General features: G+C 46.2%; 104 protein-coding genes (1 of these 104 running past the window's edge). 53 read left to right on the forward strand and 51 right to left on the reverse strand.

Features of this window, described 5'->3' with window-relative positions:
• Positions 1-45: 45 nt before the first annotated feature.
• Positions 46-1875, reverse strand: coding sequence for a molecular chaperone HtpG (gene htpG / locus GO755_RS09240; protein ID WP_157584463.1), 1830 nt, complete (start codon positions 1873-1875; stop codon positions 46-48).
• Positions 1876-2083: 208 nt separating this feature from the next.
• Here htpG and GO755_RS09245 point away from each other — a divergent pair, with 208 nt between their 5' ends.
• Positions 2084-2935 carry an RpnC/YadD family protein gene (locus GO755_RS09245; RefSeq protein WP_157584464.1) on the forward strand — a complete coding sequence of 284 codons (852 nt, stop codon included), beginning with the start codon at positions 2084-2086 and terminating at the stop codon, positions 2933-2935.
• Positions 2936-2942: 7 nt separating this feature from the next.
• Positions 2943-3251, forward strand: a complete 309-nt coding sequence (locus GO755_RS09250; protein WP_317165824.1) for a rhodanese-like domain-containing protein — start codon at positions 2943-2945, stop codon at positions 3249-3251.
• A 7-nt stretch (positions 3252-3258) separates the two neighbouring features.
• Here GO755_RS09250 and GO755_RS09255 read toward each other — a convergent pair whose 3' ends face one another.
• From GO755_RS09255 to rplS, 3 genes are all read right to left on the reverse strand, one after another.
• Positions 3259-4188, reverse strand: coding sequence for a bestrophin family protein (locus GO755_RS09255; RefSeq protein ID WP_157584465.1), 930 nt, complete (start codon positions 4186-4188; stop codon positions 3259-3261).
• A gap of 44 nt (positions 4189-4232) precedes the next feature.
• The gene (gene dapF, locus GO755_RS09260) at positions 4233-5012 is read right to left on the reverse strand and encodes a diaminopimelate epimerase (protein WP_157584466.1); all 780 of its coding nucleotides are present in this window, start codon (positions 5010-5012) and stop codon (positions 4233-4235) included.
• A gap of 72 nt (positions 5013-5084) precedes the next feature.
• A complete protein-coding gene (gene rplS, locus GO755_RS09265; RefSeq protein WP_157584467.1) occupies positions 5085-5456 on the reverse strand; it encodes a 50S ribosomal protein L19 in 372 nt (123 codons plus the stop codon).
• Between the two features lie 115 nt (positions 5457-5571).
• Between rplS and GO755_RS09270 the strand changes: the two genes are divergently transcribed.
• On the forward strand, positions 5572-7089 hold the full coding sequence (locus GO755_RS09270) for an NAD(P)H-hydrate dehydratase (RefSeq protein ID WP_157584468.1): 1518 nt from the start codon (positions 5572-5574) through the stop codon (positions 7087-7089).
• A gap of 210 nt (positions 7090-7299) precedes the next feature.
• Positions 7300-7461 carry a hypothetical protein gene (locus GO755_RS40885; protein WP_198174787.1) on the forward strand — a complete coding sequence of 54 codons (162 nt, stop codon included), beginning with the start codon at positions 7300-7302 and terminating at the stop codon, positions 7459-7461.
• 80 nt (positions 7462-7541) lie between these two features.
• Here GO755_RS40885 and feoB read toward each other — a convergent pair whose 3' ends face one another.
• Both feoB and GO755_RS09280 read right to left on the reverse strand, forming a co-directional pair.
• The gene (feoB, locus tag GO755_RS09275; RefSeq protein WP_157584469.1) at positions 7542-9659 is read right to left on the reverse strand and encodes a ferrous iron transport protein B; all 2118 of its coding nucleotides are present in this window, start codon (positions 9657-9659) and stop codon (positions 7542-7544) included.
• A 59-nt stretch (positions 9660-9718) separates the two neighbouring features.
• Positions 9719-9946 (reverse strand): FeoA family protein, encoded by a 228-nt coding sequence (locus GO755_RS09280; protein ID WP_157584470.1) that lies wholly within the window; start codon positions 9944-9946, stop codon positions 9719-9721.
• A gap of 247 nt (positions 9947-10193) precedes the next feature.
• On the opposite strand from GO755_RS09280, the gene GO755_RS09285 reads away from it, so the two are divergent.
• The 3 genes from GO755_RS09285 (at position 10194) to GO755_RS09295 (ending at position 14272) form a co-directional block, all read left to right on the forward strand.
• Positions 10194-11522, forward strand: a complete 1329-nt coding sequence (locus GO755_RS09285; protein WP_157584471.1) for a hypothetical protein — start codon at positions 10194-10196, stop codon at positions 11520-11522.
• Between the two features lie 15 nt (positions 11523-11537).
• On the forward strand, positions 11538-13319 hold the full coding sequence (locus GO755_RS09290; protein WP_157584472.1) for an ABC transporter ATP-binding protein: 1782 nt from the start codon (positions 11538-11540) through the stop codon (positions 13317-13319).
• A gap of 107 nt (positions 13320-13426) precedes the next feature.
• Positions 13427-14272: a serine/threonine protein kinase gene (locus tag GO755_RS09295; protein ID WP_157584473.1), complete on the forward strand. Its 846-nt coding sequence runs from the start codon at positions 13427-13429 to the stop codon at positions 14270-14272.
• Positions 14273-14284: 12 nt separating this feature from the next.
• Here GO755_RS09295 and GO755_RS09300 read toward each other — a convergent pair whose 3' ends face one another.
• Positions 14285-15130 carry a sulfite exporter TauE/SafE family protein gene (locus tag GO755_RS09300; RefSeq protein ID WP_227686904.1) on the reverse strand — a complete coding sequence of 282 codons (846 nt, stop codon included), beginning with the start codon at positions 15128-15130 and terminating at the stop codon, positions 14285-14287.
• An 87-nt stretch (positions 15131-15217) separates the two neighbouring features.
• On the opposite strand from GO755_RS09300, the gene GO755_RS09305 reads away from it, so the two are divergent.
• From GO755_RS09305 to GO755_RS09345, 9 genes are all read left to right on the forward strand, one after another.
• The gene (locus tag GO755_RS09305) at positions 15218-15892 is read left to right on the forward strand and encodes a heme exporter protein CcmB (RefSeq protein WP_157584474.1); all 675 of its coding nucleotides are present in this window, start codon (positions 15218-15220) and stop codon (positions 15890-15892) included.
• 59 nt (positions 15893-15951) lie between these two features.
• Complete coding sequence (gene ccsA, locus GO755_RS09310) at positions 15952-16611, forward strand: cytochrome c biogenesis protein CcsA (RefSeq protein ID WP_157584475.1); 660 nt, start codon at positions 15952-15954, stop codon at positions 16609-16611.
• Between the two features lie 66 nt (positions 16612-16677).
• Positions 16678-16932 carry a CcmD family protein gene (locus GO755_RS09315; RefSeq protein WP_157584476.1) on the forward strand — a complete coding sequence of 85 codons (255 nt, stop codon included), beginning with the start codon at positions 16678-16680 and terminating at the stop codon, positions 16930-16932.
• A 4-nt stretch (positions 16933-16936) separates the two neighbouring features.
• Positions 16937-17377, forward strand: a complete 441-nt coding sequence (locus GO755_RS09320; protein ID WP_157584477.1) for a cytochrome c maturation protein CcmE domain-containing protein — start codon at positions 16937-16939, stop codon at positions 17375-17377.
• Positions 17374-17571 carry a hypothetical protein gene (locus GO755_RS09325; protein ID WP_157584478.1) on the forward strand — a complete coding sequence of 66 codons (198 nt, stop codon included), beginning with the start codon at positions 17374-17376 and terminating at the stop codon, positions 17569-17571. Before GO755_RS09320 ends, GO755_RS09325 begins: the two co-directional genes overlap by 4 nt.
• Positions 17568-17840 carry a ParE family toxin-like protein gene (locus GO755_RS09330; protein WP_157584479.1) on the forward strand — a complete coding sequence of 91 codons (273 nt, stop codon included), beginning with the start codon at positions 17568-17570 and terminating at the stop codon, positions 17838-17840. Before GO755_RS09325 ends, GO755_RS09330 begins: the two co-directional genes overlap by 4 nt.
• Positions 17837-20497 (forward strand): cytochrome c biogenesis protein CcsA, encoded by a 2661-nt coding sequence (gene ccsA, locus GO755_RS09335; protein ID WP_157584480.1) that lies wholly within the window; start codon positions 17837-17839, stop codon positions 20495-20497. The genes GO755_RS09330 and ccsA (GO755_RS09335) overlap by 4 nt, the downstream gene beginning before the upstream one ends.
• Before the next feature lie 80 nt (positions 20498-20577).
• Positions 20578-20814 (forward strand): hypothetical protein, encoded by a 237-nt coding sequence (locus GO755_RS09340; RefSeq protein WP_317165825.1) that lies wholly within the window; start codon positions 20578-20580, stop codon positions 20812-20814.
• 20 nt (positions 20815-20834) lie between these two features.
• Positions 20835-22118: a hemolysin family protein gene (locus tag GO755_RS09345; protein WP_157584481.1), complete on the forward strand. Its 1284-nt coding sequence runs from the start codon at positions 20835-20837 to the stop codon at positions 22116-22118.
• A 31-nt stretch (positions 22119-22149) separates the two neighbouring features.
• On the opposite strand, the gene GO755_RS09350 is transcribed toward GO755_RS09345, so the two are convergent.
• From GO755_RS09350 to GO755_RS09380, 7 genes are all read right to left on the reverse strand, one after another.
• Complete coding sequence (locus GO755_RS09350; RefSeq protein WP_157584482.1) at positions 22150-23130, reverse strand: c-type cytochrome; 981 nt, start codon at positions 23128-23130, stop codon at positions 22150-22152.
• Between the two features lie 288 nt (positions 23131-23418).
• Positions 23419-24204, reverse strand: a complete 786-nt coding sequence (locus tag GO755_RS09355; protein WP_157584483.1) for a nucleotidyltransferase family protein — start codon at positions 24202-24204, stop codon at positions 23419-23421.
• Positions 24205-24290: 86 nt separating this feature from the next.
• Positions 24291-24899, reverse strand: coding sequence for a DUF6992 family protein (locus GO755_RS09360; protein ID WP_157584484.1), 609 nt, complete (start codon positions 24897-24899; stop codon positions 24291-24293).
• A 43-nt stretch (positions 24900-24942) separates the two neighbouring features.
• Positions 24943-25515: an NTP transferase domain-containing protein gene (locus tag GO755_RS09365; RefSeq protein WP_317165826.1), complete on the reverse strand. Its 573-nt coding sequence runs from the start codon at positions 25513-25515 to the stop codon at positions 24943-24945.
• Positions 25508-25981 carry a cyclic pyranopterin monophosphate synthase MoaC gene (gene moaC, locus GO755_RS09370; RefSeq protein WP_157584485.1) on the reverse strand — a complete coding sequence of 158 codons (474 nt, stop codon included), beginning with the start codon at positions 25979-25981 and terminating at the stop codon, positions 25508-25510. Before moaC ends, GO755_RS09365 begins: the two co-directional genes overlap by 8 nt.
• Positions 25982-26044: 63 nt before the next feature.
• Positions 26045-26344, reverse strand: a complete 300-nt coding sequence (locus GO755_RS09375; RefSeq protein WP_157584486.1) for a type II toxin-antitoxin system RelE family toxin — start codon at positions 26342-26344, stop codon at positions 26045-26047.
• Positions 26338-26628 carry a hypothetical protein gene (locus GO755_RS09380; RefSeq protein WP_157584487.1) on the reverse strand — a complete coding sequence of 97 codons (291 nt, stop codon included), beginning with the start codon at positions 26626-26628 and terminating at the stop codon, positions 26338-26340. The genes GO755_RS09375 and GO755_RS09380 overlap by 7 nt, the downstream gene beginning before the upstream one ends.
• Before the next feature lie 164 nt (positions 26629-26792).
• Between GO755_RS09380 and GO755_RS09385 the strand changes: the two genes are divergently transcribed.
• Entirely contained in the window at positions 26793-28007 is a 1215-nt protein-coding gene (locus tag GO755_RS09385; RefSeq protein ID WP_157584488.1) for a molybdopterin molybdotransferase MoeA, read from the forward strand.
• Positions 28008-28016: 9 nt separating this feature from the next.
• Here the strand turns inward: GO755_RS09385 and GO755_RS09390 are convergent, their stop codons facing one another.
• From GO755_RS09390 to GO755_RS09420, 7 genes are all read right to left on the reverse strand, one after another.
• A complete protein-coding gene (locus GO755_RS09390; protein ID WP_227686905.1) occupies positions 28017-28883 on the reverse strand; it encodes a DJ-1/PfpI family protein in 867 nt (288 codons plus the stop codon).
• A gap of 11 nt (positions 28884-28894) precedes the next feature.
• Positions 28895-29854: a GlxA family transcriptional regulator gene (locus GO755_RS09395; RefSeq protein ID WP_157584489.1), complete on the reverse strand. Its 960-nt coding sequence runs from the start codon at positions 29852-29854 to the stop codon at positions 28895-28897.
• A 146-nt stretch (positions 29855-30000) separates the two neighbouring features.
• Positions 30001-30246: an acyl carrier protein gene (locus tag GO755_RS09400; protein WP_157584490.1), complete on the reverse strand. Its 246-nt coding sequence runs from the start codon at positions 30244-30246 to the stop codon at positions 30001-30003.
• Between the two features lie 79 nt (positions 30247-30325).
• On the reverse strand, positions 30326-33472 hold the full coding sequence (locus GO755_RS09405) for an efflux RND transporter permease subunit (protein ID WP_157584491.1): 3147 nt from the start codon (positions 33470-33472) through the stop codon (positions 30326-30328).
• 103 nt (positions 33473-33575) lie between these two features.
• Positions 33576-34625, reverse strand: a complete 1050-nt coding sequence (locus tag GO755_RS09410) for an efflux RND transporter periplasmic adaptor subunit (RefSeq protein WP_157584492.1) — start codon at positions 34623-34625, stop codon at positions 33576-33578.
• A gap of 44 nt (positions 34626-34669) precedes the next feature.
• Positions 34670-36019 carry a TolC family protein gene (locus GO755_RS09415; protein WP_157584493.1) on the reverse strand — a complete coding sequence of 450 codons (1350 nt, stop codon included), beginning with the start codon at positions 36017-36019 and terminating at the stop codon, positions 34670-34672.
• Positions 36020-36075: 56 nt separating this feature from the next.
• Complete coding sequence (locus GO755_RS09420; protein ID WP_157584494.1) at positions 36076-36720, reverse strand: TetR/AcrR family transcriptional regulator; 645 nt, start codon at positions 36718-36720, stop codon at positions 36076-36078.
• Positions 36721-36944: 224 nt separating this feature from the next.
• Between GO755_RS09420 and GO755_RS09425 the strand changes: the two genes are divergently transcribed.
• Both GO755_RS09425 and GO755_RS09430 read left to right on the forward strand, forming a co-directional pair.
• Entirely contained in the window at positions 36945-37547 is a 603-nt protein-coding gene (locus tag GO755_RS09425) for a DUF4254 domain-containing protein (protein WP_157584495.1), read from the forward strand.
• 83 nt (positions 37548-37630) lie between these two features.
• On the forward strand, positions 37631-38695 hold the full coding sequence (locus tag GO755_RS09430; protein ID WP_227686906.1) for a glycosyltransferase family 9 protein: 1065 nt from the start codon (positions 37631-37633) through the stop codon (positions 38693-38695).
• 39 nt (positions 38696-38734) lie between these two features.
• On the opposite strand, the gene GO755_RS09435 is transcribed toward GO755_RS09430, so the two are convergent.
• The 6 genes from GO755_RS09435 to GO755_RS09460 form a co-directional block, all read right to left on the reverse strand.
• Entirely contained in the window at positions 38735-39079 is a 345-nt protein-coding gene (locus GO755_RS09435; protein WP_198174788.1) for a hypothetical protein, read from the reverse strand.
• An 88-nt stretch (positions 39080-39167) separates the two neighbouring features.
• On the reverse strand, positions 39168-40163 hold the full coding sequence (locus GO755_RS09440; protein WP_157584496.1) for a glycosyltransferase family 9 protein: 996 nt from the start codon (positions 40161-40163) through the stop codon (positions 39168-39170).
• 285 nt (positions 40164-40448) lie between these two features.
• Positions 40449-41519, reverse strand: coding sequence for a DUF4249 domain-containing protein (locus GO755_RS09445; protein WP_227686907.1), 1071 nt, complete (start codon positions 41517-41519; stop codon positions 40449-40451).
• A gap of 25 nt (positions 41520-41544) precedes the next feature.
• Positions 41545-42606 (reverse strand): DUF4249 domain-containing protein, encoded by a 1062-nt coding sequence (locus tag GO755_RS09450; protein WP_157584497.1) that lies wholly within the window; start codon positions 42604-42606, stop codon positions 41545-41547.
• Positions 42606-45011 (reverse strand): TonB-dependent receptor, encoded by a 2406-nt coding sequence (locus GO755_RS09455; protein ID WP_157584498.1) that lies wholly within the window; start codon positions 45009-45011, stop codon positions 42606-42608. Before GO755_RS09455 ends, GO755_RS09450 begins: the two co-directional genes overlap by 1 nt.
• Before the next feature lie 144 nt (positions 45012-45155).
• On the reverse strand, positions 45156-46865 hold the full coding sequence (locus tag GO755_RS09460; protein ID WP_157584499.1) for a helix-hairpin-helix domain-containing protein: 1710 nt from the start codon (positions 46863-46865) through the stop codon (positions 45156-45158).
• A 127-nt stretch (positions 46866-46992) separates the two neighbouring features.
• Here GO755_RS09460 and GO755_RS09465 point away from each other — a divergent pair, with 127 nt between their 5' ends.
• Together GO755_RS09465 and GO755_RS09470 are read left to right on the forward strand one after the other, a co-directional pair.
• Complete coding sequence (locus GO755_RS09465; protein ID WP_157584500.1) at positions 46993-47298, forward strand: 2TM domain-containing protein; 306 nt, start codon at positions 46993-46995, stop codon at positions 47296-47298.
• An 8-nt stretch (positions 47299-47306) separates the two neighbouring features.
• Positions 47307-48503 (forward strand): FAD-dependent oxidoreductase, encoded by a 1197-nt coding sequence (locus tag GO755_RS09470; protein ID WP_157584501.1) that lies wholly within the window; start codon positions 47307-47309, stop codon positions 48501-48503.
• Here GO755_RS09470 and GO755_RS09475 read toward each other — a convergent pair.
• The 3 genes from GO755_RS09475 to GO755_RS09485 form a co-directional block, all read right to left on the reverse strand.
• Complete coding sequence (locus tag GO755_RS09475; protein ID WP_157584502.1) at positions 48500-49069, reverse strand: pentapeptide repeat-containing protein; 570 nt, start codon at positions 49067-49069, stop codon at positions 48500-48502. The two genes, GO755_RS09470 and GO755_RS09475, sit on opposite strands and share 4 nt — an antisense overlap.
• Positions 49070-49083: 14 nt before the next feature.
• On the reverse strand, positions 49084-49878 hold the full coding sequence (locus GO755_RS09480; RefSeq protein ID WP_157584503.1) for a thymidylate synthase: 795 nt from the start codon (positions 49876-49878) through the stop codon (positions 49084-49086).
• A gap of 112 nt (positions 49879-49990) precedes the next feature.
• Positions 49991-50452: an OsmC family protein gene (locus tag GO755_RS09485; RefSeq protein ID WP_157584504.1), complete on the reverse strand. Its 462-nt coding sequence runs from the start codon at positions 50450-50452 to the stop codon at positions 49991-49993.
• A gap of 61 nt (positions 50453-50513) precedes the next feature.
• Here GO755_RS09485 and GO755_RS09490 point away from each other — a divergent pair, with 61 nt between their 5' ends.
• Complete coding sequence (locus tag GO755_RS09490) at positions 50514-50867, forward strand: hypothetical protein (protein ID WP_157584505.1); 354 nt, start codon at positions 50514-50516, stop codon at positions 50865-50867.
• Between the two features lie 33 nt (positions 50868-50900).
• Here the strand turns inward: GO755_RS09490 and GO755_RS09495 are convergent, their stop codons facing one another.
• The 13 genes from GO755_RS09495 to GO755_RS09555 all read right to left on the reverse strand — a co-directional run bounded on the left by GO755_RS09495 (position 50901) and on the right by GO755_RS09555 (position 66959).
• Positions 50901-52415, reverse strand: coding sequence for a DUF1593 domain-containing protein (locus GO755_RS09495; RefSeq protein WP_157584506.1), 1515 nt, complete (start codon positions 52413-52415; stop codon positions 50901-50903).
• Between the two features lie 40 nt (positions 52416-52455).
• A complete protein-coding gene (locus GO755_RS09500) occupies positions 52456-53937 on the reverse strand; it encodes an FGGY family carbohydrate kinase (RefSeq protein ID WP_157584507.1) in 1482 nt (493 codons plus the stop codon).
• 152 nt (positions 53938-54089) lie between these two features.
• On the reverse strand, positions 54090-55070 hold the full coding sequence (locus tag GO755_RS09505; protein WP_157584508.1) for an ABC transporter permease: 981 nt from the start codon (positions 55068-55070) through the stop codon (positions 54090-54092).
• A 66-nt stretch (positions 55071-55136) separates the two neighbouring features.
• The gene (locus GO755_RS09510; protein WP_157584509.1) at positions 55137-56660 is read right to left on the reverse strand and encodes a sugar ABC transporter ATP-binding protein; all 1524 of its coding nucleotides are present in this window, start codon (positions 56658-56660) and stop codon (positions 55137-55139) included.
• A gap of 43 nt (positions 56661-56703) precedes the next feature.
• Positions 56704-57336 (reverse strand): DUF2291 domain-containing protein, encoded by a 633-nt coding sequence (locus GO755_RS09515; RefSeq protein WP_157584510.1) that lies wholly within the window; start codon positions 57334-57336, stop codon positions 56704-56706.
• 5 nt (positions 57337-57341) lie between these two features.
• Positions 57342-58301, reverse strand: a complete 960-nt coding sequence (locus tag GO755_RS09520; protein WP_157584511.1) for a D-ribose ABC transporter substrate-binding protein — start codon at positions 58299-58301, stop codon at positions 57342-57344.
• Between the two features lie 101 nt (positions 58302-58402).
• Positions 58403-59821 carry a DUF1593 domain-containing protein gene (locus tag GO755_RS09525; protein WP_157584512.1) on the reverse strand — a complete coding sequence of 473 codons (1419 nt, stop codon included), beginning with the start codon at positions 59819-59821 and terminating at the stop codon, positions 58403-58405.
• 97 nt (positions 59822-59918) lie between these two features.
• Positions 59919-60884, reverse strand: coding sequence for a transketolase family protein (locus GO755_RS09530; RefSeq protein ID WP_157584513.1), 966 nt, complete (start codon positions 60882-60884; stop codon positions 59919-59921).
• A 24-nt stretch (positions 60885-60908) separates the two neighbouring features.
• Positions 60909-61949 carry a nucleoside hydrolase gene (locus tag GO755_RS09535; protein ID WP_157584514.1) on the reverse strand — a complete coding sequence of 347 codons (1041 nt, stop codon included), beginning with the start codon at positions 61947-61949 and terminating at the stop codon, positions 60909-60911.
• A gap of 59 nt (positions 61950-62008) precedes the next feature.
• Positions 62009-62818, reverse strand: coding sequence for a transketolase (locus GO755_RS09540; RefSeq protein WP_157584515.1), 810 nt, complete (start codon positions 62816-62818; stop codon positions 62009-62011).
• A 13-nt stretch (positions 62819-62831) separates the two neighbouring features.
• On the reverse strand, positions 62832-64424 hold the full coding sequence (locus GO755_RS09545; protein ID WP_157584516.1) for a DUF1593 domain-containing protein: 1593 nt from the start codon (positions 64422-64424) through the stop codon (positions 62832-62834).
• Positions 64425-64436: 12 nt separating this feature from the next.
• The gene (locus GO755_RS09550; RefSeq protein WP_157584517.1) at positions 64437-65324 is read right to left on the reverse strand and encodes an alpha/beta hydrolase; all 888 of its coding nucleotides are present in this window, start codon (positions 65322-65324) and stop codon (positions 64437-64439) included.
• 216 nt (positions 65325-65540) lie between these two features.
• Positions 65541-66959: an L-fucose/L-arabinose isomerase family protein gene (locus GO755_RS09555; protein ID WP_157584518.1), complete on the reverse strand. Its 1419-nt coding sequence runs from the start codon at positions 66957-66959 to the stop codon at positions 65541-65543.
• 356 nt (positions 66960-67315) lie between these two features.
• On the opposite strand from GO755_RS09555, the gene GO755_RS09560 reads away from it, so the two are divergent.
• The 9 genes from GO755_RS09560 to GO755_RS09600 all read left to right on the forward strand — a co-directional run bounded on the left by GO755_RS09560 (position 67316) and on the right by GO755_RS09600 (position 76381).
• Complete coding sequence (locus GO755_RS09560; RefSeq protein WP_198174789.1) at positions 67316-68962, forward strand: DUF5060 domain-containing protein; 1647 nt, start codon at positions 67316-67318, stop codon at positions 68960-68962.
• A gap of 285 nt (positions 68963-69247) precedes the next feature.
• Positions 69248-70102, forward strand: coding sequence for an AraC family transcriptional regulator (locus tag GO755_RS09565; RefSeq protein ID WP_157584520.1), 855 nt, complete (start codon positions 69248-69250; stop codon positions 70100-70102).
• A 205-nt stretch (positions 70103-70307) separates the two neighbouring features.
• Positions 70308-70802 carry a hypothetical protein gene (locus GO755_RS09570; RefSeq protein ID WP_157584521.1) on the forward strand — a complete coding sequence of 165 codons (495 nt, stop codon included), beginning with the start codon at positions 70308-70310 and terminating at the stop codon, positions 70800-70802.
• A gap of 336 nt (positions 70803-71138) precedes the next feature.
• Entirely contained in the window at positions 71139-71393 is a 255-nt protein-coding gene (locus GO755_RS09575) for a dihydrofolate reductase family protein (protein WP_227686908.1), read from the forward strand.
• Between the two features lie 59 nt (positions 71394-71452).
• Positions 71453-72217, forward strand: coding sequence for a type I methionyl aminopeptidase (gene map / locus GO755_RS09580; RefSeq protein ID WP_157584522.1), 765 nt, complete (start codon positions 71453-71455; stop codon positions 72215-72217).
• Positions 72218-72251: 34 nt separating this feature from the next.
• On the forward strand, positions 72252-73070 hold the full coding sequence (locus GO755_RS09585) for a helix-turn-helix domain-containing protein (protein ID WP_157584523.1): 819 nt from the start codon (positions 72252-72254) through the stop codon (positions 73068-73070).
• Positions 73067-73927 carry an AraC family transcriptional regulator gene (locus tag GO755_RS09590; protein ID WP_227686909.1) on the forward strand — a complete coding sequence of 287 codons (861 nt, stop codon included), beginning with the start codon at positions 73067-73069 and terminating at the stop codon, positions 73925-73927. The genes GO755_RS09585 and GO755_RS09590 overlap by 4 nt, the downstream gene beginning before the upstream one ends.
• Positions 73928-74006: 79 nt before the next feature.
• On the forward strand, positions 74007-75143 hold the full coding sequence (locus GO755_RS09595) for an FAD-dependent monooxygenase (RefSeq protein WP_157584524.1): 1137 nt from the start codon (positions 74007-74009) through the stop codon (positions 75141-75143).
• Between the two features lie 107 nt (positions 75144-75250).
• Positions 75251-76381: an FAD-dependent oxidoreductase gene (locus GO755_RS09600; RefSeq protein WP_157584525.1), complete on the forward strand. Its 1131-nt coding sequence runs from the start codon at positions 75251-75253 to the stop codon at positions 76379-76381.
• Between the two features lie 21 nt (positions 76382-76402).
• Here the strand turns inward: GO755_RS09600 and GO755_RS09605 are convergent, their stop codons facing one another.
• Together GO755_RS09605 and GO755_RS09610 are read right to left on the reverse strand one after the other, a co-directional pair.
• Positions 76403-76609, reverse strand: coding sequence for a hypothetical protein (locus GO755_RS09605; protein WP_157584526.1), 207 nt, complete (start codon positions 76607-76609; stop codon positions 76403-76405).
• A 20-nt stretch (positions 76610-76629) separates the two neighbouring features.
• Complete coding sequence (locus GO755_RS09610) at positions 76630-76920, reverse strand: hypothetical protein (protein WP_157584527.1); 291 nt, start codon at positions 76918-76920, stop codon at positions 76630-76632.
• Between the two features lie 226 nt (positions 76921-77146).
• Here GO755_RS09610 and GO755_RS09615 point away from each other — a divergent pair, with 226 nt between their 5' ends.
• From GO755_RS09615 to GO755_RS09645, 7 genes are all read left to right on the forward strand, one after another.
• Positions 77147-79198, forward strand: a complete 2052-nt coding sequence (locus tag GO755_RS09615) for an aceric acid hydrolase (protein ID WP_157584528.1) — start codon at positions 77147-77149, stop codon at positions 79196-79198.
• 121 nt (positions 79199-79319) lie between these two features.
• Entirely contained in the window at positions 79320-82067 is a 2748-nt protein-coding gene (locus tag GO755_RS09620) for an alpha-d-galacturonidase (protein WP_198174791.1), read from the forward strand.
• A gap of 150 nt (positions 82068-82217) precedes the next feature.
• The gene (locus GO755_RS09625; protein ID WP_157584530.1) at positions 82218-82913 is read left to right on the forward strand and encodes a response regulator; all 696 of its coding nucleotides are present in this window, start codon (positions 82218-82220) and stop codon (positions 82911-82913) included.
• The gene (locus GO755_RS09630; RefSeq protein WP_157584531.1) at positions 82910-84271 is read left to right on the forward strand and encodes a sensor histidine kinase; all 1362 of its coding nucleotides are present in this window, start codon (positions 82910-82912) and stop codon (positions 84269-84271) included. The genes GO755_RS09625 and GO755_RS09630 overlap by 4 nt, the downstream gene beginning before the upstream one ends.
• A 317-nt stretch (positions 84272-84588) precedes the next feature.
• Positions 84589-84978, forward strand: a complete 390-nt coding sequence (locus tag GO755_RS09635) for a hypothetical protein (RefSeq protein WP_157584532.1) — start codon at positions 84589-84591, stop codon at positions 84976-84978.
• A gap of 157 nt (positions 84979-85135) precedes the next feature.
• Positions 85136-85780: a carbonate dehydratase gene (can, locus tag GO755_RS09640; RefSeq protein ID WP_157584533.1), complete on the forward strand. Its 645-nt coding sequence runs from the start codon at positions 85136-85138 to the stop codon at positions 85778-85780.
• 22 nt (positions 85781-85802) lie between these two features.
• Complete coding sequence (locus tag GO755_RS09645; protein WP_157584534.1) at positions 85803-86156, forward strand: tellurite resistance TerB family protein; 354 nt, start codon at positions 85803-85805, stop codon at positions 86154-86156.
• Between the two features lie 4 nt (positions 86157-86160).
• On the opposite strand, the gene GO755_RS09650 is transcribed toward GO755_RS09645, so the two are convergent.
• Positions 86161-88605, reverse strand: coding sequence for a TonB-dependent receptor (locus tag GO755_RS09650; protein WP_157584535.1), 2445 nt, complete (start codon positions 88603-88605; stop codon positions 86161-86163).
• A 241-nt stretch (positions 88606-88846) separates the two neighbouring features.
• Here GO755_RS09650 and GO755_RS09655 point away from each other — a divergent pair, with 241 nt between their 5' ends.
• Entirely contained in the window at positions 88847-89890 is a 1044-nt protein-coding gene (locus tag GO755_RS09655; protein ID WP_157584536.1) for a sensor histidine kinase, read from the forward strand.
• 1 nt (position 89891) lies between these two features.
• Positions 89892-90602, forward strand: a complete 711-nt coding sequence (locus GO755_RS09660) for a LytR/AlgR family response regulator transcription factor (protein WP_157584537.1) — start codon at positions 89892-89894, stop codon at positions 90600-90602.
• A 189-nt stretch (positions 90603-90791) separates the two neighbouring features.
• Here the strand turns inward: GO755_RS09660 and GO755_RS09665 are convergent, their stop codons facing one another.
• On the reverse strand, positions 90792-91556 hold the full coding sequence (locus GO755_RS09665; RefSeq protein ID WP_157584538.1) for a DeoR/GlpR family DNA-binding transcription regulator: 765 nt from the start codon (positions 91554-91556) through the stop codon (positions 90792-90794).
• 274 nt (positions 91557-91830) lie between these two features.
• Between GO755_RS09665 and GO755_RS09670 the strand changes: the two genes are divergently transcribed.
• The 9 genes from GO755_RS09670 (at position 91831) to GO755_RS09715 (ending at position 103830) form a co-directional block, all read left to right on the forward strand.
• Positions 91831-93537 (forward strand): hypothetical protein, encoded by a 1707-nt coding sequence (locus GO755_RS09670; RefSeq protein WP_157584539.1) that lies wholly within the window; start codon positions 91831-91833, stop codon positions 93535-93537.
• Positions 93538-93597: 60 nt separating this feature from the next.
• The gene (locus GO755_RS09675) at positions 93598-95889 is read left to right on the forward strand and encodes a DUF7133 domain-containing protein (RefSeq protein ID WP_157584540.1); all 2292 of its coding nucleotides are present in this window, start codon (positions 93598-93600) and stop codon (positions 95887-95889) included.
• Between the two features lie 193 nt (positions 95890-96082).
• Positions 96083-98332, forward strand: a complete 2250-nt coding sequence (locus GO755_RS09680; protein WP_157584541.1) for a DUF7133 domain-containing protein — start codon at positions 96083-96085, stop codon at positions 98330-98332.
• A 494-nt stretch (positions 98333-98826) separates the two neighbouring features.
• On the forward strand, positions 98827-99147 hold the full coding sequence (locus GO755_RS09690; RefSeq protein WP_317165840.1) for an ArsR/SmtB family transcription factor: 321 nt from the start codon (positions 98827-98829) through the stop codon (positions 99145-99147).
• Entirely contained in the window at positions 99144-99641 is a 498-nt protein-coding gene (locus GO755_RS09695; RefSeq protein ID WP_157584544.1) for an SRPBCC family protein, read from the forward strand. The genes GO755_RS09690 and GO755_RS09695 overlap by 4 nt, the downstream gene beginning before the upstream one ends.
• Before the next feature lie 331 nt (positions 99642-99972).
• Positions 99973-100740, forward strand: coding sequence for a ceramidase domain-containing protein (locus tag GO755_RS09700; protein ID WP_198174792.1), 768 nt, complete (start codon positions 99973-99975; stop codon positions 100738-100740).
• 157 nt (positions 100741-100897) lie between these two features.
• The gene (locus GO755_RS09705) at positions 100898-102217 is read left to right on the forward strand and encodes a Gfo/Idh/MocA family protein (protein ID WP_157584546.1); all 1320 of its coding nucleotides are present in this window, start codon (positions 100898-100900) and stop codon (positions 102215-102217) included.
• A 119-nt stretch (positions 102218-102336) separates the two neighbouring features.
• Positions 102337-103260 carry a helix-turn-helix domain-containing protein gene (locus GO755_RS09710; RefSeq protein WP_157584547.1) on the forward strand — a complete coding sequence of 308 codons (924 nt, stop codon included), beginning with the start codon at positions 102337-102339 and terminating at the stop codon, positions 103258-103260.
• A 117-nt stretch (positions 103261-103377) separates the two neighbouring features.
• Positions 103378-103830 (forward strand): VOC family protein, encoded by a 453-nt coding sequence (locus GO755_RS09715; RefSeq protein ID WP_157584548.1) that lies wholly within the window; start codon positions 103378-103380, stop codon positions 103828-103830.
• A 26-nt stretch (positions 103831-103856) separates the two neighbouring features.
• On the opposite strand, the gene GO755_RS09720 is transcribed toward GO755_RS09715, so the two are convergent.
• The 4 genes from GO755_RS09720 to GO755_RS09735 all read right to left on the reverse strand — a co-directional run bounded on the left by GO755_RS09720 (position 103857) and on the right by GO755_RS09735 (position 107948).
• Complete coding sequence (locus tag GO755_RS09720) at positions 103857-104240, reverse strand: hypothetical protein (protein ID WP_317165828.1); 384 nt, start codon at positions 104238-104240, stop codon at positions 103857-103859.
• Between the two features lie 184 nt (positions 104241-104424).
• Positions 104425-105303 (reverse strand): c-type cytochrome, encoded by an 879-nt coding sequence (locus GO755_RS09725; RefSeq protein WP_157584549.1) that lies wholly within the window; start codon positions 105301-105303, stop codon positions 104425-104427.
• Between the two features lie 125 nt (positions 105304-105428).
• Positions 105429-106340 (reverse strand): CPBP family intramembrane glutamic endopeptidase, encoded by a 912-nt coding sequence (locus GO755_RS09730; protein ID WP_157584550.1) that lies wholly within the window; start codon positions 106338-106340, stop codon positions 105429-105431.
• Positions 106341-106415: 75 nt separating this feature from the next.
• A complete protein-coding gene (locus tag GO755_RS09735; RefSeq protein WP_317165829.1) occupies positions 106416-107948 on the reverse strand; it encodes a DUF5060 domain-containing protein in 1533 nt (510 codons plus the stop codon).
• A gap of 330 nt (positions 107949-108278) precedes the next feature.
• Between GO755_RS09735 and GO755_RS09740 the strand changes: the two genes are divergently transcribed.
• From GO755_RS09740 to GO755_RS09755, 4 genes are all read left to right on the forward strand, one after another.
• The gene (locus tag GO755_RS09740; RefSeq protein WP_157584552.1) at positions 108279-109685 is read left to right on the forward strand and encodes a glycoside hydrolase family 140 protein; all 1407 of its coding nucleotides are present in this window, start codon (positions 108279-108281) and stop codon (positions 109683-109685) included.
• On the forward strand, positions 109682-110584 hold the full coding sequence (locus GO755_RS09745) for a glycoside hydrolase family 43 protein (protein WP_157584553.1): 903 nt from the start codon (positions 109682-109684) through the stop codon (positions 110582-110584). The genes GO755_RS09740 and GO755_RS09745 overlap by 4 nt, the downstream gene beginning before the upstream one ends.
• A gap of 120 nt (positions 110585-110704) precedes the next feature.
• Complete coding sequence (locus GO755_RS09750; RefSeq protein ID WP_317165830.1) at positions 110705-113458, forward strand: glycoside hydrolase family 2 TIM barrel-domain containing protein; 2754 nt, start codon at positions 110705-110707, stop codon at positions 113456-113458.
• Positions 113459-113599: 141 nt separating this feature from the next.
• Positions 113600-115343, forward strand: partial view of an L-rhamnose mutarotase gene (locus GO755_RS09755; protein WP_157584555.1) — the 5' portion only. The gene runs 764 nt beyond the window's last position; the window shows 1744 of its 2508 coding nt (coding positions 1-1744); it begins with the start codon at positions 113600-113602; the stop codon falls past the right edge of the window.

The following is a 115343-nucleotide window of genomic DNA, read 5'->3' on the forward strand; positions in this document are numbered from 1 at the left end:
CAAAATCAAAGTCAGTCAGTTAAATCACATAAATCCCGGTCAGAATTACAATTTCTCCACCGTCCGACGTACAAAGGCCGTCAAATCAGCTCCTGTGAGCATGTTTTGCGAAAGCAGTGCGAGGTCATACAATTGCTTCACCAACGATTTCTGAACATCGGCGTCAATTTCTCCCAGTATTTTACTGATCAGCGGATGGTTTGCATTTACCACTACATTGTAGCTTGAGGGTAGGCTACCATAGAATGATTGTTCGCCCGAAAGAGCCGCCATGTCTTTCATCCGACGCATAAACTCAGGCATCGTAATCGTAACAGGCAATTCATCCGTTGGCTGGGCCTCTACACTCACATTGAGCATTTTATTGTCCAATACCTGCTCGAATACTTCTTTCAGCTTAGTTTGGTCCGCTTCCGATAATACACTTTCATTGTTCAGCCCCTTATCAATCAGTTTGTCAATTGAATCGGCATCAACACGCTGGAAATGCACTTTTTCAAGTTTTTGCTCCAGTGCATTAATGAAATGAGCGTCGATAACATTATCCATCAACAGCACATCGTATCCACGTCGGGTTGCTGATTCAATATAAGAATGCTGTTGTTTGCGATCGCTGGTATACAGAATCACCAACGTTTCATTTTTATCAGTCTGGTTAGCTTGGATTTTCTCGCGATACTCGTCCAGCGTGGTATAAACCCCTTCCGTATTTTTGAGTAGTACAAAGTTTTTCGCTTTCTCCCAGAATTTCTCGTCGCTTAGGATACCATACTTAATAAACAATCCGATGTCATCGAACTTCTCTTCGAAGGCTTTCCGATCGGCATTGAACAGTTCATTAAGTTTATCAGCAACTTTCCGTGTGATGTAGCCATTGATTTTCTTAACGTTCGAATCGGCCTGTAAGAAACTCCGCGATACGTTAAGCGGGATATCAGGCGAATCAATTACGCCATGAAGCATCATCAGGAAGTCAGGCACTACGTCCTTTACTTCGTCGGTAATGAATACCTGGCGGCTATAAAGCTGAATTTTCTCCCGCTGAAAACGCAGTTCGTTTTTGATACGCGGGAAATACAGGATACCGGTCAGATTGAAGGGATAATCGACGTTTAGATGAATCCAGAACAAAGGCTCCTCACTCATCGGATACAGTTCCTTGTAGAACGTCTTGTAATCTTCATCCGTCAACTCCGAAGGCGACTTCGTCCAGATTGGGGCTGTATTATTTACAACCTTCCCATCAAACTCTACCGGTACGGGGAGGAAGCGAGCATATTTGTCCAGTATAGACTGTAACCGGCCTTTACTCAGGAATTCCTCCGAATCGGGAGCAATGTGCAGAATAATATCGGTTCCACGCTCAGCCTTTTCGGCAGCCGTTAATTCGAACTCGGTCGAGCCATCGCAAACCCAGCGAACAGGTTCAGCGCTTTCACGGAATGACTTCGTTACGATCTCAACGGTCGAAGCCACCATAAAGGCAGAATAGAACCCTAAACCAAAATGCCCGATAATCTGACCCTTATCGTCTGTTTTATCTTTGTATTTTTCAAGAAAATCAGTCGCACCAGAAAACGCAATCTGGTTTATATACTTCTTAACCTCGTCGGCGGTCATACCGATACCATTATCACTAACAGTAATGGTTTTGGCGTCCTCATCCAGTGAAACAGTCACTTTCAGATCACCTAATTCGCCCCCAAACTCGCCAAATGAAGAAAGTTGACGCAGTTTTTGAGTTGCATCGACAGCATTAGAGACCAGTTCACGCAGGAAAATCTCGTGGTCGGAATAGAGAAATTTCTTGATAATCGGGAAGATGTTCTCGGTATGGATCGAAATCTGCCCTTTCTCGTTCTGTACGGCTTCCATAAGGTATAGTTAGATGTAATTATGATCTATCAGGTCATTCGTCAAATCTTGTTCCAGTGTAGACAAGTCTGACAGATTGACAGTTTTTAGTTATATACAATTAAAGGATTTATAGTACCTTGTAACGATTAAAGGTCGTCATTCCAAGCAATCCAGTCAATACGACAAGATACTTAAAGAAAACCTGGAAGCTTCAATTCCAGGTCTTATGGAAAAAGTACTTGGTATTTACCCCATTTTATCGGAAGAACTCCCTGACGACCTACAGCATACGAAAGAACGTAAGCCCGATGCTCTGAAGCGCATTACAGACCGATCTGGTCAGACCTTTATACTACACCTCGAATTTCAACTGGCAAATGAGCCCAAAATGGTTCATCGGATGCACAATTATTGTGCTATGTTGCTGGAATTATATGAAGTTCCAATACGACAATATGTATTTTATTTAGGGCCAATGGTAGCTAGAATGCCAACCAATTTGAACATTGGTGATCTGTCTTTCCAGTATAATCTCATTAGCTTCCGTGACCTTGACTATCATTTATTCTTAACCTCGAATACACCAGAAGAAATTTTACTAACTGTATTAGCTAATTTCCAACCGCAAGAGTCACCAGCCGTACTAAATCAGGTTCTTCAAAAGCTTGATGAAACTGCCGAAGGCCCCTTGGTGTTTCAAAGGTACATAGCGCAATTGCGCGTTTTAGTTCAATTGCGTAATTTTCAACCATTACTAGAAGCCGCTATGGATAATCTAACTAAATACGTAAATGAGCAAAATGATCCTTTTTACGTTAAGGGGCGTAATCTAGGATTCTTACTAGGTACAGAAAAAGGAATTCAAGAGGGAATGCAAAAAGGTATTCAAGAAGGAATACAAAAGGGTATTCGAGAGGGAATACAAAAAGGTATTCAGGAAGGAGAGGCTAAATCCCAGTTTCAACTAATAAAAAACCTACTGACTGAAACGACCTTTTCTGATGAGAAGATTGCTCACTTAGCGGGCGTTGCTCTGGATGTTGTACAAGCAACTCGGCTCAAATTAGCTCAAAAATAGATTATCTGTGCCCACCCATTCTTACACCGACATTACCCTCTCCGAAGTGGAAGCACTTCGTCAACAACCATATACTGTTGTTATCGATGTACGCGATGAATGGGAGTTTGACGAGTTCAACATTGGTGGAATAAATATTCCTCTGCCTGACATTCGTACCCGAAAAGCTGAACTTCTACCCTACGACTCTCTGATTGTGATTTGCACCAATGGCGTTCGGAGTCGGGTGGCAGCCAAAGATTTACTGCGCCAGCCAGAACTACAGAACAAAACCATTTATCATTTACACGGAGGAATTATCGAATCTGTCGATTAATTCACTCTCAGGTCACAATCGTGAATCCTGGTCTGGCGGCCTGTTTTTCGACGTGCGGCAGGTATATCTGCAAAATATCATGGACATTTACCCGAATCAATTGACTCAACTGATTCAGAGGCAGATCATTGCGTTCCATCCCAAAAGGCTCTTCAATCTCTTCGCCAATCATTTCAAGACCTACCAAAACATAGGATGTTAATACAACAGCCGGAATAGTTAGATAACCGAAAGCAACAATCACCGTGAATGGCAACAGAGCAACGTAGAGAATGATAAACAGCTTGATAAACAGCATATATGAGAATGGAATCGGCGTGCTTTTAATCCGCTCACAAATGCCACACACATCCATTAACGTTGTCAAATGCTGATTCAGGTTAATATGCTGCGATTCAGAAATATGCCCTGCCCGATAGAGTGCTTCGGTCTTCACCCAAAGTTGATTGGCCACACCAGCGGGTTTATGGTCGAAGTTGCTCAAATCACGTCGTTCACCTTCTTCCACCATATCCAGTTCGTCCAATCTAGGCATATCACGTAGATGATTCTTGAGTGCAAATGGGAAGTTGGAGATCGCTTTCGCAAAAAATCGGCGACTTTCGCTATCACCTTCCGGCAAAACAGCATTAAAGAAGATAGCCAGATTGCGACAATTGTTCACTAGTTCACCCCACGCTTGTCGCCCCTCATAGAAACGATCATAAGCGGTATTCGTCCGAAAAATCAACAGTAGGCTTAGCAGAATACCCATTGCCCCCAGAAATGAGCCCGGTGTATCTTTTAGCCGTAGATCTGTGTAATGCATTTCGGCAACTGTAACAATTGTTACGTAGATCCCAACAACAACTAGTCGCCGAAGCAGGGATTTAGCCGTAGGGCCCGTATGAAAATGCCAAATAGATGGGAGTATTCCTTTGTTCTTATAAAGAATCATTTGATTGAATCAATGTATAGCTCCCAAGTTAACTAGTCTAAGGCCTAAACGGTTATCGTTCCAGCAAAAACACGCCTGGCTGGACCAATCAGATAAATAGTATCAAACTGCTCTAATGCTTTGGCATTAAACGATATCCGAAGATTACCTCCAAGGGTTTTAATCAACACAGGATCGGGCATATTTAATTGATGATGCGCGACTAAAGCAACCGCTGTTACACCTGTGCCACACGAATATGTCTCATCTTCCACACCGCGCTCATACGTCCTGACGAATAATGTGTTACCATCAATCGGCTGCACAAAATTGACGTTTGTACCACCGGGTTGAAAGCGTGCATCATAGCGAATGGCGCGGCCTTCTTTAACGACATCGAGGAATTCAAGATCATCGACAAACTGAACAACATGGGGAGAGCCAGTATTTAGGAATGTAAGCCCACCTCGGTTATCAATGCCAGTCACTTCACTCATTTTCAGGGAGACCGTTTCTTCGCTTATAAAGGCAGTATGTTCACCATCTACAGCTAGAAAACGAGTTTCACGCTCAAACAAGCCCAGGTCATGAGCGAATCGAACAATGCAACGGCCACCGTTGCCACACATGCTTCCTTCGGCCCCATCGGCATTGAAATACACCATCCGAAAATTATAATTCGGATCGTTCTGTAGCAGGATAAGTCCATCGGCGCCGATACCGAAACGTCGGTCGCAAAGGCGTTCGACAAGGGCCTGATCAGAAGCAGGAAATGTTTCGTTACGGTCGTCAATTAGCACGAAATCGTTGCCGGTACCCTGGTATTTAAAAAAGTCGAGAGTCATTAATTTGTAACGTTATAACTCATAAAAAAAGCCACCTTTTCAGGCAGCTTTTGATTTTTAGCAACTAGGCAATTAAGCTGCAACGGCTTTTGCTTTCCGCTCTTTAACACGAGCAGCTTTACCCTGACGACCGCGTAGGTAGAACAACCGAGCCCGGCGAACTTTACCCAAACGGACAACTTCAACTTTGTCGATATTAGGCGAAAGAAGCGGAAAAATCCGTTCAACACCTACACCGTTAGACACTTTGCGGACAGTGAATGTTTCACCACCGCTGCTTGGATTCCGGCGTTGGATCACCGTACCCGTAAAGACCTGAATACGCTCTTTATTTCCTTCGCGGATTTTAACGTGTACGTTCACCGTATCGCCGGCCCGGAATGTGGGCAACTCGGTGCGACGCTGCGCGTTGTCTGCCTCCACTAATTTGATTAACTCGCTCATGACCGTATATAAATCGCCAGATAAGTATTTGCGAAATGAGCCGCAAAGATAGTAAATTTCTAGTAGGAAGAAAATACTTTTGCAAAATTACAGTTGAGTACATTGCGACACAGTTATGAAAATTCTAAACGTTGACCAAATCCGCGCCCTTGATCAATCGACTATAGAGCATGAACCCATTGCCCCCATCAATTTGATGGAACGTGCGGCTCTTGCCTTTGTTGACTGGTTTGTTGATCGTTTTCCTAATACAACTCCTGTCAAATTATTCTGCGGGTTAGGTAATAATGGGGGCGACGGTCTGGCCATTGCCCGATTACTTCTGGAACGAGATTATCCCATTGAAATACACGTTGTCCGGTATGCGCCCAGGGAATCAGACGATTTTATGCATAATCATCGGCGACTAAAATTAGTCACCGAAACGATTCGTTATATTGAATTAACGCAGGAAATTCCAGCCCTTCGCCACAACGAAGTACTCATTGATGCTATTCTGGGGTCGGGCCTTTCGCGACCAACGGAGGGAATTGTCAAGAGTGTTATCGAAATGATCAATCGTTCGCCAGCAACAGTCGTTGCACTAGATATTGCGAGCGGTCTCTACACCGACAAACCCAACGCGCCTACTGATACGATTATTGAACCCGATTATACAGTTACCTTTCAATTGCCTAAACTGGCATTTATGTTGCCAAAAAATGGCCGTTACGTAGGCGATTGGCATATTGTGGACATTCGATTGCATAAGCGGTATATTGACCTGGCTCCTACCCCCTATTATTATACGCAGCCTCAGGACGCCCGACTATTATTGCGTAAACGTGATCGGTTCTCGAATAAAGGGTCGTTTGGTCACGCCCTGCTCATGGTTGGTAGTTATGGAAAAATGGGGGCGGCTGTTCTGGCAGCTAAAGCTTGCCTGCGGTCGGGGGTTGGCCTGTTGACGGTTCATGTACCCAAGTGTGGTTATGACGCACTACAGATAGCTGTACCCGAAGCCATGTGCCGCCCTGATGGTAACCCGAATGTACTAACCGGAACTCCAGACCGGGGTGCAAGCGAATTAAATAGTCCCACTCCAGCCGACTACGCGGTGGTTGGTATTGGTTCTGGTATTGGGCAGGCCCCCGAAACACTGGATATGCTCAAAGGCTTGCTCAAGACGTTGAAAAAGCCGATGGTTATTGATGCTGACGCGTTGAATTTACTGTCCGAAAATCGGGAGTTACTAAAGCAAATTCCCAAAAACAGTATCCTTACACCCCATCCCAAAGAGTTTGAACGGCTAACCCAAAAGTGGGAGAATGATTATCAGAAATTAGATATTCTCCGTGAGTTTGCCCAAAAGTATCGGGTCGTCGTTGTCTTAAAAGGAGCCAACTCGGCAATAGCAACACCCGAGGGTGATGTCCATTTCAACTCAACGGGCAATCCAGGTTTAAGTACTGGCGGTACTGGCGATGTACTGACGGGAATCATAACGGCTTTACTAGCCCAAAACTATGACTCTATCGAGGCTGCCGTTCTGGGTGTGTTTGCGCATGGATTAGCTGGTGACCGGGTAGCCGCACAACGAGGCCCTATTGGTATGATTGCTACTGATGTAATAGACGCTCTCCGGTGGGAGTAAAGTCAATTCATAAAAGTTTTAATAATTCTGTTACTTTACCAGGCAGGTAGGGTCTTATCAAACAAGCTACCGTTTTGAAGAAACAAACATATATTAGTTAGTGCCAGATCAGGTAGTTATACGTATCGAAAAAATCCGTGTTTTTGCGCTGTTTTGATTATAGCGGATATCCCAATTTTGTACCGAACTATATCACCTACTGACACACCAATGAAAAATATAGTACAACGGGACTGGCGAAGTAATCGCCCTTCACGAAGAGACCGGACAGGTTTCGATCAAACAACTGCCTTAGGTAGTTTGGCCGTAGCACTGTTAGCTTATATCATTTACCATATCTATCCTCTGGTTTCAAAAGGATTGCTCTGGTAATCAAATCTTTACCAATAAAAACCGCACGAGTGACATCTACAGATGTTGTCGTGCGGTTTTTTAATGGTCATTGGGACCACCTACTGAAGTAATTGATAGGTAAGAAAGGCCGCTCCATAAGCCAGCAACATCATATAAACTAATTGAACAGCAGGCCATTTCCAGCTTTTTGTCTCTCGCTGCGTAGCCGCTAAGGTGCTCATGCACATCATGGCAAACACATAAAAAATTAGCAATGACCAGGCAAGAGCCGGCGTATACATAGCCCCTCCTGTACTAGGATTTCGTTCCTGACGAAGTCGTTCCCGAATTGTAATATCCGCATTATCTCCCCCACTACCGATACTATAAATTGTAGACATAGTCCCGACAAATACCTCACGGGCGGCAAATGAGCTAAGTAATGCAATTCCAATTTTCCAGTCATAGCCAAGTGGACGAATCACAGGCTCAATGAAGTGCCCAAACTGTCCGGCATAGGATGCTTCGAGTCGATCGGAGGCTATCTGATTCTGTAGTTGATCCGTAGAAAGTGTTCGATTTTGCTGCTTCGCGCGGGCTTCTGCCCTATCCATCGAATCGCCGGGGCCATAACTGGCCAGCACCCATAATACAATAGAAATGGCCAGAATTACCCGTCCTGCCTCCCAAACAAATGATCGAACACTTTCCCACACAGTCAATCCAACGTGATTCCAGCGCGGCATCTTAAACGTTGGCAACTCCATGATAAAATAACCACGCTCTTTGGTTCGAAGGAACAATTTCAACACATAAGCGGCTACTAAGGCGCTCACTAAACCAAGCAGATATAAGGCCATTAGGGCCAAGCCCTGCAAATTAAACAAGCCCAGAATGCGCCGGCTTGGGACTACCAATGCAATTAGAATGGTATAAATAGGTAACCGGGCTGAGCAACTCATCAGGGGCGTTACCAGAATCGTAATAAGGCGGTCTCGTCGGGTGCCGATGCTTCGTGTTGCCATAATGGCTGGCACCGCACAGGCAACGCCCGAAATTAATGGTACTACACTTCGGCCATTCAGTCCAAACTTGCGCATAATGCGATCCATGATCACCATTACCCGCGACATATAACCCGATTCTTCAAGCAGGGCGACCAGCAGAAATAGAAACGCTATTTGAGGAATAAACACTAATATTCCACCAATACCGGCCAGAATTCCATCGGTTAATAAATCGGTGAGGGGACCAGAAGGCAGGCTCTCTTTTAGCTGACCATTGAGCCAGGCCACACCCGCGTCAATGGCATCCATAAAAGGCTGCGCCCACGCAAAAATAGCCTGAAAAATCAGGAGCAGAATGAAGCCAAAAATAGCGTACCCCCAAACTGGGTGCAACAAATAATGGTCTAGTTTCTGGCTCCAGGTAGGCTGATTAGTAGATCGTTTACTGGTAACGACCTCCTTTGTAATGGCCGCAATCCGTTTATAACGGGTAATCGTTTCGCTTGCTTGAAATGTCTGCTCATTAAACTGATATTTATCAATGAGCGCATCCAGTCCAACCTGCTGAGAACGATTCAGGAACGAGAACCCATCATGCTGAATAAGGTATTGTAAAGAAAGATAATTATTGTCGAGGTGGTACTGTTTTTTGGTATCTGAAATCAGATCCGATAGTTCTTCTTCCGGATCAAAGAACAATTTACCAGGCATTACTGGCTCCTGAAGTTGCCCCAAAATAGCCTTTTTGAGTAAATCAAGTCCTTCGCCGGTACGCGCATTGATACGCACAACCGGAACACCCAACCGCATCGCCAGGCGAACCGCATTAACCTCTTTGGCCTCCTGTTGAGCTACATCGAGCATGTTTAGAGCCAGGACGACCGGAACACCAAAGTCAGACACCTGTGTGAAAAGCAGGAGATTCCGGTGCAGATTAGCCGCGTCGACAACAACTACAGAAACATCAGGATAGTCGGGGTGTTCAGGATTAGCCAGAATATCGGTTACGATTTGCTCATCTAAGGACTTCGGGTAAATGGAATAAATACCGGGAAAATCAACGATAGTAGCAATCGTTTGCGTATCAACAGGCCAGGTCCCCGATTTCTTATCTACTGTAACACCGGGAAAATTACCCGTTTTTTGGCGCAGACCTGTTAGTTGGTTAAATAGGGACGATTTACCAGCGTTTGGATTGCCAATGAGGGCGATTACGGGTGATGGTCTCAATACAAAGTAGGATGAATGATACGCGCTAGTTTATACGCTTTATTCATCATTTATCATTCTTAATTCTCAATTAGGATGGTGGCTGCTTCTGATTTACGCATAGCCAGACAGTAACCTGCCACGTTCAGGCAGATTGGGTCACCAAGTGGTGCTTTACCAGATACACAGATCTCCGCACCGGGCAAACAGCCCATTTCGAGCAATTTAAGCGACATCAACTGATTGTTAAAGGATTGAATGGTGGCTCGTTCGCCAACTTTCAAATCAGCTACACTGCGCTTGCTCATGATGCCGGTGGTGTTAATCTTTATTTAGATTCAGTTTAATTAACGCAAGATTACAACGGAAAGTTTTTGTATGCAAGCAGGGTCAGGGAAAATATCGACTGATCCCCTCTGTGTCAGTAGCTAAGAACCACAGACAATCCTATAGATCAATTTATAGGTTTTCCTGTAGACCGAATGTAGGTCTTTGTGGAGGAAACAGCAACAGACGAAGTATGACCTTTGTAACGGTCTAAAAATCAACTACGTCATGCAATCTCTTTCATCTGCTCCCGCTTCTTATACACTTACCAGTACTGATCTAAAATCGGAAGACGAAGGTTTTTTCAGTGTACTCTACGAAATCATCCGGCGGCATCCGGTTCTATTTACAGTGCTATTTATGATTCCGTTCGTGGCCTTGCTGATTTCGATGGGCCTGAAATGGTTCTACGTCTTTAACGACTCGTCTCACTACTTGTCTAACTTCCAGATTGACCCAAAAACCGGTGCTTGGTCTGACAATCAACGTTATTTCAGCCCTGGCATTGACCGGTATATCCGCGAACTGGACATCGCTGGTTTGCTCGGGGGGATTGTCGGGATTTTCATTGGCCTGTTCGTGACCGTATCAACCGAGAAAGCGAACCGCCAGAAAGAAAAGATCAATCAGCAGGAAATGGAACATATTAAAACCCAGACTAATCTGCTGGTCCAGGCTACCCAATCGCTCAATACACTAATGGTCGATGTGAGTGGTAAGGTCAATGAAAAAGTGCTTCTCATGGAAGGTTCTGATGAGGTGCTAAACGGGATCAGCAAGGTAGTTGAATCGGCACAATCGCAGGGAAACGACCTCTTGGTATTGTCTAATACAGCTCGTCTGGAAGGTATCGCTCCATTTCGTATGGAATATGTTGCTAAACATGCCGACCTGAAACCACATGAACTCCGCAATGCAACCCAGTTCGATTACGCTCGCAAAGCAGAAGCCCTCCAGCGCGACCGAACCGACGTAGAAAACAAGTTAAAAGGTGCGGCACTGTACCTCCAGAATATGGGTAGTGATGCACACGTTGAATTTGTTACACTCAACGATCAGAATGAAGGTGCTACCCATGCTTTCTTAAAATACCTCGGCAAGGTTGTTAATGAACACGTATCGGTAGAAACCTATCGTCCTGGTAGTAATTCAATCCTGAACCAGCGCGATGATATTCCACACCATAATCGGTTTTTGGTCCCCTCTTCAGGAGAAGAATCTGTGAAACCTAAATCTCTGTTAGTAAACCAATTATACAAAGATCACTCACAGGCAATCCGGGAAATGCAGGAACTGGGTATCCGCGTTTCAAAAGTCAATAAAACGCTGCCGGTACAACTCTTTATCAGTTCCCCTCGCGACAATAAGCCGGGTATCTTCCGGGGCCTTTGCGTCTGCATTCTTGGTAGTGGCTCAAGCGCCAGTGGTCGGGCCACTAAACTGACGGCTTTCCTAACAGAAGACCCACATATTGTAGCCTCAATGACCGAGCTCTTCTACGATTACCAAACCGATGGCAAATTGACTACTCAAGAGTTCATCCGCCAGATCATGTAATCTCTTGTCAGCTATATGAACACTTTTCTTCTTATCCGCAAACTCTGGCCTTTTGTCCGTAACTACCGAGGCAGCCTGATTCTGGCGCTCTTACTAACAACGATCGGGGCTTTGCTGGCACAGGTTACGCCTTTAGTGATGGAGTATTCGGTCAATACCGTGCAGGGATTACTTAAACGCCCTATCGACAATACCGAAGTGATTCGGGTAGTGGGCAGTTTAGTGGCGATTCTGCTCACCAAGGAATTATTGGCTCTGTTAGTCCAATTAGGGCAGAAATTCCTGAGCGACCGCATCCGGTTTCGAATGGCCGCCGACCTATATGATTTCACAATTAGTCGGATTGCGTCCTATCATTTATCATTCTTCGCACAGGACCAAAATCAGATTGGTAAGCTTGAAAAACGAATCGATAAAGGTATCGACAGCCTGACCAAGACCGTTAAGAATCTGTTTGTCGATATTGCTCCGATGGTCGCCAATGCAGCCTTTGCCCTGGTGTTGATTTATAACAAAAATATTGGCGTGGGAATCGTGGCAACACTAGTTCTACCCGTGTACGCCTACATTAGCCGGGAACAGACAAATCGCCAGAAGCAGATTCGTCGCAACATTCAGGAAGTGCGTGAAAACAAGGCTAATGCTCTCTATGGGTTACTGGAGTCTATTTTCGTTGTGAAATCGTTTGTCCGGGAGAGCTACGAACAACGCCGTCAGCAAGTGCTCAATTTGAGTCTATGCGAAAAAGAAATTCGGCATCACCGCACGAACTACTGGTTCGATGGTTTGAAAAGCATTGCCGAACAGGTGGGTATCGTTCTGGTCTTCGTCGTGACGATCTATTTCGTACTAAATCGTCAGATGACTGTAGGCGCCATTCTCCTTCACATCATGCTATTCAACAATGTGTCGGCACCCGTTCGGCATCTGCATCGCATCTATGACGAATATACAGAAGCTCTAACCTATGCCGAAGGCTTTTTCGATATGATCGAAAACAATTCATACCTGCACCAACGCGGGTCACTAAAGCCAACCAGCTGGACAGGTCACTTCTCACTGCAAAATGTGGATTTTGTCTATCCCAATGGTAAGCAGGCACTTCACAATGTAACGCTTGATTTAAAGCCAGGAAAAGTGACGGCGCTGGTTGGACTGTCAGGAGCTGGTAAAAGTTCGGCGCTGAATCTGCTGGCGGGATTTTATAACCCAACACGGGGCAGCGTTCTGCTGGATGGCCAACCACTTGCCGACTACGACAGTGAATTAGTTCGGGAAAATGTGGGATTGGTACTACAGAAAAACCACATTTTTGCTGGTACTATCGAAGAAAACATCCGCTATGGGCGTCTTGAGGCTACGACCGAGGAGGTTATTGAAGCAGCCCGCCAGGCGAGTCTTCACCATCAGGTTCAGCAATTACCTAAGGGTTACCAGACCGAAGCCCGTGCGCTATCGGGAGGCCAACAACAGCGTATTGCAATTGCTCGTCTGTTCCTAAAAAACCCTCCGGTCCTGTTGCTTGACGAACCCACCGCCAGCCTTGATGCCATTACCGCTGAACAAATCAAGGATAGTCTGGATGCGATCAAACAGAATCGTACAGTACTCATTATCTCGCACAACATTAGTCAGATTATGGATGCCGACCAGATTTATGTACTACAGGAAGGTGAAGTCGTAGGTCAGGGAACTCACGAATCACTTTACCAATCGGGAGGGCTCTATCGAGACATTATTGATTCTAATGCCAGAACACTGAATATCAGCCGATTGGCGGCCACTGTACTTGGATAATTTAGTAATTTCAGTTTCCGTGTTTCAAGTTCCAGTCGGACTATAAACAGAGCTTTAATATAGCGAAGCGGCTAACCTTGAACTTGAATCTTGACCATAACACTAATATGAACCAGACGATTCGAGGCTATACACTTACGCAATGGCTGGGATCAGGCGGCATGGGAGAAGTTTATCAGGCTTATCATGACGAAACACGACAGACAGTGGCGATCAAACTGTTGAGCCGGCTGGAGCATGCGGAACGATTTCGGAACGAAGCTAGTGTCCAAGCCTCATTACGGCATCCGCACATCGCACTCCTGCACGATTTTTTTGTCGAAAGCGGGCTATCTTGTTTAGTGATGGAGTACATCGAAGGACCAACCATCGAACAGTTTATCCGCAAGAACGGTCCCCTTACTGAAGAAGCGGCCTGGAAAATAGTAGGACAAATTGCATCAGCATTAGCCTATCTGCACAGTAATAAGATCGTACATCGGGATCTGAAAGCAGGCAATATAAAGTTTGGCCGCCAGGGCAACGCTAAACTATTGGACTTTGGTCTGGCTCGTCTGGCTAACTCTCCCCGACTAACGCGGCAGGGACATCTGGTGGGTACGGCTTATTCAATGGCACCTGAACAATTTACCGGCGAAAGTACCTCGGCATCAGATTGTTGGGCGTTAGGTGTATTGTTCTATGAAATGCTTACAGGCTATACGCCTTTTGGGGGAACTACAGAATCCGAAATAGGTCGCCTGATTCAAAAAGCCGATTACCTCTCTCCTATTAAGTTAAAACCAACGCTATCACGGACCAGCGAACGACTCATCGATAAACTGTTGGTTGTCAATCCTGAGAATCGACTAACAGCCCAACAGGTAGTGGAACTAATTCAGGACCCGACTCAATTGGATAGCCCCAACTGGGTCGATCCAATTCGGAAATTATGGGGGAAGCTAAAGTTTTGATCAGATTGATTTTCATGTCAGTAAATCCCAGGCAAACCGCAGAATGGTGGCCGCAATAACCAATAGAAAAAATACCCGAATGAAGCGGTTACCTTTCAGAATCGCCAGCCGTGCTCCCAGAAATGCCCCAGAAAGATTAGCTACAGCCATTGGTAATGCAAAAGCGTATAGAATGTAGCCCTTATTGGCAAAAAATAATGTGCAAGACAGGTTTGTAGCCGCATTCACTAATTTGGCGTGAGCACTGGCTTTCAAAAAGTCGAAGCCGATCAGCGTAATGAAACCCAGCACCAGAAAACTCCCTGTTCCTGGCCCAAAAAAGCCGTCGTAAAACCCAATGACGGCTCCCATCAACCACATACGTAACCGTTGTCGTTGCGACGTCACAACCCGATGTGACACTTGCCCAAACCCCTTTTGCGTAAGAGTGTAGATAAATACAGCCACCAGAATAACCAGTGCAAATGGTTTCATGAAACTGTTGGGTACGCGCGTAAGTGTCCAGGCACCTAGCCAGGATGCCCCAAAGGCAATCGCCATCATTGGGCCAATAAACCGCCCCGCTACAGCAACGCGCCGGCTATATTGAAACGCACCCATCAGACTCCCGCCCAACGAAGGAATTTTTGTGGTACCGATAAGCATCGGCACCGGATACTGTGGTAAGGTGAACAAAATAGCAGGCGTTTGAATTAGGCCCCCTCCGCCTATAATGGCGTCAATAAAACCAGCCAGAAATGAAAAACCGCAGAGCGTTAAAACAGTCGAATAATCCATTAAAAAATAATAATATTGGCGGGTGGCTGCTTGTTCAGGTTCAGTCATTACCTCGAACGAAAGCGCTCTCAATGCACACATAGCCTGTGTAGGGCCAATCAGAACGCAAAAGTATTTCTTTTCCGCATCAGCATTGCGCTGTAAATTTGCAGAATTAAATGAATCAGAATGGCCGAGTCAGTACGACAGATGAGTGCATTAATGCGGAAGGAGTTTCTGCTGGAATGGCGGCAACGCTACGCGCTCAACGGAATGCTGTTGTATATTGTGGGAGCCGTATTCGTCTGTTATCTAAGCTTTAACGCCCGGCGTGGTCAGCTGACGCCTATTGTCTGGAACACGCTCTTTTGGATTATTTTGCTGTTTACTGCCATAAATGCTATTGCAAAAAGTTTTGTACAGGAACGAGTTGGTAGGCAATTGTACTATTATACATTAGCTAGTCCACAGCAAATTATCCTCTCAAAAATTCTGTATAACACGGTACTAATGCTCGCGTTAGCGTTATTAGGTTTTAGCGTATATGCATTCGTATTGGGTAACCCTGTTGATGATATTCCTTTATATATACTGACGTTAATACTAGGCGCGATAGGATTTGCAGCATCATTGACGCTCGTTTCGGGAATTGCCAGCAAGGCCGAGAATCCGGCTACGTTAATGGCCGTGTTGAGTTTCCCAATTATCCTTCCGCTGTTGCTGATGTTATTGAAAATTTCAAAAAACGCTCTCGACGGTCTCGACCGTAGCGTTAGTTGGAAGGAAATTGGGACGGTATTGGCCATAGACGCTATTGTATTGACGCTATCGTGGCTGCTGTTTCCTTTTTTGTGGCGAAGTTGAGAACTATTCAAGGTTTCGGGTTCTCTGAAACCTTGAACTTGAAACATTAAACAATAAAAATGAACAAAACCTGGTGGAAGTCCCTTGCGGTCCTGATTTTAACCTACGTAATTCTGAAAGGTTTTTTGGGAGTTGTTCCTCGTCAACCCATTCTGAATGAAAGTATCCGGAATGTGTATTTCCATGTACCGCTCTGGTTCGGTATGATTATTTTATTGCTGACCTCAGCTATTTTCTCAATTAAATACCTGCGCAGCGGTCGATTTGACGATGATTTAATTGCTGTCGAATTTGCTAATACAGCAATCCTGTTTGGCATTCTGGGCTGTGCAACGGGTTCTCTGTGGGCAAATTTCACATGGGGCGAACCCTGGCCAAATGACCCTAAGCTCAATAGCGTTGCCGTTGGAATGCTTATGTACCTTGCCTACCTGATTTTACGCGGCTCTTTTGACGATGAGCAGCGACGTGCCCGCATTTCGGCAGTCTATAACATCTTTGCTTTTGCTGTATTTGTCCCCTTGATTTTCATCGTTCCCCGTTTGACCGATTCGCTTCACCCTGGCAATGGAGGTAATCCAGCATTTGGCAAATATGATATGGACAATAATATGCGGATGGTATTCTATCCGGCCATTATTGGCTTTACCTTATTAGGAGTCTGGATTACCGAGCTTCGGATACGATTCCGTCGGGTGAAGGCTGCTTTAGATGACTAAAGTCATAGGGTTTTCGGAATGATTCGACTTATTTTTGCGTTAATTTTCTAACTAGTTCGTTTTCAAATGCGACTGTCTTTTCTGACAAAAATCTCATTGGTGGCTTTACTTTTATTCAGCCAAACTTTATTCGCTCAGCAACCCGTCTCCGATGGCGTTGCTATGGCTGATCAGCTCCGCGCCGATGGCAAAATCTGGGTCGTCGTCGCCGTTGTTGCGGCTGTATTTTTGGGTATTATTATTTATCTGATTCGACTTGATCGGCAGATTGGCAAACTGGAAAAAGAAGTAAAAGAAAAGTCATCAGTCGTTAGTCATTAACATCATGAAACTCTCTCACATTTTCGGTATCGTTGTTATTGCGCTGGCTATTGGCATCATTGTGGCAACAGCGGGTGACGCCAGTTCGTACGTTACGTTTAAGCAAGCTGCTGCACTCGCACAGGATGGGGACGACAAAATGATTCATGTTGTCGGTAAGGTCAAGAAAGATGCGCAAGGGCAAATTGTCGATATGTTTTATAACCCCGCTATTGATCCCAACCACTTCGAATTTACGCTGGTGGATAACGACAATCGGGCTCAGAAAGTCGTATTTAACAGTCCCAAGCCACAGGATTTTGACCGTTCTGAACAGATTGTGATCATTGGAGCCATGCAGGGTGATCATTTCCAGTGCAACAAAATTTTACTCAAATGCCCATCTAAATACCAGGATGGCAAGCTGGAGACGACTGAACACGAAGCAAAAACGGCACAGCTATGAGCGTACAGGAAATAGAAACAGCCATTACTCAGCTAAGTGATAACGAGTTTTGGAAGTTATCAGACTGGTTAATTGACTATCGGAATCAATTGTGGGACAAGCAGATTGAAGAAGATGTTAACGCAGGCCGCCTGGATGCATTACTTGACGAGGCCGATGAGGAGTACGAAAAGGGCTTAACCAAGCCTTTATGATTAATCGTACAACATCAAACTTTTGGAAATGTTACGAAGCATTGCCTGAGGATATTCGCGAATTAGCTGACAAAAACTACGAATTATTAACAATAAACCCGACTCATCCTTCTCTTCAGTTCAAGAAGTTAGTAGGTAAACGTATTGTATGGGCGGTTCGGGTTGGAGATCATTACAGAGCATTAGGCCGAGAAAGAGAAGACTCGATATTGGTTTGGTTCTGGATTGGCACACACGAAGAGTACAATAAACTCATTAAGCGAGTATGATTCACCAAACAGTCGGGCAGCTTGGCCATTTTTTTGTAATTCTATCGTTCGTTACGGCACTCGTAGCAACGGTTGCTTATTTCCTGTCGGCGCTCGGCCTGCGAAGTACGGCACAAGTTGAACTTGTCGAAGAACCTCAATTAGCTTATGCTGGCGAGTCGAGTTTCGGAGGAAAGACCACAAAACGAAAAGCAAAATCCGCTGCTCAAGTCCAGACGCCCCCTGCTCGTGACGATTGGCGGACGTTAGCTCGATGGGCATTTTACATCCATGGCGCGGCTGTTGTTGGTGTAGCATCAAGTCTTTTCTATATTATTTACAATCATTATTTCGAGTACCATTACGCCTGGAGTCACTCGTCGCGGGCGTTGCCGGTACAATACATGATTTCCTGTTTCTGGGAAGGTCAGGAGGGTTCTTTCCTGTTATGGTTATTCTGGAACGCTACGCTGGGAGTTATTCTGACGCGTACTAGTGCCAAGCAATGGGAAGCCCCAATGATGGCTATTTTCGCATTGGTTCAGGCGTTTCTGGCATCCATGATTCTAGGTGTCATCTTCGGTGATTCATTTAAGATTGGGTCTTCACCGTTTCTGTTACTAACCGAAGCGATGCCCGATGCTCCCATCTTTACCGCCGATCCAAACTTCGTTCCTAAAGACGGTAATGGTCTGAACCCATTGCTTCAGAATTACTGGATGGTCATTCACCCACCCACGTTATTCCTCGGCTTCGCCTTATCGCTGGTACCATTTGCCTATTGCATTGCTGGATTATGGCGCAATCAACCCCTCGAATGGATTCGACCGGCTCTGCCCTGGACACTTATTGGCGGTATGGTCTTAGGCGTTGGTGTGATGATGGGCGGTTATTGGGCCTACGAAACGCTCAACTTTGAAGGTTATTGGAACTGGGACCCGGTCGAAAATGCGGTATATGTTCCCTGGTTGGTACTGGTAGCTGCGTTGCATACGATGCTCATTGCCAAACGCAGCTCAACGGGACTAAAAATGTCCATTATCCTCACGATTGCCACTTTTGTACTGATTCTATATTCAACATTCCTATCGAGAAGTGGCATTCTAGGCAACGCATCTGTTCACTCCTTCACAGACTTAGGGTTATCAGGTCAGTTATTGGTGTATTTACTGGCCTTTGTCGTATTAGCCGTGGCTTTAGCAGCCAGCAAGTGGAAATATATTCCGGCCGATAGTGAAGAAGCGTCGGTCTATAGCAAAGAATTCTGGGTTTTCATCGGGGCCACGGTGTTGTGTCTAGCGGCATTTCAGGTCATTGCGACAACGTCTATTCCTGTTTACAACAAGATTCTGGAATCGTTTGGCAAAATTTCAAACCTGGCTCTTCCTGCCGATCAGGTTGCTCACTACAGCAAATTCCAGATTTGGTTCTTTATCATCATTGCGCTACTAACGGGCGTTGGTCAGTATATGTGGTGGCGTAAACTGGAAAACAAAAAGTGGGATGCGCTCATTACACCCGGTATTCTGACCCTGCTGCTTAGTGCAGGTCTGATTGCATTCGGCGAGATGAAGAATCCAGTTTACATGACCTTGTTGGTGGCTTCAATTTTTGCCTTGATGGCAAATGGCAGCATTTTACTGGATGTTGTCCGGGGTAATTATCGGCTATCAGGTGGCGCGATTGCGCACATCGGTATGGCCCTGATGCTCCTTGGTATTCTTTATTCGGCTGGGTACACGAAAGTAATTTCGATCAATAATAGTGGTCTGTTGATCTCGAAACAGGAAGAGTTTACGAAAGACAACAATAAGCAAAATAAAGAGAATACGCTTTTATGGCTTAACCAGCCCGAGCGGATGGGCCAATATCAGCTTACATATCGTGGCCAGCGGATAGAAGCGCGTGATGTGCCGGGCTATATTCCACGCAATGATGTCGAAGTAATTGAAGGTGATTTCCACGGAATTGCTTTGCGCGACATTGAGCAGAATGGGAAAATTTATCACAAGAAAGGCGACACGTTAGCTCTTTACCCAGAAAATACCTATTACGACGTCGAGTATCGGGAGCCGAATGGCAAAATTTTCAATCTATATCCACGTGCTCAGGTAAACGAACGAATGGGTTTGCTCGCATCGCCCGACATCCGCCACAAAGCGGACCGGGATATGTACACATATGTTAACTCGGTGCCCAACCCAGGCGATGAAAACAAATGGGAGAAAACTGAAACGTACAGTGTTGCTATCAAAGACACCTTTTTCCTAAATGATTATGTCGCCATTCTGGATGATGTCGTGCGCACCAATGAAGTAGAAGGGATGGAAATCGGTCCAACGGATGCGGCCGTTCGCGCTAAAGTTCGCGTGCTCGATAAAAACGGTGAGCACATTCTCAGCCCAGCATTTATCATTAAAAACCGTATGGTGGCGCATCCGGCTGAAACGAGCGATGAGCTGGGTGTTCGTATTCAGTTGAATGAAATTGATCCCCGCACGGGTAAATTCACATTTGCCGTTAACCGGACACAACGTGATTACATCGTAATGAAAGCGATAGAAAAACCGCTCATCAATATACTCTGGATTGGTACACTGATTGTGGTGATCGGGTTCCTCATTGCTACCGTTCGGCGGTATCGGGAGTTTTCCAAAATGAAAAACAAAGCGGCCTAGTCGATAGTCTATCAGGAACTCGCGCTTGACTTGTGTCAACGAATGGCTCTACTTGATAACCGTCAACCAGTTACTTCGTTATGAAACTGAAACTCTCTGAAATTCTATTACTTTCGGCTGCTGCTGGTTTCCTGATTCTTTGGGTTGCCGAGTATCAGCGAACAACCTTTGCCGACAGCTACTGGCTGCTCATGCTGGGCGTAGGTTTTCTGTTCGCCTTTCAATACATCAAAAATAAGCGTCTCGAACGCGAAAAAGCGGTCTCACCGACCATCAAGCAGATGGTGGCCGATCGGAAGAAGAACAGGAAACGTTGAACACGAAACCTTAAACTTATTTGGAATCTTACGTCCTCTTATTCGGTGCTTTACTTGCTCTTGTACTAGCTGGTTTTTTTTCGGCGGTCGAGATGGCGTATGTATCGGTTAACCGGTTGTATTTCGAACTCCACAGCAAACAGGGGCCACTAGGCGAAAAATTAGTGTCGGGTTTCCTGAAAAATCCCATTCTGTTTGTCGGCACTACACTGACAGGTAACACACTCTTTCTGGTTCTGTATACCGTGTTGGGCGTTATGGCCCTAAACCCGCTATTGATCGCTATTTTACCACAGACATGGGCAGTCCACGAGTTTGTAGTCATTGCCATTGAAACCTTCATTCTAACTGTCATTTTTCTTCCGTTTGCCGATTATATTCCCAAAAGTCTGGCGCTTATTCATCCCGACCGCTTTCTAGAGGCTCTGGCAGTGCCATTATGGGTGATTTACAAAGCCATTGCGCCCGTGGTTCGTGTACTTGTTGGCACAGCGCGCTTCTTTATTCGCTACGTACTCGGGAAACGAAACCCTGAAATCCGTCCAGTTTTCGGGCTAACTGACTTGAATCATTATCTTCAGCAACTCAATAATCAAAAGGCTGATACGGAGGAAACGGTGGAAGTTGACACCCAGATTTTCAACAATGCCATCGAATTTCGTGATGTGCGCGTGCGCGACTGTCTAGTACCTCGAACAGAAATTGCCGCCATTGCTGTAGATGACACGGTTGAGGATCTTCGACAGGCGTTTCAGGAAAGCGGTCATTCTAAAATTGTTGTCTATCGGGATACGATCGATGATGTCATCGGCTATTGCCATGCGCTGGCCCTGTTTAAAAAACCGGCTACGGTCGAAGAGATCATTACACCGATTATTACAGTCCCCGAAACGATGCCAGCCCAGGATCTACTGCTCCGTTTTTTGTCAGAGCGAAAGAGTCTGGCCTTAGTTGTCGATGAATTTGGCGGAACGGCAGGCATAGTAAGCGTCGAAGATATGGTTGAGCAGATTTTTGGTGAGATTCAGGATGAATATGACACCAACGAGGACTGGACTGAACAACGACTCGATGATAAAACCTGGCTGCTAAGTGCCCGCCACGAAATTGATGATCTGAACAAAACGTACGGATGGCATATCCCCGAAGGGAGTTACGATACGTTAGGCGGGTTGATTTTGGCCGCGCACGAAGACGTTCCCCAAGTTGGGGAAGTTGTTGAATTTTCGCCATTTACCTTTACTATCGTTTCAATGGACGGCACTCGGATTGATACAGTAAAGGTGCATCTGAACCCCGAATAGAGCTTTATTATTGAGCCCATGCTTCCAAGACTTAGTTGGTCGCCACTTGCAATTCGGCATTCTTTCCAGCGATATCGTTTTTCAATTTAGGAATCGTTTTCAGGTATTCATAAATTGCTCCTACTTCATAATCACTCAATGTGGGGTGCGGCCCCATTGGCTGGCGCAAAATAGAACCGTCTGGTCTTACGCCCATTTTTACGGCTCGAACAAACTGGCTTTTCGTATATTTTTTACCGATGCCTGTTTCGTCGTCAAAAGTCAGGTTAGCCGTAAAAATCGGCTTGCCACCTTCCCCATTCATCTTATTCCCCCCACCATAAAACCCCTTCGAACGTTCGGGATGAAGTTTATCCTGATCCAGAAAATCGGCGGAGTGGCAACTATAGCAATCTGCTACACCATTGGCTATATAGCGTCCCAATGCTACCTGATCAGTACTGTCTGGAATGGATATACGTTGCTGTGGGTAGTCGCCGGGTTTAATAATCGTGTGCGATAACAATTGAGAGAAAAAGCTATACTCTATTTGGGGCGCTTCCTGCTTGGTAGGCTGAACCGGAAAACGATCTGAACGAAGCCACGCAACCACCGACTTGAGATCTTCTTCGGCCATGAGTGGATAGCGGGGCATAATAGCAGAGAATGTACCATCAGGTTTAACGCTCGTCCGCAGGAAATACATAATCTCGCCGTCAGTCCAGTTTCCAATTCCTTTTTCTTTATCCTGGGTAATATTTTTCGAATAGATCTTACCGAAGACAGATGGAATCTCACCTAAATACTTACCCGTCAATCGGTTTTCGTTGTTGGCATGGCAACTTATGCATTGAATTTGGGCGATACTTTCTCCACGATTAACACGGGCAGTCGTGCGTTCAACCGTAACTTTAGGCGTAATGGGAGGATCGTAAGTCGCTAAACCTACCACGGATACATAAGCACAAAAAAACAGCAATAGCAGAACTAGGCATCCCAAAAAGAGACCGGAGATTTTAAGTATTTTTTTCATGGTACTGACTGAGTTAATAAAGAGGAAGTGTCGAATCGACGCACCAAATTTGCGTCTGTATGACTCTCCGCTCAATGCTCAATCAGGTGAAACGGAATAACTCTCCGGTGAAGCAGCTATAAACTATGGATGACTATTTGAGGTAAACGCTTTGTCAAGAGTGTCCCAACGTCCTCATAAATGACCATTACTTGGCAACGATCAGGAATTTTAGAACATACTGGTGCCACGGTTATTCATAACGCTCAATAAAACCGTGGCACCAGTATGTTCTAAAATCCCTGATCGTTAAAGGGAGGCAAGGTATTTTGTGACTGCCAGTTGAGCAGCCCTGTTCTTCTGGAATGTATCGGGAACCAGTAGATCGCGCAGAGATTCGTAGAGATACATGACCTCCCAAAGACTACTAAGCAAGGTGGTTCGGTCAGGCATCGCTACAGTTTTGCGGAGCTGGGTAAGTTCCAGGGAGCCAAAAGTAGTTTCAGCCCGACGTACACCTCGGGGTAAACTCGAATTTTTAAGATGCAGCATGGGGCCCAATACGGCATTTCTGACAAAAGCCAGGAAATCAATAGCTTCAAAATATTCGCCACGACCTACTTTAAGGGCTGCATAGTGTGTCCAAATCCAGAATCGGTCCTCGGCCCATTGAAAATCAAAAGGAGGATATTGAGCCGTTGATTGCTGAATAATTGAACTTAATATCTGATCCCGCTCCCAGAGTATCGTTGGATCTTCTACGCGATGGTGAAATTCATCTGGTGTCAAAAACTTAATATCAACATGCAGCAACGAGTTTTCATAGAGAACGATCAATAACCGGGGTTCGCCTACGTGATCGCCCCGAAAAGACGCTAGTACCGATCCCAATTTGGCTGCGTACTCCTGCATCTTTTCAATATCAGGGGCAATTTTTCGAGTTGTAACTACCACTAAATCAAGGTCAGAATATGCGTCGATTTCTCCCGATGCCCAGGAGCCGCCAGCCGCTAACCCAATAGTTTCGGGATCTTGTTGAATGTAGTCAATAGCTTTAGTAATGAATGTTTGAAAGGGCTGTAAGTGGGACTGCATTGCTCAGTTGCGATTAGTAAATTACCGCAGAACGACTCCGTATCAGGATTAGTTCGGACACGGTCATTTCCTTTCAACCAATTAGCCTACCGAATGGGCACAACGACACCAATTCCCATTGGACCAGCCGAAAGCAACAGTTTCTCCTGTTTATCGCCCCTATTTTTGAAAATGAAGTAGTTTACTAAGTCGAATGCCAGCAAAAAACCACCTTGTGCTATAATGGATTTGCCATAACCCCTCAATTGGTCGGCCTTGTCAGGATGAGATTCGGCTCGTTCCCTGAGATAAGTTCCACCAATCACGTAGGCAACGTCCAACCCAGCATTGATTAGCAAAATCTGCTTCATGTTTTCGTGCTGTCGAACGGCATCGGCCAACGTCTCGCCCTCGGCTTTCCGATTTCGTGCAGCCAGCAGGCCTACCCCAGCAATTCCTAGATTGACCAAATTCCAGTAAACATTCATTTTATGAAAATACGTAGTCTCACCTGATGTTTGACCAGCGGCTATCGCACCGATCGCAATATTGGCGAGGGCAAAACTGCCTAGCGTTAGTCCAAGCGTTTTCTGATGCTTAATTCGCTGTTCACTAAACTCTCTTAATTCGAGGGCAGGCGATTGGCGCTGCGCTGTGGCCGCTCCCCCCAGTAGAAGCGAGCCAGCAGTCAGGAGGAGATGGCGGAGTGGATTCATATCGATTGGTTTTGGGTATGAACCTGAATTCCAATCCGATGTTTTACAAATCCAGCTTTGCCCTTGCCACAGGGTCATTGATATTGGTTAGTTCCCGAATATTGGGAGCAGCTACTAGTTGAATATCGTTCTGTTGGAGAAGTTGACGTGGTGAATAAGCGCCTTCTTTAACAGCCTGATGCAAAATTGGACCAAACGCAGGTTCGTAAATACCGAGTAATGGCTCGGGTAATTGTCCGTCTGAATCATAAAACACTGTTGCCATTTTCGCCAAATTTCGACCCTTCGCGAGCGCGTCGAGCGATTGACCAGTTAATAAGGGCATATCGCAGGCCACGACAAACCAGGCAGCTTCGGCATCGTATTGAAAAGCCGACAGAATGCCGTTAAGGGGGCTGGTAATATCAAACGCATCGACAATACGGAGTTGATTAGAATTCAGCAACTCTGCCGACTGTATCGCATTGACCGACCAGAAAACGACACTACAGTATGGTCTAAGGAGATCTGTCAGGTGTTCGCGCTGTGGTTTTCCATGATAGACTAGCTGCGATTTATCCTGCCCCATTCGAGTACTTCGACCACCGGCTAAGATGAGTCCATTCAATTTACTCACGATGGAAGTCGCGTTTACCGCCCGTTTTTTCCATGAGCTTAGTTTCCTTAATAACAATGTCGTGCGAAAATGCTTTGCACATATCGTAAATAGTCAGAGCTGCCACCGACGCGCCCACCAACGCTTCCATTTCGACACCGGTTTTGCCTTCGGTCGAGACCAGACAACTCACAATAGCATCGTCTCCTTCAGTCGTAATGGTAATCTGGCAATTATCTAAACCCAGCGAATGACAGAGCGGAATCAGATCGTCGGTGCGTTTGGCAGCCATTGTTCCAGCAATGATAGCTGTTTGAAACACAGGGCCTTTCTTGGTCGAGATATCTGTACCAATTAGATGTTGCATAATCTCAGGGCCTAGTGTAACAACAGATCGAGCACGGGCTGTTCGACGTGAAATGGTCTTGGCCCCCACGTCGATCATAGCTGGATTACCTTCTGCGTTGAGGTGCGAGAATTCACTCATAATGAATAGGATAAGGTATAGTCTTGACTCAACTATGCCAATTTTCTTTTGAAGAACTAAACTTTACTTGGGAGGAAATTTCTTATAAATACCCCCTCTACTCAAAATTGTGATGACAATTGCAGCGGCTGTTTGCTCATCGATTGGTGGACTATACTCAATACCCATCCGCCAGCCACCTATCCGAATCCGGTAATAATTCTGATTTTTTTCCTGCCCTTCCATGTATTTGTAATCTACACCTGAGCTTTCTAGATCGACAGCCTGTTCAAGTTCTTCTAAAACTTCTCTGACAGACTGTTGAATTTTAGGTGGCAGTTTTTGCAGTTCCTTGATAAAGGATTTTCGTACGGTTATTACCATCCCATCTGCGTTTTCAATTCTGAGAGGGAAATGGTTGGCTCTTCACTACGAGTCTCCATAATTTTCACCATCAAATAATCATCAACATCTTCGTTTTCAATTAGTTGAATTATCTTTTCCACTTCATCAACGGAGAAATTATTCCGCTTTTTTTTCGTAGCAAAGCTAACTGGCGAAATTCCTATTTTCTTCGCGATGTAATCATTTCGATAGCCTGCGACGTCAATAAGGTTACCGATATGGGCGACCAGGTTTTTATAATTACTAACAATTTCCGTAGCCATACGTTAGTTTTTGTTAATCGTACTTAACAAATATAAGAGTAAATTACGCACAACCACACTACATCGAGCTTAACCGGAGTGAATTCTGCATCGAAGTTCATAAACTGAATCATAATTTGATCGGCAATAAATCGTAAATCGTACCCCGTAAATCGTAAATCATTATGCTTTCCGTTTCCGACGCTTTCTCGATTACTCAACAACACTTGCTCACATTGCCAACCGAAACCGTTTCATTGCTTGATGCCAATGGTCGCGTACTCCGAGAAGCCGTCTGTGCAGATCGTGACTTCCCACCTTTCAATCGGGTGGCGATGGACGGAATCGGAATTCGGTTTGCTGACTATGAAGCTGGTCAACGAACATTTCGGGTGATTGGCATGCAGCGTGCCGGGCAGGTACAGCAAAGCTTGACTGGGCCCAATACCTGTCTGGAAGTGATGACGGGGGCTATGCTTCCCAATGGTGTCGATACAGTAGTACGTTATGAAGAGATTAGCATTACGGATGGGCAGGCAAGTATCGTAGTAGAGGATACGCCCTTCGGTCCAATCCAGATAGGTCAGCATATTCACCCTCAAGCCACCGACCGCCGGGCGGGCGACGAACTCCTGTCCATTGGCACACGACTAGGGCCTTCGGAATTAGCCGTAGCAGCTTCAGTCGGTCAATCAACACTCACCGTTACTGCGTTGCCCCGCATAGCCCTCATCTCGACAGGCGATGAATTAGTCGCTGTTGCCGATACGCCACTCCCCTATCAGATTCGACGGTCGAACACCTATATGCTCCGTGCAGCACTGGCTTCGCTAGGTATTCAGGCTACATTACATCATATCGTTGATGATGAAGATCAACTACAAAAAGACTTATTTCACTTACTCACTACAAACGATTTACTAATCCTAAGTGGTGGAGTTTCAGCAGGAAAGGCCGACTTTGTACCAGATGTGCTTGCTCAACTGGGAGTACAGAAACATTTTCACAAAATTGAACAGAGACCTGGCAAACCGCTTTGGTTTGGAACAACAGCATCAGGGAAGACGGTCTTCGCCCTGCCGGGCAATCCAGTATCGACGGTGCTTTGTGCGTATCGGTACGTGTTGCCTTATCTGCAGGCGTCCTTAGGGTTAGCCCTCGCCCCTGAATGTTACGCCCAGTTGGCAGAATCTGTGGTATTTAAAACGCCTATTACGTATTTTCTGCCTGTGCGACTTACTTCAGAATCCGACGGTCGGATGTTGGCTCATCCGTTGCCCGGTTCCGGTTCTGCTGATTTCGCTAATCTGTTAGCCGCCGACGGATTCATGGAATTGCCCGCCGATCAGTCGGAGTTTGGAGCGGGAGAAAGCTTTCAGGTCTGGAAGACAATCCGGTAACTTATTTGCTTACTTACGTGCGGCTGCGACTTTTGTCGGCTGTTCAACAACCAAACCTTCATTAGGTTTCCATTTGTCATATTCCATATAACGGGCAGTCTGCGTTGCTACGGCAAGCCCTTTTAGTTTAGCAACAACGTGCAAGGCACCATCAATACCCGCCGATACACCAGCCGTTGTGATGACCTGGCCATTGTCGACAAAGCGCGTGTTTCGCAATATTTTGGCTTTAGGTGTTGCGTTTTGCAGATTGTCGATGTAGTTATGAAAGGTGGTGGCCTGTTTGCCATCTAACAAACCTGCCTTGGCTAATAAGCCAGCACCGGTGCAAACCGATAACATGACTTCGGCATCCTGAGCACTGGCTTTTATCCAGGCAATCAGGGTTTTATTCTCAATAAAAGGACCAGTCTGCCCGCCAGGCAATACGACAATATCTGGCTTTGGGCAATCGGCAAGGCTGTAGTTTGGTATAATTTTAATAAATCCCTGGCTGATGATCGGGTCCTTACTGAGCGAAACCGTGTAGACATTAAAACCTTCTGTTGATGCAAATACCTCGCTGGGTCCAGAGAAATCCAGTACTTCAACGCCGTTGTGAATGAAGATGGCCACATTTCGTTTTTTATCCTTTTTCTGACCATTCCGAAGCGAGTCCATCAGGGCAACGCTACGCTTTACGAAGGGCATACCGCAATGTTTACAAACGCCCGGTCCATCATGACGTTCCAGATCGCAGGCATTATTGCAGGGTTCACAATAATAGGCCATCAACACCTCTTTCTTCGCCGATTTCTGGGCATAAACAGACCCGAGTGACACGAGTAGTAAGCAACTTAAAATCAGGTAACGGACCTTAACAAGTGGCGAATTCATAAGCGTAAGTATTAGGAAGTGAATGATTGTCTTATAGTAGTCGGATTGCCCGATTTTTGCCAGATTCGGCGGAGTTGGCGGGCATCCTGAAAGCCACACTTAGCGGCAATAGCTTCCATGGTCATACCCGGATTATGCTGTAGCGTTCGGGCTAGTTCCAATCGCAACCTGGTTGTATAATCATGGATGGTTGTGCCTGTCTCTTTTCGAAAGGTTCGTGTCAGGTTTCGGGTACTCATGTTGGCAATTTCGGCCAGATCTTCCAGGGTTGCCTTAGCTTCCAGATTGGCAATCAACCAATCCTGCATCTGGTGAATAGCCACATTCATATGATTTCGGTAATCGAGATAAACGTTTTTTTGCGTATGCTCGGCACCACGCCTAAAATACACCACTAGTTCACGGGCTATTTTCGTGGCAAACAAGGCGCCTTGTTGTTCTTCCAGAATCGCCAACGCCAGATCGATGCCTGCCGTTACGCCCGCACTGGTGTAGATGTTCCCATCTTTCACAAACAGTCGGTCGGTTTGGGCAATCAACTGAGGAAAGCTCGTTTGCAGTTCGTCAATTCGTTTCCAGTGGTTTGTACATTTTCGGCCATCGAGAAGTCCGGCTTGAGCCACCAGAAAAGCACCTGTACAAACTGAGCAGATATAAACTCCCTGCGCATGCTTCTGCCGAAGCCAATCAAAAAAAACAGTCTCTTCCTTTAGCGCCGACCGAATGTACTCCATTTCCATACCGGGCAGAAAAATGTAATCACCCTGCTGTGTCTGAACCTCATTGAAAGGCAATACAGAACCAAAATTCAGGCCTGCTGAACTGGTAACGGGGCTTTGAAATGAACAATACGTTAGTCGATAAGAAGCACCATATTCGACAGCTTCGTAAAAAACCTGAACCGGCCCTGTCAGGTCAAGAACATGTACGCGTGGTGGTACTACAAAAATCACTTGTGCACTACGAGCCATCGAGTTGCCAAATTAGACTGTAAAAGTACATGGCTATTTTAATTTGCAACAGCCAACTACCGGACATTTTGGGCCATAGTATAGTGGGCAAAAAAAAGCGCTAACCCCGAATCGGAATTAGCGCTCTATTATGGAGGTGGGCATTATTAGTCAAACTTCATCTCATCGGCCAGATAATCCTTTAATTGGCCAACCGTTTGGAGTTTCCACCAGTCTTCGTCGGGAATACGAATACAAAAGCTGGTCTCCACCTGAAGCATTAAGTCTGTGATGTCTAATGAATCGAGACCCAAGTCCCGGCTGAAACTGGCCTGATCGGTAAGAGCTGTTAAGCTGATACCGATGTTGGTAAGAATCTCTTGCAGGCGATTGTTTATTTGCGAGAGTGTCATGGTTGAGAGTAGGTTGATGGTTTTGTTATCCTCAGTCTGTGTCCTCACAGACTGAGGATGATTAGATTATTAGCTACAATTAAGATATAGCGACTTCTTCGACAACTTCCGCTGGTTTAGACTTAGCTCGGAAGTTCGTCCACTTCTCCTGAATACGGTCTACGATGTAGTACATCATTGGAACCAGATAGACAGTTAGCACCATTGAGCTAGTTAAACCACCGATCAATACCCAGGCTAGTGAGTTTTTCCATTCGGCACCAGCGCCCGAAGCGGTTGCAATCGGCACCATACCAATTACCATGGCAATGGTCGTCATCAGGATTGGTCGTAATCGTTCTTCGCCAGCGTGCAGAATAGCTTTTTTGAAATGTACACCTTCGGCTTTTTGCTGGTTGGCAAAATCGACAATCAGGATGGCATTTTTAACCACCAAGCCTATGAGCATCAACATCCCCAGCATGGCGAAAATACCGATGTTCGACGAGCTCAACGCTAAAGCCAGCAGAGCACCAATCACCGCTACCGGAATCGAGAACAACACCACAAACGGGTACACAAAGCTATCGTAGAGCAAGACCATGATGAAGTATACGAGCATCAGACCAGCTAGCATCGCAATACCCAACGACCCAAACCCTTCGCTTTGGTTTTTGGCATCACCACCCCAGCTAACGGTTACACCAGCAGGCAGTGGGCTCTTTGCCAGATCAGCCTGAATTACAGCCGTTAAGGTTCCTGAACCCGTCCCCAACGTATTGGCCGTTACAGTAACCGACGAACGCCGGTTTTTCCGTTCCAGCAACGAGGGTCCATTGCTTAGCGATACGTTCGCAAACTCCGCTAAGCGCACCGAACGATTAGCCGACGGGCTGAAGAAGTTGATGTTCTTTACATCATCAGGATTTTTTCGGTCGAAGGCATCCAACATGACGCGGATGTCATAATCTTCGCCATCATCCCGAAACTTGGAGTCGTCATTACCCGCAAAGGCGTTTTGCAACGTACCGCCAACGGTTTGGATGTTCAACCCTAGTTTGGCCATTTTTTCCCGGTCAATTTCGACCTGAACTTCAGGGTTTCCAGCTTCAACTGATACGTTTACATCGTTGGCTCCGGGTGTACGACTAATTCGGTTGGCCAGTTCTTGCGCGGCTGCCAGATTCTGGTTTACGTCGTTGCCACTGAGGAAAATCTCGATAGGTGCTGTACCGGAATTGACGATCCCAATAACCGACGAACCGAATTCAATAGCCGGGAAATGTTCTTCCAGTTCTTTCCGAACATCCATCATGTACTGTTCCGTTGGCTTATGCCCAGGTCGTTCGGCAGCGTCAGCTAGTTGTACCGTCAATTCGGTTCGGTTCGTTGAGCCTTGTCCTGTGCTATTGATACCCGTGCTGGCTCCGCCCACGTTAGCGAAGATGGTTTGGACTTCGGATTTCTTGCGAAGATAATTTTCGATGTCTCTGGACGTGAGGTTGTTCTGTTGCAACGATGCACTCTTATCGAGTTTCACCGTGAGCAGGAACTTGCCCTGATCGCCCTGCGCAACGAATTCCGAGCCAATAATTCCCAGGCTCATTACCCAGCCCGTGAAGACGAAAATGGCTATTAGAATTCCTGTGAACGCCAGTTTATGGCTCAATACCCAGGCAAGGCTACTGTGATACCCGGCTGTTAATGCAGTAAGTCCTTTTTCGAACCACAACAGGAAAGCCTGAAATGGATTCTTGGGGTTCAAATGTTCCAGCTTGGCCAGCATGGATGTCAGCCAGGGGGTTAACGTGAAACTGACCAGCAAACTAACCAATGTAGCGAAGGCAACTGTCAGTGAGAACTGGCGGAGCAAATCGGCGATAACGGCATCTACGAATGTAATCGGTACGAATACCACCACAATCACCAGGGTAATGGCTACGGCTGCAAAGCCAATTTCGCTTACGCCGTCCAGCGTGGCTCGCCAGCGGTCTTTGCCCATTTCGAGGTGGCGCTGAATATTTTCGAGTACCACAATGGAGTCATCGACCAGAATACCAATCACCAGCGATAAGGCCAGCAAGGTCATCAGGTTGAGCGAATAGCCCATCACATACATGAACAGGAAAGCCGAAATCAGCGAAGCCGGTACCGACACCATCACGATGAAGGCGTTACGAAGGCTATGCAGGAACAGTAGCATCACAATGGCTACCAGACCAACGGCCAGAATCAAATCGTGGGTTACTGCTTCAACCGAGGCCAGGGTGAAAACACTGCTGTCGTAGGCAATGGCAAAATTGACTTTGTCTTTGGCGTTTTCTTTCTCAATTACGGCAAGCTTTTCCTGCACTAATTTGCTAATTTCGACGGCGTTGGCATCGGATTGTTTCTTGATAAATAGACCGATACCATTCTGACCGTTGAAACGGCTGATACTCGTTGGCTCAGTGATGCCATCGGTTACGTTGGCTACATCACCTACACGAATTGGGCTACCATTGGGCGGAGTCGCAACAACCAGTTTCCGTATATCGTCCAGAGATGAAAATTTCCCGGCGAGCCGTAACGTCATGTTCTCCGTCGTGTTTTTCACTTTCCCGGTTGGGAAGTCAAGGTTCGCCTGGTTGATCGCCTGCGACACCTGCAGAAGCGACAAACCATAGTAATTCAGTTTATCGTCATTGACATTAATCCGGATTTCGCGTTTGTCTCCCCCAACCATTGTAATGTCGGCAACACCTTTAATTTGCTGAAGTACAGGCAAATACTTATCTTCTACCTGCTGATAAAATACTTCATTCGGCAAGGTCGAGGTAGCCAGCAACTGCATGATAGGCTGATCGCTGGGCGATATTTTCGACAGGGAAGGCTGCTCGGCATCGTCCGGCAAATCGCTCACCATTTTATCGATTTCACGCTGGGCGTCCTGTAAAGCCAGGTCGATGTCGGTTCCTGCTTTAAACTGAACCACAACGACCGACGCATTTTCGAACGAGTTGGCTTTCACATCGTCCAGGTTATCCAGGCCCGATATAGCATCCTCTATTTTTCGGCTAATCTCGGTTTCAACTTCCGACGGAGCCGCGCCCGGATAAACTGTGGTGATCGTGATAACTGGGGTAGAAAATTCCGGTAGCAGCTCGTAGCTCAGCATCCGGTATGAAAACAGGCCACCTATGGTCAGAATCGCAAATAACACGATAATGAGCGAGGGGCGTTTGATGATGGTTTCGACAAATTTCATTTTTCAAAGAGTGAAAGAGTGAATGTGCGAAAGAGTGAAAATTGACAAAGGGAAAGTTGCGTTATGCTTCGCACTTTCGCGCATTCACTCTTTCGCTCTTTACTTATTGCGCCACTACTAGTGTCCCGTTTTGAAGATTGATTTGACCGCTCGTAACAATCTGATCACCAGCCTTCAATCCTTTTGTAATCTCGTAGTAGTCGTTCGTCGTTGCACCAATTTCAACCGATTTCAGGATCGCTTTGCCGTTCTCTACTACATAAACCTGGGGTTCTTTTGCCGACCCAATGATGGCCTGACGAGGTATGGCCAGCGTTTGGCTTTTCACGTTGTTGGTGTTGGCAATTGAGCCGTACATACCAGCGCGGAGTAGATTTTTGCTGGAGTTGCTAACCGTAATTTCGACTGGGTAATTGTGAGCTGCATCGCCCTGAGCGGCAATCATCGAAATGCGACCGCTAAAATGAGCATCAGGGTAAACCTCTGTTTCGATAGGTAGTGTTTGGCCAACATGAAATTGATTGATGGCTTTTTCGGGGATTTGAACGACTAATTTCAGGGTCGAAATATCGGTCACTTTGGCAATAGGCGATCCAACCGAAACAACTGATCCTTTCTCAACCATTTTCTCGGTGATAATACCCGAAAAAGGCGTTGTGATGGTGGTATTGGCAATCTGCTTCTGAAGCTGTTTAATTTGAGCCTGCGTTGAGCGAATGCTTAGTTGCGTACGTTCCAAATTGACAGCGGGTGTTGCATCGCCTTTCACTAAGTTTTCATAGCGTTTGAGGTCGTTCTGATAGCCTTCCAGTGTTACTTGTGCAGCTTCAATCTGGTATTTAAGCTGATCGTCATCTAATTTGGCGATCAATCGACCCGAACCTACAGCTTGCCCTTCTTCTATGGGTAACGCGATAATTTGACCACCTGCCTGTGGCCGAATTTCGATTTCCCGGTTTGGTAAAAATGAACCCAAAAACTCAGTTTCCTGCGACAGATTTCGCAATTCGGCAACGGCCGTTCGCACCCCAACTTTTTGATCAGCGTTGGGCTTATATACTTTTTCTTCGACTTCTTTTTTGTTGTTGACTAATGTCCAGGCGGTTAGGCCAAGCGTAGCAACAAGGGCAAGTACTACCAAAATTCGTTTCATGGCGTTGTTTGTAAGATTTAACAGGTTGCGTTAATGTGGTTGATTTAGCGATTGATTAAACTGCCAGTTGCTTTTTTCCAGTCTAACTCGGCAGTGCGAAGATTGACCAGCGTCGTTAAGTAGTTGTTCTGTGCATCACGAAGTGAATTTTCGGCCTGGACAACGTCGGTAATATCGACCGTGCCTTCTTTGAATTGGAGTTGTGTTTGTGTGTAGACTTTTTCGGCGAGTGTTACCTGGCTTTGATTTGTGGTCAGGTTCTGTTGTTCGACCAGAAACTTGTTGCGGGAATTAGCGATGTCCATCGAAATCGACTCACGGGTTTGACGCAGTTGTACATCTAACTTCTGGTCATCAATTTTCTTCTGGCCTAGTTTGGCTTTCCGTGCCAGTCCATCGAACACATTCCAGTTCAGTTGGAGACCTAGCCAATAGCCCGGCAAATTTTTGGCGTAGGAATTATCTCCCCCAATAGCATACACTGTGCTGTTAGCCACACCATACGCATTAACTGTAGGCACAAAGCTAGATTTGACGTTTTGCTGCTCTAAGCCATTGATTATTTTTTGCTGATCAATCAGTTGCAAATCCGTCCGATTAATCGTGTATTCATTACCGGGCGCTACTGGAATGGTTTTTTCAATGCCAGTAGCGACTTGTAGTGAATCGGTTTGGGCTAATCCCGTCAAGAATTTCAGATTATTAAGCAACTGGTTGTACGTTGCCTGGAGTGATTCGATCTGCGTCTGCGATGCCGTTTTGCTAAGTTGCAGACGATCAACGTCGATACCCTGAGCTAATTGATTTTGACGACGTAATTCGGTGATGCGAATAAGCCGCTCCGTAGCGATCAGGTTGCTCCGCAAAAAGGCAATTTGCTGAGCGGTCGTTTGCAGGTTGTAATACGTAGCCGATACGTTGTAGGCCACATCTTCCTTTACTTTCTGCGTTTGCAGCGCTGATAAATTCCGGCTGGCTTTGGCGGCTTTTGTCGCAATCAATAAAGACTGATTATATAGCGCCTGCGTAGCCTGCACACTCGTTGATAGGTTATACGGCAGGCCGAATGCCACGGCGGAATACGATCCTTCGGGTCCGCCAAAAACCGATGCCGGAATAACCTGACCCGGAATTTTCAGATAGCGTCGGTAATCGCCCGTCAAATTGACCTGTGGGCGTGCGTTGGCTCTTACTTCAGCAATCTGGGCCTCGGTTTTGATTTCATCAAGCCGGGCCGACTGCACACTGAAGTTGTTGGTTAAGGCCTTATTAATCAATTGATCAAGTGTCTGATCCTGCGCCAGAACCAGCGAGTTTCCCAATAGGAAGGGAATTACAGCAAGGTACCACCGAATAGTTCTTAGGGATGGTGTTGATGGGCTCGATTTAAACATTGTATTTAATTGATAATTTTAAAAATTTGTTTAAAACATGGACAAAAAAAAAGCGGTTAAGCTTTTTCGAACTCAAATAGATAGTTGGTAATCATGTCAATGACTAGGTTCTTATGCTTGTCGGCAAATTCGTCAAATTGACCTTCAGTCATCTGCCACATTTTCATGTGCATAGCTTTGCCAATAAACAGAAACTGAATATTACAAAAGATCATAGGCATGAGGTGAATGGCACTGATTTCCCGGATCGTTCCAAGATTAACTTCCTTCTGAAGCTGCTCTTCGAACATCGAGTGATGAATTTGTTTCATGACGCCCATGCAACTCGCCATACGATCCGGATTGCGGTGTATTTCGTTCATGACGAAGAGCGACAGGCTAGGGTTCTCTTTCATCAATTGGAAATCATGATTAATTAACTCAGCAATCTTTTCCCGCAGACTGATTGGATGATTCATAATATCAATCATGCCATTGAAGAATAGCTGAAGCATTTCTTCAAAGATGTTCATGAACAACTTTTCCTTACTGCGGAAGTAATAATTTGTCAAAGCGATATTAATACTAGCCGCTTCGGCAATATCCCGTGACGTAGCTCCGTCGAATCCCTTTTCCAGGAATACCCGCTTAGCCGCTTCCCGAATGCGCTCTTCGGTTGACTTTGAGGGGAGAGATAGGCTACAATCCATATTCTTTTTCATGTTGACGATTCAAAAGTATGTTGTGCTTTTGTAACAAGCAATATTTTCAAATAGTTTTTTTAAACAAATGTTTAAAACAGTGATTAAAGCAAATAAATCATACGAATAATACAAATATAACCTTTCTTTTCTATAACTCTCTCACGTTTCACTGAGACTTAGTCCGCTTATACGCACGAGCTTTCCAATCGAAAACCCGTATCTTTGCGGATGATTAATCGCCTATGAACGCTACGTTTGCTAACGACATTTTCCGTCAGAGTATTCAGAATTACCACCTGACCGATTTTGTCGACACCCCCATTCATAACCCGTATTCATCGAACGGAATTGCTTTTCTATTATATCAGAAGAACTGGATTGATACGGTTCAATGGCATCTGGAAGATATCATCCGCAGTCCAACTATCCAGCCCGACGAATTAGTTGCGATCAAACGTCGGATTGACCAGTCGAACCAGGATCGTACTGATACAGTGGAGTTAATCGATAGTTGGTTTTCTGATCTGTTTCTGGATATAATGCCCAAACCAGCGGCCCGTATGAACTCCGAGACGCCAGCCTGGCTCCTCGATCGGATGTCGATTCTGCAACTCAAACTGTATCACTTTCGGGAACAAGTCGAACGACAATCTGTTTCAGATGAACATCGCCAGAAAGCTCAACAGAAATTGAACGTACTGATCGAACAGGAAAGTGATCTGGCCCGCTGCTTTGATGAGTTAATCGAAGACATCCAAAACGGCGACCGGTATATGAAAGTGTACCGCCAGATGAAGATGTATAACGACCCAACGCTGAATCCCATACTTTACGGACAGCCATAAATATGTATGAGGTATGATATAGGATATATCTTCTATGCCTATCATATATCCTATATCATACCTCATACATACCATATCTTGCCTTGAAAAAAAGCCTGCTTCTTCTCCGCTTTTCGGCCATGGGCGATGTTGCCTTGCTGGCACCTGTCGTTCAGGCGTTCACGCAACGATACCCTGATGTAGGCATTACATTAGTAACTCGGGCAAAATTCGCTGTCTTTTTCGAACAGTTTCCAAACGTTCGTGTTGTAGGAGCCGATTTCGACGGGCGGCACAAAGGGTTCGGGGGATTGGTTCGATTGTTCAACGAATTACGGCAATTAGCTTCGTTTGAGGTAGTGGTCGATGCCCATCAAAATCTGCGATCGGGTGTTTTGAAAAGCCTGTTCCGACTCGTAGGGGTTCCGTCTGCAACGATTGACAAAGGCAGAAAGGAGAAAAAAGAACTTACCAGGAAGGAGAATAAAGTCCGTCGTAAGTTGATGCATAGTGTGGAACGATATGCAAAGGTATTCGACAGAGCAGGTTTTACCCTTCAACCTTCGCAAACGTTTCAGTTTCCGCCGTTTACCTCCACCGAAAACGAGCTTACTACGTTCCTGAATCGTCATACGATTAGTTCAGCTATACCCTGGCTTGGTATAGCCCCCTTTGCTCAACATGAGCAAAAAATGTGGCCATTCGAGCGATTTGCTCCTTTACTGGATCAACTCTATGCAAAAACACCCATCACTATTTTCTTTTTTGGTGGAGGAGAAAGTGAGCTTGCACAACTTGAAGCACTGCGCCAGCAATTTCCGCAAGCGATACTGGTAGCGGGGAAGCTTTCAATGGCCGCAGAACTGTCTCTTATTCGACAGCTGAATGGGATGTTGTGTATGGATTCGGGGAATATGCATCTGGCATCATTGAGTGGCGTACCGATATTATCAATCTGGGGAGCCACTCATCCCGATGCCGGTTTTGGTCCCTGGGGGCAAGGTAGTGAAGCGATTGTTCAAATTCCTGCTGATATACTTACCTGCCGCCCTTGTTCAGTATTCGGCAATAAACCCTGCTGGAGGGGTGATTTGGCCTGCTTGAATGCTATTTCGGTGGAAGCAGTAGCGGAAAGGGCTCTGGAGATGCTGGGCGTGAAAATTCAGTAAAGACACGATTTCATTTGTCTCCAGCTCAAGCCAACAACATTAAGGAAGTTTCTCGCGTAAAATCTGTAAAATCAATTCTTGGCCTACCTTTAACTTTTCCTGGCTAGCCATTAGATCCTCCTGACTAGCCTTTAACTCTTTCTGGCTAGCCTTTAACTCGTCTTGGCCAGCTTTCAACAGCTCCTGACCGGCTTTTAACTCTTCGTATTGTTTTTGAGTCGTTATAGTCAAATTTGTAATACCCTTGGCGGCTGTGTTGGCATTTTGATCGGCACGAGTAGCCACCTCAACGAGTTTGCCCTGACCTTCAATTAGGCGGTCAACTTTTTGAAGTACATCAGCCATTATCGGCTCAATCTGGTCAAGGCGTTTATCGGGAGTCATATTATCAATTGTAAAGCAGTGCTCAAATATAAACACTTTTAAGCCATTAGCCTACATGAAGATTTTTATAAATCTCCCCTGACGCCTTTCACTCAAAATTCTTCTTTGCCCGCAGTTCCTTTACTTCAAAATCGAATGGGAGGCTGTTCATGCATTTGAAGTGCTTCATGGGGCAAGTGCCCGAATTAGTCACTGAGCAGGGGCGGCAGCCTAGGCCAGAGGCTTCGAGCCGGACATGGGGTGTTTTATACGGATAAAATCCGAATTGGGGTGTAGTACTCCCCCAAATGGAGTATACTTTTTTGCGGAAAGCTGCGGCAATGTGCATCAGGCCTGTATCGTGACTGAATACCACTCGCGCCTGTTGCAGCAGAGATGCGGACTGATTGAGATTATAATAGCCACAGGCGTTGTAAATCTGCCGCTTGCCAACGGCTTGCATAATAGAATCGCCTACCTTTCGATCGGCTTTGTCACCCAGCAGGACAATCGGGTAATTGATTTTGATGCATAGCTCAATCATCCGCAAAACGGGCAATCGGCGAGTTAGACTTTGCCCGCCAATAGCGTACGCAACAAAACCGCGTTGGTGCGTTTCGGGAAGCCAGTCTATTTCGACTTCGTCTTTATACGGGATGAAATAATCTAGCCCTCGCCCATCGTTTTCAGCACCCAGAGGCTGCACTGTTGCCATATAGCGGTCCACAATGTGCTGTTCGGCCATGGCGTTCACTTTCCACCGGATATAAAGCCATTCCCGAAACGGTTGTTTTTCAACACTGTATGAACGACTACCCAGAGTTGCTTTAATAAGGCTGGTTAGGGCTGTATTTTGCAGATCAATCACATAATCGAACTGTTCAGTCCGGAGTTCTTTGATTAATCGATACAGGCTCCCATCAATATAATGTGCCTGCGTAATATACGGGTTATAGTCTATGATTGACTGATAGGCTCGTTTCGTACAAAAATGCAGAACCGCATTCGGAACCTGTTGTTTCAGGCAACGGACAACTGGGGTCGTTAGCACAACATCACCAATAGAGGCAAACTGTAAAACCAATATTTTTACCGGACGAGCCATGCTACGATTATTTATACAAAACTATCTTTTTTTATCGCAACTCCCCGACCGATTAATAAGTCCACCAACGGGGTTTGGTTGGGGTCTGATAGAGACTATTTTCGCAGTTAATACAGGGAGTATTTGTTGAATAAGGCACGTTGACTGGCAAATCTACTATGTGACTTCCTGCATAACGCCTTAAACGGAAGTCACAACTGTAAAGAGCGACAGCAAACTACTAATCGTTACAATGTTTCGTCGAAGTAGATGCAAAACATTCCTCATTCGGTTTCCAAAAATAGCTTAAAACTGCCACCAGCGGGGTTTATTAGGTGTACGGTATAAACTATTTTCACAAACAACACAAGCTGAAGGTTGTGGCACTACGATTACTGGGTCCACATCTGGTACGCCCTGCCCGTCGCTACGATCTACATTAATATACTGTTCAGAAATACCCGTCGCCCCAAAAAAGCCGTAAACCAATGTAGTTGGATCATTCACGCAGTGTAGATTACCCTGTACCGACGAAGGAGCAGCGTCAAAAAGTCCACCTGTGTTGTTTACCAGCCCTTTTACACTCTTCCAGAACTCGTAAGCCCCTTTACTGATGGCCTGCTGCTGCACCTCGAGATAGTAACGACTAGTCGATTTGTAAGGGACGCGCATGATAGGCTGGCGACTAATAGCCTGTCCATTAATGTTCACATCGGAGCTAAGGCTGATGCAGGTATAACAGCGGGTAATATCCCAACAATTTGAACAGCAGCCTAAACCCGTTATAGTACCATCTTTCAACTCCCGACTAGAACAAACCGCTGTAAATTCATAGTGCGTCCAGTTCCATTTATAATAGTTTCCTGGTGCTTCAGGATCTTTGGTATCCAAATAGACATTCCAACCCTGGTTTTTAGCGAAACTAACCCCGCCTGTTTCTACAGAATATTCATAATACAGCTTTTGAATGGGTGGAGCCGCCTGTAATAACTCAGCTTCCGACTCATACTGATTTCCAGCTTTTGTCTTAATTGTCAGTTTGTAACTTCGCCCTGCAACGCCCTGAATGCCATTGGCGGCAGTGCTATATGTTCCGCCCGGCGACTGCTCTGTCAGAACTTCCTGATTGCCCAGATTATCAGAAATCGTTACGACGGCACCTGTTTCGAGCAGATTCAAGCTTGTGTAGGAATAGTCGGCAGTACGGGTCAGCTTAACCGAATAGGGTCCCGCTTGATCGGTAATTTGCCCCTCCACGATCAGCGAAGTAGGGATGCTCACCCGATCGGGCTGGAATTCGGTCACACATGAAACGACCAATACCATGAGCAACAAGCCAGCGTATTGCCAGATTCTTTTTCTAAATATATTCATCATCGCCTTTCTCATCTTTGTCAAAACGCTACCACCAGCGTGGCTTTATAGGTGTTCGGTACTGGCTATTTTCGCAAACGACACAAGTGGCTAATTCCGAAGCTGGATAGAGTGGCTCCGTATAATCTGGTGGCCCAATCGCATCACTTCGGTCAATCAGTACATAGCTAACCGATTCACCTACAGCTCCAAAATAGCCATATACCGCCATTGTCGGATTCGTTACCGAATGCATATTACCAGCTATACTCCCCGGCGCGGAATCAAACAAACCGCCCGTATTCAGTACCTGTTGTTTTGCCGTTTTAAAGAACTCATATACACCCTTACTTAACCGTTGCTGGGTTACTTCGAGGTAGTATCGTGTACTGGCATCGTAGAGAACCCGTTCAATAAACTGCCGGCTAATCGAGTTTCCATTAATAGTTACATCAGACATGATATTGATACAGTTGATATAACAACGGGTAATGTCCCAACAGTCCGAACAGCAGGGAATTCCCTCATAATGACCAGGAGCGCCTGAGATGTATACTCTCGTACAGGCCTTCGTAAACTCATAATGCGCCCACTCCCAGCGGTAAAAATCACCGGGTGTTTCAGGATCTTTGCTGTCAACATATACATCCCATCCATTGGCTTTACCATTCGTTGATGCGCCTGCATCGTAACGGTACTCGTAATACAATCGACCAATGGGTGGCGAAGCCTTAAGCTGTTCCGGTTCTGACTCATATTGTTCGCCATTACGGGCTCTAATGGTCAGTTTATACGTTCGACCCGCTATGCCTTGTAGCTTCGCAGTTTTATAGGTGCCTCCGGGCGACTGTTCTGTCAAAACCTCCTGATTGCCCAGGTCATCGGATATAATCACTGTTGCTCCTGTTTCGAGCAGATTTAAACTCTTGTAAGAATAGTCTGCCGTTCGGGTTAGTTTAACCAAGTAAGGCCCCGGCTGATCGGTAATCAATCCTTCAACAATCAATGCGGGTGGTATACTGACATTGCCCGGTTGGTATTCAGTTACGCAGGAAACAACCAGTAATAGAACCAGTGCAAGTTGAGCATATATGAAGCCCCGGAGCCTCATCAGAATTTAAAGTTATAGGTCAGCGATGGGAACGCTGTTCCGAAAATGGACAGCTTATACGCATCGGAGGCAGAGGCTGGACTCAGTTTATAGAAAATAGAATACGCATTTTTATGAGCGTATACGTTGTAGATGGAGAAGACCCAGCTACTCTGATTCCGCTTTTTCTTGAGCGGATTCTGTTCAAACGTCATCGAAAAATCCAGCCGGTGATAGTCAGGAACACGTTGCTGATTCCGATCAATGTAGATCGGAACAAGCACACCAGCAACCCGGGCAATAGCAGCAGGTTGTGTAGTTGGCCGACCCGTACTATAGGTAAAATTCAGCGACATGCTAAACCAGGCCGTTGGGCGGTGCGTAGCCAGAACATTTAGGGTATGTGGCTTATCGTAATTGGCGGGATAAGGATTCCCATTGTTCACGCGTTCACTGGCGTAGGGACTGTCCATGGTCAGGAATGTGCGAGCGTAGGTATAACTCATGAAACCCGTCCAGCGGCCTTTGTTTTTTCGCAGCAATCCTTCAAATCCGTAAGCATGGCCACTCCCTTGTACAATCTGAGTTTCTACCGCCTGAGCCAGTTGCAGTTCGGCTCCATCTCTGTAGTCAATGGCGTTGGTGATTGTTTTGTAATACACCTCACCCGATGCCTCAATGGCATTGTCGGCTGTATTTCGGAAATAGCCCAACGACCACTGGTCGGCTATAACTGGCTTCGTATATTGATCACTTAGATGCCAACGCGAAGTCGGCAAAGCCGCTGTAGTATTGGTCACCTGTTGAATATACTGACGCAATCGACTATAGCCTGCTTTGACAGCCTTCCCCTCTCCTACCGACCAGCGGATTGCCAATCGAGGCTCTAATCCGCCTGTCGAGTGGTAAATTTTACCAGCACCGTAGGTTTGGGTTGAGGTTACGGTTTCATCCTGGCGAGGCCCATTTTCCTGATACGTTCGCACCGATGCTGGCCCACGGTTCAATAAGGCCGAATAACGCAAACCAGCTACTAACGCTACGTTAGTATTGAGCTTCCATTCATCCTGAATGTAGGCCGCCAGTTCGTAGGCACGTTCGCGGTCGAGATCTACCGGTAGTACGTTGGAGTATGGGCCGGGCGTGCGGGTATTGGGTTGCAGTAAATAGTCGATGGCGCTAACACCAACCTGCCACTGATGCGTTTCGTTCGGCGTAAGTGTCAGGTCTGATTTGATCTGTCGATGCCACACACCCGACTCAAGTCGGAAAGCATTTGACGAATCGGGCGATGACAAATCGGCCCGATACCGACTCAGAATAACCGCTGTGGCCAGATTCACCTGCTTACTCATAAAGTAATTCCAGCGCAGTACCGCATTCATTGTCTGGTAGTTGAACTGGGTTGAGGACGCATTGATTTCCTGCCCAGACAGCGAATCTGACGCCAGTTTGAAAATATCCTTGCTGACGTAGCCTGTTAGAGTAATGGTATTTTTCTCATCAGGTTGATATTTGAATTTGGTCGTCAGATCATAAAAGTTGGCTTTTGTTCCTCTTAGATTTGGCGGAGCTATCTTAAACAGAAAATCATTGAACGAAGCCCGCGCAGCAGCCAGAAACGACAACTTATTTTTGACAATGGGACCCTCAACCGCCAGCCGGCTCGAAATGATACCAATCCCCCCGTTGACGCTCCACTTCTCGGCATCCGGCTCTTTGATTTTCACGTCTAACACCGATGAAGCCCGGCCCCCAAAAGCAGCTGCAACACCCCCACGATTCAGGGTTACATCACGTACAACATCGGGATTGAAGACTGAGAAAAATCCCATTAAGTGGCTGGAATTGAAGACGGGCGCATCGTCGAACAAAATCAAATTCTGATCCGCACTCCCCCCCCGAACGTTATAACCAGGTGCACCTTCGCCTACAGTAGTCACACCGGGCAACAGCAGTAAACTACGTACAATATCCACCTCGCCCATTAAGGGCGGAATGCGCCGAATGCTTTTGATCGTTAACTGCGATACGCCAATTTCAATCTTACGTACGTTCCGGTCGGGTGCTTCGCTCGTTACGACGACCTCCTCCAAATCTTTCGAATCATCTTCCATGACGATCTCCCGGAAGAGCGTTTTCTGTAACGAAATCGTATCTTGCTTAGTCCGATAGCCTACGTGCGAAAAGCGCAGAATGTAGTTTCCCGGAGCAAGCTGTACGGTATAGAAACCATCTTTCGCCGTCACGTAACCTTTCGATACGTTCAGCACTACGATGTTAGCTCCCTGAATAGGTTTCCCCGTTTTAGCATCCTTAACATAACCCGTTGCGGAAAACGTAGGGCCATTAGGATTAATTTTCTGCTGGGCGAAGGCCCCATTGATCAGACAAAACGACAGTAACAGTAAATGTAAAAAGCGCATAGAGCCGGGTTTAGGAAGCGCGGAATAGCCAATAGAATAGTACTAGAGGTCGAACGGGTTAATCCTATAAAAGGGTTAACCCGTTCGATTTACCCTATTTTTATTGTCATTAACCAATAATTAATATTCTTTAGCTTACCTAATTTATACCCTGTTACGTATCTTTTCCCGTCGCTGTTGCAAATAGTCACTCATTTCCTTTAACGTCAGTGCGTTAAAAGTCATGGCTTTCGTTAAGCCCCCTTTACGGCCGATAGCGACACCGTAATGCATATCCAGAAGGCCGGGCAAGTCGTGGGCATCGGGGTTGATACTGAGCATAACACCCTGCTGCATGGCGTACTCAATCCAGTGCCAATCAATGTCGAGACGGTATGGGCTGGCGTTGATTTCGATGATGACATTGTGTTCAGCACAGGCGTCGATAATTGCACGGTGGTCGATGGGATAACCTTCACGAGCAAGCAGCAATCGACCCGTTGGGTGGCCCAGAATTGTGGTGTAGGGATGCTCGATTGCCCGGAGCAAGCGCGTGGTGGCTTTTTCGAGCGACATCGTCAGGGTTTGGTGGACGGAAGCGACCACGTAATCGAACGTAGCGAGTGTGGCATCGTCGTAATCTAATGAGCCATCGCCTAAGATGTCGGATTCGATACCCTTGAAAATGCGGAAATCATTTCCGAATCCGGCATTAAGTTGATCAATTTCAAGCTGTTGCTGATGCACTCGTTCTGCATCAAGACCACCCGCATAAGAAGCTGTCTTCGAGTGATCAGCAATCCCGAAATAAGTCAAACCCAATTTCCGACAGTAAGCGGCCATATCGGCCACCGATTGCTTCCCATCCGACCAGGTGCTGTGATTATGCAGCGTTCCGTGAAGGTCTTCCCAGGTTACTAATTCGTCATTTTGGTGGCGGCTGGCCCAACGAAAGGCAAAGTCATCTTCGCGCATTTCAGGAACGATGTAAGGCAGACCGGCCCGTTCATAAATGGCGGTTTCGGTTGACTCATTACTTGTATAGGCTGCCTGCAATAACGTTATTCCCGTTGGCCCAGCCTGTTTCAAATGAGGCTCAGCAGCGCTATGAATAAACAGTTGCTGATCAATCTGTTCGGCAGGATAGAATAGAATCTCGACTTGCACGTCGAACCCATTGAGTTGCCCACGCCAGGCAAAGGGAGACGATTCTCGCTCATTTTGGACTACGTTTGGCAAACTACCCAGCGTCAGCATTGCCGACACAGGGTCGCTGGTTTGAACAAGCAGTTGTACTGCATCGACTTCCTGTGCTTTCAGTCGTACTTGCCCGCTAATTTCAACTCGATCAAAATGTTTTAGCAACTCGTCGCGCAGGAGGTTGGCGATCATAGCCGCTTTATCCATCCGCACTTTCCCCTGTTGCTCCTGCAAAAACTCTAATGCTGCCAGGATTTTTTCCTGCGTACTTGCCCCGAAGCCTTTGATTTTGGCAATCTGACCATTCTCGCCCGCTAGTTGAAGGTCGCGAAGATTATCAATACCTAGTTCGCGCCAGAGTGTACGTACTTTTTTGACGCCCAACCCTTTAATGCGAAACATATCCAGCACACCCGAAGGCGTCTCAGCCAGCAATTCATCAAGATCCGTCAGGTGGCCCGTTTCGGCAATCTCCCGGATTTTCTGAGCAACGGATTTACCGACACCCTGCAATTTAATCAGCTCATCGACAGGTAGGTTAGCCAGGTCAGCAGTGGATTTATCCAGGTTAAAGGCAGCCGTTTGAAAGGTGCGGGTCTTAAACGTATCGCGGTCGTGGAGTTCCATCAACCGGCCGGTTAGTTCGAGCAGGTCAACGATTTCAGAATTGGTCATAGGAAAACGGTCATTTACTCCGCAAGTTAGGCAATCGGTCAGATTTTCGGGGGAGTCGGCCATAGAGTGAGCCTACCTTTAGGTCATCGGCAGGCAAATCTGCTCACCCTTAAAACACCTAAAAACTATGGAATCGACCACAACCATGCCCGAACGCGACAACTATCTGTGGAAAAAAGCAAAAGCTCGTGTTGGTTTTCGCATGCACCTTCGTACCTATTTAATCGTCAATACTGGCCTCTGGCTCATCTGGGCGTTTACCAATTTTGCTTTTCAATCATCGGGACATCATGGCTTTATTTTCCCCTGGCCCTTCTTTGCCATGTTTGGTTGGGGTATCGGCTTAGCATCGCATTATTTCGCGGTTTACCACAACAGCGAACGGTCGATGATTGAAGAAGAGTACCAAAAATTAGTTAGTCAGCAACGGTAAGAAAACGAATGTCAATACTCAAGAAAAAAGCAATTCTAATTGGTTGTGGAATTTCAGGGCCCGTGATGGCTTTGTTTCTAAAACGAATTGGAATCGAAGCCACGATTTACGAAGCTCAAACCCAACATAGAGATGATGCGGGAGCCTTTTTAGGCATTTCTCCAAACGGCTTAAACGTGCTCAAGGAATTTATGCCTCTCGATGAAGTCCTCACCGATTTTACACCAGGGAAAATGACATTCTTCAATGCCAGAAATAAGAGCATTGGAGAAATTGACAATGCCAATCAAAACGAATTGTATGGAGCAGAAACCGTACAGTTAAAACGGGGTCTACTCAATAAAGCAATTCGCGAGGTGGCAATTGCCAAGGGTATCAACATAGAGCTAGGCAAAAAATTAACAGCAATAACGCAGGACGAAAAATCTGCCACTGCCTTTTTTGATGATGGCACAAACGTCACAGCTGATTTTATCATTGGCTGTGATGGTATTCATTCGGCAGCTAGAAAATCACTATTCCCAAACGGCCCCAAACTATCGTACACAGGTTTACTGTCAACGGGTGGTTTCACGAAGTTGACAAATGTGCAGGATTTGTATGGATCAATTCGGATGACCTTTGGCGAAAGGGCGTTTTTTGCCTATGCTATTTCTAATCTAGGCGATGTCTGGTGGTTCAATAACATCTCACGGAAAAAAGAACCCAGCCGAAATGAGTTGACAGCCATGGAGTTGAATCAACTTAAAGACACCTTGTTAGATTTACACAAAAACGATCCGGAACCCATTGCGGATATTATCAAATCGGCCAATAAAGTAGAGATCTATCCGGTTTATGACATTCCATTTCTAGAAAAATGGTACAAAGGACGCGTCTGTCTTATCGGTGATTCGGCCCATGCTACAGCACCACACATTGGTCAGGGAGCGTCCTTGGCGCTGGAAGACACCATCGTTTTAGCCAAATGCATTCGAGATCTGCCAGGTCTGGAAGCAGCATTTGATAAATTCCAGGCACTAAGGCAGAAGAGAGTACAAAAAATAGTTCGAGAAGCTAGAAAAGTAGGCGACAACAAAACAGTCCCCAATAAATTTCAGCAATTTTTCAGGGACTTACTGTTGCCTTTCTTTGTAAAGATGGAAGCAAAAAAAATGGATTGGGTGTATTCGTACAAAGTTGACTGGAACGAAAAAATAAGTTAATAGCCACTGATCACTAACTCATATTTCATCAAAAGTCCGGGCAGACTATGCAATGAAAATTTGGCTTTTTTTAATTTATTTTCTTCCGGGTTCAGTTCGATGTTATACAATGTAGAAAAATCTACCTGACTCAGATCATTGTCTTCAAACTTAGCAAATTCCAGATTGCAGTTTTTAAACACAGTGCCCACCAGATCACATTTCATAAAGCGAGCTTCTTTAATCGAGCAATCAACAAACTTGGCTTTCTTTAGTTTCCGATTCAGAAAAGCGGTGTAATCAAGTTGGCATTCCTGAAAATCGGTGTGAAAACCGAATGTATTGCATTGCCCAAAATCTACATAGGTCAGTTTGCATTTAAAAAACCGGACGTCGTAAAGCTTCGCGTTTTTCAGGTCAATATTGGCGAGATTACAGTCTTCAAACCGGCAATTTATAAAGTTTGAACTCGTAAACGCTGTTCGGGATAAATCCAGTTTTTTGAACGTACACTGTTCAAATTCCTGATTCGTCAATTGATCAGTTAGTTGATCAAGGTGGTCAAAGACCTGTTTATAATACTCCATGCCTGCTATCTTTCCTAAACTGCCACAGGCGCTTTAATAGCCGGGTATGGATTGTAGTTTTCGAGTGTAAAATCCGCATAAGTGAAGTCAAAAACCGATTTCACATCTGGGTTCAGGCGCATGGTTGGCAGGGGGCGAGGTTCGCGGGCGAGTTGCGTTTCGACTTGTTCCAGGTGATTCAGATACAAGTGCGTATCACCACCTGTCCAGATAAATTCGTGGGCTGTGTAGCCGCACTCCTGCGCAATCATCATGGTGAACAACGCATAGCTGGCAATGTTGAACGGAACACCCAGAAATACATCGGCGCTACGTTGGTAAAGCTGGCAGGAGAGCTTGCCATCGGCCACATAAAACTGCATCAGTAGATGACAAGGCGGCAAAGCCATGTTTGGTACATCGGCTGGATTCCAGGCCGAGATAATCATCCGACGCGAATCGGGAGAGTTTTTAAGTTGCTTCAATACGTCCTGCAACTGATCGATAACGCGTCCATCAGGAGCGGCCCAACTGCGCCATTGTTTGCCATAGACGGGACCTAAGTCGCCGTTTTCGTCGGCCCACTCATCCCAGATCGATACACCATTGTCTTTCAGGTACTTGATATTCGTGTCGCCCTTAATGAACCACAGCAATTCGTGTATAATGGACTTGGTGTGTACCTTTTTGGTGGTTAACAGCGGGAACCCGTCTTGTAAATTGAAGCGCATCTGGTAGCCAAATACGCTAATGGTACCGGTGCCAGTACGGTCTGTTTTGCGGGTGCCGTTGTCGAGAATATGGCGGAGCAGGTCGTGATATTGTTGCATAAGGCAAATTTAAACGCAAAGGGCGCAAAGGTGAGCGCAAAGAATGCAAAGTATAAAGAAAAATCTCTGCGTTCTCTGCGCTCACCTTTGCGCCCTTTGCGTTTAATGTATTTTACGCCTGTATTTCAAAGGAATACGTTATCTCAGTCGACGGACGCAGTTGGGCCGTTGCCGAACAGTATTTGTCCATAGACAGATCAATAGCGCGTCTTACTTTTTCAGGATCTAACTGGCCTTTCAGCAAATAGGTAATGTGAATTTTTTTGAATGGAGCTGGGATAGCGTCTTTTTCGCGCAAACCATCGACTTTCAGCCGGAAATCTTCAATCACTTGTTTTTGCTTCTTCAAAATCAGAATCACGTCGATAGCCGAACAACCGGCCAGACCCATGAGCATCATTTCCATGGGTCGCGCTCCTGCGTTGTGTCCGCCAATATCGGTAGCCGCGTCGATGTGTTGCGCCACGCCCGACTTTCCTAACGCTTCGAAATGGAAGGCGTCGTCAACGCGCACAAGTTCAACCTGCATTGTATTGTATTCCTGAATAGTATCAACTGGTTGTGAATCAATCATTGTCTTTTTTGCGTTTATCAGGTGAAGTGTTTATTTTCACCATTTCAAAGTAATTAAAATCATGTCCGAAAAATTCACCGACGACCTCTTCGACCTCAAAAACGACCGGCGGTTAAGCGTGTATCTCTACCGGGCTGGCTTTGGAGCCTGGTTACTTTACATCGTATCGGGTGCGCAGTTTATGCAATCGGTGCGCATCTATCGAACAGATTTCGGGGTGTTCTCGTTCTTTCTGATGGTCCTCGGCTTATCTGCTTCCATGATTTACGATTACTATCATCACCCGGTCGAGTTCGCTCAAAAGAAGAAATGGCTGGCATTCAGCTATTTGGTATTAGCGGGTCTGGTTTACTTCTTTATTCTGCACAACGAGCCGATATCCATTGAGCACCTTTTTGGGAAAGGGTTATTCTAACTACTTATCGACTTCTGAATAGGTTAACCAAAATTACTCGGCTACTTTGGCAATGACGCGCTGATAGCGAGTTAGTTGTGGTGTACCCGAATCCGTCACTTCCAGAATAAGGTGAATCGTTTTTCCGGCAGTCGCATCTTTGGGCACGACAAACGACGCGTTTGGCTGAGTCCCATTCTGGAGTTCAACTTTTCCTGGATACGTTCCCACCTCTTCATATTGCCACCACTTATAATTGAGTTGATTGCCGTCTGGATCAGTGGCCGAACCACTCAATGCCACTTTCTGACCTGGCTTTATGGTAAGATTAGCTGAATGGTTGAGCTTTACAATCGGAGCATGGTTGGCTTCTTTGTAGCCTTTTACGCACCAATCGGCACGGGCGGCCATGTCGTTCTGTAAGACGGGTATCCATCGCGTTTGCGGGTAAGCAGCTTCCTGTTTTTGAGTGTACGGATCAAAATCGGTAACCGTCTTGCCATCTTCCCACCGATACGGGTTCGTTGCCGACTGCACCATGCGCCCACCCCAGCCTCCGTACGATACGTCTTCCTTGCTGCGCAGCCCCACATCAATCAGGTAGAAGAAAGCGGGTGAATCACCTTCCGAAATGAAGTCATACTGACTACGCTTAAACTTTTCAACTTCCTTCATGTCGCCCTGCGTTTGCTCAGGATCGCCAGCTAGTTTTTGCCCATCGCCCCAGACGTAGTAAGCTTCCAGCAAGGGGCCATGATTGAACTTGATATGTTCGGCAAACCACTTGCCGTTCAGGTAGGTTTGCAATTCGGCAGGAACTACCCGTGGCCATAGATAAGCGAAACTCCAGAATTGATCCGAATTGTAAAGCACTTTAATTTTCGGCCAGTTGGGAGCTATGTATTTTTTATAGGTAGCATCCTGATCCAGAACGGCATAGATGATCGCTTTGTCGGATACTTTCTTCTCGATAGCTTCCCAGTTTGACTTGCCCTTGTACTCATCTTCAATGGATTTTAAGGCCCGCGCTACGGTGTTGGTACCACCCCAGATTTGCAAATAGACCGGACTAGGATCGTTATCGAGCAGAATCTTTTTGATAAAATTAGAGCCCTCAGTATCGGTATTCATTTCTCCCTCGAAGTCGATATTGCCAACTCGAATGAGGCTTTTTAAATGATCAGGCGTTGGGTAACCTTTGGCGTTCTTGGCTAGATTCGGGTAGACTTTTGCGTACTTATCGATGTATTCCTCCATCCAGGTCGTACCCGGCCAGCGAAGTTCGGTTCGTTCACCATAGCGCTTGGCAGTACTGGCCATTTCAGACGTAAACTTCGTCCCTTTCCCATCGCCTTTATAATGCCACTGCGAACTGCTGTACACAAGGCCCACGATGTTAAATTCATTGGCATACAGCAGAAGCCGGATAAACGTATCGACGTCATCCACTTCGCCATCTGTCGTAACAATCGTACGAGCTTTCGCCGATTTTGGCTGTGCTGAAGCTAACGAGTTAGTAAATAGCACTATGCCAGAACATAGAAACAGTAATAGACCTATTTTTCTCATGGTTTAGGGGTTCAGCTTTTTGACTAAAACGTGTTTTCACTTAACTGATAGCCATTTGCCATCCTGCATAATCGAGAACGGCCTTTTCCTGATCAACGCCGGGTTTAACCGTTTCTTTATTCAAATTAATCGAAGTCAGATAAGCCAGGTCTTTGTAAATGCCCGCTTTCAGACCTGCCAGATAAGCGGCTCCCTGGGCAGACACATCCGGCATTCCTTTGTTGACGACAGATTTACCGAGCAAATCGGCTAAAAACTGGAGCACAAACTTATTCGCACTGATGCCCCCATTCACCATGAGTTCTTCCAGCGAGATACCCGTGTCCTGTTCCATCGCAACAATAACGTCCTTGATCTGGTATGGAATTGACTCCAGAGCCGCCCGGACAATATGATTTTTAGTCGAGCCAAACGTCAGCCCTGAAATGGATGCTTTACGAGACATTTGCCAGTGGGGAGCACCTAACCCACTGAAAGCCGGTATGATGTACACCCCGCCGTTATCAGGTACGGCCGTTGCCATCGCTTCGGTTTCGCGGCTTTCTGCAAATAATTCCAAGGTGTTTTTCAGCCATTCGATGGTAGCGCCACAGGTGACAATAACGCCTTCCAGCGCATAATCGACTCGCTCTTCGGTGCTCCAGCAAACAGTGGTAACCATACCATGTTTCGACGTGGTTAATGCTTCACCGATGTTCATAATGATGGAACAACCTGTGCCTAACGTCGCTTTGGCGGTGCCGGGCGAGAAACATCCCTCGCCAAACGCAGCCGCATGCGAGTCGCCAATCAGGCTGGTTATCGGGATGCTATGATCGAATAAACCGTTGAAATTCGACTCCCCAAAGAAAGCTGAAGACGGTTTCGGCTCTGGCAGATTCAACCGGGATAGGCCAAACGTAGCGAGTAATTCCTGATCCCAGCTTAGTGTTTCGAGGTTGAAAAAGAGCGTTCGGGATGCGTTGGTATAATCGGTCAGGTAGCGTTGACCATTTGTTAACTTATATAGTAACCAGGTGTCTACCGTACCAAAATACGCCTTACCAGCGTCGATCGACTGGCGGACTTTCTCGTCGTTTTCATAGAGCCAGATAAGCTTGCTGCCGGAGAAATATGGATCGATAAACAGGCCCGTTTTTGCCTGAATTGTCTCTTCAAGTCCCTCCTCTTTTAGTCGTTCGCAAACACCAATCGACCGTTTGCATTGCCAGACGATCGCGTTATGAAGAGGCACACCATGCTCATCCCAAACGATAAAGGTTTCGCGCTGATTCGAAATTCCGCAGGCATTAATCGCCTTCAGATTGCCTTCTTCAGCTGCGAACGTTCCAATACATTTGCCAACGGAAGAAAGTACATTTCGAAAAATGGCCTCCGGCTCCTGCTCTACGTACCCATCTCCAAAGTAATTGGTTTTCAACGGTTCCGAAGCTCGGGCAACGACATTTCCCTCCTTGTCAAACAGAAGAGTTTTGGTGCTGCTGGTACCCTGGTCAATGGCTAAGATGTAGGAACTGGTCATGTTGTCAATGGTTAACCTCACGGCTGCAGTTCACCTCACCCCCAGCCCCTCTCCTGAAAGCAGGAGAGGGGTGAAAAAAGGGGTAGTTCTGCTCCCCTCTCCTGTTTTAGGAGAGGGGTTGGGGACGGTCGGCCGCTGCCGTGAGGTGGGTTTTACTCCGCCTTCGAATTCGATTTATCAATAATAACGGCCAGCAAAATCACGAAACCCTTCACCACTTGCTGCCAGAATGGCGATACGTTCAGGAGCACCAATCCATTATTCAGCACGCCAATGATAATGGCTCCCTGTACGGTTCCTAAAATGCTACCCCGACCGCCAGACAGCGACGTTCCACCAATCACTACGGCTGCAATGGAGTCCAGCTCGTAGCTGGTACCTGCGTTAGGTTGGGCGGAATCCAGTCGGGAAGTAACGAGCAGACCACCAACGGCTGCCAAAGCTCCGGCAATGCTGTAAACGGCTATTTTGATTTTGTTGATGTTCACGCCAGATAGTCGGGCTGCGCTTTCACTACCGCCAATGGCATAAATGTAGCGTCCCAGGCGAGTTTTGTTCGTAATCAGTACAGCGACGGCGACGATGATGCCGGACAACCAAACGGGAAGGGGAATGCCTAAAAACCAGCCCGTTCCCAGAAAGGTAAATGAATCGCCGAGGCCAGTGATGGGAAAGCCCTCCGTCCAGAGCATGGTCAGCCCACGGGCAATGGTCAGCATGGCGAGTGTGGCCACAAAGGGAGGTAATTTGAAGCGCGTGATGGCCCAACCGTTGAACCAGCCCAGGCCAGAGCCAGTGACCAATCCGGCTAATGTGGCTCCAAGTAGCGTAAAACCGATGTATAAATTCGCTGACGGTAGTTGAATGCCGTTCCGCAGTAAGCCAGCGGTGATAGCGCCCGATAGCGCCAACACCGAGCCAACCGATAAATCGATACCGGCCGTTAGCACCACGAGTGTCATACCGGTGGAGATGCAGACGTTGACGGAAATCTGCCGCAGTACGTTCCAGAAGTTGGCAACCGTCAGGAACTTGTCGGATAGTAAGCTGATTCCCAGACACAAAATGAACAGGGCAATCAGCGACTGAAACTTAGTTAGAAAAGGCCGGTAAGCGTTAACGGTTAGTTGCATATGAGTAAAGAATGAATGAGTGAAAGAGCGAAAGAGTGTAATGAGTGCCTAGAGATACACGCTCATTCACTCTTTCGCTCTTTCACTCTTTATATCAGGTATTGCCGCCTTAAGAATCGAGTCTTCTGACGCGTCCGCAATGGCCATCTCAGCGGTTAAGGAGCCTTCACAGAGTACGATGATTCGATCCGAAATAGCCAGAATTTCAGGCAGTTCGGAGGATACAACGATGATGCCCATACCTTCGTCGGCTAGTTGGAGTATGAGCTTATAGATTTCATTCTTGGCGTTCACGTCAATGCCCCGCGTAGGTTCATCGAGCATCAACAGCTTTGGGCTTGTGGCCAGCCATTTCGAAAGCACAATTTTCTGCTGATTCCCACCGCTCAGATTTTTGGCCGTTTGCTTCTCAGAAGGCGTTTTGATTCGTAAGTCGGCGATGTATTTCTTCGCCAGTGTGGCTTCTTTTTTCTGACTCAGCAAACCCGTCTGCTCGATATTCTCTAAGGCCGTCAGGCTGATATTGGTCTGCACATCCATACCCAACACCAACCCATCTTTTTTGCGATCTTCCGGCACCAACGCCAGGCCTGATTTAATAGCATCAATAGGCGCTTTAAACTGAACCTGCTGATTGTCAATTCGAACCGTACCGCTGGATCGTTTTGGGTGAAGACCGAACAGGGTTTCCAAAAGTTCGGTACGTCCAGCTCCCATGAGTCCGAAAATACCAACGACCTCACCCCTACCCACGTCAAACGAAAGGTTTTTCAATTGATTTTCCTGCACCCTAACGGGATGTTTCAGGCACAGATTTTCGACGGATAAAAGCGGGGTATGCACTCGATCTGCCGATTGCCGACGAATACTTTTGATGTCTCGACCCACCATTTTACGGATCAGTGTGTCATGGTCGATGCCCTGCATACTTCCCGATTCAATCGACTTTCCATCACGCAGCACAACGTAGCGGTCAGCAATGGTGAACAGCTCATCCAGTTTGTGCGAGATGTACACAATGGCCTTATTTTCGCTTCGTAAATCGTTGATAATGCTGAACAGAACCGCTACTTCACTCTCACTAATGGCAGAGGTCGGCTCGTCCATAATAATCACTTCCGACTCAACCAGCAACGCTTTGGCGATCTCAACAACCTGCTGCTGACCAACTTTCAATTCGACTATCAACGTATCGGGGTCGATACTCAGTTTGAGTTTTTCGAGGAGTTCCCGCGTTTTGAGACGCATGGCTTTCTGGTCGAGGGTACCCCAGCGAGTCGTGATTTCCCGTCCTAGAAAGATGTTTTCGGTAATGCTCAAATAAGGGATCAGGTTCAGTTCCTGGTGGATGATAGCAATGCCGCATGCCTGCGCATCCCGAATGGAATTGAACCGAACCGGCTCTCCATTATACCGAATCTGCCCTTCGTAGTCAGGATATACCCCCGACAGTATTTTCATCAGCGTCGACTTCCCCGCTCCGTTTTCGCCAATCACAGCGGTCACCTGACCCGCCAGAAATTCAAGGCAGACCTGATCCAGAGCCGTTACGCCCGTAAATCGCTTCGTGATATTTTCTGCTACTAACATGGTTGATTTTTCGTGGTGTCGGTTTTGAGAAACCGACACCACACTAATGAACTTCTATCGAAATCGGAATGACTTCTAAATTTTCAAGGTGAAGGTGCTCTTTGTTCAGTTCAATGGCACCGACAAATTTCACTGTACTTCCGGTCTTGGCACTGGCTTTAAACGGCGGCAAAACCTTCTTTCGAATGATGTTATTCAGCTCTGCCGATACGTTGTTGAGGTCCGTTGTATTGTCGAACTCGGTAATCTTTATTAAGCCCGACGCATCGCGTGCGGCATTGCCAAAAATGTACTCCGTTGCCAGATTTACGGTTTCGCCAGTGAGCAGCGAAACGGTCACATCATTATCGCCAATGGCGGTTATTTTACCTTCGCCTTTTACCAGAAAATAGCGAATGTTACCAATTCCCAATGCATGCGAATTGTCAAACGCTTTTGTCTTATCAGTTTTCAATGACGAAAGGAGCGCTGATAAATCTGTTGCAGAGCTTGCACTGGCTGGCAATAACTTAGAAGTCCAGAATGTCTGTGCATAGGCCGCAGCATCGAACTTTTGGTCGGTGTTGGAGCCGGCGTTGGCTTTTACCTCATCCAGTTTTTTGAAATACACGGAGTTATAAGCAACGACTCCCAGCAAAACCAGCAGTACGGCATATTTCAGGCTGTTTTTTTGCATGGTCTTTAGAGTTTTTTGGGGGTGCTATAATCCTTGATATTCGCCTGATCGACCAATTCGACAGCTACCGGTATCTTTTTGGCGAAATCCCGCTTGCCTTTGAAGTACTCATCGGCATACTCAGCAGCTGTTTTAGCCATCGTTTGGGGCGATTGCAGACCGGTTGCTTTGATCTTGCCATCTCGAATTGAATTCATCACGTCATCGGCTCCGTCGAACCCAAACACGCCCACATCGTTGGCTTTCCCCGCAGCAACAAGTGCCTGATACGCACCCATCGCCATCGCATCGTTTCCACAAAAAACCGCATTGACATCGGGATGCGCCTGTAGAATAGATTCAAGAACTTCCATCGCTTTATTCCGGTCGAAATCAGCACTTTGCTGGGCAACCATCTTGAAATTCGGATACTGGTCGACCACACTATGAAAGCCTTTGGATCGGTTCCAGGTATTGTTATCGCCCACTAATCCCAGAATTTCAACGTAGTTGATAGGCGTATCTTTTGCTTTCGTTCGTAGTGTCTGTACGAAGTATTTTCCGATAGCGACACAACCGGAATAATTGTCGGAGAGAATCTGACAGGTAGCAGCCTGAGGTGAGTTGACTTCCCTATCCATGCAGAACACCGGAATACCGGCTTCTTTGGCCTTCATAGCGTTCACGATAGAACCGTCAGAATCGGTTGGATTGAGCAGAATGGCGTTAAACCCTGATACGATGGCGTTCTCGAAATGATCGCTTTCCAGCGCTGTGTTGTTTTGCGAATCGAAGATTTTCGTTTTGTAGCCTAACGCCTTCGCCTGAGCCGCAGCCGTCTCGGCCAGCACCACAAACCAGGGATTATTGAGCGTCGACACAATCACCGCGACCTTTTTCGGCTGGCCTGTACTGGATTTATTCGTGCAGCTTCCTACCAACAGTAAAAGCATGATTGACAGAAAAATGAATCGTTGACTGTTCATGAGCGATTTTTTGTCATCCCGACGCAGGAGGGATCTTAAAACGTACTATTCCGAAGATCCCTCCTGCGTCGGGATGACAAAAGTTTGGAATGACAAAAAAATTATGGCATTACTGATACAATCACTCGTTGATAACGCGTCAAAGCAGGGACTCCTTTATCAGTCACGGCCAGAATAAAATGCATCGTTTCGGGTTTGGTTACTTTAGGTGCCGTAAACGAGGCCACTTTCTGCTGACTGTTGCTAACCTTAGGCAGCCTACTGCCTGAATACGTACCTACCTCAGGATAATAAATCCATTCATACGTCAGAGCATTACCATCCGGATCGGTTGAGCCTTCGGCGCTGAGACTCACCGTCTCTCCATTTTTAGCCTGTAAATTGTTCGCATGGGCCAACTTGGCTACGGGTGGATGGTTTGCTTCTTTGTAGGGTTTGGTTGTCCAGTCAATACGGGCGGCAAAATCGTTCTGGTATGCTTGTCGCCACCGCCAGATCGTCGCTTTATTACTCGCGTACCAACCACCATCAATTCCTTTTACCTGATCTTCTGCATCTGTCCAGATCGGACGGGTTTCGGGTTCGCGGAACCACTTGCGGGTTCGGGGGGTGTAGAGTTCATAACGTCCACCCCAGCTACCGTAGTTTGGATGTTCAGGTTCGCTTAATCCATTGTCGATCAGGTTAAAAAAGCTCGGCGTGTCGCCTTCCATAATATAATCTGTGTGTGGATGTTCGGCACCCAGTGGGCCGTGATTCTTACGAATATTAGCATCCAGCCAGGTATTGTTGACAATATTGGAGTCGGGACCTGCGAAACCGGGCGCATACGGGAACACGTCTCCACTGATTCCCCGCCAGGTCGACGCTTCATAGCCACCGAGGGCATGAAAGCCGGGGCTAACAATGTAAAACAGGTTTGGGAATGTTTTGCGCAGCCAAGGCCCCGAATCATCCTGATCCGAAATGGTGTATACGCGAAGTTTAGCGACAAACTTGTCGACCTCTTCGGGCGTACGGGTCTGCCGAACTTTCCAGAGTGCCTGCGCCAGACAGTTCGCTCCTCCCCAAACGGGCACCCAAACCGGCCGATCATCTTTTTTATCGACCACTGCAATGATGTGTTCCGATCCTTCTGAATCGTTGCCCGGCCCAACAGCATCCATACCGTATTTGGGAATTGCGGGTTTGATAACGCTCAGCAAATAAGCCGTTTCGGGATAGCCTTTTTCGTGGAGCAACAAATTACTCCGAACCTTACCATAAGCTTCTACGATTCGTCGAATCCGTTCGGGGGCAATCCGTTTTTGCTGGTGAACCGAGGTGGTAGCAACCAAACCCTCTACGTCCCATTGATTCACATACGTCAGGAAACGCACCAGCGACTGCGCATCGTCGGGTTCGTTTTCAATGTCGGTTAGCACCAGAACCCGCAGTTTTTGTGCAGACTGCTGGGCATGGCAAATTGAGGGTGGACCTACCAGGATGAGTAGTATGAATAAGGAATATAACGATTTCATATACGGTTTAGGAGGCAGGAAATAGAACGCTGATTATCATGATTTATATGATTTGTTAAGATCATTTTTGATCCTATAAATCATGATAATCAGCGTTCTATTTATTTATCAATTTTAATCCTTCTTCAGCAATTCCACTATCCGACAAACCGTAGTGATTGAAAATCTCCACCTGCGAGCCCGTAACTGTATATTCATCAGGAATGCCCATGATTTTGAACTTGTTACGAAATCCGTTCTGGATTAGGAATGAGGCACAAGCTTCACCTAACCCACCAAATACACTATGTTCTTCGACGGTAAGGATTGGGCAACCTTTCGCGGCTACAGTCGCCAGCAGGTTATAATCCAACGGCTTGATTGTGTGCATACTAACAACGGTTGCGCGAATGCCATGTATGCTTTCCAATTGACGAGCCGCCTGAAGTGCGGGATATACCGTCTCGCCAGTGGCTATTAGCACTAAATCATCGCCTTCGTGTACAATGCGTCCTTTCCCAAATTCAAATTGTTGGTTCTCTTCCGATAAAAGTGGCATCGCCTTTTTACCGAATCGGAGGTAAATTGGATGCTCGGTTTCGGCAGCTAAGCGAATGGCTTGCTCTGTTTCGAAGTTATCCGCAGGAGCAACAATAATCAGGTTATGCACGGCTCGCAAAGCGGCAAAATCGTGCAGGCTGTGGTGGGTAGAACCCAAGGCACCATAGCTCACTCCGGCACTGATACCAACCAACTTCACCGGGTTATCGGAATAGGCAACATCGGTTTTGATTTGCTCGAACGACCGGGCAGTCAGGAAACAGGCGGGCGATACGGCAAAAACTTTCTTGCCTGTAGACGCCAATCCAGCGGCCACGCCAACCAGATTCTGTTCAGCAATTCCAATTTCAATGTGTTGCGCGGGATATTTCTGTCCAAATGGCACCAGTTTCCCCGATCCGCGCGAATCGCTGGTAACGACCAGAATCTGCCGGTCGGTACTGGCTAACTCCTGTAATGTGTTCGAAAACACATCCAGGTTAGCCTGGGCTTTTTTATCGGTTACTACACTTACTTCTCCCATGGTTGTATTAGTTGGATGAAAGCCTTACGGGTTCATCAGTTCCAGTTTGGCAAAAAAATCAGCGAACATCAGGTGCGTATCCAGTTGGGTATACACCCGAATTGGTCTTCCGGCATGATTGTGGGCATAAGTACCGGCCTGATTGATGCGCGGAGCCTGCCGAACCACGTACTGACTCGACGAAGGGTCTGGTTCAAACGACGACTGGAGAGCCGTGAGCAACACCAACGGACTATCGCCCAGAATGTAGGTTTCGCCAATATTGATAAATCGCTGGATTCGTGCCATCAATGTCTCCAGCGTCCCACTCAGGTAAATGCCAATCTTGCCATGTGGCTTCACTTTGGTTAGCAGTTGCGCATACGACAGCAGACATTGCCGGTATACGTTTCGGGGTACCTGCCACAAGCGTAAAGCCGACCGATTGAAGACTGCCCGAGCAGCCGCCTGATCAATATTCAGGTTGTATTCTACCTCCGAATATCCCGGTGGCGGAAGGGCTAATTCACTGTATTCCGGGCCTCCAATCCAGATGAGTGTCAGCTTGTTGGCGATCTGAGGATTAGTCAGCGCAGCCGAAGCAATTTCAGTGAGGCCGGCTCCACAAACCACGTATAGAGGTGTTTTCGTGTCGGAACGTAACGCTTCCTGAATGATGAAGTTGACGGCCTCGTTTTTTACAGGCGTGCTGTCATTCAGCATTGCCGTATTCGAACCCGCAAAAACCGGAATCGATTTGGTCACGTTTAGTGTTTGCAGCACTTCCCTCGCTTTTTTAGCCGCATTATCGGCCTGTGTTTTCGAGGGGTCGAAGCCATCTGTTACATTGAGGTGCGATCCGATAATGGCCCGAATTTCCACCGAAGGCGACATCAGTAAGTGAGCCAATTGGAACAAACCGTCTGGATCGCCACTGAAATCGTTGTCCACAATTACTCGCATACGAGGTTCCACAGCCGCCAGACCTTTCGACTGTCCCAAAGCTACAAACGAGGTGATCAGGCTGAGAATCAGACTCAGTCCAAAGCTGCACCCGCGAAAACTCATTATCTCTAGTTTCTTCATTTATCTTTTATTCACAACACTGCCGTGCAGGTTATACACTCTTTCACACTTTCGCTCATTCACTCTTTCAATTCCGCCAATGCCTGTTCGTATTGTTCCTTGTTCGGTACGCCATGATGCCATTTCAGCTGATTCTCCATGTAGCTAACACCTTTTCCTTTTACGGTATTGGCAATGATCAGACTGGGTTTCCCCGGCTCGAAAGGCAGCGCATCAAAGGCATCGACTAGTGCTTGAAAATCGTGCCCGTCCACCTGCCGAACCGCCCAGCCGAAGGCTTCGAATTTCTTATCGAGGGGATCGGTACTGCATACGTCGGCTGTGGGAGCGGTAATCTGCAAGCCATTTTTATCGACAATGGCGCATAGATTATCAAGCCTATACTGGGGAGCTAACAACGCGGCTTCCCAGTTAGAGCCTTCGGGCAATTCGCCATCGCCCAGCAACGTGAATACCCGAAAAGGCTTCTCATCCAGCTTGGCAGAGATCGCCGTACCGACGCTGAGTGGTAATCCATGTCCAAGCGAACCCGTATTTTGTTCAACCCCTGCTACTTTTTTGGTAGGATGGCCAATGTAATGTGACTTGTATTTGCACAGGGTCTCCAGATCCGATTCAGGGAAAAATCCTTTATCGGCCAGCACCACATAGAGCGCTTCCACTGTATGTCCTTTACTCTGAATATAGCGGTCGCGGTCCGGCGATTTGGCCGTCCCGGGACTGACGTTCAGTACGTAATTATAGAGTACGTTCAGAATATCGATACAGGACAGGCTACCACCGGTATGACCGGCATTGGCCCCCACAATGTATTTGAGAATATTCCGGCGATACTGCACCGATTTTTGAGCTAATTCGTTGATCGTCATAACTGATTCAAAATCACTTCTCTCTTACCTTAATAATGATCCGTTGATACTTGGTGAGGGTTGGTGTTCCATTATCCGTTGCTTCCAGAATGAGATGAATCGTTTGGCCACCCATCGCATCCTTCGGAATCAGCACTTCAGTCTGTGCCGAAGTCGGATTCGAGACTGTCACTTTAGGAGTATTATTCCCTACCGGCAACTGCCACCAATTGATTGAAACCGCATTTCCATCGGGGTCAGAAACGGCTCCAGTGAGTCGTATTTTCTCACCGACATTCGCCATTACCGTTAACGGCCCTTCGATTTTTATAACCGGCTCATGATTGGCATTCGCGTATTTAGCGGTTACAGACCACTTAAGCCGGGCTGCAAAATCACGTTGTGCTGCCGGGAAAAAATTAGGAAAAGTCAGTTCATCGCCACTTTTGGTAGCCCGATTATTTGCTGTGCTGAGTGCAGTTACCATAGCGTTGGCACTGGTATCCTGGGGCGTTGCGAACGAAAACCCCACGGCATCCCGGTTGCCGATTCCACGACCACCCCAGCCACCATAGGAGCCTGACTCATAGGCCCGTAGACCGTTGCCCAACATATTCATAAAGGTATGGTCGTCACCTTCGCCCAACCAGGAGTCTTTCGGTTGCACAGGCATCCACACTACATAGCCCATTTTCTTCAGCTCTTCATTCGTGTGACCGGCCAGGCCAAAGTAATCCATGACATCGCCTTTTACCATCTGTTTCCCGTCGCCCCAAACCCGGTATAAAGCGCCTAACGGGCCACGAGTCAATACATTTTCCTTCATCCAGGCTGGCGTCAAATAGGGAGCATTTTCAGGCTTGGCACCCAATTGAGCTCCATATCCATAATTTGGCCCTTCCTTGAATTGCCGATACTCCATATCAGGCCAGTTCGGTTTGATGTAGCTGGCATACGTATCATCCTGATCGCCAGAAGGCAGCAGCACTACTTTTCGCGACACTTTCTTTTTGATGACATCCCATTCCGTCGTGTACTCGTATTGCTCCTGAATGGCTTTGAGCGCTCGGGCAATCGTACTTCCCCCACCCCAGGCGGTAATAAAGAGAGGGCCGGGTTTATCATCCAGCATCAGCGATTTAATCAGATCCGAACCCGCCGAATTCTTAGAAATATCCCCGTCGAATTCAATGTTGCCATAACGAATTTTTGCCTGGAGTTCAGCTGGCGCAGGATAATTTGAGTTGTGTACTTTCAGGTTCGGGTATACTTTCGCATACGCCCCAACAGCATCGTGAATGAAGCGCTCATCTTTACCCCAACGCCATGACTCACAGGGGCATAGATTCAAACCAAATCGACTATATTCTCTTCCGGGAACAGCCCATTTTGTTCCCTTTCCATCACCTTTCCAGTGAAATTGGCTACTGGTATAAATGAGCCCTTCAACGTTCAGATCGCTACTATAGAGCAGAAATCGGATCAGTGAGTTATTATCATCCAGTTCCGGATCGGCTGTAATAACGATGCGGGGTTTGGGACCTTGCTGCGCCCACGAAAACGGGATTTGGGCACAGCAGATCAGGCAAATCAGTCCAGTCAGGGTAAGGATTTTGGTAGGCTTCATTGTCAACCGATTTTATTGCTTCGATTTTATAAATCCCTGAAGCGTTAGCCAGTCCGCAAATCGCTCAATCCAGGTGTCGGTTGGAATGTTATGTTTTTCCATGCCGAACCCATGCCCGCCTTTGGCATACATATGCAGTTCAACAGGGCGCTTGCCCGTCAGCCATTTGCTGTATAGTTCTACGCTATGTGGAGCCAGATTCAACTGATCGTCGGATGCGCAGACAACAAACATAGGTGGAGCGTCGGCTGCAACCGTACCTTGCAGGGAAGTGGGCATATAGGCGTAAATGGGAGCCACAAACGCCGGTTTATTGTCGGGAGTATAGTTAAAAGCTGCCGAAGCGGTGACCGTGCCACCCGCCGAAAAGCCCAGAATACCAATGCGGGCAGGATCAATCCCAAAGTCGGCAGCGTGTTTGCGAACGTAGGCAATGGCAGCCTTCCCATCGGCAACCGACAGCGGAATCGTCGCTTTATTTTCGGCGTCCCATTCGGCCTTGCGCGGGCCGTTGATGCCCGCCATCATATCGGCAAACGGATCATCAGTGTTGATATGGGCCGTGCGGTATTTCAACACAAAGGCAGTAACACCTTTTTTCGCAAGCCAGGTTGCCGCATCATTTCCCTCATTATCAATAGATAAGAAGTGGAAGCCTCCACCGGGACAAATAATCACGGATGTACCATTAGCCACAGCCGGGTCTGCTGGAAATACCGTAATCGATGGATTGACGACGTTAAAGACCGTCATCAGTTTTATCGAATTGGCATTATTCTTTTTCTCTACCCAATTCCATTTTTCAGAACCGGGTGCGGGACCGTCGTAGATCCGAATTTCTTTTTGCTGCGCCTGCGCAACACCCGACAATAGGAGGAATAAAACGAGAAGTAGCCTCATGAGGTTTAGTTTTTTTGACAGAGATAAAAGCTATTAAGTTCTTTGGTTTAGCCCCTCTCCTGTTTTGGGAGAGGGGTTGGGGTGAGGGAAATTGCGGCTAAGAAATGCATCTTCTGAACAGGCCGCTTTACCCTCACCCCCGGCCCCTCTCCCAAAACAGGAGAGGGGAGCAACGTGCGATTGTAATTCAGAACTTAACAGCCCTGCCCTTTAGACCTAATGACTATACACTTCCCAGCCCATGTAGTTCTCCATCGCTTCTTTAAGCACACCCGCGGTTTTGGAGGCATTCATCACAACATGGTGCTCAAAACCATTCCGGCAAACGTACTGCATTAGCCCCTGGAGGTTATCGATCTGAGCCACAGCTCGGTTGCCGAAGGTATTCAATGCATCGTCGGTCAATGCGCCTTCACCAACGTAGGCTTTTATGATGCCTTTGGGATCGTCGGTGCTGATGCGCCCGAAGGTAAGCGGAGACGCTGGTGTACGACCGGCTAAGGCGCCGTATGTGTTTTCTTCGCCAACGGTTGTTCCCAAAATGGGGGCCGTGCTGATTTCGATATCGGGTAAAAACGATTTCGCCCAGTTGCCGCAATGGAACAGCACACACTTGTTTTCATCGTCGGCGTAGTTATTGTTCCAATCGACCAAGGCACTTGGCGAACCCGACGCGAGTTGCATGGCATACATGCTCAACGTACCCGTTACATCGACTTCGCAGGCGCTAGGGAGCATGTTCTCACTCATGATGCTCATGCTCGTACAGACATTACAGCCGTAATTCTGCTGAACAGATGTCCAGCACTGAATGGCGGTAGCATCCAGCGAATGGTCAGCCATGAAATTGTTCAGGACCACATCTAACTTGGCAATCTGAACGAGTTTATCGTCGGGGGTTCGGCCAGTTGGCGTATAGGCTTTAATCGCGTCGAGTCGCTCCTTGACTGCGATATCGGCTGCGGTTAGTTTATTAGCATTGCCCAAAATCTCAGACAAATCGACCGTTACGACTGAAATACCATTCCGCTGAAGGATCTTTTCACTGTAGCGAACCGTATTGAACCCACCCGGACGTGCGCCAATGGCCCCGATCCGAACGTTCCGCAAGCCTTTCACAACGCGGCAGGTTGCCATGAAATTGAGCAGATCGGTATGAAAACTCGGATCGGACGGATGCACAACGTGTTTCGTCGTCAGCGAATACTTGATGCCGAACTGATAGAAGTTATTGCAGACCGAGATTTTGCCACACCACGCATCCCGTCGACGAGCCACATCCAGTCGATTTAAATCATCGGGATACGCCTGAACCAGCACTGGCACATCCAGGCGAGCCCATTTCAGCGTTTCAGCAATTCCTTTTTCGTCACCGAAGTTGGGCAGAACGACCAGAATGCCCATGATTTCATCGGCATGTTTCCGGAATAGTTCAGCACATTTCTGGGCTTCCTGAAACGTTTCAACACCGCCAAGCTTCGTCGTCGATTCGTCCAGCATAATGGGTTTAACGCCCGCTTTCTGGAAGGCTTCCAGCAGATCGGCCCGGCATTCGCCAACTAATTTATCGGGGAAGAAATCCCGGTTACCAATAATAACGCCTAAGGTGATTGGGGTACTCGGCTTTACGCTCATGGTTTAGAAGATCGCTATACGTCTGTTCCGTAGCTGGGTGAGAAACTGGTCACCTTGGCTATCCTGACAAAGGTAAAAGGCAACAAATAGAAAACAAAAGAAAGAAAAAGAAAATAATGGATTTTTTAATTCCCAAAATACAATCAAATCTTGGCGTACTACATAAATAGATATCAATAAGCACTTACGATCAGTTTTAAGGTAGTACTTACAATAGATCAAATTAGCCAATTAGCAGGTAGCATTTGATTTTTCACTCGAAAATGGCACGATTATTTTCGTTTACTTTCTAAATGATAGATACTTTTGCGTTTCTGTCTCTTAACCCAGCTTCTATTCATTTTGTAAAAAATACCATGACAATCCGACTGACGACCCTCCTGTTACTGCTCAGCACGCTCGTTTTAGGTCAGCAAAAAATTGCGTTTGACCCTAAAAAAAGTGCGACATCTACTGTTCAGTATCAAACCGTTGACCTGGTTTTCAAGGTCACTAATGTGTCCACCGATAATCCTTTCGATCTGACGTTTGGAGCAATTTTTACCGATAATAACAAAAAGACCCTGTCTATTCCTGGTTTTTATAATGGTCAGAATGAATACGTTATACGGTTATGTCCAGAGAAAACAGGTATTTACTCCTATCAAACGTTTGCGGGATTAAGCAGTCTGTCGGGATTGAGAGGAAGCATTCAGGTTGGCAAAAACACCAATCCCGATATTCACGGAGCAGTGACGGTTGCTTCCGAAGCGCCCCAAAAGTTTGTCTATCAGGACGGTCAACCCTATTTCGCGTTGGCGTTTGAACTGGACTGGCTTTTTGCACTGGATATAAACGATAAAAACGGCCTGCCCAAAACCACCGAAATCATTCAATCAGTAAAAGAAAACGGGTTCAATCAGGTTGTCATGAACGTGTACGCTCACGATGTTAGCTGGAAAGTGGCCGACAATGTACCTGCTCAGTATAACTACAAAAAACCGCCATACACCGTTTTCAAAGGCACGAACGAGCAACCTGACTTCAGTCAGCTAAATGTGCCGTTTTTCCAGCACCTCGACCGGGTGATTCAGCATCTGCATGAGCGAGGCATCGTTGCCCATCTCATGATTTATGTGTGGAATAAAAAGGTGAACTGGCCCCAGATGTATTCGGCGGAAGACAACCGCTATTTTGACTATATTATCAAGCGCTACCAGGCGTATCCAAATATCATTTGGGATGTGTCGAAAGAAGCATTAGACTACGGACGCTGCGACATTCCCTATATCAATGAGCGCATCGAGCATATCCGCCGGTTAGATGCCTATAAACATCTCGTGACCGTGCATGACTATGAATACTGCTCCCGAGAACCCGACAAAATTGATTTCATTTCCATTCAAAACTGGCGATCAGACCTCTACTCGCTTACGCTTGAAGCCTACCAAAGGCACCCGAACAAACCCGTGATGAACATCGAGCACGGCGGTTATGAAGAAGGGCCTTATAGCTCGTTTACAGGCAATTACATCAATCCAGAAGTCTGTCTTGAACGCAATTATGCCTGCATTTTTGCCGGTGTTTACTCGTGTTACTACTGGCAAAATACCTCGTGGGACATTGTGATTCACGACGCCTTAAGTCCCAAACAAACGTTCCCAAAGCCGCGATTCGACTACTATAAACACCTCCAGACGTTATTCTCGCGCTATAACTTCAACACCCTAAACCCGTACAAACCCAAACTAACCACCAATGGTCGACTTGGGAACGATAACTTATCATCGAGCGGTTATCCATTGACCGATGACAAAGGGCTGTATTTATATTTTGTTCCGGGCGACAATTACAACACCAACGTGGTCATACCGAAGCCTGTGTCGGGGAAAATTGAGGCTTCCTGGTTCAATATTTTCACCGGTGAAACGCACTCCGAAGCACCCTCAGATTGGTATATTTTCAAAAGCTACCAATCGCCCTGGAAAGGGCAATCTGCGGTGTTGATTTTGGGTGGAAAGTGACCAACTTTTCCCCATTCATCTATGTCTGTATTATAGTGCTAAAGAAATCAGGGTAACCGTTGAGCTTTTACGCTTATGTATTACGGGCAGATTCCAGCTTTGGGGCATTTGTGCTATATTGAGCTTTAGTTTTTCAAATGCCTTACCTACACAAAACTGTCGACATTAGTGGGTTAGATAGGGTACATCTCGCGAATTTGACAAGGGCAAACCCTTTGAAATTTAGGCTAGAGTTAGTTTCTCGAGTATTATTCCCTAAGAGACATAGATCAAAGTGTATGCGACATGATAAACGATTATAAAAAAATTGATTTGTTTGGAAAATCATTAATTCAAAAAATCATCTTACAACCACCGTTTAAATTCGACTTTCCTGTTACTGATCAAGCCTGTTTTATATATATACTAGAAGGTTCTATTGACTATCAAATTCACAACGAGCGACTAAACATCTCTAAAAATTATTCATTATTTCTGAATTGCATAAGCTCAGGAAAACAACTATACAATTCAAATTCAAAAAGCAATTGTGAGATTGTAATTTTCACTTTTCATTCAGATATATTAAAAAAAATTTACGACAAGGAATTGCCATCGCTACTTCAAGCACCCAAACATGTAATCTCAAGTAAGTCAAGCGAAAAAATAAATAATGATTTTTTAATTCAAAAGTATATTGAAGGCTTACTGTTCTATATTGAAAACCCATCTTTAGTCAACGAAGATATTTTAATTTTAAAATTCAAGGAAATTATACTTTTACTTTCTCAAACACAAAATTCTGAATCTATACAAATCATATTTTCACAACTTTTTTCACCAACTACTTATACTTTTAAACGAATAATTGACGAACATCTACTTTCACAGTTAACTATTGACGAGTTGGCCCAGCTAAATAATTTAAGCATTTCTTCTTTCAAACGGGAATTTGCAAAAATATACAACGATACTCCTGCCAATTATATCAAAACTAAAAAACTTGAAAAAGCGGCCGAATTACTATTGGTTTCCGAAGAGCGCATTACTGACATTGCGTTTAATTGTGGATTTAATGATCTTGCAAATTTCACCAAAAGTTTCAGTGAAAAATTTAATACTACACCTACTAATTATCGTTTGAAGCTCAGAAACAAATAATAATCAGCACTTAAATATTGATTATCAAAATTTCGTACTTAATACTCTTTCTTCTAAATTATAGCGGTCAATCACTCTTTAAATTGAATCTTAGAAGAATTTCAGATTGAACTAAATCACCAAATAGTTGAACTAATTCACAAAACCCTTCTCAATTTCCCATTGCACCTTTGCACTGTTTAATCAGTCAAAAAGTTAAAAAAAGATGGGACTATCTAATTTAGGGATTTTTCACACAGTTATTGGCATTGTTGCCATCATAACGGCAATCATATCATTTTTACGATATGGAAAAATAAATTTGGCGCATATTTCCGGAAAAATATACTTTTACGGAACAAGCATTACTTCGTTAACAGCATTAGGTATATCTAAGCATGGAGGCTTTAACCCTGGTCATGTTTTTTCTATATTTATCGTATTTTTGATACTAGTGAGTTTTTATCTTTATTCCCAAAAGAAAGGAAATAACATATCTCGTTTTTTCGAGAATTTCTGTCTGTCCTTTAGCTTTTTCTTATCATTGGTTCCTACAGTCAATGAAACGTTTACCCGTATTCCTGTTGGACACCCCTGGGCGAAGGATATTACTGACCCATTGATTGGCAAAACGCTTCTTACCCTTTTAATTGTGTTTGTCGTGGGGTCTATTTATCAATTTATTAAGCAAAGGAAAATCAATAAATCTGTCAATAAATAATTCAGTTAGTTAAAATAGATGTCGTAAAACAAGGGCATGTTAGGGCGTTGAGAAAGTTGGAAAATCTTGCCAACTTTCTCAACGCCCTAACATGCCCTTATACATTTACATTTATCTAGACGAACAATTCGTTCGTCTATTATGCGTTGGCGATCATACTATACTGGCAACTCCGCTATACAGGCATATCAATACTTGTTTTAGCCACTATTATTGTCGCATTCACACTGCAATGACATCCTATTTGTTAGCGAAATTTGTATCGGACTAAACCATCAGATAATCGTTGGCTGGAAAACTCAGATTGGAAAAACTCAGTTTTTCTGAAAAACGTTGATGATATTAGAAGGCTCTGATATTCAGGCCCACGGCAGTGGTAACCTGGTCCAGACACTGCTCAAACATGATCTGATCGATGAACTATGGCTCCTAATTCATCCGTTAATGCTCGGTACCGGAAACAAACTATTCGCCGATGGTACGATTCGGGCGGCATTCAACCTGATAGTCAGTACGGCTACACCAGGCGGAGTGATCGTTGCCCATTATAAGCGGGCCACAGAAGTTAAAACAGGTATTATGAGAGGTTAAGAGAAAAATACTTGTTTCCTTAGAATGATACGACGACAAACCAAACTAATTCAACGAATATGTCAATAACAAAAGAAGAGGAACTAGTCGGAATGCAGAAAGCAAGTGAAGCTGTTGCCTACACCTTAAAGGAAATGAGAAACTATGCCCGGCCCGGCTTGACAACAAAACAGTTAGACAATTACGGGGCAGCAATACTAGCCGAATTTGGGGCAAAATCAGCCCCGTTTTTGACCTATCGCTTTCCAGGGTTTACTTGCATCAGTGTGAACAATGTATTTTGCCACGGTATTCCGTCTGACAATAAAACACTGCAAGAAGGCGATTTGGTGAATATTGATGTTTCGGCCGAACTGAATGGTTTTTGGTCCGACAACGGAGGCTCTTTTGTAATTGGCGAAGATGTTAACCAACATCAAAAATTGATAGACGCGTCAAAGCAGATTTTACACAAAGCGATACATAACATAAAAGGTGGAGTTCGTATTTCGGACATCGGGCATTTGATAGAAACAGAAGCAAAAAAACGCGGTTATAAAGTCATCAAAAATCTGGCAGGACACGGAGTCGGCAAAAGCCTTCACGAAGAGCCAAGCGAAATAGCGAATTACAGGGATCGTTCTAATCCGACAAGATTTAAAAAGAATTCTGTCGTTGCTATTGAAACATTTATATCGACAACCTCAACCTATGCCGAAACTCTAAATGATGGCTGGACGATGGTTGGCAATAAAGGCGGTTTTATGGCTCAACACGAGCATACAATTGTTGTTACCGCCGAAAAACCAATTGTACTGACAGAAATGAATGACATCTGGAATTAATATCGACTACTAGAAAGGCCAACAGGCTATCACTATGTACCATCGGGAATTTGAACCGCCTGACCAACTACGGGATACCATAAAGTGCTTTTGGTACAACAGAAGAGACACTGGGGAAGACCCGTCGAGATTTGAGGTACAACCGGATGGCTACGCTGAAATCATTTTTCATTTTGGTAGTGGCTGTAGCATTATTTACAATGACGGATTACAGCCATTGCCATCGCCGTTTATGATTGGGCTACTCAATCAGCCTGTTCTTTTTTACGCAGAAAATCGGTTAGAAATTATCGCCATCAGGTGCTTTCCCTGGACCGTGTTCGACTTACTCGGACTACCCTCAGATAAAGACGAAGTGCGCATCGTTGAGCATCCAATTGTTCAGCTTCAATCTACGTTGGATGAGTTGGTTAAGGCGGGCAAGATAGCCGATGCGGTGGATCAGGTAAAACACTATTTCCTGAATGCATGGTCGCAGGTGGCTACTGACAGTATGCTATTTAAGGCGGGAGTGGCGATGCGCGAAGCCAATGGAACCATACCGGTAAGTCAGGTGGCATCGGCGGCTCACGCAACGGTTCGTACCCTGGAACGGAAGTTCAAGCAATCGTCGGGTCATAGTGTTAAAGACGTGTCTGGTCTGATGCGCTTTGAGCAGGTACGAAATCAATTATGGCTCGACCCGACTGCTAATCTTGCTGGTTTAGCGCATGAGTTTGGCTATACGGATCAATCCCACTTAAGCAGGGAATTCAAACGCTATAGCGGCACCACACCTGCCGCATTCGCGCGAAAAGCGAAGAAAGGGAAACAAATTGTTCCCAGCAATTTTGTCACGTTTGTACACAGATGATGCGTAAAAAGCCCAAGTCCATACCTGTTAATCAGTTTGGTGACGAGTATAACTCAGGTATTTCCATTGAAAAAATAGCTCTTGACAATTTACCCCATTTCGAGGGAGATGAGCAATCGGAACGGCACGATCGGCACACATTTCACTTACTTGAAACAGGCACAATTACGATCGAAATTGATTTCCAGACGTATGAAATTAAGTCTTCGTCCGTCATCTACATGCACCCGAATCAAGTGCATCGTATACGCACATTTGACAATGTAACAGTCAGTACCTGGGCAATTAATAATGAAAATCTGAATCCTGACTATCTGAAGCTTTTGGAAGACATTGTTCCCACAAAACCGTTGGTGTTAGACAACGAAACGTTTTCCCTGATTTCCGAAGCGGTGTCACTTTGCCTAAAATTTGCTGAACGGAACAACGACAAACTCTATCATGCCATCCTAAAAGATAGCTGCAATGCGTTGGTTGCCTTAGTGGCTTCTCAATATCTGGAATACGCTAAATCAACCGACAAACTGTCACGATTTGATACAATTACCAAAGATTTCAGGGAACTTCTGGAACGCAGGTATACCACATTTAAACGCCCTACAGCCTACGCCCAGGCCCTAAACATCTCGACTCCTTACCTGAACGAATGCGTCAAAACCACAACTGGCCATTCCGTTTCATATCACATCCAGCAACGTATCATTCTAGAAGCCAAACGATTACTTTATCATTCGAATAAATCGGTAAAAGAGATTGCAACCGAATTAGGCTACGATGATTATCCTTATTTCTCCCGGCTGTTTACCAAAGTCGCCGGAATGACCGCTTTAGCTTTCCGGAACAAAAACTTCGATTAGTCCAATACTTACTCTGTATTGCCATTTCCCATTCCTGCTATACGTTGTTCCTTTGCGCCATCAGTAAATCGTATAGAAAATGGAATCAGTGAACGAACAAAATGTTGGGCAACGTAACGTACTCGTTTCGGGTGCAAGTTTTGCCGGGCTTTCAACCGCCTATTGGATGAACAAACTAGGTTACAAAGTAACCATAGTTGACGTAGCAAATGGACTTAAACTGGGCGGAACGCCCGTTAATATTGAGGGCAATACCGTCGACACCGTGAAGCGGATGGGGATTTTCGAGCAAATTAAATCCAACAGACTGGCGATGGAACTGCTGGAATTTAAGAATGCGGATGATAGTACGGCGGGGAAAATGATCGTAAAAAAAGAGGGTGACGATTTGCCAGACGAAGAATGCGAAATTGAGCGAAATACATTACTCAATATCTTAGTTGATACCGTAAAAAATGACGTTGAATTCATTTTCAACAATACCATAACAGCCCTGACCGAAACAGCAGATGCGATCGAAGTTACCTTTAAAGATGGCTCACAACAGGCTTTTGATTTAGTGTTCGGTTGCGATGGTATCCATTCGGCGGTACGAAAAATCTGGTTTGGTCATGAAGCGGACTACTTACATTTTCTTGGTCAATATTTTTCGATCACTATCGTAGACAAGTTGTTAATACCAGAAAACACAACCCAATTCTACAATGTGCCCAACAAGGCAATCATGCTGAATGCCTACAACAACAAGACCGATATAATTTTTTGCTTTCGCCCAGAAAACGAAATCGCTTACAATTATCGGGATGAAGAGCAACAGAGAAGGCTCATTTTGGAACAGTTTGAAGGAGAAAGCTGGAGAACCGCAGAGCTACTGGAAGAAGTAAAGAAGTCTAAAACGTTTTACTTCGATAAACTTTGTCAAATTAAAATGCCATCCTGGACAAAAGGCAGAGTGGCTTTGGTGGGTGATGCAGGCTATTGTGCTTCACCGGCTGCAGGCAAGGGCGGCTCATTGGCAATAGATGGAGCGGCCGCATTAGCTGATGCGTTTCAAAAACACCCCGACAATGTTGAATTAGCCTTTCAGGAGTACAACAAAACTTTCCGCCCGTTTATTGAGGAAGTTCAGGAAGAGGCCGTACGAATGGGGTTAGAATCTCTTGTTCCAAGAACTGAAGAAGCCATTCGCAAACGAAACGCAGAAGGCTTTTTTTAGCCTTCTGGCAAGTTCCAGTCCAACAGCTCATACGATTTTGTCGCGTTTGTACAAGCCTGATAGCCTAGCCTTCCGGAATTTTGCATCGTAATCAACAATGCAAAATCATGTTATTGACAAATAAGAAAGTTGCCATCCTCGGTGCAGGACCCGTTGGTCTCACCATGGCAAAATTACTACAGCAGGAAGGCGTAGACGTAACCGTTTACGAACGCGACGAAGATCCACAGGCAAGAATCTGGGGCGGCACACTCGACCTGCACAAAGATTCAGGGCAGGAAGCCATGAAAAAAGCGGGCTTGCTGGAAACCTATTATGCCATCGCGCTACCCATGGGCATACTCTTTGCCGATCAGCAGGCTAACGTATTGGCTACCCGGAAACCTACCACCGAGAACCAATATGATAACCCCGAAATCAACCGAAATGATCTTCGAAAAATGCTGCTTGACAGTTTAAACAGCGGTACCGTTGTCTGGGACAAAAAAACTACCGGACTTGATGTGCACGATGGAAAATGGCTGCTGCATTTTGAAGAGGGTCCCGATGCGACCGCAGATCTTGTGATTGTAGCCAATGGCGGAATGTCCAGAGTGAGAAGCTATGTAACAGATACTGAGGTCGAAGAAACCGGGACGTTTATCATCCAGGGCGATGTGCCGCAGCCCCAGATAAATTGTCCTGAGTTTTATCAACTGTGTGATGGCAACCGGCTCATGACCGCGCATGAGGGCAATTTATTTGTTGCCAATCCCTATAACAATGGCTCACTCTCCTACGGTATCATTTTCAGAAAGCCCGAAGAATGGGTTCATGGCAATGGATTAGACTTTCAGAATACGGATAGCATTCGTGCTTTTCTTTCCGATAGATTCTCTGATTGGGATGAACGATTCCAGCAATTATTCCAGGCCACATCTTTTTTTGTCGGATTGCCGACGAGAAAATTCCCATTAGATGAACCCTGGAAAACGGATCGCCCGCTGCCGATAACGCTCATCGGCGATGCCGCCCATTTGATGCCGCCCTTTGCGGGTCAGGGCGTAAACACCGGACTGGTTGACGCCTTAACGTTATCGGATAGCCTCACTAACGGAAACTTCGAAACCCTACAGGCCGCTATCTGCGACTATGAACAAAAAATGATTGCCTATGCAACAGAAGCACAGCTTGAGTCCAGCAAGAACGAGCTAGAGATGCGCGCTCCCGACTTTTCTTTCCAACAACTCATCCATTAAGTCAATGGTAACAGTATCCTGTTAGTATCTCTGTTTTTTGAGATAATTCTGAATTGAATTACCAGCAAACGCAAACAGTAACCCGCTGAGTATCGACGCAATAACCACTATTCCCGGAGCGAGCTCATCTTCAGGTGGGACATTGTCAAGGACGATTACTTTAAACAGGAAGAGAAAGCCAGTCAGACCTAAGACAAAACCAATTAGTATACCCGCTTTGCTTTTCATTGCTAGTAAAGTGTTAAAATCTAACTTCCAGCGATTGGACTGCCGAAGATACCAACCGCCAGTTCTACCCAAATAAGGAGCAGCGCTACCAGAATAACTGCACAAAGCGCGATTCGGTACTTCACTGTGGTCGCCATTCTCAAGACAAGCTCAATCAGGAGACCAGTACCGAATAGCAGAACACCTGCAACGACAAAATCGAACAGCGTCCAGTTCACTTCATTTGTGAACTGCATCGCGATGAATGGAATGAACAATAGCGCTGCTACTGCTAGCAAGATGCCGGTAAGTCGTTGATTTTTAATAGCCATACGTGTTTTGTTTTATATTGTGTGGGCAAAATTAACAAAGAACTTTGTATTTCAAAGTGAATAAACAAAAAAATTAAACTACCCTTCCAACCCAATGTGGGCCAATAACCAGAACATCAGATTTTGCCCCGCTACACATGCTAACATCCTACAATCACCAGAGAAAATAGCATAGTTAAAATGGGATTATTGCTATTAATTTTGGCTTTTATGCTATTCTGTTATCATGCATATTAGCCATACACGAATTCGATACCTATTACTGGCTTTTGCGCTTACAGCTTTCTCAAAGGCTCATGGTCAAACGAATGCACTGGTCAATACGTCGCAGAGTAAGTTTGCGAAGTTGGAAAGTACAGATCTGAATGCGGTGAGATGGACAACTGGATTCTGGGCCGATCGCTTTGCCGTTTGTCGGGATTCGATGGTGCCGCATTTGTGGAATACCTACACCGATGCCAACGTTAGCCACGCCTTTCGGAATTTTGAGATAGCCGCCGGTCTGGAAACGGGCAACTTCAAAGGGCCTTCTTTCCACGACGGCGATTTCTACAAAACGCTGGAGTCGGTGGCGAGTATGTATGCACTTACGAAAGACAAAAAGCTGGATGCCATAATGGACAAAGCCATTGCGGTAATCGCCAAAGCGCAGGCACCCGATGGCTACGTGTATACGAAGGCCATTATCCAGCAGAAGAAAACGGGCGAAACGAAGATGGGTGATGGGGCGGCCTTCCGTGATAAGCTCAGTTTTGAGGCTTATAATTTCGGACACCTGATGACAGCTGCTTGCGTGCATTACCGGGCAACGGGTAAAACCTCACTGCTGAACATCGCGAAAAAAGCCACCGATTTTCTGATCGGATTTTATGCCAACGCCAGCCCCGAACAGGCACGTAATGCCATTTGCCCGTCGCACTACATGGGCATTACAGAAATGTACCGCACCACCCGCGATCCGAAATACCTGGCTTTAGCCCAAAAGTTAATCGACATTCGAGGCCTGTCAGAAGGAACAGATGACAACTCAGACCGGGTACCTTTTCGGCAAATGAAAAAGGTAATCGGCCATGCTGTCCGGGCGAATTATCTGTTTGCCGGAGCCGCCGATGTGTTTGCCGAAACGGGCGATAGTACGCTACTCTCTACTCTGGATTTGATGTGGGACGATGTCGTCAATCACAAAATGTACGTAACGGGTGGTTGTGGGGCGTTGTACGATGGTGTCTCGCCCGAAGGCACTGCTTATAAACCCGATACTGTACAGAAAATCCATCAGGCTTACGGCAAGGCGTATCAATTACCCAACCACTCGGCTCATAACGAAACCTGTGCCAACATAGGCAACCTGCTCTGGAATTACCGGATGCTTCAAATTACGGGCGATGCCAAGTATGCCGACGTGATGGAGTTGGCCCTGTACAACAGTATTCTGTCAGGGATAAGTCTGGATGGGAACAAGTTTTTTTACACCAATCCACTCAGTGCGTCCGATGATTATCCGTACCAGATGCGCTGGATGGGTGGTCGCCAGAATTACATACGCCTGTCGAATTGCTGCCCGCCGAATACAGTCCGAACCATTTCGGAAGTGAGTAACTACGCCTACAGTATTTCAGACAAAGGACTGTGGCTGAATTTGTTTGGCAGCAATCAGTTGAATACCACGCTAAAAGACGGATCGGCTATTCGGCTAACCCAAACGACAAATTACCCCTGGGATGGCGCGATTAATCTTCAACTAGAGCAGGTTCCCGCCAAGTCCTTTTCGGTATTTGTCAGGATTCCTGGCTGGTGTCAGGGGGCAACGATAACCATTAACGGCAAGCCAGCCATGACCAACCTTCAGGCAGGCACCTACGCCGAACTTAACCGAACATGGGTGGTTGGCGATAAAGTGGCTATCAATCTGCCAATGCCTGTTAAACTCATCGAAGCGAATCCATTGGTAGAAGAAAACCGCAATCAGGTGGCCGTCAAACGGGGTCCGATTGTGTATTGTGTAGAATCGGTAGACAATCAAACGACGAAGCTGAACAACATCGCTTTATCGTCAAAAATCAATCTTAAACCGAGCCTCATTAAGATCGACAACAGCGATGTGATGGCGCTGGAAGGGGATGCCAAACTCATCAACGAAGGCAACTGGACGAACCAACTCTACCGCGAAGTATCGGACAAAGCGCCCCAGACAACCCCCATTCGACTGATCCCCTACTACGCCTGGGCGAATCGTGGGCACTCCGAAATGGAAGTCTGGATTCCGCTGATTCGTTGAAATACTTAAGTCACTTTTTGTCATTCCGGCCTTAGGAGGAATCTCAAGCTTGCCAAATAGGGAACTTGAGATTCCTCCTAAGGTCGAAATGACAAACCTTGTCTATATCTCTTTCCTCAATATGAGCCGTCATAAACTCCTCCTCTACCTCACCTTATTCTTTTTCTCCCTTCAGCCGTCAATCGCACAGGAGAAAAAGAATTCACCTGTCACCATCGTCATTCCATCATCAGCCCACGTACGCATTATATTTGGAGCTGAGAAACTGAAACAAGCTCTAACAAAGGCTGGTTATCAGGCGACAATAACTCAGGGAACCAGGGCAAGTGGCAATCAGCAGATTGTGGTTGGTTTATGGTCCGACAATACAGTCAAACAGGTGGCTTCAGCCTATGCGCTTACAGCAGTTAAGGATACAATAAAAGAAGGTTTTTCGATTCAAAAAGACGCCCAAAAACCACTGCTCATTGCTGGAACTGACCCATCTGGTGCGTTGTACGGTTGCCTGGAACTAGCGTCACAGCTAACTGAAACCGGTAAACTTCCCGAAAAAATCAGCCTGACCGATAAACCCGAAATGGTGCTTCGTGGCACCTGCGTGGGTGTCCAAAAGCCTATCTATCTGCCCGGTCGGGACGTGTATGAATATCCTTACACGCCCGAAACATTTCCCTGGCTATACGACAAGGCGTTGTGGATTCGGTATCTGGATATGATGGTCGAAAACCGGTATAACTCACTGTATTTGTGGAACGGACATCCCTTTGCTTCGCTGGTTCGGCTGAAAGATTACCCGTATGCGGTTGAAGTAGATGATGCTACGTTCAAAAAGAACGAGGAAATGTTCCGTTTTCTGACCGAAGAGGCTGATAAACGGGGAATCTGGGTAATTCAGATGTTCTACAATATTATCGTCTCAAAGCCCTTCGCCGAACATCACCACATCAAAACTCAGGATCGCAACCGCCCGATTGTTCCGCTCATCGCCGATTATACCCGAAAATCAATCGCTGCCTTTGTTGAAAAATACCCCAACGTTGGGTTACTCATTGCACTGGGTGAAGCGATGGAAGGCGTCGGTCAGGACGACGTGGACTGGTTTACAAAAACGATTATTCCGGGCGTAAAAGATGGCCTGAAAGCTCTCGGCAAAACGACTGAACCACCCATCGTGCTACGCGCCCATGATACCGATGCGCCCCGCGTCATGAAAGCCGCTTTGCCTTTGTACAAGAATCTGTACACCGAGGCCAAGTTCAATGGCGAGGCTTTAACCACTTATACGCCACGCGGAAAATGGGCCGAGCTACACCGTACGTTGAGTAACATCGGCACGGTTCAAATTGAGAATGTGCATATTCTGGCGAATCTGGAGCCATTCCGCTACGGTTCTGCCGATTTTATCCAGAAGTCGGTGCAGGCGATGCACAGTGTGTATGGGGCCAACGGTTTGCATCTGTATCCGCAGGCTTCGTACTGGGATTGGCCGTATACCGCCGACAAAACGTCCCCTCGCCTACTCCAACTTGATCGTGACTGGATCTGGTACAAAACCTGGGGACGATACGCCTGGAAATCAGGTCGAAATCGCCCTGCGGAGGTTGCCTATTGGGGCAATCAACTGGCTGAGAAATACGGTTTATCGCTCGACAAAGGCAAAGACGTACTGGAAGCATACGAACAAACGGGCGAGATTTCGCCGAAGCTACTACGTCGGTACGGCATCACCGATGGCAATCGCCAAACCCTGACGTTAGGCATGTTAATGACTCAACTTATCAATCCCTTCCGTTACGGTCTGCTGACGTTGCTTTATGAATCGGAAGCCCCTGAAGGTGAGATGATCATCGACTACGCCGAGAAGGACTGGAAAAACGAAAAACACATTGGTGAAACGCCCATTCAGATAGCCAATGAAGTGGTTGAACACGGTAAGAAAGCCGTAGAAGCTATCGACAAAGCGGCTGGTGCTGTCACCCAGCACAAAGACGAGTTTGCCCGCTTACGAAACGATGTCTATTGTCAGGATGCAATGGCGAATTTTTACGCCCAAAAAGCCCGTGCGGCATTGGCAGTTCTACGGTATAAATATTCCAACGATGTTCGCGACCTCGACAAGGCGTTGCCTTTACTAGAAAGCAGTGTCAATCACTACGCCGACTTGGTGAAGCTGACGAAAGATACCTATCTGTATGCCAACAGTATGCAAACGAAACAACGTAAAATTCCCATGCGGGGCATCGATGCGACCTATAAAACCTGGGAGGAAATGCTGCCGGTTTATCAGAAAGAATTAACCCGATTCAAGCATACTATTGATTCACTGAAATCGACTACGACTGCCATTGCCAAAGCGCCCGTTCTATTGAAACCTGCATTGGTCACGATACAAAGTCCTCAGGTTGAAACCTATACACTTGAAAAAGAACAACGCGTATTTACGGATACATCGGCCACCATAAGTGATGTTGCCCCAGAGCTAAAGAACCTGAAAGGACTTAAACTGGCCAAAGCAAACATGCAATCGGAGCGCACCAGCCTGACCTTTACGGCCACTGAACCCGTGAAGCTCCTGGTCGGCTTTTTTACCGAAAAGAATCCCAAATACCTGCCAACGCCCGAACTGGAAACCGACGCCAGTGCCAATGATTACGGACAATCGGAGATCAAAATCTCGAATGCAATTCTGGTCAATGGATTGCCGCCGGTTAATATTCACACCTATTCCTTCAAAGCGGGCAAACACACCCTGAATTTAGGGAAAGGAGCCTGTTTGCTACTGGGCTTTATGGATGGCAATCAGGAGATTACACCCTTCGATGCTGGTCTGGCGGGCAACAAGAAAAATATCGACTGGTTGTTTGAATAAGGGATGTCGGACAAGTTTGTTTTTTGACAGGATTAACAGGATAAGGCAGGATTAATTACCCGAAAAATCCTGTTTTATCCTGTCAATCCTGTCAAAAAACAAACTTGTCCTATACCTTGCGTCTTATTTGCAACAGGGTAAATCCAACGTATGACGACTGGTCTTAACGCGCATTTGCTAGTGGTTGAAGATGAGCCAAAGGTAGCCACATTCATAAAAAAAGGGCTACAAACCCAGGCTTATACGGTAGACGTGGCCTTGACGGGCGAGGAAGGCAAACAACTATTCGACACTACGACTTTCGATCTAATCATTCTGGACGTCAATCTCCCTGATATGACTGGTCTTGAACTGGCCGAATATATTCGCGGTAAGAATGCCAGACTGCCAATTCTCATGTTGACCGCCCTGGATACTACAGCCGATAAATTGCTCGGCTTCGAAGCCGGTGCCGATGATTATCTGGCCAAACCGTTCGATTTCCTGGAATTGCTTGCACGATTGAAAGCCCTGCTGCGTCGGTCAACTCCTGCCGAAGAAGTGGGTCGAGTGATGCGCGTGGCCGATCTGGAGCTTGATCTGCACGAACGGGTAGCCCGCCGAAGGGGACAAACCATTGAACTGACTGCCCGCGAATTTGCCCTGCTGGAATACCTGATGCGGAATGCCGGACGAGTTGTGTCGCGAGTCGATATAGCCGAGCAGGTCTGGGATATTGGCTTCGACACGGGGACCAACGTAATTGACGTTTATGTTAGTTATCTACGTGCTAAAATCGACAAAGATTCGCCCACCAAACTGATTCACACCCTCATTGGAATGGGGTACGTGTTGAAAGAAAAATGAGCCTACGTAACCGACTGACGCTTTTATTTACCGCCATTGTCTCGGTCCTGCTGGCCCTGTTTTGCCTGCTCCTTTATCTGGTTGCCCGGCAATACGTATCGAATGAATTTCAAACTCGACTACAGTCCGAAGCACTGACGGCGGGGCATTTATTGGTTGGGCCCGAACCGGTTGGGCCTACGCTGTTTAAACTTATAGACAAAAACCAGTTGACGGTTTTGCCCCAAGAAGAGATTATTATTTACAATGCCCGAAACCAGTTGATCTACGAAAGTGGCACTGATTATCTGACCGTTACACCAACAACGCTGGATCGTGTTCGGCAATCCCGGATGGTTCACTGGCAGGAAAAGAGCCGCGATATTGTAGGTATTTATTTTACTGAGAATCAGGTTCCATCCGTCATTTTTGCGTCAGCCGTCGACACGTTTGGTAGCCGTACTATCCAGAATCTGGCCTATATTCTGGCCATTGGCTGGTTTCTGATGACAGCCCTGATGGTGATTGCTGGACGTTTTTATGCCGGCCGAACGTTGCAACCGATTAGCCGAATCAATCGGCGGATGGATGAGATTACCGCATCGAATCTATCCCTCCGTTTACCCGAAGGAGCCAGTGGAGACGAGCTAAGTCAATTAGCCCAGCGATTCAACCGGATGCTTACCCGGCTGGAAGAAGCCTTTAGTCTACAGCGTTCGTTTGTGTCGCATGCGTCGCACGAGTTACGCACACCGCTAACAGCTATTACGGGTCAGTTGGAAGTTTCCCTGCTGGCCGAAGATGAGCCAGATGAACTTCGGGCTACGTTGCACTCCGTGCTGGATGACGTACGCGGTCTAAACCGGATGGTAAATGGATTACTGGCGCTGGCCAAGGCAAACATGGACGAATCGTCGGTACCTATGAGCCGCGTGCAACTGGATACGTTACTGAATCAGGTTCGGCTTGATTTCCAGCGACTCCAGTCAAACTATGTGATTCATGTGCATATCATCCCGCCCGATGCACCTGATGCCCGCTGGCAACTAACCGGCAGTGAACCGCTGTTACGAACGGCTCTCTTCAATCTGATCGACAATGGGGGCAAATTCTCGCCAGATCACACCGTATCCGTAACCCTTTCTTCGAACAGTAAATCTGTGCAATTGAGCGTCCACAATGCGGGCTCAACCATTCCTACCGACCAGTTAACCGCCATCTTTGTTCCCTTCCAGCGGGGCCGAAATGCCAGCCGGCAACCCGGTTATGGCATTGGCCTTCCACTCGCCGAACGAATTGTTCGACTGCATCAGGGTCGTATTCAGGTCGAATCGTCGGCCGATGCGGGGACTACGTTCACGGTTACGTTGCCCCGGTAATTTCGCCCTCACCCCCAGCCCCTCTCTCTCGTTCTCGCTTGGCTTTGCCGAGTGAGGACTATTAGTTCAAGGGCCTCTGGCCCGTTTGTAATATAATTGGCTACTACCGGCCAGAGGCCGTCAAAATAATAGTTCTCACTCGGCAAAGCCAAGCGAGAACGGCAGGCGCATTTTCACTAAACGCATTTCTAATGCCGTTCTAATGCGGCTCTAACACGAGCCTAACGCTGGGGTATGACCTTTGTAAAGTCAATTAGATGATACTCTTCTAGTAGTTCGCTCTAGGATTGACAAGTACTCAAACAACAAAACAAACCATGAAAACATACCTGTTTATATTAGCCCTAAGTGGCCTTTCGATCCTGACGGCCTCCGCCCAGGATGATTCTAAATTACGTAACGACGTCACCTATTCGGCCAATAATTATAAGCACCCGAACAAAGCAGCGGCCGCCCGAAAGTGGGAAACTAAACAGGGCACTGAGGTCAACGCGCCGGGTCTTACCCCAGGCCCTATGATCAGCTATAAACGGCCTGTACCGAATGTCGTACCCACCGGTGGTGTAGTGGTAGCTCACACGCCTGATAGAGATTTAGCCAAACATAACTATAAAATTCAGCGCGTTAGCTTATCTCCTCCTGCCAATTCGTCTACTTCAGAAGTTGCGAATAAGGGGCAATCCCGCTCGACAACAGAAGGCAATTAATTGGCGGCACCTGTTTGGTGTCCTCGGTCTGTGTCCTCACAGAACGCCTATAAATTAGCTTTCACCAATGCGTTCTGTGAGGACACAGACCGAGGATACGGCTCTCTGACTTACAATACGTTATAAAATTTTTCTTTTCAATCTTACTCTTATCAAGATGATTCGTTCTTTTCAACAGTTGTTTTCCAACAATAAAAAATGGGTTGAGGCAAAAACTCAGCAAACACCCGATTTTTTCAATAAGCTGGCTGAAGGCCAACGCCCTAAGTTTCTGTGGATAGGCTGCTCAGATAGCCGTGTACCCGCTGAAGAAATTACACAGGTTCAACCGGGCGATTTTTTTGTTCACCGAAACATCGCCAACATGGTCATTCACAACGATATGAGCATGCTCAGTGTGCTCGACTATGCTGTCAATGTATTGGAAGTGCAGCATGTAATCGTCTGTGGTCACTACGGTTGTGGCGGGGTAGCAGCTGCGATGGGCAATAAGCAAGTCGGCTTAATCGACAACTGGCTGCGCTACATCAAAGACGTTTACCGGCTGCACCAGGACGAGTTGAATGCCATCGACAATCCAACGCGAAGGCTCAATCGTTTGGTTGAACTAAATATTCAGGAACAGGTGTATGGACTCTCAACCACAACGATTGTTCAGAACGCCTGGAGCAATGGCAAACCCCTGCTGATTCATGGGCTAGTTTACGACCTTAAGACCGGACTGCTTAAGGATTTAGGGCTTTCTCATGATTCACCCAGCAAGATCGATGATGTGTATCGACTCGAGCCAGTAGTTGCGTAATAACAAAAAACACAACAAGCCTATGTATTCACCCGATTTATCGATGAGCCTGGGCAGTATAGTCTATGCTTTGTCCAAGCTAGATGGTCGCCTGCATAAACAAGAGCAGTGGACCGTTAGAGAACTCCTGGCGCAGGGACCACACGGCGATTTGGCCCTTTGCGCGTTCTTTTTACGGGAAAATACGGGCGAACCGGGAGACGATGCCTATGCATTTGGCATGCGTCGCCTGGTTGCGAAACGACTTGAGCTTACTGAGCAGATAAAAAAACGGTTCGTTCGTATTCTATTCCGCGTTGCCAGAGCGCACAATGGCATTTCGCAGGAAGAGCGATTGTTCATCCGGCAGTTTTGGCAGGAAATTCGGGTGCTTTAAGCCCTCAATCCACTCTACCCTTTTCCGAATCGGCGGCATTGTCGGTATGCCGCCGTTTGCGGGCAAAGGTCTCTTTGCCAAACTGATACGTAAAGGCCAGGCCAATTCTTCGGGTATCGGTTTCATTGGCATGAAACGCTTCGGCCTGTTGTAGGCTAACCGTTTGGTCAGTTGGTTTCCAGGTGTGAAAAATATCCTCCAGCGTAAGCCGAAGGCTGCCTTTGTTCTGTAAAATTTTCTTTTGGACAGCGGCAGCAAGCCGAAAGCGTGGATTGGTTATGGTTTGCCCGGAAATGTTTTTACCTGAATAAAAACTGCTTAGCTCACCCGCCCAGCCTTTATCGAATTTGAATTGGTTGAACACATCCATTCGTACGCTGAACAAACCAGGAGTAAGATTTTCAGAATAGGCAGTACCATTCAGTGCCATTCGTCCAATCTGTCCATTGGCGTTTATAGTCCACCATTTTGTGGGCGACAGCGATAAATTGGTCGCTAGCGACAGAATATAGCCACTAGCTACATTGCCGGGACGCGTGTAAAAAACATCGCCCACTGCCTGCGTTAACTGAAAAATCACATCTGTAAACCGACCGTATTGGATTGAGAGACCGATGTATTGTTTGTGTTGATACTTGAGTTCGTACTGATAATTGTACTGGGGTTTAAGATAGGGATTACCAGCCGTAAAGGAATACTGATCCCGATAAAACAAAAATGGGTTAAGTGATTGATAATTAGGTCGGTTTATACGTCGGGTAACGCTGGCAGTCAATGTATTATTTCCAGTACTATCTACTTTATAGCTAAGAAAAGCGGTGGGAAACAAACTCGTGTAGGTCCTGTTAAACGACGTTTCGGCAACTTCAGGGTTACCTAACTGGCGTCCGGCTATCTGGGTATTTTCAAGTCGAAAACCAACCTGTGTCGCTAGCCGCTTCCATTCTTTTCGAAAATTGGTGTAGGCAGAATGAATTGTTTCGTGGTAGGTAAAGTGATTGGATTTAGTGTAATCAGGGGTATTGATGGCTCCCAATACGGTGTAATACTGCGAGTTGTTATCGTTATCAACTACGCTCGATTTAATCCCGGCTTCCAATTTTGCCTTATCACGTAGCGGATGCACATAATCGGCTTTGGCTGAGTAAATCGCAATATCCGATGGCAAACTATACACGAACTGATTGCTATTGCTAAGCGTCCCAGCGGGCTGATTAACAGCAGTTTTCAGCACCTGATCACCAGTCGAATTATAGGTGATATAATTCAGATCAGCACTCAGTTCCCGACCCGTATCTTTGAATTTATGCTGAACATTGGCATTGGCGCTGGTATTCATCCAGGGGTAATTACCGTCGGTAAACCCCGTCCCAATCGAACTCAGTTCCGAACCCGTCCCAAAGGTTTTACTGATATAATCGAGCCTATCCTGCCTGGATCGATTCTGAATCGCTACTAGGAATCCATACGTCGTGTTCGGCGAAGCGGCATAATCCATACCCAGTCTGGCCATCCCTCCGTGGCTGGTGTAGGTATACTGGTTCAGCAACTGCACCGACGAGTTTAGGACCTCATTAGCATCATAAAATGTTCGATCATACACATCCGTTGAGTAGTTACCATCTTTGTTATACCCGACACTTCCGAACAGATTTATCTTCCCGTGGTTGTAATTCAGATTGATCACATCATTACTTCGGCTCGTAACACCCTGGCTATAACTGGCTGAGACATTTCCAGTAAAGCCCTGTACTCTGGTACGTTTCAACCGAATATTAATGATGGAACTGCCGGCCGCGTCGTATTTGGCAGGTGGATTGGTCATCAGTTCCAGTTTATCCAGGGAGCCTCCCGGCAGAGATTTTAAATAAGCCGCTAAATCCTGCCCCGACATATACGTGGGCCGACCATCAATCAGAACGAGCACACCCGTTTTTCCGTTTAGGCTGATTTCTCCGTCGGTGCCCACCGTGACGCCGGGTGTTTTTTCCAATACTTCCAACGTATTACTGCCTGCGCTGCCAATCATGGCATCCACATTCACGATGGTTTTGTCAAGTTCCTGCTCAATCATTGGTCGCTTAGCCACGACAGTTACTTCCTTTAGCGTTGTTTTTGAAGGACTTAGGATAAATACGGGCAAGTCGACAATCGGATGTTGTTCGTCAATGGTTATCGTTCCGCTTCGGTAGTCGTTATTCCCAATGCTCGTTACTTGTAAGCGATAGCTGCTATTCGTGAGGTTTTTGAAGGAAAATTTCCCAGCGCTATTGGTTAACTCGCCGAGTATCAACGTCGAATCTACTATGCTGATCAAGCGAACGGTGGCACCTGGAACGGGTTCATTCTGGAGATCTTTCACGAGTCCGTTGATGAGTTTAGTCTGCCCGTTGGCAGCTAATGAAAAGACTATAATAAAGAAGAAGATAATTGGCAAAACAGGTCGCATGGTGTATCGTTTAAGAGCCCGGCTCAATAAGATGATGAGCAAATATTGGCGGGTCGGTTGGGCTCAGAAACTAAATGTGTCGGATAGCAGGATCAGTCTGACAGAATCTATTTTTGGGATGTCGAATTGATTCGTACGCGTTTACCGAGATTTCGTCAGCTATTTTTACGTGTCTGTCCTGTACGTTTAGTGGTGTTGATTTGCCTGCTCAGCTTTGTACCTCCCAATTCATCAAGTGATCGTGAAAAAAGAACAAAACACAGGTATAAACGAACTAACCGAAACTCAAAGGCACTTGCTCATCTGTGTACTGGCAGCGGTTCCAATCTATTTTATCATCGCTACCTACACGAAAACATTCATCTATAAAGACGATGAGGAAGCGGCTTTGATCGCCACCATTTTCTGCCTGACTGGGGGATATAGTGGGCGATATCTGGCTCAACTATGGATTCCTCCCAATAAACGAGTGCCCAACTGGCTTTTAGTACTAGTGCCCCTGATCATGACAGGCTGTGCGTTTGTAGTTGCGCAGTTTGCCAACAGTTTACGTAGCCATCCGGAACAGTTAATGTTTGTTCTCTTTCTGGTGTTACCCTTCTTTTTCTTTTGCGTATTAACTGGCCTTTTCGTTAAATTAATCCGAACCCGAATAAACAGCCAGTTATACGAAGCCAGAGCCCAGTCCGAACAAAGTCAAAGTGAACTCCATTTGCTTCAATCGCAACTAAGTCCGCACTTTTTGTTCAATACGTTAAATAATCTGTATGGTCTCTCGATTTCGCAACCCGACAAAACACCAACACTTTTACTAAAACTCGCCGACTTATTACGGTATTCCGTATACGATGCGAAAGAATTGTTTGTACCCTTGACCGATGAACTGGCCTACATTAACAATTACATCGAATTCGAGAAAATACGCATTGGTAATCGACTTGACTTAACAACGTCAATAGAAAGTGGAATCGACCCGGCGATCAAAATTGCACCTATGCTGTTGATCATTTTTATTGAAAATGCGTTTAAGCATTCGAAGAATACGCTGGATCAGAAAATAGTTGTTGATATTCAAGTAAAAGTATGGGCTAATTCAATTCTATTTTCCGTAAAAAACTCATTCGGCCCTACCGATAACAAACAGGAGACACTTGAAAAAAATAGTGGTCTTGGACTTGTTAACGTGAAAAAGCGGCTTGATTTATTGTATCCCAATAACCATGACCTGACCATTCAGGAGAACGGCGGATTTTATATTGTGCTATTACAAATTCGAGTAAAGTAACATGAAGACTGTCAGCTGTTTAATTGTCGATGATGAGCCGATTGCACGCGAAATCATACAAACGTACTGCAATCATTTACCCATCCTGACCGTGGTTGCTTCCTGCGATAATGCCATAGCAGCCAAAGCTGAATTACAAAAACAACCCGTCGATATTTTGTTTTTAGACATCAACATGCCCATTCTGAATGGCATATCGTTTTTAAAAACACTCAAAAATCAACCACAGGTAATTTTTACCACCGCCTATAAAGAATATGCGATAGATGCCTTTGATTTATCGGCCTGCGATTACTTATTAAAACCTTTTTCATTGGAACGATTTATCGTTGCCGTCGATAAAGCATTGGAGCGTTTGCAGGCTAGTTCTCCGCAAATTCAGATAGCTAATTCAGAAAAGCCCGAAGCCTACACATTTATAAAAACCGACGGCAAAATTTACAAACTACTGCATGAGGATTTATTATTTGCGGAAGCTAATGGGAACTATACAAAAATCAGTACGTCGCAAAATACACTTATGCCGAGTATGACGTTTTCAAGTTTTGTCAACCTACTTCCCAAGAACCTGTTTCTGCGTGTACATCGCTCGTTTATCGTCAATAAATCAAAAATCACCCACATCGAAGGCAATCGGATTTTTATCGATAAAACCGAAATCCCAATCGGCAGTAATTATAGAGAAGAGTTTCTAAGGGAATTGGGGCTGTAGCGGACTGTTGCTTTCTGTGGCGTCAGATACTTACATCTGACACGTTAGGTTTCTTAAAACCTAGCGTAATTCATTAGGTTTTGAGAAACCTAAAATGTCGGTTATTAGTAACCGACATCACATCAAATATATAATGAAAAAACTCTGCGTTCTTAGCGCTCACCTTTGCGCCCTTTGCGTTTAAAACTCTTAATTCGCGATGATCAATTCGATTTCGTTGTCATGAAATACCTGCTTGTGTTTCTCTTCAATACCCGCATCGGTAATGATATAGTCAATCAACGATAAAGCCCCTAAACTGGCAAAAGCGCTCTTACCCATCTTGGTCGAATCGGCGACTAAATACGTGGTATCGGCGGCATCGATCATGGCTTTTTTAACCACCAAATCGCTAAGGCTCGGGTAGGTTAAACCTGATTTGAGGGAAATACCAGCCGTAGCCAGGAATAATTTCTGCACGTTGATGCCTTTGAAGAAATCGGCCGCTTTCTGCCCCGTTAAGGATAAGGTTGGCGGTTTAAACTCACCCCCCGTTACAATCAATTCGATACCCGGTTCGGCACCTAAAATCACGGCAATATTCAGGGCATTAGTAATGACGGTGAGGTTCTTATAGCCACGAAGTTTCTTGGCAATTTCGGTTGTTGTCGAGCCCGAATCCAGGATAATACTATCCCCGCTTTCGATGAACTCCAGACACTTAGTGGCAATGAGTTCTTTCTTGTCGATGTTTTCCTGATTGCCCAGCGAGAACGTTCTGACCTGATCCTCAACGTTTTTCAGATAGGCGCCCCCATGTTCTTTGGTCACTAGACCATCTTTTTCCAGCTTTTCAAGATCCTGACGAATCGTTACTTCCGTTACCTTAAAAATTCTCGCCAGGTCGACTACTTTGGCCGAACCATCTTCCTTTAGTAACTCAAGTATTTTATCCCGACGTTGATTCGGTAGCATACTATTTATCTTTTCTGAATCAGCCAAAAGTAAGAAAAAGAATACTTTTCTTCGCTATAGGTAAAAAACGCAAGCAATCGAAACTAAACAAAAGTTAGTGCTTCAGCTAAATCGATTCTATAAGGCGCTCTACTGAATGAAGGTCTATTATTTTGGCGCAATTGGGGTAAAATAATAAATCTTTGTCTTAGCATTAGAATACCGGAGGGTATACTCTATTGGCTTCTCAAATCGACATGATCCGGGAAGCTACCCTTAAACCTACTTCCTTTTAATGGATCGACGGAATTTTGTAACGATTGGAGCAACATCCCTTTGCGTGCTACCACTGTTGGGTTTTAGATTATTGCCCAGCCCGAACGCAAGTAAACCGGCCTGGTTGATTGAGTGGATAAAAATCAATGATCAGCAGTTGGGTAATTATAAACCCATAAAGGTCACGGACCCGGCCAATAAATTTGTGGGAGGCTACATGAACGAGGTGGAAATTCCTAACCCGCATTCTACGAGCGGGTTCATTATGCGAGCGAGCACATTGATTGCTTGTCCAGAATCCATTCATTACCAATCGAAAGAGTTACTACGAGAAGTAGAAGCTGCGACTCGGGCCTTGCTGAAGATGCAGCATGAAGATGGTACGATTGATTTTATCGACACCAACTTTCATTCGACGCCCGACACTGCTTTCCTCCTGGAAAATATCATTCCAGCCTATAAATTCCTGAAGCAAGCCAATGCCAACGGTTCGGAAACAACCCTTGATTTACTCAAGACATTTTTGAAAAAGGCGGGCGACGCCCTTAGCGTAGGTGGTATTCATACGCCAAACCATCGTTGGGTTGTATCAGCCGCTCTGACAAAACTAAACGAAGTATTTCCTGATCCTCGGTACACCAGCCGAATCGATCAGTGGCTCGCCGAACATATCGATATTGATCCCGATGGGCAATTCAATGAAAAGAGTACCAATAGTTATTCGCCCATTGTCGACCGATCCCTGATCATCATGGCCCGAGGTCTGAAAAAGCCTGAGCTGTTCGAGCCCGTTCGCAAAAATCTGATGATGACACTGTATTACGTTCACCCCAATGGCGAAGTTGTAACAGAAGCATCGAATCGGCAGGACAAGGGCACCATCGGTACCATGGCCAAATACTATTATTGCTACCGGTACATGGCGTTGTTGGATAAAAACGGCGAAATGGCAGCCATGTGTCGGTTAATCGAAAAAACCTGTTCGCCAGAGCAATTGGCAGGTTATCTCGATTATTTCCTGGAAGACCCAATGCTCTGGAACGAACTGCCCGCCAGCAAACCCTTACCAACCAGCTACGCCAAAGCCTTTCCGTACTCAGGAGTTGTCCGTATTCGGCGGGGTAACTGGGACGCCACTATTTTATCGAATAATGCCAGCTGGCTCACCTTCCATAAAGGGAATGCTGTTTTACAGGGTGTTCGGGTGGCGGCTTCGTTCTTTGGGAAAGGGCAGTTTCAGACCGATAAAATTGAGCAGAAAGGCGATACCTGGGTGATGCATACCTCCCTCGACGGCCCTTATTATCAGCCGATCGCTAAAGATAAAATCGCTGCCGATGGTGACTGGGATAAGATGCAACGAGCGAATCGCCCCCAAAGTGAGGTGCAAAAGCTCGAAACGACCGTCAAGGTTACCGAAGCTACGAAGGGCTTGAAAATAGACATTGACATTGCTGGAACAGAAGGTGTTCCGGTAGCCTTGGAATTAATTTTTCGGCCCGGCGGCACGCTGGCAGGCGCAACAAAACTCCCGAAGAAAGAAAACGCCTACCTCTTATCGGGCGAATCGGGTTCCTACACAGTTGGGCCAGATAGTATCCAGTTCGGGCCAGGAAAATCCGAGCATAAAGGCGTGCAGTTACGGGGCGCCTTACCAGCCATGGATGCTCCAACAGTATACATAACCGGTTTTACTCCTTTCAAACATAGTCTCCTCGTGAGCTAATCCAGTTCGTAGAAACAGGCTCGAAATAGAAAAGAACCGTCTAGTACAATCTCAACTCAAATGAAACATATCAACCTGAAGTACAGCGTATTTGCCTTCGCTGTTGTCATTTATGCCTGCTCAGTTAAAGTAGCGACGAAAAGCCCTGTCGCCACAACGGTCGCTACGACTACGCCCAGTGCTATCGCTACGCCCAAAGACACTCTGCCGACGGTTGCCCCGTTTATATTGACGCCCCTCACGCCCGAACAAAGTCAGGCAAAATTTATTATTCCAGAAGGGTATCACATGGAATTGGTGGCGAGCGAACCGATGATTACCGAACCCGTGGCCATTGCCTGGGATGGTAACGCTAAAATGTACGTGGCTCAAATGGAAACGTATACCCAGGATGCGGATGGCACAGGCACCAAAGATAAAATCAGCCGCGTCATGCTTCTGGAAGACACGGACAATGATGGTAAAATGGATAAAAGCTCGGTGTTTATCAAAGAAATGGTTCTGCCGCGCATGCTACTTTGCGTAAACCACGAACTGCTGGTCAACGAAACCGATACCTACGATATTTACAGCTATAAAGACACCAATGGCGATGGTGTATCGGACGTAAAAAAAGCGGTTTATACCGTTGGGAAAGTCGCTCCGGGCAATCTGGAACACCAGCGAAGTGGTCTGGTCTGGAACCTCGATAATTACATCTACCAAACCGTCGACCCTATCCGGTTTCGGTACGTAAATGGACTGCTTAAACCCGATTCGCTGCACAGTGGCTCAAATGGGCAATGGGGCTTAACGTTCGATAATTACGGTCGTTTATTCTTTAGCCGGGGAGGTGGTGAAAATGCCGGATCAGGTTTTCAGATCAATCCCAAATATGGTCAGTTAGAGTTTGCCGATGCCTACAGCGAAGAAACCTTCAGCCCGGTTTGGTCCAGTATCCAGAATCCTGATGTACAGGGCGGATTGCCCAGAGTACGGCCAGACAGTACTCTGAACCACTTTACCTCCGCGAATGGCCAATCCATATTTAGAGGTGACCGCCTTCCTGCCGATTTAGTGGGCGATTATATCATCAATGAACCCGTCGCCAGGATTATCAGACGGGCTAAAGTCGTCAATCGGGATGGCAAAACGTACCTTGAGAATGTTTATCACCACAAAGAATTTATTTCCAGTACCGATGCTTTTTTCAGACCTGTTAATACGTACTCGGGGCCCGATGGATGCCTGTATATTATCGATATGAACCGGGGCATCATTCAGGAATCCAACTGGACCCAGAAAGGGAGTTATCTGCGGGGAAAAATTGATTATTACGGACTGGCGAAGGTGAATCAACGCGGTAGAATCTGGCGATTGGTGCATGATGGCTATAAACGTGGACCCAAGCCTGCTCTGCTGGATATTCCGGCCGCGAAGCTGCTCACGTATTTAGATCATCCCAACGGTTGGTGGCGCGATAACGCCCAAAAACAGATCATCGTTTTAGGCGACAAATCGGTTGTGCCTGAGTTAAAACTGATGGCAACGGGCAAGAAAAATGCCTCGGCTTTGGGGCGCCTTCATGCCTTATGGACACTCGAAGGGTTGAATGAGATCAATAAAGAAATCCTCGATGTTGCCCTGAACGATGCCGATCCGCAAATCAGACGGGCGGCTATCTGGATGAGCGAGCCATATATCAAACAGAATGATAATCAATGGATTGAGAAGATAGGAAAACTGACAGCCGATCCGAATTACGATGTAAAAACGCAGCTTCTGTTATCGGTAGGATCAAGTAAAAATGAGGCAGCGAAGGCAATTGCCCAATCCATTTTAGCGCAGAATCCAACAAACCAGATGCTGGCAAGCGTGAAAAAGAGCATTGATAAAAATGAAGACGCCAAAATTTACGGGATTAAACTGGCGGGCTTTACCCCGGCAGATCGAAAACTAATTACGAACGGGAGTGAGATTTATAAATCCATGTGCTCGCCCTGTCATGGTGGCGATGGAAACGGCCTTCCCACTAATGCAGCCCCTGCACTGCGCGGAGCACGACACGTAAATGCCGACAAAGAGATAGCGACCCGAATCCTATTGCACGGTTTGAAAGGTCCTATTGATGGCAAAACGTATCCGAGCGAGATGGCTTCTATGAAAGACAATTCCGACGAATGGATCGCATCTGTGTTGAGCTACATACGCTACGAATTTGTAGGAACGTCTATTCGAGTCGGCAAAGGCCGGCAATCGGCAGTTGTGCAGCCAGCTGATGTTAAAGCACTTCGGGATCAATATTCAACCGTCAATACAGCATGGACAATTGATGCGTTTGACAGTCTTTTACCTGCACCCCCTAAAAATTAACGCGATCGAGTAGGTCGCGGGACTAGGAAAACCTGCCCAACAAATCCCCTGGAGAAATGAAAAGGTAACCTATGTTTTCGGCGTTGGTTGACGTTGACGATCTTTACTGACTCATTCAAAACGACCATACGGCATCACGGCGCTGTGCTATTGCGGGGATTTCCGGGAAAATAAATCAAAATCAGTCAGAAACATGACTAAAAAAAGACCATTTAAACTAGCATTTGCCTCATTAGTAGTACTTTCCATGTTAATGGTAGGCTTCAGAATCGCCACGTACGAAGAACCCAGAATTTCGCTCGAAAACTACACCATAGAAGACGGTTTTCAGCTAAGTGTGCTTGCTTCTGAGTCATTACTGAAAGCCCCTGTCAGTATGGATTTCGACAATCAAGGCCGAATGTGGGTGGTCGAAATGATTAGTTATATGCCCAACCTCGAAGGAATCGGGGAAGAAGAGCCTACTGGTAAGATTTCCATACTGGAAGACCTGGATAAAGATGGCGTGGCCGACCATGCCAAGGTATTTTTGGATAAACTCATTCTGCCCAGAGGATTGGCGCATGTATACGGCGGACTCTTGTATATAGATGGCCCTAAACTTTGGTTTGTCGAAATCAAAAACGACAAGCCGGGCAAAAAAACGCTGGTTGATCCTGTCTACGCCGAAGGTGGAAATGTCGAACATTCATCCAATGGCTTAATGATGAACATCGACAATTGGATTTATAATGCCAATTACAATTTCCGATACCAATTAAGAAATGGGAAATGGATTAAAGAACCTACCTCGGCGCGTGGTCAGTGGGGCATAACGAAAGACAATTTCGGGCGGCTTTATTACAACAATAACTCCGTCAATTTACAGGGGGATTTTGTGTTGCCTAACAAAGTAATCAGGAACAGATACTTTAAACCATCCGTCGCCGAAAACAAACGATTAGCCAGTAATACGGTATATCCTATCCATCAAACATCCGTCAATCGGGGCTATCAACCTGGTGTTTTGGATGAGAAAGGATTTCTAAAAGAGGTTACGGCTGCCTGCGGTCCACTGGTGTATCGAGGTGGCGTTTTTCCGGAAGCGTATACTCAAAATGCATTTGTCTGCGTTCCCGAAGCCAATCTGATCAAACGAAATGTCCTGCATTTCAACGGTTTTCAGACAACAGCCAGCCAGGCGATAGAGGGTAAAGAATTTATAGCATCGACAGACGAAGGTTTTCGTCCGGTAAATTTGTTTACCGGGCCCGATGGTGCCATGTATATTGTTGATATGCATCGGGGTATTATCCAGCACAAGGCCTATATTTCCCAATACCTGGCTGAACAGCTAGCCAGCAAAAAACTGGACACATTACAGAATGCAGGGCGTATTTTGAAAGTAACCAGCAAAGCAATAAAACCCAATCCAGTACCCGATTTATCGAAGGCTTCCAGCACACAATTAGTGGCATTCCTCAGCCATCCAAATGGCTGGCTGAGAGATCGCGCCCAACAGTTGTTGATCCAGAAAAAAGACCTTTCGGTTGTCAGCCAACTCATTAAGTTAACGAAGGCAACCAATTCATTTTCAACCGACATCCATGCGCTTTATGTCTTAGAAGGATTAAACGCTCTTTCGTTTGAAAGCCTGAGTGATCTTGTTAATCAATCAAAGAATCCTGAGCTAATTGCCCATGCGGTTGGGCTTTTGGAGCGGTTTGCCACTATGCAGCACGTGGCGAAAATGAAAGCAGTAAGTACGCAATTATTAGCTCAAAACAACCAAACGGTTGACCTCTATCTGTCGATGTCGCTAACTCCCTGGCTTAACTTGTCGGAAGCTACTTTTTTGCCTTTTCTCGCAGAAATAGATAAAAAATACGCGAACGAGAAAATCTTTCAGGAAGCAATTACGAGCGGTCTTGGAGGCAAAGAAGAGGTGTATCTAGCCTCGATGAATCCAACCGATTTGCTGAAAAAGAATTTAACCGTAGCCATAACGAACCGGCAGAAAAAAGAGTTAAACTCCATTTTCGTGACGGAAAAGAATGCGGTCGATAATCGAACAAAAGGGCTAAAACTATTCAGAAGCATTTGTGCGACCTGCCACGGCGCTGATGGGAAAGGCATTCAGGATTTAGCGCCACCACTCAACGAATCTGAATATATAAATGGCTCCACGCGTCGATTGGCCTCTATTATTTTACACGGAATTAGTGGGCCAATTCATGTAAATGGAAAGCTGTACCAATTAAATAATGAGATGCCAGCATTGATCAATAACAAGGAAATTAGCGATCAGGATATTGCCGACATTATTCAATTTACGCAAAGTGCATTTGCAAAAGTAGGGAAAGGTATTTCGGCTAATGAAGTCAAAAAAATGAGAGACAAAAAACCGGCAGGAACCGGTATTCATACGGAAAAACAATTGCTGGAAGATGATTTTGATAAATGAATAGTTTGCAAGAATTAAGTCACAAAAAGCCATTTGAATGGACGCTTGTGCCGAGCGCACAAGTTTTTCATAATCTTTACTTAAGCGCCTATACCGATTTAGCCAAGCAAATGACGTTTCACCTGCCAACGTCCCCTTTGTGGCTTGACCTGAAGGGGACTTCTGAGTAATCTCAACACAGAATCCGCAATAGCCAGCAGCCTGCTCACAACTGCCTTAATAAGCATGGCCAGTAGCCAGATTGGCAAATTTATAGTTGCTATGTTGGGATCAATAATCATCACTTGACTCAATTTTCGGCTTGACGAACAACACAGAGAAATGAATGCTCCAATATGGAATTCTCTTTGGTGGTCAGGCTATTGCAACTCTCAATCACTTCAAAAATCCTTACATTTTCAGTCTAACAAAAAATAGCTCACGAAAAATTTGTGCAACCAAATAATTGCATTTACATTCGCAATCATATAGTTGCAAATAAGTTAAAAATGGAAATAAGAAGAGACATTTTTCAAGCTATTGCCGACCCGACAAGAAGAGCAATTATTACATTGATTGCCATACAGGCAATGACACCAAATGCCCTTGCAGAACATTTTCAGACAAGTAGACAGGCGGTATCAAAACACATTAAAATATTGACAGAATGTCAACTGGTAAGACAGGAACAACAGGGCAGGGAAATTTACTACTCACTTGAAATTGAAAAAATGAAAGAGATAGATAAATGGATTGACCAATTCAGAAAAATTTGGGAAACCCGCTTCAATCAACTTGATAACGTATTATCAACGATTAAAAAACAAAAAAAATGAACGACTTATTATTTGATTTTACACTAGACAAAGCAAAAAAAACGGTATTTATAAACAGGGAATTTGATGCCGACCTTTCGCTGGTATGGGATGCTTTTACCAAACAGGAAATTCTTGATCAATGGTGGGCGCCTAAGCCCTGGTCCTCAAAAACAAAAGTTATGAATTTTGAACCGGGCGGAAGAAGGTTTTATGCTATGGTAAGCCCGGAAGGACAGGAACGTTGGTCCATTCAGAAATACACTTCTATTAGCCCGAAAACCAATTTTAAATTTTTGAATGCTTTTGCCGACGAAAAGGAAAATCCTGAATTGCCGGGTTCTGAATGGGACCTAAATTTCATCGAAGAAAATGGCAAGACAAAAGTGAGCGTTACTATTTATAATGAATCCCTTGAACGCATGGAGAAGATGATTGAAATGGGCTTCAAGGAGGGATTTATGATGACATTGAAACAGCTGGAAGTCCTGTTGGCAACTTTATCGCAAAAATGATCTTCGTTTTCAACGATTTTGGTTGTCTGCCAATTTTTGTAGAGATGATTTTTATTAAACCATCGCATCGCGGGGTTCACAACGGCGCGAGACACAGTACGCCGTTGCGGGCCCCGTGCGGTCATTAAGTATTTTCTCAATAACTTGTCCCGGCAGGGAACCGCATTGAGGGTCGCGGAGCCGCCCGTGCGGTGAATTCTTGAAATCTTATTTCCATTTACTTTAGTTCTGAGTAAACCAAAGTTACGCCGATTCTAATTTTATTACTATTTTGTTGACTTCTAAAACATACTCTAAACTCTTATTACGCTCATTCTATGTCACAGTAGGTATGCTAGCGATTTGGGTAGGCTTAGACACCGTTTTCAACGGCTCAGTTTGGAACGGCATGGTTGTCAGCAAATCGGCGCTCGTGGTCGAGTATTGTGAATTCAATAATGTTGCCCGTTTTTTTCACCAACGGATGAATACGTATTCCAACCTGGCGTATTTCTTCTTTGGGGTATTGATTGTCCAAATTGCCTATCAGGATTATAAAAATGAAGGGATAAAGCACCAGAACCGACTGGAAGCATTCCCGATGCTATCGGCTTTAATGGGCATTTGCTTCATTTATTTAGGTTTTGGCAGCGCCTTTTTTCACGCATCCCTCACCTACGTCGGCCAACGCGTCGACATGAACGGCACATACGGACTTACGCTGGTGCTGGTCAGCATTGGGCTCTATCACATCCTGTATAAAGTCAGGTTTACACAGCCCGTCAAAACGATATGGGCCATTTCGCTGGTGATCCTGATCGTCTTGTTTTTAAAAATCGCGTTATTGGTTCCAAGCTCCAAATTATTACCTGGTTTAATACTGGCACTGCTGATATTTATTGCCATCAATTATTTCCAGTTCAGGAAAGAGCGATCAGGGTTATTGGGCATAGCAAGCCTTGTATTGATGGTAGTTGCCGTCAGGTTTCGCACACTGGATGTGCAGAAAATCGGCTGTGATCCTCACTCACTTATTCAGGGCCATTCCATTTGGCATTTACTGACAGCCCTCAGCAGCGTTTGTAGTTATTCTTTCTTTCGATTCACGGGAAGGACCTAAGTTTCTTTCAACAGGATTTATACACATTTTTTAGTTGCAAAACCCATTAGGAATAAGTCCCAAACTGGCTTTATCCTATCAGGAGAGTATCATTCTGGAAAATACGTAGGCATACTGAACTACATAACCTATCAGCAACCCTTAATTCAGGATCATAATGAAAGAGGAACAGTCAATTAATCGTCGGGAATTCGTTGGGAAAGCAGCCACCGCCGTGGCCGGTTTCATGATTGTCCCGCGTTTTGTATTGGGTGGCAAACGACCCGATGGCACAAAATACCTGGCACCCAGCGATGTAATTTCATTAGGCTTTATCGGTACCGGTAAGCAGGGAAAAGGATTGATCAATTCGTTTCTGGGAACAAACGAAGCTAAAATCGTAGCCATCAGTGAGGTATACAAAGCCAAATCGCAGTTGGCCCTTGATCGAATAAAAGCCCATTACGAAAAGAATCCACAGGCAGGGACTTACTCCGACGTTCCGATTTACAATGACTTTCGAGAGCTGTTGGCGCGTAAAGACGTCGACGCCGTCGTGATTGCCACCCCCGATCACTGGCATGCAGCCATGGCCGTTCGGGCAGCCGAAGCGGGGAAAGACATTTATTGCGAAAAACCGCTCGCGTTAACCGTTAAAGAAGGTCGGGCGATGGTAAATGCCGCTCGTAAATACAACCGTGTGTTTCAGACTGGCAGTATGCAACGGTCATGGCCGGAGTTCCGACAAACGGCTGAGCTAATTCGCAACGGGTACATTGGTGATATTAAGAGCATTAAGGTGAACGTTGGTCCTCCACCAACTCCCTATGATCTCCCCGCCGAACCAATTCCCGATGGACTGGACTGGAGCAAGTGGCTTGGCCCCAATGCGCCTGTTGCATTTAATTCCGAATTAGCGCCACCTATTACGAAAGACGTATTCCCTAACTGGCGGAATTACCAGGAATTTGGTGGCGGTATGGTGACCGACTGGGGCGCACACATGTTCGACATCGTACAGTGGTCATTGGATATGGACAACAGCGGTCCCGTTGAGGTAATTGCCCCCGATGGCAAGGAGCACCCATTCCTGACGTATAAATATGACAACGGGATTGTGATGACGCACGAAAAATGGGACTGGAGCAATGCCATCCTGTTTACCGGAACCGAAGGTGAACTCCGGGTACAGCGCAAAAAGCTGGAAACCACTCCCGCTTCGTTAGCGACAAAAGTGATCGGTGAAACCGAAAAGCATGTGTACCACAGCGACAATCATTACAAAGACTTCTTTGATGCGATGCGGAAACGCAGCAAGCCTATTTGTGATGTAGAAATCGGTCACCGCACAGCGTCTGTTTGCAACATTGGCAATATTGCCTATCGTCTCAAACGACCGTTGCAATGGAATCCGAAGAAAGAGCTTTTCAAAAATGACGATGAAGCCAACGCGCTGCTCGGGCGTCCAATGACAAACGAATGGGGGATCAAGATTTAGGGGCTTGATAGTATTCACACTGATTGTTTTTGTCATGACTCTGGACCGGTTGACCAGAGCCATGACAAAAAACATGCGTTCTCGTACTACGAATCGCTTAATTTTCCACTAAGAGGGCCATGTCTCAGCTAACATTAGATAGTAAAGCCATTGATGTGCTTCGGGATTTGCCGGATATGATCCCCGTTTTCAGGGAATTTTATCAGGATTGGACCATCCGGGTTTTCAATCGCGAGCAGCATGAATGTCGAAACTATCTTTCGCCCAATCGGCGCGAGTTTTATAAGACGCTCATGATTACCAAAGGAATTGGCGTCTTTACGATGGGGCTCAATACGTATTATATTGACGAACCCACCATTCTGTTTATTCACCCTAACGACATTATCTCCTGGAAGAATTTGTCGGACGAATCGGCGGGCTACTATGTCTTATTCAAGAAGAAGTTCATTCAGGACCATCCACAGTTAAAGGCCGCCATTGATAAATACGGTTTGTTTTCCCAAAAAGAGAAGAGTGTCATTCGACTAACTGAACCTGGCCTTCCAATGCTAACTCATTTATTTGAGCGGATGCAACAGGAAGAATTATCGGGCAACGCCTTGGCGGAAGATGCCATACAGGCTTACCTCCAGCTATTGCTGGTTGAATGTATGCGCATGGCCCATTACCCCAAACCAGATAGCGTATCGGACGAATTCAGGCATATTCATGAGTTTTTCCAATTACTTGAGCAACAAGCCTCTACAATCAACTATACGACGCCGATTCAGATAAAAACCGCTAAAGAGTTCGCATCGAGTTTGTCGGTTCATCCCAATTACCTGAACGCCTTACTCAAAAAACATACCGGCCAAAATGTAAGCGTCCATATTCGGAACCGACTACTGGAAGAAACGAAAGTGCTGCTCCTACAAACCGATTGGTCGCTTCAGGATATAGGCTATAGTATCGGCTTTGCAGAACCGTCTAATTTCAATCTGTTCTTCAAGAAAAATACAGGAATGACCCCGGCCGAATTCCGGAAAACCCACCATCATTGATATTCATAACTTTTGCTTTGGTTCTGCCAATTCCTACCTGCATCCAGCACGCCAACTTTGTCACAACAAAACGGCAGCAAAAAGCCGGTCTGGAAAACGAAACTAAAAGCAAAAATTATGGAAACACTTAGCATCCCCCCTATCAACAGTACCAGTCCGTTTGCCTCAATGAAAGGCAACCACGTTGCCATACGAGTACCTGATTTAGAGGCTAGTAAACGCTGGTTCGTCGATAAACTCGACTTCCGGGTAATTCATGAATGGCCCTTTGGCGATTTGCAGCTAGCCTATGTAGCTCCCGCAACCGATGATAATTTCTGGGTAGAGTTATTAGGTGGCGGCACACCTGGCCCTCAGCCCGACTATTCGGATTTGAACGAAAGTTTGCACGACGCAGGCTACCATCATTTCTGTATCAACGTGGCCAGTGTTGATGATACCCTGACCGAACTCGGTCGTCGTGGCGTAACAATACTCGGCGAACCGTTCGATCTGGCTGCAATTGGTCGCCGATTAGCTTTTTTCGCTGATCCCTGGGGCAATCTAATTGAGCTGGCGCAAGTGTTGTGAGTAGGAACCACGCTTGCAAATAGCTATCAGAAATTGGTAGTAAACCGGTTTACCCGTTCGTTGTAGATATCAAGCATCGTATCATCGACCTCACCGGCCTGGCTGAGTTCAAGTAACAGAAAGTCATTCCGATCGGCACCATCGATCATCCCTTCAAATTTAAGTTCCTGTTCTACCCAAAACGATGTTTTATTCAGTGCAATTGCCTGAGTAAGAACTGCCTTAACAATCGTCGTTGTCCGCTCCGGATTTTGGGTCGTTAACAGCAGCGTACGAATATCCATGATGTAATCATCATAAGCCATCACACCAGCAGGCAAGTCGGCAGTAACCCACTGGAAAACCAGAGTCTGAATCAACTCTTTATAGGGTGAGGTAACAAGATCGTCGGGGTATATGCGTCGGTTCACGTACCAAAAATAGTACTTTCAGATGAATTTCACCTCGTTTAAGCAGTTGATGGGATATGCTGCTAGTTACATCAACGAGTATGCTTTATCCGGGATTCATGACCGAAAGTCCACTGATCAACGATGAAGACGGAGCACCATACTGACCGTTTAAGGGATAAAAGCCCTTAAACGGTCAGCTGCTTTATTGAATTGACCTAACGTATTGATATAGCGAGGCCAGTTCGGTCTGCGTATACTGAGCCGTCATTTTCCAGGGCATATTCTCAGGACTCATCTGGTGTCCTTTAGGTGTTTTACCCGTGCGCAATGTCTGGATGAATTGCGCCTGCGACCACTTACCTATGTTACCACTACGGGTAATATTCGGTACTGGCGGAAACCCAGGGGCAACAGGATCTCCCCCTTTTAAGTCAGGTCGATGGCAACCAGTACAGGAAACGGCCAGATACTTACCCTGCGCAATACCTTCAGTTGTGTCGGCACTAGCTACCATAGGTTTGGCATGATCAATTTTTTCGACCGACAGCAACGGCATCTTATCCAAATAAGTCGTTATGTTAATGATAGGACCAAGTTTGTTACCAGGCAGGTCGGTGACGACAGGTGGTAATTGCTGACAATAAGCAATAATGGCTGCCATGTCGGGGGTCGATAACAAGGTGGTTTCGTGCGAGGGCATAAATAGCAGCGGTTTCCCGGTACGGTCAACGCCATGACGAAGAGCCATTACCCAATCGGCAGTGCTATAATCGGCAGGGAGTCCGCCTTTACCTTTTGTCAGATTTCTGGATACTAACCGGCCTAAAGGCGCATCGTTCATCATAATTTTACCCGCCAGATTACTCCCGTGGCAATCGGTACACCCTTTAATCTCGGTTAGGTGCCGCCCCCGAAGCAACGCAGCGCTATCGGTTGGTATGGCGATTGTTTCAGTAGCAAATGAGTATTTCTTTTCAGCGCGGTTGGCAATATTCGTTGCAATAAAAAAATAAATAGCAACCAGAATCAAGAGCAATGAACCGAGCAGCAGACCGGTCCATTTAACTAGTTTACGAAGCATAGATGTCTTTGATTAAAGATGAGTTAGGCAAAACTGACCCATCAGAAACCATTTCCCAGACTATAGATGCTTCAACTGCTCATCGAGATGAGTGAACTGGTAGAACATAGGATTGAATTGTGACTTTAATACATCGTTGATCTGACGCTCTGATTTACTCGATAAAAGTAAATTAACAGGCTTATCACCCCAATGATTGAAAAGGCTATCCAGGGCCAGGTAGTGGTGTCAAGTCGTAGTCCAATCTCTCCAAAAGCTGGTTGTCGTTGACTATATGCAGTAATGACGATTAAGCCGTTATTGATGAAATGGGCGGATATAGGCACCCATAAATTGCCTGACCAGTAGTATAAATAACCAAACAATGCACCCAGTAAGAGTCTGGGGAAAAAACCATAAAACTGAAAGTGGGCGGCACTAAATAGAATGGCCGCTAACCAAATAGCGATATGAACATTCATTGTCCACTCAGCTAGCTTGCGCTGGATGATCCCCCGAAAGAATACTTCTTCGCCAATTGACGCAATAAAGGCACTTACAAACAAGGCCGCAATAAGCTGGCCTACCGAGTCAAGGGCGACTAATTGGTTCGTTACCAAGATATTCTCCTGCTCCTTCCGATACATCCATTCTTCAACCGCACCCAGTGCCCTGGGTAGTTTAAGATGTTGATTCCAGTCAATAAGCAAGTCGATAAATGGCTGAATAACAATAACGCTGATAAGACCAGCCCACAGACCTGAAACGGCACTTAAAGCTTTCGTCTGAAAGCTTTTCCACGTAGCGTGTTCAAAAGAATACCAGTAAATTAAAGCGGGAATGAGGTAACTACATAAATGGCTGATAGCCAGAACAGAGATCAAAACATACCATCCATCAGGAAGTTGGGAGAGCTGCTGAATAAGCTTAGGCAGTTGGTTGATCTCCCGTATGTTGCCGATTAAATAAACAATCAATAATGACAAAGCCGCTCCGGCCGACATACCTAAAAGTACGCAACCAGAAAATAGTAGAGCCGATCGTAGCAGTTTCTGCATAGGTGAACTTAATCATGTATTGGCCAGCATCCACCGGGGTAAATTTAGCTTATCAAGGCTGAAACAATAGTTTCTTTACTGTTTCACCTGCGTCAGTCGAATTGCCAGATATGGTCGCATGGGCAACCGGATTTTCTGCATTTTGTCATCATACACCCGGTAGTCTTTCACATCGGTAAGCCGGAACGTATCGCTGATGGGTGTAATGGTCATATTCCAGGTATCGATCAGTTCAGCTTTAAAGACGGTACCCGCAGCAGGTGCACCTTTTTTGGGCAGATTAAATAGCCACTCTGACTGCATTTGTTTTCCAAAATAGATCAGATAGTGTGAGCTGTCGGCCTGGCTGGTCCGGTGATCCTTCCAGGGGTCAGCCAATTCAAGAGGCCCCGGCTCCTGTTCCAGTAAGTTTCTCAAAAAACCAATTCGTGACGGACTTTGGCCATGTAGTTTTCCGCCCTCTGCCCAGAAAATGGTATCGCCTGGCGTTCGGTAAGTTTCACCATGAGTAACATACGTACCGGCAATAATACCCTGCCAAAAAGCCTCGGTCATTTCTTCAGGACTTAGGTGCCCCCAGCGTTGGGGAAGGTTTCCTTCGTAGCAAACTTCATCATAAATAACCGGCTTTCGGTAGGCATCACGTAGCAGGACAGCACGCCCGAAATCGTCCACTGTAGAGCCATTCTGAATGCTGACGTGAGTGAAATAGGGCTTCCAATTGTCGTAATAGTCGGAGCCATTATGAATGGAGCACAGATGATGATACGGGTCAGCGTCCACCACGGTTTTGCTATACACATCCCAGGCATCACGCGGTTTTGTTTTGATATAGTCAAACTCATTGGCCATTGACCACCACACATTTTGATAGGCCGACAATCTGGCTACCAGATACTTAATATAGAACAGATCATTCTTCATGCCCATATTATCGAAACCCCAGCGGCCTTTGTCATAGGGATGAAAAATAATCAGGTCGGCCTCTATATTAAGCCTGGCAAGATCGGCAATACGCTTCTCCAGATGTTGAAAAAAGGCCGGGTTGAAACGCGTAAAATCCCACTCATGCCTGATCGTACCGTTCGGGCCTTGTGTACGGCTTTTCTCTTCATAGGCATACATCGTCGGTTCCTCCTCCACATAGCTGTATGTCTTCGGGAAAACACACATTCGAATTTTATTGAAAGGTGCCTTTTTTAATGTGGCCAGGGTCTGTTCCTGCACCAGCTCCGGCTGATTCGTCCAGGCATAGGCTGTCGTACCAAACGGATAGTAGGGTTTGCCGTTCGCATACTGAAAGTTGTAGGTGTTCCAGACGTTTACCGGACCATGATTGCTCTCCGAAGGAGTTATGCAAACAAAACTCCCTGATTTACCCGCCAACTGTTTGGCATTGCTCACGGTTCGGTACGACCATTTCCCAATTTCGCTGGGCATAAAGCGAATTTTATACGTGCCATTGCCATCATAAAACCCAGTTACAGTTATGTGCTTGTCACCCGACGAAAATTCGGCGGTGAGTTGCACATCGGTAAATGGATTGCCAGATGATGGTCCCGCCAGAGCTACTTCATAAAGTCCCCATCGCTCTATTGGCTTATTCACGATAGTGGTTTGCGCTACGGATGGCAAGGCACGGCAGAACCAAACACAGAGGAAAAGTCTCAATAGAATCTTAGTGAACATAATTTTTAACGGTCAAAAAATACAAAAGGTGAATCGCCTAATGCGTTTCCTCTATCAATCACATGCTCGCTAAACGAGGCTGTTGCTCCTGGTTCAGCACCTTAATCCCGAGGTTATCGGGCTATTATCTTCCGAAAGATATACACTTTCAGGAAGGTCTTACCAGTCATAATACATGATTGATAAAATCATACATATGCCCGCTAAAATCATACATTCACCTCTTTTGATAAAACCCATTCTTTGTAAATGCTAAACCTGATACTCAAAAAGGCACTATTTATCGCCTGTTTATCAAACTTGTTTTTCGCTTGCGGCACCAGTGAAAAAGAATCAGATCCAAACAAACTTACGGTTTCTGAGAACGGACGTTTCCTGGCAACGAGCAATAACAAACCATTTTTCTGGCTGGGGGATACGGGTTGGTTGCTGTTTGGGAAGTTGACGCGGGAAGAAGCCGAAACGTATCTGGAAAACAGAAAGCAAAAAGGCTTTAATGTTATTCAGGTGATGGTGCTACATACACTTGACGTCACGAATGCCTATGGCGATTCGGCGCTGATTGACAAAAATGTAGCAACACCGTTGGTCACGGACGGCAACGCATTCAGCGATTCGGCTCAATACGATTTCTGGGATCACGTTGATTTTGTAATCGACAAAGCCGCCGAAAAGGGAATTTATATGGCACTAGTTCCGGTTTGGGGTGGCAACGTAAAGAAAGGTGGCGTCAATCGACAGCAGGCCAAAAGCTATTCTGAATTCCTGGCCAATCGCTACAAAAACCGACCAAACATTATCTGGCTGGATGGTGGTGATATCAAAGGCAGCGACTCGCTCAACGTTTGGAAAACCATTGGCCAAACGATTAACCAAATCGATTCGACACATCTGATTACGTTTCACCCACGCGGTCGGTCATCCTCATCAGAGTGGTTCCATAAAGAAAACTGGCTGGATTTCAACATGGTGCAGTCGGGGCACAAAACCTACGCCCAGGACACGTCGGCCAAAGAAACGCTCCATTATGGTGAAGACAACTGGCGATACATTCAGGCGGATTTAGCCCTGAAACCGACTAAACCAACCATCGATGGTGAACCATCGTACGAAGGAATTCCACACGGTTTGCACGATGTCAACCTGCCCCGCTGGACGGCTGATGATGTCCGTCGGTACGGGTACTGGTCGGTGTTGGCAGGGGCGTTTGGGTACACCTACGGACACAATTCGATAATGCAGATGTATAAGAAAGGCGATAAAAAAACGTCATTCGGCCCCCTCGAAACCTGGGATAAAGCCATCGATACACCCGGCGCTGGACAGATGATTCACCTCAAAAATCTGCTCCTCGCCTACTCGTTCTTCGAACGTGTTCCCGATCAATCGTTGATTGCCAATCAAGGCAGTCGATACGATTATCTGGTCGCCAGCCGAGGGGCCGATTATGCGTTGATTTACACCTACACTGGCCGAAACATAAAGTTGAACATGGGCAAACTTCCGGGCGATACGGTGGCAGCATCGTGGTTCAATCCGCGCGATGGGAAGTCGACCGTTATTGGCGGTGTTCCGAATAAAGGCATTCAGGAATTCAACCCACCTGCCGAGCCGAAAGAGGGAAATGATTGGATTTTAGTCCTTCAGAAGAAATGAATCGGATTTTCTGCACCCTCATCGTCCTGCTTTTCCTGAGTTCCTGCTCGAAGGATGTCTACCTGTTCAGTTCGTTTCATGAACCTGCTAATGAGGGGCTTCGGTTGTTGTATAGTTATGACGGCTACAAATGGACAGACTTAAACCGCACATTTCTAAAACCCGAAATCGGGAATCAAAAAGTAATGCGCGATCCTTCTATTGCACAAGGCAAGGACGGTACGTTTCATCTAGTTTGGACAAGTAGCTGGAAGGACGACAAAGGCTTCGGTTATGCCAGTTCAAAAGACCTGATTCACTGGTCGGAAGAACGGTTTTTGCCGGTTATGGAACACGAACCAACGACCGTAAATGTCTGGGCTCCCGAACTGTTTTATGACAATGAAGCCGATCAGTTTGTGATCATCTGGGCCTCCACAGTCCCGTTCCGATTTGAGAAGGGTATCGAAGAAGAAAAGAACAACCATCGGATGTATTACACAACGACAAAAGACTTCAAAGCCTTCACCCCAACCAAGCTCTTTCTCGACCCCAAATTCAGTGTGATCGACGCTGTTATTGTGAAGCGAAAAACGGCTGATTATGTGCTCGTTCTGAAAGATAATACGCGTCCGGAGCGCAACATAAAAGTCGCCTTCGGGGCTGGTGCAACGGGGCCGTACACCAACGTATCAGAACCCTTCACAAAGAAATTCACCGAAGGCCCATCCGTAGCCAAAGTAGGCAACAACTGGCTCATTTATTTCGACTCATATCAGGACAAAAAATACGGTGCCGTAAAAACCCACGATTTCAAAACTTTCACGGATGTTTCAGCTCAAACGGTCATTCCGGAAGGGCATAAACATGGAACGATTTTCAACGTGAAGAAAAGGATTTTGAAGGGGTTGTTGAAATAGAATTGCACGCGTTTTTGGTCATTCCTCCTGCGTCGGAATGACCAAAACATACATTCACAAACCATTGTCATATTAATGAACTATAGATTTTTCATAGCTTTTTTCTTACTCCTTTTCTTCGTGCAGCTCGCAATCGCGCAGCAAACCGAAAAACGCTACTTGTCGGGCACGGGGAACGACCATACTGTACCCTGGCAATTCTATTGCACAGCCGGTCAGAATTCGGGCAAGTGGACGACAATCCCGGTACCGTCGAACTGGGAGTTGCAGGGCTTTGGAAAGTACAATTACGGTTTCGCGAAGGATAGTTCGAGAGGGAAAGAGCAGGGATTATACAAACATGAATTCCAGGTGCCAGCGTCGTGGAAAGGCAAACGAATAAACCTTGTATTCGAAGGCGCTATGACCGACACGGAGGTAAAGATAAACGGCCAGTCGGCGGGACCAACGCACGAAGGATCGTATTACGCATTCAAGTACGATATATCGAAGTTACTTAACTATGGATCAGGCAATTTACTGGAAGCGACTGTATCCAAACATTCTGCCAACAAATCTGTAAATGCTGCCGAACGACAAGGTGATTTCTGGATTTTTGGTGGCATTTTCCGGCCTGTTTATCTGGAAATCCTCCCAGCTGAACACATCGCGCATGTAGCCATTGACGCCAAAGCAAACGGCGCGTTTACGGCCCAACTTCAACTCAATACAGGTGGCAAAGCGAGCGAAGTATCGGCGCAGATTTATACAATTTCTGGTCAGAAAGTAGGATCGCCATTTAGCGTTAAAACTGGCAACGAAAATCAATCTGTTACGTTAATAAAAACCATCCCAAATCCACTTCGGTGGACGTCCGAAACGCCGAATCGCTACAAAGTAGAATTCAAGTTGATACAGGCCGGAAAGCTGGTTCACACAGTGACGAAGGCATTTGGTTTCCGAACAGTGGAAGTGAAACAGCGCGATGGCATTTATGTAAACGGCACGAAAATTAAGCTTAAAGGCGTCAATCGGCATTCGTTCTGGCCCTCGTCGGGCCGGGCGTTGAGCAAGGGAGTAAGTGTTCTGGATGTGAATCTGATGAAGGACATGAACATGAACGCCGTTCGAATGTCGCACTACCCACCCGACGATCATTTTCTGGACGTATGCGATTCATTGGGCCTATTTGTGTTCGATGAGCTGGCGGGTTGGCACGGCAACTACGACACGCCAACCGGCACCAAACTGCTCAAAGAGCTTATTGCCCACGACGTCAATCACCCATCGGTTATTTTCTGGATCAACGGGAATGAAGGTGGTCATAACTACGAGCTTGACCCGTTGTTCGCTAAAGAAGACATTCAGAAACGTCACGTCATTCATGCCTGGGAGGATTTCGGCGGTTTCGATACGCAGCATTATCGGGAGTACAATTACGGTATCGGCAACTATAACCACGGCCATTCCATTACGTTACCCACCGAATTCCTGCACGGTTTATACGACGGTGGTCACGGTGCCGGACTGGAAGATTATTGGGAAGCCATGTGGCAAGATCCAATGGCGGCAGGTGGTTTCCTGTGGGATTTTGTCGATCAGGGTGTTGTGCGTACAGATCGAAATGAGGGCAAAGGGCCACTTGATACCGATGGCAACCGGGGAGCCGATGGGATTGTTGGGCCGTATCGGGAGAAAGAAGGTAGTTATTTTACCGTCAAGGAAGTGTGGTCCCCTATCAAACTTGAGCATCGGGAAATTACACCCACGTTCGACGGTACTTTCCCAATTGAAAACCGCTATTACTTTACGAACACCAGCCAGTGCTCGTTTAGCGGCAAACTGGTCAAAGTAAGCGGCCCCTACGACGTAACTAAACCAACTTCTACAACATTTGCTATTCTGGCACCAAACCTCAAACCGTCCGAGAAAGGCACGTTAAAAGCGAATCTCCCTAATGGTTGGCAGAGCTATGATTTCCTTTACATCACAGCAATCGACCCACACAAACGGGAGCTATTTACGTGGAGCTTCCCGATTTCGTTGCCCAACAACATAGCCACTTCGCTCGTCAAAAAAGACGGTTCCGGTGCCGTAACGATGACCGAAACCGATTCACTGTACACGGTTTCGGCCAACCGTATTCAACTGATAGTTAGCAGAAGAACCGGCTTATTGAAGCAGATCACCAACAGTGCCGGAAAGCTGCCCTTTACAAACGGCCCCATTTTGCAGGAAGGAGTAAACAACTTCAAAAATTTCACGGAACATAGCGACGGCAAGAACGTCATCATCGAATCGACCTTCGACCGAAAAGCAAGTTACAATACGTTGCAGTGGACAATTTATCCATCAGGTTGGGTTAAGATGCGGGTTCGGTATTTCCCGGATGGTTACTTCACAATGATGGACGGGGTGAATTTCTCTTTCCCCGAAGCCGACATGAAAGCGGTAAAATGGATGGGAAAAGGCCCATATCGCGTCTGGAAAAACCGCAAGAAAGGAGGGTCATTAGGCGTTTGGGACAAAGCCTATAACAATTCCGAAACCGGCGAAGCGCCCTTTATTTATCCCGAATTCAAAGGCTATCACGCCAATATGTACTGGTGTCGGTTTGAAACATCCGGGCAGCACTTTACCGTAGCCACCGAAAATGAAGATGTCTTTTTTCGGCTATTCACCCCCGCCTGGAAAACCGACCAATGGCACAACTACGAGCCGATTTTTCCATCGGGCGACATCTCATTCATGCAGGGCATCAGCAGCATCGGCACCAAAACCCAACGTAACGAAACCACTGGCCCAATGGGCATGAAACACATCTTTTACGACTACGAAAAAGAACCCGCCCGCGCGAAAGAGATGGTCTTGTACTTTGATTTTTCGGGGAGGTAATAATGGTCTAGTGGTGTCAGGTTCTAAAACCTGACACTGTGCGGTTTCTCAAAACCGCGCGTATATGATGTTGAGAAAGACGGTTTTGAGAAACCGCACGATGTCGGGTTTTAGAACCCGACATCACTAGAAAACATTCTTATGAACCGACTCTTAACTATCATACTAACCTCCCTCCCTTCGCTTCTCTTCGCGCAGGAAGCCCAGCTGTGGGTTGCGCCGGATGGGTCAGATGCGAATGCTGGGACGAAAGAAAAGCCCGTGGCTAGTTTGCAGATAGCACTTCGGAAGGTTCGCGAATTGCGTCGGTTGGGCGACCCGAGCGTTACCAATGGCGCTCACATTTATCTGCGCAATGGCCTGTATGCATTGAGCGAGCCCATTTTCATTAGGCCAGAAGATTCAGGCACGCCGACTAGTCCAACAATTATCGAAGCGGCACTGAATGAGAAGCCGGTTTTAAGTGGCGGTTTAGCAGTTTCGGGATGGCAAAAAGTTAAGGGAGCTACTGCCGGATTACCCAAAGAAGCGATTGGAAAAGTCTGGGTGGCCGATGCACCGAAAATGGGTGGTCGACTACAGGAATTTCGGCAACTGTGGGTAAATGGCAAGAAAGCGACTCGCGCTAAAGACACATCCTACCCGCTAATGAACCGCATTTTATCGTGGAATAAGCAGGAACAAACCTGCTGGATTCCCGCTCCCAAATTCGGCGATTTATCGAAAGCATCTGGACTGGAAATGCTCATCCATCAATGGTGGGCGATTGCCAATCTGCGCATCAAACGTATTGAGGTTCAGGGCGACAGCGCCAAATTATGGTTCCATCAGCCCGAAAGTCGCATTCAGTCGGAGCACCCTTGGCCTGCCCCCTGGATTTCGAAAGAAACAGGCAACTCGGCCTTTTACCTGACCAACGCCATCCAGTTTTTGAATCAACCCGGCGAGTGGTTCCTGGACACTAAGGCCGAAAAAATCTACTATGTCCCACGCCCAAACGAAAATCTGGCAACCGCTCAGGTTATCGTTCCCTCGCTCGAAACATTGGTACGTATTACCGGAACCGCCGATCATCCGATATCAAACGTGATTGTCAAGGGCATATCGTTTCAGCACACGGGCTGGCTTCGACCTTCGCAGCAGGGGCACGTACCGCATCAGGCAGGTTTGTATATGCTGGATGCCTACAAGCTGAAAATTCCGGGGACGCCTGATAAAAAGTCGCTGGAAAATCAGGCGTGGGTCGGTCGTCCGACGGCGGCTGTGGAGGTTTCGTTTGCCACGCATACGGGTTTCGAAAACTGTCGCTTTGAGCATCTGGCGTCAACCGGGCTGGATTATCATAAAGGCGTTCAGGACAATACCATTCGTGGGAATCTGTTCAAGGACATCGGCGGTACGGGTATTCAGGCGGGTGTTTTTGCGGATGAAGCCACGGAAATTCACCTCCCTTATAATCCTACCGATGAGCGGGAAGTATGTAGCAACCTCCTGATCAGCAATAACCTGATTACCAACGTAACCAACGAAGATTGGGGTTGCGTGGGCATTGGTGCGGGTTATGTTAAAGGCATCACCATCGAGCATAACGAAATCAGCGACGTATCGTACAGCGGCATCAGCATGGGTTGGGGATGGACGCGAACTATAAACGCCATGCGGAATAATAAGGTGGTGGCGAACAAGATTCACCACTTCGCTAAGCACATGTACGACGCTGCCGCCATTTATACTTTGTCGGCGCAACCGGGCTCGACGATTGCGGAGAATTACATCGATAGTATTTACAAAGCCCCCTACGCGCACCTTCCCGCGCACTGGTTTTACTTATACACAGATGAAGGTTCGTCGTATTTTACGATCAAAGACAACTGGACACCCTCCG

This window comes from Spirosoma arboris (assembly GCF_009754945.1).
Classification (GTDB): domain Bacteria; phylum Bacteroidota; class Bacteroidia; order Cytophagales; family Spirosomataceae; genus Spirosoma; species Spirosoma arboris.

Bases quoted from the DNA above. Each gene is read 5' to 3' on its own strand.
- htpG (WP_157584463.1), bottom strand. From the start codon at position 1,875: ATGGAAGCCGTACAGAACGAGAAAGGGCAGATTTCGATCCATACCGAG.
- GO755_RS09245 (WP_157584464.1), top strand. From the start codon at position 2,084: ATGGAAAAAGTACTTGGTATTTACCCCATTTTATCGGAAGAACTCCCT.
- GO755_RS09255 (WP_157584465.1), bottom strand. From the start codon at position 4,188: ATGATTCTTTATAAGAACAAAGGAATACTCCCATCTATTTGGCATTTT.
- dapF (WP_157584466.1), bottom strand. From the start codon at position 5,012: ATGACTCTCGACTTTTTTAAATACCAGGGTACCGGCAACGATTTCGTG.
- rplS (WP_157584467.1), bottom strand. From the start codon at position 5,456: ATGAGCGAGTTAATCAAATTAGTGGAGGCAGACAACGCGCAGCGTCGC.
- GO755_RS09270 (WP_157584468.1), top strand. From the start codon at position 5,572: ATGAAAATTCTAAACGTTGACCAAATCCGCGCCCTTGATCAATCGACT.
- GO755_RS40885 (WP_198174787.1), top strand. From the start codon at position 7,300: ATGAAAAATATAGTACAACGGGACTGGCGAAGTAATCGCCCTTCACGA.
- GO755_RS09280 (WP_157584470.1), bottom strand. From the start codon at position 9,946: ATGAGCAAGCGCAGTGTAGCTGATTTGAAAGTTGGCGAACGAGCCACC.
- GO755_RS09285 (WP_157584471.1), top strand. From the start codon at position 10,194: ATGCAATCTCTTTCATCTGCTCCCGCTTCTTATACACTTACCAGTACT.
- GO755_RS09290 (WP_157584472.1), top strand. From the start codon at position 11,538: ATGAACACTTTTCTTCTTATCCGCAAACTCTGGCCTTTTGTCCGTAAC.
- GO755_RS09295 (WP_157584473.1), top strand. From the start codon at position 13,427: ATGAACCAGACGATTCGAGGCTATACACTTACGCAATGGCTGGGATCA.
- GO755_RS09300 (WP_227686904.1), bottom strand. From the start codon at position 15,130: ATGTGTGCATTGAGAGCGCTTTCGTTCGAGGTAATGACTGAACCTGAA.
- GO755_RS09305 (WP_157584474.1), top strand. From the start codon at position 15,218: ATGGCCGAGTCAGTACGACAGATGAGTGCATTAATGCGGAAGGAGTTT.
- ccsA (WP_157584475.1), top strand. From the start codon at position 15,952: ATGAACAAAACCTGGTGGAAGTCCCTTGCGGTCCTGATTTTAACCTAC.
- GO755_RS09315 (WP_157584476.1), top strand. From the start codon at position 16,678: ATGCGACTGTCTTTTCTGACAAAAATCTCATTGGTGGCTTTACTTTTA.
- GO755_RS09320 (WP_157584477.1), top strand. From the start codon at position 16,937: ATGAAACTCTCTCACATTTTCGGTATCGTTGTTATTGCGCTGGCTATT.
- GO755_RS09325 (WP_157584478.1), top strand. From the start codon at position 17,374: ATGAGCGTACAGGAAATAGAAACAGCCATTACTCAGCTAAGTGATAAC.
- GO755_RS09330 (WP_157584479.1), top strand. From the start codon at position 17,568: ATGATTAATCGTACAACATCAAACTTTTGGAAATGTTACGAAGCATTG.
- ccsA (WP_157584480.1), top strand. From the start codon at position 17,837: ATGATTCACCAAACAGTCGGGCAGCTTGGCCATTTTTTTGTAATTCTA.
- GO755_RS09340 (WP_317165825.1), top strand. From the start codon at position 20,578: ATGAAACTGAAACTCTCTGAAATTCTATTACTTTCGGCTGCTGCTGGT.
- GO755_RS09350 (WP_157584482.1), bottom strand. From the start codon at position 23,130: ATGAAAAAAATACTTAAAATCTCCGGTCTCTTTTTGGGATGCCTAGTT.
- GO755_RS09355 (WP_157584483.1), bottom strand. From the start codon at position 24,204: ATGCAGTCCCACTTACAGCCCTTTCAAACATTCATTACTAAAGCTATT.
- GO755_RS09360 (WP_157584484.1), bottom strand. From the start codon at position 24,899: ATGAATCCACTCCGCCATCTCCTCCTGACTGCTGGCTCGCTTCTACTG.
- moaC (WP_157584485.1), bottom strand. From the start codon at position 25,981: ATGAGTGAATTCTCGCACCTCAACGCAGAAGGTAATCCAGCTATGATC.
- GO755_RS09375 (WP_157584486.1), bottom strand. From the start codon at position 26,344: ATGGTAATAACCGTACGAAAATCCTTTATCAAGGAACTGCAAAAACTG.
- GO755_RS09380 (WP_157584487.1), bottom strand. From the start codon at position 26,628: ATGGCTACGGAAATTGTTAGTAATTATAAAAACCTGGTCGCCCATATC.
- GO755_RS09385 (WP_157584488.1), top strand. From the start codon at position 26,793: ATGCTTTCCGTTTCCGACGCTTTCTCGATTACTCAACAACACTTGCTC.
- GO755_RS09390 (WP_227686905.1), bottom strand. From the start codon at position 28,883: ATGAATTCGCCACTTGTTAAGGTCCGTTACCTGATTTTAAGTTGCTTA.
- GO755_RS09395 (WP_157584489.1), bottom strand. From the start codon at position 29,854: ATGGCTCGTAGTGCACAAGTGATTTTTGTAGTACCACCACGCGTACAT.
- GO755_RS09400 (WP_157584490.1), bottom strand. From the start codon at position 30,246: ATGACACTCTCGCAAATAAACAATCGCCTGCAAGAGATTCTTACCAAC.
- GO755_RS09405 (WP_157584491.1), bottom strand. From the start codon at position 33,472: ATGAAATTTGTCGAAACCATCATCAAACGCCCCTCGCTCATTATCGTG.
- GO755_RS09410 (WP_157584492.1), bottom strand. From the start codon at position 34,625: ATGAAACGAATTTTGGTAGTACTTGCCCTTGTTGCTACGCTTGGCCTA.
- GO755_RS09415 (WP_157584493.1), bottom strand. From the start codon at position 36,019: ATGTTTAAATCGAGCCCATCAACACCATCCCTAAGAACTATTCGGTGG.
- GO755_RS09420 (WP_157584494.1), bottom strand. From the start codon at position 36,720: ATGAAAAAGAATATGGATTGTAGCCTATCTCTCCCCTCAAAGTCAACC.
- GO755_RS09425 (WP_157584495.1), top strand. From the start codon at position 36,945: ATGAACGCTACGTTTGCTAACGACATTTTCCGTCAGAGTATTCAGAAT.
- GO755_RS09435 (WP_198174788.1), bottom strand. From the start codon at position 39,079: ATGACTCCCGATAAACGCCTTGACCAGATTGAGCCGATAATGGCTGAT.
- GO755_RS09440 (WP_157584496.1), bottom strand. From the start codon at position 40,163: ATGGCTCGTCCGGTAAAAATATTGGTTTTACAGTTTGCCTCTATTGGT.
- GO755_RS09445 (WP_227686907.1), bottom strand. From the start codon at position 41,519: ATGATGAATATATTTAGAAAAAGAATCTGGCAATACGCTGGCTTGTTG.
- GO755_RS09450 (WP_157584497.1), bottom strand. From the start codon at position 42,606: ATGAGGCTCCGGGGCTTCATATATGCTCAACTTGCACTGGTTCTATTA.
- GO755_RS09455 (WP_157584498.1), bottom strand. From the start codon at position 45,011: ATGCGCTTTTTACATTTACTGTTACTGTCGTTTTGTCTGATCAATGGG.
- GO755_RS09460 (WP_157584499.1), bottom strand. From the start codon at position 46,865: ATGACCAATTCTGAAATCGTTGACCTGCTCGAACTAACCGGCCGGTTG.
- GO755_RS09465 (WP_157584500.1), top strand. From the start codon at position 46,993: ATGGAATCGACCACAACCATGCCCGAACGCGACAACTATCTGTGGAAA.
- GO755_RS09470 (WP_157584501.1), top strand. From the start codon at position 47,307: ATGTCAATACTCAAGAAAAAAGCAATTCTAATTGGTTGTGGAATTTCA.
- GO755_RS09475 (WP_157584502.1), bottom strand. From the start codon at position 49,069: ATGGAGTATTATAAACAGGTCTTTGACCACCTTGATCAACTAACTGAT.
- GO755_RS09480 (WP_157584503.1), bottom strand. From the start codon at position 49,878: ATGCAACAATATCACGACCTGCTCCGCCATATTCTCGACAACGGCACC.
- GO755_RS09485 (WP_157584504.1), bottom strand. From the start codon at position 50,452: ATGATTGATTCACAACCAGTTGATACTATTCAGGAATACAATACAATG.
- GO755_RS09490 (WP_157584505.1), top strand. From the start codon at position 50,514: ATGTCCGAAAAATTCACCGACGACCTCTTCGACCTCAAAAACGACCGG.
- GO755_RS09495 (WP_157584506.1), bottom strand. From the start codon at position 52,415: ATGAGAAAAATAGGTCTATTACTGTTTCTATGTTCTGGCATAGTGCTA.
- GO755_RS09500 (WP_157584507.1), bottom strand. From the start codon at position 53,937: ATGACCAGTTCCTACATCTTAGCCATTGACCAGGGTACCAGCAGCACC.
- GO755_RS09505 (WP_157584508.1), bottom strand. From the start codon at position 55,070: ATGCAACTAACCGTTAACGCTTACCGGCCTTTTCTAACTAAGTTTCAG.
- GO755_RS09510 (WP_157584509.1), bottom strand. From the start codon at position 56,660: ATGTTAGTAGCAGAAAATATCACGAAGCGATTTACGGGCGTAACGGCT.
- GO755_RS09515 (WP_157584510.1), bottom strand. From the start codon at position 57,336: ATGCAAAAAAACAGCCTGAAATATGCCGTACTGCTGGTTTTGCTGGGA.
- GO755_RS09520 (WP_157584511.1), bottom strand. From the start codon at position 58,301: ATGAACAGTCAACGATTCATTTTTCTGTCAATCATGCTTTTACTGTTG.
- GO755_RS09525 (WP_157584512.1), bottom strand. From the start codon at position 59,821: ATGAAATCGTTATATTCCTTATTCATACTACTCATCCTGGTAGGTCCA.
- GO755_RS09530 (WP_157584513.1), bottom strand. From the start codon at position 60,884: ATGGGAGAAGTAAGTGTAGTAACCGATAAAAAAGCCCAGGCTAACCTG.
- GO755_RS09535 (WP_157584514.1), bottom strand. From the start codon at position 61,949: ATGAAGAAACTAGAGATAATGAGTTTTCGCGGGTGCAGCTTTGGACTG.
- GO755_RS09540 (WP_157584515.1), bottom strand. From the start codon at position 62,818: ATGACGATCAACGAATTAGCTCAAAAATCGGTGCAGTATCGCCGGAAT.
- GO755_RS09545 (WP_157584516.1), bottom strand. From the start codon at position 64,424: ATGAAGCCTACCAAAATCCTTACCCTGACTGGACTGATTTGCCTGATC.
- GO755_RS09550 (WP_157584517.1), bottom strand. From the start codon at position 65,324: ATGAGGCTACTTCTCGTTTTATTCCTCCTATTGTCGGGTGTTGCGCAG.
- GO755_RS09555 (WP_157584518.1), bottom strand. From the start codon at position 66,959: ATGAGCGTAAAGCCGAGTACCCCAATCACCTTAGGCGTTATTATTGGT.
- GO755_RS09560 (WP_198174789.1), top strand. From the start codon at position 67,316: ATGACAATCCGACTGACGACCCTCCTGTTACTGCTCAGCACGCTCGTT.
- GO755_RS09565 (WP_157584520.1), top strand. From the start codon at position 69,248: ATGATAAACGATTATAAAAAAATTGATTTGTTTGGAAAATCATTAATT.
- GO755_RS09570 (WP_157584521.1), top strand. From the start codon at position 70,308: ATGGGACTATCTAATTTAGGGATTTTTCACACAGTTATTGGCATTGTT.
- GO755_RS09575 (WP_227686908.1), top strand. From the start codon at position 71,139: ATGATATTAGAAGGCTCTGATATTCAGGCCCACGGCAGTGGTAACCTG.
- map (WP_157584522.1), top strand. From the start codon at position 71,453: ATGTCAATAACAAAAGAAGAGGAACTAGTCGGAATGCAGAAAGCAAGT.
- GO755_RS09585 (WP_157584523.1), top strand. From the start codon at position 72,252: ATGTACCATCGGGAATTTGAACCGCCTGACCAACTACGGGATACCATA.
- GO755_RS09590 (WP_227686909.1), top strand. From the start codon at position 73,067: ATGATGCGTAAAAAGCCCAAGTCCATACCTGTTAATCAGTTTGGTGAC.
- GO755_RS09595 (WP_157584524.1), top strand. From the start codon at position 74,007: ATGGAATCAGTGAACGAACAAAATGTTGGGCAACGTAACGTACTCGTT.
- GO755_RS09600 (WP_157584525.1), top strand. From the start codon at position 75,251: ATGTTATTGACAAATAAGAAAGTTGCCATCCTCGGTGCAGGACCCGTT.
- GO755_RS09605 (WP_157584526.1), bottom strand. From the start codon at position 76,609: ATGAAAAGCAAAGCGGGTATACTAATTGGTTTTGTCTTAGGTCTGACT.
- GO755_RS09610 (WP_157584527.1), bottom strand. From the start codon at position 76,920: ATGGCTATTAAAAATCAACGACTTACCGGCATCTTGCTAGCAGTAGCA.
- GO755_RS09615 (WP_157584528.1), top strand. From the start codon at position 77,147: ATGCATATTAGCCATACACGAATTCGATACCTATTACTGGCTTTTGCG.
- GO755_RS09620 (WP_198174791.1), top strand. From the start codon at position 79,320: ATGAGCCGTCATAAACTCCTCCTCTACCTCACCTTATTCTTTTTCTCC.
- GO755_RS09625 (WP_157584530.1), top strand. From the start codon at position 82,218: ATGACGACTGGTCTTAACGCGCATTTGCTAGTGGTTGAAGATGAGCCA.
- GO755_RS09630 (WP_157584531.1), top strand. From the start codon at position 82,910: ATGAGCCTACGTAACCGACTGACGCTTTTATTTACCGCCATTGTCTCG.
- GO755_RS09635 (WP_157584532.1), top strand. From the start codon at position 84,589: ATGAAAACATACCTGTTTATATTAGCCCTAAGTGGCCTTTCGATCCTG.
- can (WP_157584533.1), top strand. From the start codon at position 85,136: ATGATTCGTTCTTTTCAACAGTTGTTTTCCAACAATAAAAAATGGGTT.
- GO755_RS09645 (WP_157584534.1), top strand. From the start codon at position 85,803: ATGTATTCACCCGATTTATCGATGAGCCTGGGCAGTATAGTCTATGCT.
- GO755_RS09650 (WP_157584535.1), bottom strand. From the start codon at position 88,605: ATGCGACCTGTTTTGCCAATTATCTTCTTCTTTATTATAGTCTTTTCA.
- GO755_RS09660 (WP_157584537.1), top strand. From the start codon at position 89,892: ATGAAGACTGTCAGCTGTTTAATTGTCGATGATGAGCCGATTGCACGC.
- GO755_RS09665 (WP_157584538.1), bottom strand. From the start codon at position 91,556: ATGCTACCGAATCAACGTCGGGATAAAATACTTGAGTTACTAAAGGAA.
- GO755_RS09670 (WP_157584539.1), top strand. From the start codon at position 91,831: ATGGATCGACGGAATTTTGTAACGATTGGAGCAACATCCCTTTGCGTG.
- GO755_RS09675 (WP_157584540.1), top strand. From the start codon at position 93,598: ATGAAACATATCAACCTGAAGTACAGCGTATTTGCCTTCGCTGTTGTC.
- GO755_RS09680 (WP_157584541.1), top strand. From the start codon at position 96,083: ATGACTAAAAAAAGACCATTTAAACTAGCATTTGCCTCATTAGTAGTA.
- GO755_RS09695 (WP_157584544.1), top strand. From the start codon at position 99,144: ATGAACGACTTATTATTTGATTTTACACTAGACAAAGCAAAAAAAACG.
- GO755_RS09700 (WP_198174792.1), top strand. From the start codon at position 99,973: ATGCTAGCGATTTGGGTAGGCTTAGACACCGTTTTCAACGGCTCAGTT.
- GO755_RS09705 (WP_157584546.1), top strand. From the start codon at position 100,898: ATGAAAGAGGAACAGTCAATTAATCGTCGGGAATTCGTTGGGAAAGCA.
- GO755_RS09710 (WP_157584547.1), top strand. From the start codon at position 102,337: ATGTCTCAGCTAACATTAGATAGTAAAGCCATTGATGTGCTTCGGGAT.
- GO755_RS09715 (WP_157584548.1), top strand. From the start codon at position 103,378: ATGGAAACACTTAGCATCCCCCCTATCAACAGTACCAGTCCGTTTGCC.
- GO755_RS09725 (WP_157584549.1), bottom strand. From the start codon at position 105,303: ATGCTTCGTAAACTAGTTAAATGGACCGGTCTGCTGCTCGGTTCATTG.
- GO755_RS09730 (WP_157584550.1), bottom strand. From the start codon at position 106,340: ATGCAGAAACTGCTACGATCGGCTCTACTATTTTCTGGTTGCGTACTT.
- GO755_RS09740 (WP_157584552.1), top strand. From the start codon at position 108,279: ATGCTAAACCTGATACTCAAAAAGGCACTATTTATCGCCTGTTTATCA.
- GO755_RS09745 (WP_157584553.1), top strand. From the start codon at position 109,682: ATGAATCGGATTTTCTGCACCCTCATCGTCCTGCTTTTCCTGAGTTCC.